Origin of the sequence: Candidatus Desulfosporosinus nitrosoreducens (genome assembly GCF_030954495.1) — a bacterium.
Taxonomy (GTDB): Bacteria; Bacillota; Desulfitobacteriia; order Desulfitobacteriales; family Desulfitobacteriaceae; genus Desulfosporosinus; species Desulfosporosinus nitrosoreducens.
This window is the reverse complement of the sequence record NZ_JAVHUW010000040.1, coordinates 1-85318: the sequence shown is the minus strand read 5'-3', so window position 1 is coordinate 85318 and position 85318 is coordinate 1. Positions and strand designations below refer to the sequence as shown.

Annotated in this window: 77 protein-coding genes and 1 rRNA gene; 9 read left to right on the top strand and 69 right to left on the bottom strand. The window is 45.1% G+C overall.

The annotated features are described in order from the left end of the window. Both REC12_RS07245 and REC12_RS07240 read right to left on the bottom strand, forming a co-directional pair. A 16S ribosomal RNA gene (locus REC12_RS07245) occupies positions 1–139 on the bottom strand; the annotation flags it as partial. A gap of 508 nt (positions 140–647) precedes the next feature. Continuing rightward, positions 648–2312, bottom strand: a complete 1665-nt coding sequence (locus REC12_RS07240; protein WP_308893220.1) for a ribonuclease J — start codon at positions 2310–2312, stop codon at positions 648–650. Positions 2313–2886: 574 nt separating this feature from the next. Between REC12_RS07240 and REC12_RS07235 the strand changes: the two genes are divergently transcribed. Both REC12_RS07235 and REC12_RS07230 read left to right on the top strand, forming a co-directional pair. Next, positions 2887–3024: a DUF1540 domain-containing protein gene (locus REC12_RS07235; RefSeq protein ID WP_308893219.1), complete on the top strand. Its 138-nt coding sequence runs from the start codon at positions 2887–2889 to the stop codon at positions 3022–3024. Positions 3025–3203: 179 nt separating this feature from the next. Beyond that, positions 3204–3716, top strand: a complete 513-nt coding sequence (locus REC12_RS07230; RefSeq protein WP_308893217.1) for a DUF6125 family protein — start codon at positions 3204–3206, stop codon at positions 3714–3716. A gap of 131 nt (positions 3717–3847) precedes the next feature. Here REC12_RS07230 and dapA read toward each other — a convergent pair whose 3' ends face one another. The 47 genes from dapA to REC12_RS06995 all read right to left on the bottom strand — a co-directional run bounded on the left by dapA (position 3848) and on the right by REC12_RS06995 (position 51405). Beyond that, entirely contained in the window at positions 3848–4801 is a 954-nt protein-coding gene (dapA, locus tag REC12_RS07225) for a 4-hydroxy-tetrahydrodipicolinate synthase (RefSeq protein WP_308893216.1), read from the bottom strand. Between the two features lie 41 nt (positions 4802–4842). After that, on the bottom strand, positions 4843–6069 hold the full coding sequence (dapG, locus tag REC12_RS07220; RefSeq protein WP_308893215.1) for an aspartate kinase: 1227 nt from the start codon (positions 6067–6069) through the stop codon (positions 4843–4845). A 154-nt stretch (positions 6070–6223) separates the two neighbouring features. Further along, a complete protein-coding gene (locus REC12_RS07215; RefSeq protein WP_308893213.1) occupies positions 6224–7213 on the bottom strand; it encodes an aspartate-semialdehyde dehydrogenase in 990 nt (329 codons plus the stop codon). Positions 7214–7303: 90 nt separating this feature from the next. Further along, complete coding sequence (locus REC12_RS07210) at positions 7304–7891, bottom strand: dipicolinate synthase subunit B (RefSeq protein WP_308893212.1); 588 nt, start codon at positions 7889–7891, stop codon at positions 7304–7306. An 18-nt stretch (positions 7892–7909) separates the two neighbouring features. Further along, positions 7910–8821 (bottom strand): dipicolinate synthase subunit DpsA, encoded by a 912-nt coding sequence (dpsA, locus tag REC12_RS07205; RefSeq protein ID WP_308893210.1) that lies wholly within the window; start codon positions 8819–8821, stop codon positions 7910–7912. 85 nt (positions 8822–8906) lie between these two features. Then, positions 8907–9710: a 4-hydroxy-tetrahydrodipicolinate reductase gene (gene dapB, locus REC12_RS07200; protein WP_308893208.1), complete on the bottom strand. Its 804-nt coding sequence runs from the start codon at positions 9708–9710 to the stop codon at positions 8907–8909. Positions 9711–9819: 109 nt separating this feature from the next. After that, entirely contained in the window at positions 9820–10089 is a 270-nt protein-coding gene (locus tag REC12_RS07195; protein WP_308893207.1) for a YlmC/YmxH family sporulation protein, read from the bottom strand. A 4-nt stretch (positions 10090–10093) separates the two neighbouring features. Next, a complete protein-coding gene (locus REC12_RS07190; protein WP_374214183.1) occupies positions 10094–10408 on the bottom strand; it encodes a hypothetical protein in 315 nt (104 codons plus the stop codon). A gap of 172 nt (positions 10409–10580) precedes the next feature. After that, positions 10581–11030 carry a dUTP diphosphatase gene (gene dut, locus REC12_RS07185; RefSeq protein WP_308893204.1) on the bottom strand — a complete coding sequence of 150 codons (450 nt, stop codon included), beginning with the start codon at positions 11028–11030 and terminating at the stop codon, positions 10581–10583. A gap of 43 nt (positions 11031–11073) precedes the next feature. Further along, positions 11074–12345 (bottom strand): M16 family metallopeptidase, encoded by a 1272-nt coding sequence (locus tag REC12_RS07180; protein WP_308893202.1) that lies wholly within the window; start codon positions 12343–12345, stop codon positions 11074–11076. A gap of 12 nt (positions 12346–12357) precedes the next feature. Next, positions 12358–13590, bottom strand: coding sequence for a D-alanyl-D-alanine carboxypeptidase family protein (locus REC12_RS07175; RefSeq protein WP_308893201.1), 1233 nt, complete (start codon positions 13588–13590; stop codon positions 12358–12360). A gap of 21 nt (positions 13591–13611) precedes the next feature. Further along, positions 13612–14370 (bottom strand): polysaccharide deacetylase family protein, encoded by a 759-nt coding sequence (locus REC12_RS07170; RefSeq protein WP_308893199.1) that lies wholly within the window; start codon positions 14368–14370, stop codon positions 13612–13614. 89 nt (positions 14371–14459) lie between these two features. Beyond that, positions 14460–16592 carry a polyribonucleotide nucleotidyltransferase gene (locus tag REC12_RS07165; RefSeq protein WP_308893198.1) on the bottom strand — a complete coding sequence of 711 codons (2133 nt, stop codon included), beginning with the start codon at positions 16590–16592 and terminating at the stop codon, positions 14460–14462. Positions 16593–16886: 294 nt separating this feature from the next. Further along, positions 16887–17153, bottom strand: a complete 267-nt coding sequence (gene rpsO / locus REC12_RS07160) for a 30S ribosomal protein S15 (protein WP_308893197.1) — start codon at positions 17151–17153, stop codon at positions 16887–16889. Between the two features lie 136 nt (positions 17154–17289). Further along, a complete protein-coding gene (locus REC12_RS07155) occupies positions 17290–18216 on the bottom strand; it encodes a bifunctional riboflavin kinase/FAD synthetase (RefSeq protein WP_308893196.1) in 927 nt (308 codons plus the stop codon). Positions 18217–18233: 17 nt separating this feature from the next. Next, positions 18234–19121 carry a tRNA pseudouridine(55) synthase TruB gene (gene truB, locus REC12_RS07150; protein WP_308893195.1) on the bottom strand — a complete coding sequence of 296 codons (888 nt, stop codon included), beginning with the start codon at positions 19119–19121 and terminating at the stop codon, positions 18234–18236. Then, entirely contained in the window at positions 19105–20085 is a 981-nt protein-coding gene (locus tag REC12_RS07145) for a DHH family phosphoesterase (protein WP_308893193.1), read from the bottom strand. Before REC12_RS07145 ends, truB begins: the two co-directional genes overlap by 17 nt. After that, on the bottom strand, positions 20078–20452 hold the full coding sequence (gene rbfA / locus REC12_RS07140; protein ID WP_308893191.1) for a 30S ribosome-binding factor RbfA: 375 nt from the start codon (positions 20450–20452) through the stop codon (positions 20078–20080). Before rbfA ends, REC12_RS07145 begins: the two co-directional genes overlap by 8 nt. A 20-nt stretch (positions 20453–20472) precedes the next feature. Continuing rightward, the gene (gene infB, locus REC12_RS07135; protein WP_308893190.1) at positions 20473–23337 is read right to left on the bottom strand and encodes a translation initiation factor IF-2; all 2865 of its coding nucleotides are present in this window, start codon (positions 23335–23337) and stop codon (positions 20473–20475) included. Positions 23338–23381: 44 nt separating this feature from the next. After that, positions 23382–23678 carry a L7Ae/L30e/S12e/Gadd45 family ribosomal protein gene (locus tag REC12_RS07130; RefSeq protein WP_308893188.1) on the bottom strand — a complete coding sequence of 99 codons (297 nt, stop codon included), beginning with the start codon at positions 23676–23678 and terminating at the stop codon, positions 23382–23384. Continuing rightward, complete coding sequence (rnpM, locus tag REC12_RS07125; protein WP_308893187.1) at positions 23675–23938, bottom strand: RNase P modulator RnpM; 264 nt, start codon at positions 23936–23938, stop codon at positions 23675–23677. The genes REC12_RS07130 and rnpM overlap by 4 nt, the downstream gene beginning before the upstream one ends. A gap of 4 nt (positions 23939–23942) precedes the next feature. Then, positions 23943–25301: a transcription termination factor NusA gene (gene nusA / locus REC12_RS07120; protein WP_308893185.1), complete on the bottom strand. Its 1359-nt coding sequence runs from the start codon at positions 25299–25301 to the stop codon at positions 23943–23945. A gap of 40 nt (positions 25302–25341) precedes the next feature. Next, positions 25342–25800: a ribosome maturation factor RimP gene (gene rimP, locus REC12_RS07115; RefSeq protein ID WP_308893183.1), complete on the bottom strand. Its 459-nt coding sequence runs from the start codon at positions 25798–25800 to the stop codon at positions 25342–25344. Between the two features lie 249 nt (positions 25801–26049). Then, entirely contained in the window at positions 26050–27468 is a 1419-nt protein-coding gene (locus tag REC12_RS07110) for an MFS transporter (RefSeq protein ID WP_308893181.1), read from the bottom strand. 221 nt (positions 27469–27689) lie between these two features. Then, positions 27690–29414, bottom strand: coding sequence for a proline--tRNA ligase (locus REC12_RS07105; RefSeq protein WP_308893180.1), 1725 nt, complete (start codon positions 29412–29414; stop codon positions 27690–27692). 31 nt (positions 29415–29445) lie between these two features. After that, the gene (ispG, locus tag REC12_RS07100) at positions 29446–30531 is read right to left on the bottom strand and encodes a flavodoxin-dependent (E)-4-hydroxy-3-methylbut-2-enyl-diphosphate synthase (RefSeq protein WP_308893223.1); all 1086 of its coding nucleotides are present in this window, start codon (positions 30529–30531) and stop codon (positions 29446–29448) included. A gap of 23 nt (positions 30532–30554) precedes the next feature. Continuing rightward, positions 30555–31622, bottom strand: coding sequence for an RIP metalloprotease RseP (gene rseP, locus REC12_RS07095; protein WP_308893179.1), 1068 nt, complete (start codon positions 31620–31622; stop codon positions 30555–30557). A gap of 161 nt (positions 31623–31783) precedes the next feature. Continuing rightward, the gene (locus REC12_RS07090) at positions 31784–32923 is read right to left on the bottom strand and encodes a 1-deoxy-D-xylulose-5-phosphate reductoisomerase (protein ID WP_308893178.1); all 1140 of its coding nucleotides are present in this window, start codon (positions 32921–32923) and stop codon (positions 31784–31786) included. 46 nt (positions 32924–32969) lie between these two features. Then, positions 32970–34073: a sporulation integral membrane protein YtvI gene (ytvI, locus tag REC12_RS07085; RefSeq protein WP_308893177.1), complete on the bottom strand. Its 1104-nt coding sequence runs from the start codon at positions 34071–34073 to the stop codon at positions 32970–32972. Positions 34074–34084: 11 nt separating this feature from the next. Beyond that, on the bottom strand, positions 34085–34867 hold the full coding sequence (locus REC12_RS07080) for a phosphatidate cytidylyltransferase (protein ID WP_308893176.1): 783 nt from the start codon (positions 34865–34867) through the stop codon (positions 34085–34087). A 9-nt stretch (positions 34868–34876) separates the two neighbouring features. Continuing rightward, positions 34877–35641, bottom strand: a complete 765-nt coding sequence (gene uppS, locus REC12_RS07075) for an undecaprenyl pyrophosphate synthase (protein WP_308893175.1) — start codon at positions 35639–35641, stop codon at positions 34877–34879. 295 nt (positions 35642–35936) lie between these two features. Beyond that, a complete protein-coding gene (gene frr, locus REC12_RS07070; RefSeq protein ID WP_308893173.1) occupies positions 35937–36494 on the bottom strand; it encodes a ribosome recycling factor in 558 nt (185 codons plus the stop codon). Then, the gene (pyrH, locus tag REC12_RS07065) at positions 36494–37216 is read right to left on the bottom strand and encodes a UMP kinase (RefSeq protein ID WP_308893172.1); all 723 of its coding nucleotides are present in this window, start codon (positions 37214–37216) and stop codon (positions 36494–36496) included. The genes frr and pyrH overlap by 1 nt, the downstream gene beginning before the upstream one ends. A 94-nt stretch (positions 37217–37310) precedes the next feature. After that, positions 37311–37964, bottom strand: coding sequence for a translation elongation factor Ts (tsf, locus tag REC12_RS07060; RefSeq protein ID WP_308893170.1), 654 nt, complete (start codon positions 37962–37964; stop codon positions 37311–37313). 130 nt (positions 37965–38094) lie between these two features. Continuing rightward, positions 38095–38820: a 30S ribosomal protein S2 gene (gene rpsB / locus REC12_RS07055; RefSeq protein ID WP_308893168.1), complete on the bottom strand. Its 726-nt coding sequence runs from the start codon at positions 38818–38820 to the stop codon at positions 38095–38097. Between the two features lie 214 nt (positions 38821–39034). Continuing rightward, positions 39035–39493 (bottom strand): hypothetical protein, encoded by a 459-nt coding sequence (locus REC12_RS07050; RefSeq protein ID WP_308893167.1) that lies wholly within the window; start codon positions 39491–39493, stop codon positions 39035–39037. Positions 39494–39530: 37 nt separating this feature from the next. Beyond that, positions 39531–40325, bottom strand: a complete 795-nt coding sequence (codY, locus tag REC12_RS07045; RefSeq protein WP_308893165.1) for a GTP-sensing pleiotropic transcriptional regulator CodY — start codon at positions 40323–40325, stop codon at positions 39531–39533. 42 nt (positions 40326–40367) lie between these two features. Further along, a complete protein-coding gene (gene hslU / locus REC12_RS07040; RefSeq protein ID WP_308893163.1) occupies positions 40368–41750 on the bottom strand; it encodes an ATP-dependent protease ATPase subunit HslU in 1383 nt (460 codons plus the stop codon). An 11-nt stretch (positions 41751–41761) separates the two neighbouring features. Next, on the bottom strand, positions 41762–42292 hold the full coding sequence (hslV, locus tag REC12_RS07035) for an ATP-dependent protease subunit HslV (RefSeq protein WP_308893162.1): 531 nt from the start codon (positions 42290–42292) through the stop codon (positions 41762–41764). Positions 42293–42386: 94 nt separating this feature from the next. After that, entirely contained in the window at positions 42387–43292 is a 906-nt protein-coding gene (gene xerC / locus REC12_RS07030; protein WP_308893160.1) for a tyrosine recombinase XerC, read from the bottom strand. Between the two features lie 5 nt (positions 43293–43297). Beyond that, positions 43298–44614 carry a methylenetetrahydrofolate--tRNA-(uracil(54)-C(5))-methyltransferase (FADH(2)-oxidizing) TrmFO gene (gene trmFO, locus REC12_RS07025; protein WP_308893159.1) on the bottom strand — a complete coding sequence of 439 codons (1317 nt, stop codon included), beginning with the start codon at positions 44612–44614 and terminating at the stop codon, positions 43298–43300. A 34-nt stretch (positions 44615–44648) separates the two neighbouring features. Further along, the gene (gene topA, locus REC12_RS07020; RefSeq protein ID WP_308893157.1) at positions 44649–46745 is read right to left on the bottom strand and encodes a type I DNA topoisomerase; all 2097 of its coding nucleotides are present in this window, start codon (positions 46743–46745) and stop codon (positions 44649–44651) included. Positions 46746–46997: 252 nt separating this feature from the next. Beyond that, positions 46998–48119: a DNA-processing protein DprA gene (gene dprA, locus REC12_RS07015; RefSeq protein WP_308893155.1), complete on the bottom strand. Its 1122-nt coding sequence runs from the start codon at positions 48117–48119 to the stop codon at positions 46998–47000. Between the two features lie 170 nt (positions 48120–48289). Next, positions 48290–49210 (bottom strand): non-homologous end joining protein Ku, encoded by a 921-nt coding sequence (gene ku, locus REC12_RS07010; RefSeq protein WP_308893154.1) that lies wholly within the window; start codon positions 49208–49210, stop codon positions 48290–48292. Between the two features lie 192 nt (positions 49211–49402). Beyond that, complete coding sequence (locus REC12_RS07005) at positions 49403–49837, bottom strand: hypothetical protein (protein WP_308893152.1); 435 nt, start codon at positions 49835–49837, stop codon at positions 49403–49405. Positions 49838–49927: 90 nt separating this feature from the next. Then, positions 49928–50530 (bottom strand): DUF3786 domain-containing protein, encoded by a 603-nt coding sequence (locus REC12_RS07000; protein WP_308893222.1) that lies wholly within the window; start codon positions 50528–50530, stop codon positions 49928–49930. A gap of 38 nt (positions 50531–50568) precedes the next feature. Then, on the bottom strand, positions 50569–51405 hold the full coding sequence (locus tag REC12_RS06995; RefSeq protein WP_308893151.1) for a TIM barrel protein: 837 nt from the start codon (positions 51403–51405) through the stop codon (positions 50569–50571). 346 nt (positions 51406–51751) lie between these two features. Between REC12_RS06995 and REC12_RS06990 the strand changes: the two genes are divergently transcribed. Then, on the top strand, positions 51752–51940 hold the full coding sequence (locus tag REC12_RS06990; RefSeq protein WP_308893150.1) for a small, acid-soluble spore protein, alpha/beta type: 189 nt from the start codon (positions 51752–51754) through the stop codon (positions 51938–51940). Between the two features lie 363 nt (positions 51941–52303). On the opposite strand, the gene REC12_RS06985 is transcribed toward REC12_RS06990, so the two are convergent. The 8 genes from REC12_RS06985 to REC12_RS06950 all read right to left on the bottom strand — a co-directional run bounded on the left by REC12_RS06985 (position 52304) and on the right by REC12_RS06950 (position 62657). Continuing rightward, the gene (locus tag REC12_RS06985) at positions 52304–53749 is read right to left on the bottom strand and encodes a hypothetical protein (RefSeq protein WP_308893148.1); all 1446 of its coding nucleotides are present in this window, start codon (positions 53747–53749) and stop codon (positions 52304–52306) included. After that, entirely contained in the window at positions 53742–55136 is a 1395-nt protein-coding gene (locus tag REC12_RS06980; protein WP_308893146.1) for a sensor histidine kinase, read from the bottom strand. Before REC12_RS06980 ends, REC12_RS06985 begins: the two co-directional genes overlap by 8 nt. A gap of 1 nt (position 55137) precedes the next feature. Then, positions 55138–55839 carry a winged helix-turn-helix domain-containing protein gene (locus REC12_RS06975; protein ID WP_308893143.1) on the bottom strand — a complete coding sequence of 234 codons (702 nt, stop codon included), beginning with the start codon at positions 55837–55839 and terminating at the stop codon, positions 55138–55140. 300 nt (positions 55840–56139) lie between these two features. Continuing rightward, complete coding sequence (ade, locus tag REC12_RS06970) at positions 56140–57903, bottom strand: adenine deaminase (RefSeq protein ID WP_308893141.1); 1764 nt, start codon at positions 57901–57903, stop codon at positions 56140–56142. A 13-nt stretch (positions 57904–57916) separates the two neighbouring features. Further along, positions 57917–58849: an ABC transporter permease gene (locus REC12_RS06965; protein WP_308893139.1), complete on the bottom strand. Its 933-nt coding sequence runs from the start codon at positions 58847–58849 to the stop codon at positions 57917–57919. A gap of 4 nt (positions 58850–58853) precedes the next feature. Beyond that, positions 58854–59927: an ABC transporter permease gene (locus tag REC12_RS06960; RefSeq protein WP_308893138.1), complete on the bottom strand. Its 1074-nt coding sequence runs from the start codon at positions 59925–59927 to the stop codon at positions 58854–58856. Beyond that, the gene (locus REC12_RS06955) at positions 59917–61437 is read right to left on the bottom strand and encodes an ABC transporter ATP-binding protein (protein WP_308893136.1); all 1521 of its coding nucleotides are present in this window, start codon (positions 61435–61437) and stop codon (positions 59917–59919) included. Before REC12_RS06955 ends, REC12_RS06960 begins: the two co-directional genes overlap by 11 nt. Positions 61438–61520: 83 nt before the next feature. Further along, positions 61521–62657 (bottom strand): BMP family ABC transporter substrate-binding protein, encoded by a 1137-nt coding sequence (locus tag REC12_RS06950; protein WP_308893135.1) that lies wholly within the window; start codon positions 62655–62657, stop codon positions 61521–61523. Between the two features lie 675 nt (positions 62658–63332). On the opposite strand from REC12_RS06950, the gene mch reads away from it, so the two are divergent. From mch to REC12_RS06925, 5 genes are all read left to right on the top strand, one after another. Further along, the gene (gene mch / locus REC12_RS06945) at positions 63333–64301 is read left to right on the top strand and encodes a methenyltetrahydromethanopterin cyclohydrolase (RefSeq protein WP_308893133.1); all 969 of its coding nucleotides are present in this window, start codon (positions 63333–63335) and stop codon (positions 64299–64301) included. Positions 64302–64329: 28 nt separating this feature from the next. Continuing rightward, a complete protein-coding gene (locus REC12_RS06940) occupies positions 64330–65247 on the top strand; it encodes a ribonuclease Z (RefSeq protein WP_308893131.1) in 918 nt (305 codons plus the stop codon). Positions 65248–65538: 291 nt separating this feature from the next. After that, positions 65539–66645 (top strand): DUF362 domain-containing protein, encoded by a 1107-nt coding sequence (locus tag REC12_RS06935; RefSeq protein WP_308893130.1) that lies wholly within the window; start codon positions 65539–65541, stop codon positions 66643–66645. 19 nt (positions 66646–66664) lie between these two features. Beyond that, a complete protein-coding gene (locus REC12_RS06930) occupies positions 66665–67051 on the top strand; it encodes a MerR family transcriptional regulator (RefSeq protein ID WP_308893128.1) in 387 nt (128 codons plus the stop codon). Positions 67052–67399: 348 nt separating this feature from the next. Continuing rightward, positions 67400–69001, top strand: a complete 1602-nt coding sequence (locus REC12_RS06925) for a methyl-accepting chemotaxis protein (RefSeq protein WP_308893126.1) — start codon at positions 67400–67402, stop codon at positions 68999–69001. A 90-nt stretch (positions 69002–69091) separates the two neighbouring features. Here REC12_RS06925 and REC12_RS06920 read toward each other — a convergent pair whose 3' ends face one another. Further along, entirely contained in the window at positions 69092–70267 is a 1176-nt protein-coding gene (locus REC12_RS06920) for a class I SAM-dependent methyltransferase (RefSeq protein ID WP_308893123.1), read from the bottom strand. Positions 70268–70519: 252 nt separating this feature from the next. On the opposite strand from REC12_RS06920, the gene REC12_RS06915 reads away from it, so the two are divergent. Continuing rightward, positions 70520–70945 carry a MarR family winged helix-turn-helix transcriptional regulator gene (locus REC12_RS06915; RefSeq protein WP_308893121.1) on the top strand — a complete coding sequence of 142 codons (426 nt, stop codon included), beginning with the start codon at positions 70520–70522 and terminating at the stop codon, positions 70943–70945. A gap of 209 nt (positions 70946–71154) precedes the next feature. Here the strand turns inward: REC12_RS06915 and REC12_RS06910 are convergent, their stop codons facing one another. From REC12_RS06910 to REC12_RS06860, 11 genes are all read right to left on the bottom strand, one after another. Then, positions 71155–71994 carry a hypothetical protein gene (locus tag REC12_RS06910; RefSeq protein ID WP_308893120.1) on the bottom strand — a complete coding sequence of 280 codons (840 nt, stop codon included), beginning with the start codon at positions 71992–71994 and terminating at the stop codon, positions 71155–71157. A gap of 12 nt (positions 71995–72006) precedes the next feature. Further along, complete coding sequence (locus tag REC12_RS06905; protein WP_308893119.1) at positions 72007–73275, bottom strand: multiheme c-type cytochrome; 1269 nt, start codon at positions 73273–73275, stop codon at positions 72007–72009. Between the two features lie 212 nt (positions 73276–73487). Further along, positions 73488–74297 (bottom strand): CoA-transferase subunit beta, encoded by an 810-nt coding sequence (locus tag REC12_RS06900; RefSeq protein WP_308893221.1) that lies wholly within the window; start codon positions 74295–74297, stop codon positions 73488–73490. Next, positions 74297–75271, bottom strand: coding sequence for a CoA transferase subunit A (locus REC12_RS06895; protein WP_308893118.1), 975 nt, complete (start codon positions 75269–75271; stop codon positions 74297–74299). The genes REC12_RS06900 and REC12_RS06895 overlap by 1 nt, the downstream gene beginning before the upstream one ends. Before the next feature lie 70 nt (positions 75272–75341). Beyond that, entirely contained in the window at positions 75342–76490 is a 1149-nt protein-coding gene (locus REC12_RS06890; RefSeq protein ID WP_308893117.1) for an acyl-CoA dehydrogenase, read from the bottom strand. A 35-nt stretch (positions 76491–76525) separates the two neighbouring features. Further along, complete coding sequence (locus REC12_RS06885; protein WP_308893116.1) at positions 76526–77884, bottom strand: thiolase family protein; 1359 nt, start codon at positions 77882–77884, stop codon at positions 76526–76528. 351 nt (positions 77885–78235) lie between these two features. Continuing rightward, positions 78236–80326 (bottom strand): sigma 54-interacting transcriptional regulator, encoded by a 2091-nt coding sequence (locus REC12_RS06880; protein WP_308893114.1) that lies wholly within the window; start codon positions 80324–80326, stop codon positions 78236–78238. A 330-nt stretch (positions 80327–80656) separates the two neighbouring features. Further along, on the bottom strand, positions 80657–80785 hold the full coding sequence (locus REC12_RS06875) for a hypothetical protein (protein WP_308893112.1): 129 nt from the start codon (positions 80783–80785) through the stop codon (positions 80657–80659). A gap of 351 nt (positions 80786–81136) precedes the next feature. Then, a complete protein-coding gene (locus tag REC12_RS06870) occupies positions 81137–81427 on the bottom strand; it encodes a spore coat protein D (protein WP_308893110.1) in 291 nt (96 codons plus the stop codon). 371 nt (positions 81428–81798) lie between these two features. Next, on the bottom strand, positions 81799–83796 hold the full coding sequence (locus REC12_RS06865) for a methyl-accepting chemotaxis protein (protein WP_308893108.1): 1998 nt from the start codon (positions 83794–83796) through the stop codon (positions 81799–81801). A gap of 74 nt (positions 83797–83870) precedes the next feature. After that, positions 83871–84965: an HD-GYP domain-containing protein gene (locus REC12_RS06860; RefSeq protein WP_308893106.1), complete on the bottom strand. Its 1095-nt coding sequence runs from the start codon at positions 84963–84965 to the stop codon at positions 83871–83873. Positions 84966–85318 lie beyond the last annotated feature (353 nt).

Here is an 85318-nt window from a genome sequence, read left to right as displayed (position 1 = left end):
TGGGTAGGTTACCCACGCGTTACTCACCCGTCCGCCACTAAGAATTCTCTAAGTGAACTTATCAAATTCTCCGTTCGACTTGCATGTGTTAGGCACGCCGCCAGCGTTCGTCCTGAGCCAGGATCAAACTCTCCAAAAAAGTTATCTCACTTCTTCAGTAGAAGTTGATGTCTTGCTCATGATTCCATGATTTCTTTCGGAACTCTTGCGAGTCCCTCTCATTGGCTGTCCTTGTTGTTTAGTTTTCAAAGACCATGGATATCTTCTTAATTTCTGAGTCACAACTTTTAGTTTAACACTCTCATTTAATATTGTCAATCATTATTTTTTGTCTGCTTATTGTTATTTTGTCTATTTAATTGGCAAGTTTTGAGAGAGTTTGTCGCCTTTTGTGGCGCTCAGTTATAGTACCATTTTTAGATAGACTATGTCAACACTTTTTTAAAACTTTTATTATGATTTTTAACTCGTAATTTTTCAGGGCAAACAGACAGCCGATAAGACTCACAGGACCACTGCCATGTCCTCACACATTAAACATTGCATCTCTAAGATCCTATGAGCCCTATATTAGTTTAATCACCGGTCCGCCAAATTGGCTGTGCTACTAAACCGGCATTTTATAACTAAACAACCGGCTTATTCAACTATTCGACTTCCTGAATAATTGGCAGAATCATAGGCCGACGACGAGTCTTTTCATAGAATTGTTTGCTTAAGGCATCTCTTATCTGACTCTTGAGAACAGCCCATTCAGTGATACGATTCTCACGGCAACGCGCCATTGTCTGTTTAACTTTCAGTTTAGCCTCATCCAGCATGGACTCCGACTCCCGTACATAAACAAAGCCACGGGTCACTACATCCGGTCCGGCAACAATTGCTCCAGTTGAACGGCTAATGGTCATAACTACGATTAAAATCCCATCTTGGGAAAGCTGCTTCCGATCTCTTAAGACAATATTGCCTACGTCTCCAATGCCCAAGCCATCAATTAAAACCTTTCCAGCCGTAATCTTGCCGCCGATAGCAGCTCCATGACGAGTAAACTCGACAATTCCACCGTTTTCCGAAACAAAGATATCCTCACGAGGTATACCTAACTGTTCAGCTAATTGAGCATGCTTAATTAACATCCGGTACTCACCGTGAACAGGCATAAAATATTTAGGCCGCACCATATTAAGCATTAATTTTTGTTCTTCTTGACTGGCGTGACCCGAGACATGCATGCCTTCCGCTGACTCGTAGATAACATTCGCACCCAGTTTAAATAATTGGTCTACTGTTTTTGCAACAGATTTTTCATTACCTGGAATGGGGCTTGCAGAGATAATCACGGTATCCCCAGGTTGAATAGCCACGTGACGGTGATCATGATTAGCCATCCTAGTGAGGGCAGACATCGGTTCTCCCTGGCTTCCCGTGGTAAGTATACAGGCTTGATTCCCAGGCAAGCCGATAATTTCGTCTATATCTACCAATACGCCATCCGGGATGTCCAAATAGCCAAGCTCAGCCGAAATTCCGACAATATTTAACATACTTCGTCCCACAACCGCTACTTTACGGTTTGTCTTGACAGCGGAGGTTATCGCTTGCTGCAGGCGGTAAACATTAGAGGCGAAGCTGGCAAGAATCACTCGATCCTTAGCATTGCGAAAGGCTTCATCAATCATCTCGCCAACATTTCTTTCAGAAGGCGTAAACCCGGCTCGTTCCACATTTGTACTGTCTGAAAGGAGGCATAACACACCTTTGTCTCCCAGCTCGGAAAATTTGTGAATGTCGAGAGTTTCCCCGGATACGGGTGTATGGTCCAGTTTAAAATCTCCAGTGTGAACAATTGTCCCCAAAGGTGTGTGGATGGCAAGTCCAACAGAATCGGGAATGCTGTGGTTTACCCGAATAAATTCGATGCGAAATACTCCCAGCTTAATAACATCGCGAGGCTGGACCACTGTAGCTTTGATATTATTCAGATTGCTTTCTTTCATTTTGGATTGAATAATCCCAAGGGTCAGACGTGTTCCGAAAATAGGTACATCAATATCTCGCAAAAGATACGGCAAAGCACCTATGTGGTCTTCATGTCCGTGGGTTAAAAGTATACCGAGAAGCATTTCCTTGTTTTCGATTAAATATGAATAATCTGGTATGACAATGTCAATCCCCAGCATTTCTTCTTCAGGAAATGCTAAGCCAGCATCGACAAGGACCATCTGATTATCATAACGAATCACGGTCATGTTTTTCCCGATTTCCCCAAGTCCGCCCAAGGGAATAATTTGTAGTTTATGCTCTTTCGGCAATAAAATCTACCTCCTGCATTTATTTTTTATCTCTTGCATTGTGCCTTAAAAGCTAAGGAGATCCCCGTGGTTTCTTTTGACGCCAAAATTCAGACAACAAAAAAAGCGAAATACTCTAAACGAACACAATGACGTCCAGCATTCGTCAGTATTTCGAAAGCATCTATGAAACTAGCCGCACAACAAATATAATTTATTATAGCGTGCAAAACGCTGACTGGCAAGTTTCTTCATTCCTTTCATGACAATAGCAAGTTTAAATAACAACTGCCGCCTTTGATAATCCTTATAAAGAAGATTTAATTCAGGTGGAGTTTTAACTCCATCTGAATCTTAGTCGCACTTATCCAGGAACTTAGCCGCTCTTAACTCACCGCTTGCCGCAGCGGGAGTCTTAGAGCGGATTAGTCAGCGGATAAATTCCAATTGCTGAGCCATGGATAAAAGCGCCCTACTCCCGCCAAACACAAACAGCCCAGCCTAATGTTAATAATTAAAACAAAGAATAAAACGTCCCTATTTAGAGAATATTATTCATAGGTTGTTATTGTTGAGAAAGGTGGGTTAAATTTTTATGACAAATGTAGTTTGTTCCGCTACTCAATGTAGCCATAATGAAGATGGTCATTGTCAGTTGGAAACCTTAAGCGTTACCTCCAGTTTAATGGACCGTGAAGCAGAATGTGCCTTTTATGAACCCAACGAAAAATAAGTCACCATTAATATTATAAATCCTGAATCCAATGATATTTTTTTTAGTCATTACTTTGCGGAGTAATGACTTTATTTTTGAGGAATTTTCAGGAAGCAGGAAATAAGAATTTAAAATAGAATACTCTCCTAAAATCAAAATATTCTTTCTATGGACAAAAATCTTAAGGAGGAAAAGAGATGTTAAACTCTAAAGACGATCTGACCCGGGAACAGGCTCTGGATTTGCTGGAGGATTTCGCCAAGCGCTGGCTGGCGCATGACGGCCTTTGGTTCCAGGCCATTGAAAAAGCCCGGGGCCTTGAGGAAGCAGTCGAACGCGATATTGAAGCTTGGCGAAAATTCACTGTTATTGAAGCCAAGCGCATTATGTCTTTTCTCAGCCTGCCGGAAAACGGGGGGCTTGATGCCTTGGAGCGAGCCTTAAAATTCCGCCTCTACGCATTTTTAAATTTGCAGGAGAGCTTTAAGCCAGATGATCACACTCTAATATTTAAAATGAAAGATTGTCGTGTTCAGTCCGCTCGGAAACGAAAAAACCTCCCCGACCATCCATGCAAACCTGTCGGAGAGGTAGAGTATTCTTTATTCGCTTCTACCATTGATCCTCGAATTAAAACAACTTGCTTAGCCTGTCCGCCTGATCCTCACCCGGAGGAATTCTATTGCGGCTGGAAATTTACTCTCGACTGATTAAAGATCCGTCCCGAGAAGGCTAAGTTTTTCAATAACAGTTAAATTAAAAAACAAATAACTCCGTGCCACTACGTTAAATGAATGGAACGGGGTTATTTGTTTTTCCTTTGCCAAGGCTTTCCTGATGATTAGATTATTGCATCAACCGGCTTACCGGACGCGGCTCTAAGTTCATAGATCCGGGAGTTATCATCTTCTTTCAAACCAACACGTTTGACATTCTTCATGAGATCCTGCAGGAACTTTATTTCCTCAGGCGTCGCCTTCACTAAGGGAAGGCGTACTCCCCCAACCTTATGACCAAACATATTCAAAAGGGCTTTAATAGGGACAGGATTCGCAGTGACAAAAATTCCTTTAAAGACCGGGAAAAGTTCAAGGTGCCATTCAGTAGCTTTAACGGTATCTCCTGCAAACCAGGCATCCACCAATTCTTTCATTTCATCCCCGACTACGTGAGCCGCCACACTTACAATCCCGCTGCAGCCTAAGGCCAACATTGGCAAGGTCATGGAGTCATCCCCACTATAAACCGCAAAACTCGCAGGCAGCATCCTCTTCAATTCGCTCACTTGATCCAGAGAGCCTGCCGCCTCTTTTAAAGCAACTATGTTGGGCAGTTCCGCCAGCCTTTTGACAGTTATCGGCATGAGGTTGGCAGAAGTTCTCCCAGGTACATTGTACAACATTAAGGGTAATGGCGTTGCTTCAGCAATCGTTTTAAAGTGCTGGAACATCCCCTCCTGAGACGGCTTATTATAATAGGGCACAACAGCCATCAGGCCGTCTACACCCGTTGCGGCAGCTTTGCGAGCCAGAGAAGTACTCGATTCCGTAGAATTTGAGCCAATCCCGGCGATAACTGTTCCTTTGGACCCCACAGCCTCTTTTACCACTTTAAAAAGTTCAATTTTTTCCTTCTCAGTGATCGTTGGGGATTCTCCAGTGGTTCCACAAACAACGACTCCATCAGAACCATGGTTGATTAAATACTCAGCCAAGCGTTGAGCTTCTTGATAATCAACTTCAAACGCTTCATTTAAGGGAGTCACCATGGCTGTGAGTATTCTTCCAAAAGACATTTTACTCATCCTTTCTTCGCTACATCAAATTTCTCCCGTTTTCAAACACCCAGTTGAAACTTTCGGTGTAAAGCTTGTACCGCGGTGGCCATATCTTCCTTATGAACTAGTACCCAAATAGTAGTGTGTGAATCGGCGGATTGCAAGATGGTCACTCCGGCGTCGGAAAGTGCTTCAACCATATCCGCCATGACACCGGGTACCCCTGCAATTCCGGCCCCGACTATTGACACTTTGGCGCAGCTGCGAATAACGCCTGGTTCAAAACCCATATTTTGGAGAATTTTTACAGCTTTCGATGAAACCTCATCGGAAACGGTAAAAAGTGCCGCCTCCGGTTGAACACTGATAAAATCGACACTAATATCTGCCAAAGCCATTGCTTTGAAAATCCGTTTGTCCGTAAGATGAAGATCCGGAGCATTCTCCGTCAAAACTCTCAGTTGAGTGACACTAGGAGTATGGGCGATCCCTGTAATGATGCGGTCATTCGTGATATCCGTTCCAACCCCTCGATCAGGGTGCATGTTTGTAACCAATGTCCCTGGCGCATCAGAAAACGTAGATTTTATCCTTAAGGGAATATTGCGCTGCATGGCAATTTCTACTGCTCTAGGGTGAATTACCTTGGCTCCCTGATAGGCTAGCTGACAAATTTCGTTATAAGTAACTGTATCGATGATCCGAGCGTCCTCGACGATTCGAGGGTCTGCCGTCATTATGCCATCAACATCAGTATAAATATCGATAGTTTCTGCCTCAAGAGCGACACCAAGTGCCGAAGCAGTGGTATCACTTCCCCCACGACCAAGGGTCGTAATCTGGCCATCTTCTGTTATGCCCTGAAAACCCGTAACAACAACTACTTTGCCATTTGCCAATTGTTCCAAAATAGCCCCCGGTTCCACGCGAACAATCCGAGCATCCCCAAAATCGTCGTTAGTAATAATTCCGGCATGCGCTCCCGTAAAAAGGACCGCTTCAAAACCTAAACTGTTTAAGGTGCTTACTAAAACAGTTCCTGAAATCACTTCTCCACAGCTCATAAGTAAATCCAGTTCCCGTTTCGGAAGGTCAGAATATATCCCTTTAACCATATTCAAAAACGTATCTGTCGCGTAGGGGTCCCCAGATCGGCCAATTGCTGAAACAACGACGACTGGAGAATACCCGCTATGAACAGCCTCCGAAACTTTAGAAACTACCTGAGCCCTACGTTCGGGCGTAGCTACAGAAGTTCCTCCGAACTTCTGAACCAATATCCGCAACCCTATCCCCTCTTTCAGGTTCGACGTTCGAACCTCATCCTTCTGCTTTCATTTACTTCTTCAATAAACTAAAAATCCTTTTTCAGCCGGCTTGTTTTAAAGCACTAAAGCGCTAAAGGACAGAGCAGCACCTTTGGACCCTAAAGTGCCTCCCTTACAGCAAGAGTTCCGCAATTTGTACTGCGTTGGTAGCAGCACCTTTACGTATTTGATCCCCAACAACCCACATATTAATTCCCTGAGCGATTGAGAAATCTTTACGCAGACGTCCAACATAAACTTCGTCAGTATCAGCGCTAAACCAAGGCATTGGATAACGATCACTCTTAGGATCATCATCAACAATCACTCCGGGTGCTTTACTTAAAACCTCTCTGATTTCAGGAACGCTGACCGGTCGTTCAGTTTCAACATTGATGGATTCCGAATGACTGCGGAAAACGGGCACCCGGACCGTCGTCGCTGTAATGGCCATGTTCGGAGCGTGGAAAATCTTCTGGGTCTCTTTGACCATCTTCCACTCTTCCTTGGTATAGTCGCCTTCTTGGAATACATCAATGCGAGGAATCAGATTAAAGGCAATTTGATAGGGAAACACTGCGGGAGTCATATCATCTCCTTTAGCCCAGGCTTTAACCTCAGCTTCCAGTTCTTCAATCCCCTCGCGCCCGGCTCCGGACACCGCTTGATAAGTAGAGACAACAACCCGCCGGATTCCGGCTAAATCAAAAATCGGTTTGAGAGCAACAGCCATAATAATGGTCGAACAGTTTGGATTCGCGATAATCCCTTTGTGCCCATGGACATCTTCAGGGTTTACTTCCGGCACGATTAAAGGCACCTCCGGATCAAGCCGAAAAGCACTGCTGTTGTCGATAACTACGGCTCCGCTTTCCACGGCAGAACGAGCGTATTCTGTGCTGGCGGAACCTCCCGCAAAAAGTGCAATGTCGATGCCCTTAAAGCTTTCGTGCGTTGTCTCCTGGACTTCTAATTCACGGCCTTGCCAGAAAATTCGTTTCCCTGCGGAACGTTTGGTCGCCAACAACCTAAGTTCCTCAATCGGAAACCTGCGCTCGGCAAGGATTTTCAAAAATTCCTGCCCGACTGCACCCGTGGCGCCAACAATTGCTACATTTGACATTCTATTATTCCTCCTTAGTAAGTATGGGCTCATCAGGGTGGTGCCTTGCATTTAGCAAGGCACCAGAACACAAATTTCACGTAACACTAATTATCGATAATCCCAAAGTACCGGCTGGATTTGTTTCCCTTCAATAGCCATGAGAATCGTTTCCGGTACTTTATCCATATGGGCAACTAAGGAATTGGCTTTAGCCGCCGGATTATCCTGACCAAAAGGCACTAAATAGATATTTTTGGTAATGAGCAATGTCCCGATATTGCGAGCGTTCAGGCCTAATCCGTCATTTGTCGAAATAGCTAATACCACCGGACTTTGATTGCGCAAATGGGATTTTGCCGCCATGAGCGCCGGAGAATCCGTAATACCGTTGGCCAACTTAGCTAAAGTGTTCCCCGTACAGGGGGCTATGACTACACAGTCAAACATCTTCTTGGGCCCTATCGGCTCCGCATCGGGAATTGTATGAATTGGTTCTTTCTGAGTGATTTCCTGGAATTGATGCTTCCAGTCTTCCGCTTTACCAAAACGAGTGTCCATAGTATCCACGGAATAGGAGATTATCGGTGTCACACTCGCGCCTTCATCCACCAAACGTTTCATAACTTTTACAACTTCGTGTAACATACAGTGTGATCCTGTAAGAGCAAATCCAATTTTTAACCCGTCAAACTGCATCCCTTCGCACCTCCACGTTTAAGACTGAACGTTGGCAATCATGGTGGTCAAGTGACGAAGAATAAGTTGCGGATAAATTTGAGCAAGAATTCTGCCGGCCGATTTAGGAGCTACAATACCAGGGAGACCCGGAGCAAGGATAGCTTTGATACCCAGTAATTGGGCGAACTCAAAATCTGTTCCTCCGGGAATAGAGGCTAAATCTACGATAACCGCGTCCCTTGCCACCTTTTCCAACATCACTCGATCTAAAATAAGATGAGGGACCGTGTTGAAGATAATTTCCGCACGCCCGATCTCTTCTTCCAGGTCTGAGAAATGTACGGTTCTAAATCCCATTTCAACAGCACGGGCTAAATCTTGAGGTTTGCGGGCAACTCCTGTCACATGAGCACCAATCCCCTGCAGCATTCTTGCAACCGACCAGCCGGTGCGCCCTAAGCCCAAAACAAAACTTTCACTTCCGTGAATCGTGATGTTCGTGGCCTCCATAGCCATTTGAATAGCTCCTTCTGCTGAAGGAATAGAATTAAGAATAGCAAGTTCATCAAGATATATCGTTTCTACCAACTGGATTCCCATTTTTTCTGTCGCCGACTTCAAGGCTGGACGCGCAAAACCGATAATCAGAGGAACACGCGTTGGAATTGCCTGAAGTACTTCTTTATTAAGCACAATAGGAGAAGCCGAGTATTTGGCTTTAACCGCCCCACGTTCATCGGTGCCGAACATCGGAAATAGCAACACATCCACTTGCCCAACCGCGTCAAGAAGAGATTGTACAAGTGTCACCCCCGGAATGGGTGAAGCATTTTCGAAGCCGACCCCGACTATGTAGGCCCCCTGTTTTTGAAGTTCGGGAATCAAATAAAGTTCCCGTTCATCCCCCCCGATCACAGCTACGCGAATTCCTTTCAGACCCGCACTCATCTTTATGCCCCCTTTGAGACAGTGTCCCATTGACTACTATCCATTATATGAGGAAAGAAGAGCAGCGGTTACGCGTAATGATTACCTAATCGAGGAAATTCTCCAGTCCAACTACCAAGTCAGTTAGGCCAGTGGCCTTGCGTATCGCCAGCATAACTCCCGGCATATAGGTTTCCCTTGTATAAGCATCGTGCCGGATTGTTAAGGCTTGTCCTAATCCTCCAAATAAAACCTCCTGGTGGGCAATCAAGCCCGGCAGGCGTACAGAGTGAATGTGAATCCCGCCGACATCCGCACCGCGGGCTCCGGGTAATTTCTCATATTCATTGGGATGTCCCTGGACCATGGGAGGACGAACTTCGGAAATCAATTCGGCAGTTTTTAAGGCAGTTCCGGAAGGAGCATCCAGTTTTTGGTCATGGTGCAGCTCTATAATATCTACATTAGGGAAATATTTGGCTGCTTCCCTGGCAAATCTCATCATCAAAAGAGCGCCAATCGAGAAATTCGGAGCGATAAAGGCCCCGACCCGCTCTTTGAGAGCCAAAGTTCGGATCTCCTCTAATTCAGCTTCATCCAATCCTGTCGTGCCAACCACAGGAACCACCCCGGCAATAATTGCTGTCTTGGCATTTTTTAAGACAGATTGCGGATTCGTAAAATCCACTAAAACATCCGCTCTTGATGTTTGCAAATCCTTAACTTCCAGGGGGCCTGAAATATCTACACCCACTCGCGGAAGGCCTACGACAAATCCAACGTCCATCCCCTGATGTCGTGTATCTGAAGCTCCGACCAGACTAAAATCGTCTTCTTTTAAAAGCGACCGTATCACTTCCTGACCCATTTTCCCACTCGCCCCAGCTACAAAAACTCGGATTTTTTTCAAAGGAAACCCCTCCTGCGATAATAAGGCAAAACCCCGTTGCCAACGCAGTGCGGGGTTAAAGCTTTTCCCTTCATTTTATTGGGTATCCCGTTTTCTGTCAAATTAAATATCAACGGTTTCTCTCGGTCTTCTCGTGCAAATCAATAATAATTACCTCTGAACCCACTTTTCTAATAGTTTGCCAGGGAATTACCAATAGATCGCGGTCCCGATCTCCTTTCGAACTCCAAAACCCTGAGAAACCGCCACGAGAGCCTAGAATGATCGATTCAACTTCTCCATTTGCAGAAATATCCAGATCCGCATCCCCCACCAGACCCAATTTTGCCCCATCATGTAAATTAATGATTTCTTTCCCGGCCAAATCACTCAACAACATTTGTTCACCTCCCCGATTTTCGTAATTTTAGCCAGACCCTCAAGCCAAAAGGCTGCAAAATAGCTAATAGTAAGGAAAGGACTGCCAGCGGCTCAACGAAAAACACCGAATCAGTCCACCAATTCTCCGGGATTTTCAAAAATGAGAAGAGCAGTTCCAGAGATAGATAAATCCCACCTGCCGTACCAACTAATTGACTCAAGGCTGTTGCCAATTGGTTGGAGGGCGGATGTGACCGCCACATCAACATAAACTTTCGCTCACGTACTGAAAGAACAACGCCTATCACTAAAAGCACAACTCCAAAGGCTTGCTGCATGGTCATTCCTCCTCATGGGGATTGTATGATTAGGCTGCGACCTCTAGAACACGAAAACGAAAGATTGTTTTACCGCTAAAAGAAGAAACAGGGCTACAGTTAAACAAGAGACAAGCGCCTTGTTTCCTGAAAAAGGAAGTCAAAGACCTGTCTCTTGTTTAAGGTATTACTGTTAAATTCCCGTCGAGCCGAATCCGCCCGTCCCTCGAAGAGTTTCCCCGAGTTCTGAGACCTCCTCTAAAAGCGCATGAAATATCGGCATAAAAACCATTTGGGCAATCCGATCTCCTGAGTTTATAGTGACCGGCAATAGGCCATGGTTTTGCATCAACACCTGAATTTCTCCCCGGTAATCAGCATCGATCACCCCAACGCCATTTGTTAAGCCAACACCGGAACGGCTTGCCAAACCACTTCTTGCAAAAATTAAAGCCACAATATGCTGATCCGGCAGTTCAATAGCAATGCCCGTGGGAATTTTGACATGTTCACCAGGATGCACAACAATCTTTTCTTGGATACAAGCATACAAATCCACGCCGGCAGAGGCCGGGGTAGCATAAGCAGGAATCAGGGAATGGTGTGATATCTTTTTAACCTTTACAGTAATCGAATCATTCATTTGAATCCCCACCCAGGCAGATAATTAATTGAGACGAACTCATCTAATCATCCCACCCTGTCTTGTTCAACAGCTCCTTGAATACAACTTCATGTCCCGACGGACCTAAGGTCATAATGCTGATTTTATCCTTCTGCCAAAGGCGCCCGATTACCCGAATGACATCGTCCAGGGTCACTTTTTCAAGCTTTTCCACAACCTCTTCCGGGGAAAGCACCCGGTTATAGGTTAATTCCGTCTTTCCTAAGCGGCTCATCCGGCTGCTCACCGATTCCAGACCTAAATACAACCCACCTTTGATTTGAGCTTGTGTTCTCTCCAGCTCCTCTGCCGTAATGCCATTTCTCTGAATACTCTTTACCTCTTTGAGGATGCATTCAATAACTTCTTCGGTATTATTGGGACTCGTTCCTGCATAAATGGCAAATAATCCCGTGTCCACATAAGTCGAGTGATAAGAATAAACGGAATAAGCAAGTCCGCGTTGCTCCCTGATCTCCTGAAATAAACGGGAACTCAGCCCACCGCCTAAAACATTGTTAAAAATGTGCATGGCATGGATATCCTCATCGTCCTGTCCTAAACCAGGGACACCTATGAGAATATGCATCTGTTCCGTATCCTTCTTTTGGTAACGTTCTACTTGATGCCCTACAGGTGTTTCTTCTAAGACTCTTCGGCCTCCTCTTTTAAAAGAGCCAAACTGAGAGGAAAGCTTGGCTACAACATCCTCATGTTTTACTTTACCCGCCACGGAAATCACCACATTATCCGGAGCATAATGCTGGGAAAGAAATGTCATGATTTTCTCCCGGGTTAAGGCCCTGATACTTTCCTCAGTCCCTAAAATAGGTTTCCCCAAGGGGTGATCATTCCAGATGAGTTCGGAAAAGATATCATGAATCAGTTCATCCGGTGAGTCCTCATACATTTTGATTTCTTCGATAACAACATTCTTTTCCTTTTCAATTTCTTTTTCATCAAAAAGTGAGCAGAAAAACATATCGCTTAAAACATCTAGAGCCAGATCAAAGTCTTCATCAAGGATTTTGGCATAATAACAAGTGTACTCTTTAGTCGTAAAAGCATTGAGTTGTCCCCCGACTGCCTCCAGAGACTCCGCCAGAGCACGTGCATTTCTATGTTCGGTACCTTTAAAAAACATGTGCTCCATGAAATGTGAGATTCCTTCGTATCCTGCCTGCTCATCCCGAGATCCGGCTCCCACCCAAATTCCGATCGCCGCCGACCGCACATGGTCAATTTCTTCTGTAATAATCCTGACTCCATTAGGCAATACCATTTTCTGATACAATCAATTCACTCCTTATTTTCCAAAAGGAAAGAAACTTATCAACGAACGGTTTTTTGCTGCCTCGCGTTCACTTAACAAGGGAACACTGCCCAGCCTTTGTTCACCTAGCCAAACTTCCCATCGTCCCAACCTCTCTCCTGCTCTTATAGGAAGATCTCCAGTCTTTTCCCATACAATACGGGTTTGGAGTTTCAAATGTTCAGCTTTAGGAATGCTAACTTCTACCGGTGACTCAGTAAAAACTTTTATAGGGTCCTTAGATTCAGTAAACTCTGCGATCGTCTGTCCGGCATTGGCCAGACGCACGGTTTCGGTATTTTCAAAACCCCACTCCAATAATTTCTTAGCATCTCCGAAGCGATCCGGGGCATTGAGTACGACAACTAAAAGTTGGCGTCCGTCTTTAGTCGCAGAAGCAACAAGACATTTTCCCGCAGCAGTCGTCGTCCCGGTTTTGACACCGTCTGCGTAGGGGTAATTCCAAAGCAGCTTGTTGGTGTTGCGCAAATCCATCATGACATCAGGCTCCAGGAAATGAATTTCAGTTTCCTTTTGCCGGGTAATCGAAGCAAACTGAGGTATGGACAAGCCATGACGGGCAATAAGCGCCAAATCATAGGCCGTAGAGTAGTGATCTTTATTAGGCAGACCATTGGTATTTTCAAAATGAGTGTTTTGGGCACCTAAGGCTAAGGCTTTATCATTCATTAATTGAACAAACTGCTCCTCGTTGCCGGCGATTTGCTCGGCAATAGCGACACAGGCATCATTTCCAGACTTAACGAGAGCGCCCGTAATTAATTCATAAAGATTGATTTTCTCTCCCGGATCAAGATGCAGCGTTGCTTCACCAACATTTGCGGCTTTGGGGCTGACGGTAACTACTTCGTCTGAGCTCCCGAGTTCCAAACCTAAAATCGCAGTCATGATTTTCGTGGTACTGGCAGGTGGGCGGCGTTTATTCGCCTGTTTGCCAAAAAGAACATCTCCTGTCTCCACATCCATCAGCACAGCGGCATCCGCGCTGATTTTACCCGGTCCCAGTTTTGTGTCCGCCGCTTGAGGTTTGGGCGCGGGCTTAGCAGGTTTGGCAGGACGCTTCGCTCGGGAAGCTTTAGCCGGTTGAGCCGACTTAACTGCTTGGCTTGATTTAGCTGCGTATACGGGTCTTGCCCCCAAAGAAGCAGAACATGCGATACAAAGAAAGACGCAGCACCAAGCACGCGTCCACTTTTTACTGATCATCAAACCACCTCAACTTTATGTTTATCGTGAGGTAGTATCTCCGATCTGATCAAATGTTATTAGTGCGTCGAGAGTTTGAAAGGCAAATCCCTCTCGAGTCAGTTGATTAAGAATAACAGGCAACGCCTTAACCGTATTTAGTTTAGGATGCATTAAAACAATGGCGCCATTTTTTTGGGGCTTAATGCCAAATCTTACGGCCGGATTGACGACTCGTTGGGCAATGATCTCCGGTGTGCTATCAGGGCGCCAATCCACTGTATCCAAGGTCCATAAAACCGTTTGATAACCTAAAAGATCTGCGGCTTTTAAACCGGAAGCTCCTCTTTCACCATAAGGCGGTGCATAAAAATGTGTTTTCTGTCCAATAATTCCCTGGATAATACTCTCAGTCTTCTTGATTTCTTCCTGATTTGCACCCACGGTTAAATGGTCCGGATGGGGATGGGAATAGCCGTGGTTTTCAATCTCATGCCCCCGGCCAGCTATTTGTTTCAATAGTTCCGGATTTTTCTTGGCCCACCGACCCGTAACAAAAAAAGTTGCCCGCGCCTGACCCTTATCCAAGGCATCAAGGATTGCCGGAATATATTCCTCACCCCAATCCACATTAATGGTCAGGGCTATAACTTTTTCATCCGTATTGATCTGTTCCATGGGCTTAGAAACCGGAGAACCTGAACTTACCATCCAGCGCTGGAATAGAAAGCCCGCAAGCAACAGAAAGAAAATCCCGCCTAACGAGAGTATTCGTCGCGAGATTTTTAAATTAATAAACATTCGCTTCCCCCCCTCCTAACCTTATGCTTGGAGGGGGACCCACAGACTGGTCATTCCAAAAAATTATTATCTATATTTAAATTCTGCCTTTATTTTTTCCGCGCACCGGCCATAGCTTCCTTGCGGGAAAGGTTTAAACGTCCCTGTTTGTCAATGGCCGTAGCCTTAACCATTATTTCGTCTCCAACTTTAACCACATCCTCAACCTTTTCAACCCGTTCCTGAGAAAGTTGAGAAATATGCACCAGCCCTTCTTTGCCACTAAGGCCTAAGACGCCCGGGATAACTTCCACAAATGCCCCAAAATCCATAACCCGAGTTACTTTTCCTTGGTATATCTTTCCGATCTCTACCTCCTGAGTCAAAGCCTGAATAATTTTCAAAGCTTGATCCCCGCCTTCTCCATCCATTGAAGAGATAAAAACGCGGCCATCATCTTCTATATCAATCTTAACTCCCGTCTCGTCGATAATCTTCTTAATCGTTTTTCCCCCTGGTCCAATAACATCACGGATTTTGTCCGGATGAATCGAGGCCGTGATAATCCTTGGTGCATAAGCCGAAAGCTGAGGACGTGGTTTATCAAGAACAGCCAGCATCTTATCGAGGATAAAAAGGCGGCCGGCTTTCGCCTGAGTTAATCCTTGAGAGAGAACCTCACGGGAAACCCCTTTGATCTTGATATCCATTTGCAGGGCAGTGACCCCTTTGCTGGTACCGGCCACTTTAAAATCCATATCCCCAAAATGATCTTCTAATCCTTGAATGTCTGTGAGAACCGCAAAATTGTCCCCCTCTTTGATCAGGCCCATGGCAATTCCGGCTACCGGCGCGGTAATCGGAACCCCTGCATCCATAAGCGAAAGCGTGCTGCCACAAACCGAGGCCATAGAACTTGAGCCATTGGATTCTAAAACTTCCGATACCAGGCGTATCGTGTAGGGAAATTCATTTTCGTCCGGCAACACGGGAAGAAGAGCTCTTTCCGCCAAGGCACCATGCCCAATTTCTCTGCGACCGGGTCCGCGCATAGGGCGAATTTCCCCCACACTGTATGGTGGGAAATTATAATGGTGTATGTATCGTTTCGAACGTTCCAGTCCCAGCCCGTCCAAAATCTGTTCATCACCCGCAGCTCCGAGAGTGGCTACTGTCAATACCTGAGTCTGGCCTCTGGTAAAAAGACCCGATCCATGAGTACGCGGCAAAAGCCCCACTTCAATGCTTAAGGGCCGTACTTCATTAATAGCCCGGCCATCTGGGCGGATGTGTTCGTCTGTAATTAACTTGCGGACGATCAAATGGACAGTATCCTCTAAAATCGCCTTTACAGCTTTCATATCCTCCGGGAATTCTTCCTCAAAATATTTTAAGGCATCTTCAACGACTTCATCAATGGCGCTTTCCCGGGCTTTTTTCTCTTCGACGCGAACAGCGGCATCTAATCTGTTGTAGGCATAAGCTTTTACAGCTTCTACAATTGCCTCGGGGATCTTAGCAAATTGCACTTCAAGTTTGTCCTTGGCCAAGCCAAGAGAGAAAGCTTCTTCTCGATATTCCGCAATGAACTTAGCAATCTTTTTGATTTCCGCATGTCCAAACATAATTGCTTCCAACATTAAGGGTTCCGGTACCTCTTGAGCACTTGCCTCCACCATCATCACAGCTTCTTCTGTTCCCGCCACAGTCAGCATCATCTGACTCTTGGCACTCTGATCAATGGTAGGATTAATGATGAACTCTTCTTCTACCAGTCCCACAGTAACAGCAGCAACAGGTCCCTCGAATGGAATATTTGAGACAGCCAGAGCGGCCGATGCAGCATTAATAGCCGTGATATCTGTTGCACAGTCTTGGTCCACAGACATGACCGTTGCCACCACTTGGACATCATTTCGAAACCCTTCGGGAAACAATGGCCGTATCGGACGATCTATTAAACGGGCTGACAAGGTGGCCTTTTCACTGGCTCTGCCTTCACGCTTAATGAATCCGCCTGGGATTTTGCCGGCAGCATACATGCGCTCTTCAAACTCGACCGTTAAGGGAAAAAAATCAATACCTTCCCTCGGCGTGGCACTGCAAGTAGCAAAAGCCGAAACCACCGTATCTCCGTAGCGCAGAAAAATCGCTCCGCCTGCCTGTTTGCCAATTTTTCCGGTTTGGAAAGTCATAGTTCTCCCGCCCACCGAGAGTGACTTCTCAAATACTTCCTGTTTCACAATGGAACCTCCTTAAAACTTTCGATCCTTCTTTATTCAACTTGTTTCCTCTTCGACATATTATTATTATTTCCTGCAAATTGCAAAAAAAACTCTCCTGAAGGCAAATATCCCTGATTATTCCTAATTACCATGAGAATCTTCATGAATTATTTTAAAAAAGCTTGGCAGCTACCGGAAAACACTGTCTTCATACCGGCTTGTTTTACTCCGGACAATTGTCTAGACGAAGTTATACTGCCGGCACTACAAAAAGAAGTGGATCTATTGATCCACTTCCAGCAGGACAGGCTATTATTTTCTCAGACCGAGAGCCGAAACAATATTACGATAGCGGTCAAAGTTGACATTCTTAAGGTAGTTCAGCAAAGCACGTCTGGAGCCAACCATTTTCAAAAGTCCGCGACGGGAATGATGGTCTTTTTTGTGAGTTTTAAAGTGTTCTGTTAAATAAGCAATACGTTCTGTCAACAGAGCAATTTGCACTTCCGGCGACCCGGTATCCCCCTCGTGCTGAGCATGTTTTTGAATAATTTCTTGTTTTCTTTCAGGTGTCATCATGTCGGTTTTCCTCCAAATTTAATATTCCCAACTGCCCAGCTTAACGTTGGAGCTTCGTGCAAGCCGAGTCAGCGGGTTCCAGTAGGTTCTAAATCAGTATACACGGTAAAAATCCTTTTGTAAAGTTGCCGGAAATCTATCTTAGCTGAGCTTTAAGCAGAGTCTCAGCTTTTATTGTATCCATTTTTAATTGCTGCAAAAGCTCGTTAACATCGTTGAATTTACGCTCATCCCGCAAACGCTCTCCTATATGAACCGTTAGCTCACGGCCATACAAATCACCTGTAAACTCAAAAAAATGCACTTCAATACTCGTTCCGTACATATCGTGGAATGTTGGCTTCATGCCAATGTTCATCATTCCCTCAACACGTCGACCATCAATGTTCGACCAAACGGCATACACACCACGTTTAGGAATTAAAATATCCTCCTGAAGAAGAATATTTGCCGTCGGATAGCCCAATAGCCGCCCCCGCTCTTCGCCATGAATCACCGACCCGCTTAAGCTTGGCGAGCGTCCAAGCAAAGAGCTGGCTAAAGGAATATCTCCCTGCAGAAGTGCTTTGCGAATACTGCTTGAAGAAATAACCCGCCCGCCGATCATTTGGGCTTGAAGAACACTCACGCCAAATCCATGCTGTTTTCCTAAAGACTGAATAAGCTCAGGATTTCCCCTGCCGTGGGCACCAAAAGAATAGTTGAAGCCTACGACGACACGCACTACCCCTAAGGGAATAAGAATCTTTTCTACAAACTCCTCCGGCGAGGTATTGGCCATTTCACGAGTAAAAGGGATAAGAAAAACAGTATCTACCCCAATTTCCTCAAAATAACGCAAGCGTTCTTGTGTCGTTGAAAGCAGCTCTATGCCTCGCTCAGGATACAATACTTTTAAAGGGTGTGGTTCAAAAATCAAAACACTGAGCCCTACCCCTAAACGTTCAGCTTGTCTCAATCCATGCTCAAGCAAGCGGCGATGTCCAAGGTGCACTCCATCAAAATTTCCTAATGCCAACACACAAGGTTCTTTATTTGTTGGCAAATTTGTTTTAACTTGCACGGATTTGACCTCCTAAATTATCCTATAACCTTATGCGGATAGAGAGAATCCTCCCGCCAAGCCCCAATTCCGATCAGCTCTTCCCCTTCAAGCACCTGAACGTATGGGGCGGCGGAAGCCTGTTCCGAGGTTTGGACCAATTCCCTCCTGGTAGATAGCCCATGTCGAAAAGCCTGGGCCCGAGCAGCGGATAAATAGGCCCTGGGAAGATCAATTCCAGCTGTCAGCGGCAAAAGGAAAGGGTACGTTGACCTCAGGACCGCTTCCTCCATCTCTTCGAGTGTCCAACTGTCCTGAATCTCAAAGGGACCGGAACGAACACGCAACAAATAAGACATGAAAGCGCCGCAACCTAAAACTTGCCCCAGGTCATGGCTTAAGGTTCGAATATAAGTTCCTTTGGAACATTCGATATATAAAAGTGCCCTGGGAAACTCTTCTCCATACCATTGTCTGAGTTCAATCTTGTAAATAGATATTTCCCGCGACGCCCGCTCAACGGCAATTCCTTGACGGGCATATTCATATAAATGCCTGCCGTCTTGGCGTACTGCCGAGAACATCGGAGGGATTTGGGACACTCTGCCTGCAAACTTCATTAAGGCCTGCTCTACGTCCGCTTTGGCTATAGTAGGGCGTTTTTTCCGGATCGTTTCACCAAAGGAATCCTGAGTATCGGTCACAATTCCAAAGGTCACTTCGGCAAGATAGGCCTTGCCCTGCTCAGTAATATATTCGGCCAAACGGGTCCCTCTTCCCACACAAAGAGGCAATACTCCAACGACTCCGGGGTCCAGCGTGCCGGTGTGGCCGATCTTTTTCGTTTTAAGAATTTTACGCATCCAAAGGACAACATCCGAAGAGGTCATTCCCGGCGGCTTAAGAACGTTAATGATCCCGTCCAATCTCCAACCCCTCCTCAATCGCTTGGCAGACGCCTTGTTTGGCCTCGGCCAAGGAAACATTCAGGGTGCATCCTGCGGCACGCTTATGCCCGCCACCACCGAACTGAGCAGCAATCTCGTTGACGTTCAGCCATAGGTTGGAACGAAGACCAATTTTTATTTCTTGAGGCCCCACTTCTTTGAGCAGAACAGCCACTTCAACTCCTTGGATGCTCCGGGCGTGATTGACTAAGCCCTCACTCAGTTCCTGTTGGGCGCCACTTTTCTGGAAATCCTCCAGCGTTAAACTCATGACTGCCAACCGCCCCCCGGCACGAAGTTCCAAAGTGTTCAAAGCTGCCTGCAGCAGCTTAACCTGGGCAAGCGGTTTCTGATCAAAGATATTGTGATGAATGAGTGCTAAATTAAGCCCCACCTCAATCAGCTCCGCCGTCAGGCGATGGGTGTTTGCCGTCGTATTGCTGTACTGGAAACACCCTGAATCTGTCACAATAGCAGTATAAAGGTTTGTAGCTATATCACGGTTGATTGTAACCCCCAACTGGTTGATGAGACTCAGAACTATTTCCGCACAAGCACTTGCCTGATCATCCACCCAATTAAAGTGGCCAAACCGTTGATTGGAAATATGATGGTCTATATTGACAACAATACTATCTCGCAAATAATCAGGCGTTAGGGATACACGCCGCAAATCCGTACAATCAACAAAAACTAACGTTTGAGGTTTAGGCTGGGGTAAAACTTGTTGGACCCGTTCAGCCCCCGGCAAAAATGTCAACCCTGCCGGTACAGGATCAGGGTTAAAAAAAGTAACCGTCTTTCCCAGGGATTCCAACGCCAGTCCAATTGCCAGCATCGACCCCAGGCAATCACCATCCGGTGAGACATGGGAGAAAAGCGCCACCGATGGCGCTTTTCTCAGGATCGCTATAATTTCAGCCGTTAACGAATGTTCATTCATGTGATTCATCCTTGTCCAAATCATCTGAGGCACCAACATCACGCAGCAGCTTTGCTATATGGGCGCCATGTTGAATAGAAGGATCGTTGACAAAAACAATGGCAGGCGTATGCCGCAAACGTATGCGCTTTCCGATTTCGCTTCTGATAAAACCTGCTGCTCTGTTAAGGGTATCCAAAGATGCTTTGGCATCCTCTTCACTGCCCATAACACTAACATAAACTTTGGCATGGGCTAAATCGTTGGCTACATCCACACTTGTCACGGTCACAAAACCAATGCGAGGATCTTTCAGCTCTACCAAAATCAGTTGGGAAATTTCTTCTTTAAGCGTTTCCGCCAAGCGGTTAGGGCGATGTTTTGACATAGGTATCCCTCCTGGGATTACTATAATGTTCGTTGTACCTCTTCCAAGGCAAAGGCTTCAATAATGTCTCCCTCTTTGAGGTCATTGTATTTCTCGATACCAATTCCACATTCGAAACCCTCAAGGACTTCTTTAACGTCATCTTTAAAGCGCCGCAGAGATTCCATTTCACCTTCATGAATCACGATGCCATCTCTAATGACGCGAACTTTCGCCGAACGGGGGATTTTCCCTTCCGTAACCATACATCCGCCCACCGTACCCGCTTTAGGAACTTTAAAGACTTGACGGACTTCCGCTTTACCGAGAACGACTTCTTTGAAGGTTGGATCTAAAAGGCCCGTCATGGCCGCTTTTACATCCTCGATGGCATCATAGATAACGCGATAAAACCGCAAGTCAACGCCCTCAAGGTCGGCTGTTGCCTTCATGTTGGAATCGGCGCGGACATTAAAGCCAATAATGATAGCGTTTGAGGCGGAGGCCAGCATGATGTCATTTTCATTGATCGCACCGACGCCACCGTGAATCGGATTCACACGCACCTCATCTGTGGAGAGCCGCAGTAAGGATTGCCGCAGTGCTTCCACCGACCCCTGAACATCTGCCTTAATAATAATATTCAGCTCTTTGATTTCTCCCTCTTTGATCTTGTCAAAAAGGTCTTCCAAACTCACCTTGCCAACGGTACGCTTTGATTCTTCCACTTTGCGCACCGCAGTCCGTGCAGAAGTAATTTGACGGGCTAATTTCTCATCCGAGACGACAGAAAATGGCTCTCCGGCCTCAGGTACTTCCGACAACCCCTGGATTTCAACGGGCATAGCGGGACCGGCTTTTTTAACACGCCGTCCTTTGTCATCCACCATAGCCCGAATCCGGCCAAAAGCACAGCCCGCTACGGCAACATCCCCAACATTGAGCGTTCCCTTGGAAACAAGCACTGTGGCAATAGGTCCTTTTCCTTTGTCCAATTCGGCTTCGATAACCGTTCCCGCTGCAGGACGGTTAGGATTAGCCTTAAGATCCCGAACCTCCGCTACAAGGAGAATCATCTCCAGGAGCTGTTCTATATTCACTTTCGATTTTGCAGACACGGGAACGGCAATCGTATCTCCGCCCCATTCTTCAACGACCAAACCATATTCTGTCAATTCTTGCTTTACTTTTTCCGGCGTGGCATTTTCCTTGTCAATTTTGTTAATAGCCACAATAATCGGAACCTCGGCCGCTTTCGCATGATTAATCGCTTCAACGGTTTGAGGCATAACTCCGTCATCGGCCGCAACAACTAAGACAGCGATATCTGTGACTTGAGCTCCCCGGGCACGCATGGCTGTGAATGCTTCGTGACCAGGCGTATCCAAAAAGGTTATCTTCTGACCCTTAATCTCTACCTGATAAGCCCCGATATGCTGAGTAATTCCCCCTGCTTCAGAGCTCGTAACATTCGTTGTGCGAATAGCATCCAATAATGACGTTTTCCCATGGTCAACATGACCCATTACCGTGACCACAGGGGGTCGGAAAGAGAGATCCTGCGGATCATCTTCAATCTCTTGAATGACCGCCAGCGACTTTTCGGCCTTAACCTCAACGCTAACTCCCATTTCGTTCGCCAAAATGGTCGCTGTTTCTGAATCGAGCTCTTGATTGATGGTAGCCATGACTCCCAAATTCATAAGATGTTTGATAAGTTCTCCCGCTTTACGGCTCATTTTAGCTGCCAGATCTTGAACGGAAATTGACTCTTGAATCACAATGTGTTTGGGAGTTGTATCCTTAACCTCTTTTTTAGGCGGCTTCTGAAAACGTTTATGCGAGGAACGTATGACATTTTCCCGTTCTTTTTCCATTTCACGCTTTCGTTCATAGGCTTTATCTTGAGCTTTCTTGCTGGCGGGAGTTTGTCGTTTTACTTGCTCGGCAATAGCTGGCGTTGGTGGAGCACTCGCGCCGGCTCGTGGCGCCATATTGGAACGGGGACCCTGCGACTGGCCTTGGTAGCCAGGGCGTGAGCCTTGGGGCTGACCCTGGTAGCCAGGGCGTGGGCCTTGAGATTGACCTTGGTAACCGGGACGCGGGCCTTGCGGCTGGCCTTGATAGCCGGGGCGTGGGCCTTGAGATTGTCCCTGATAACCGGGACGCGGGCCTTGCGGCTGGCCTTGATAGCCGGGGCGTGGGCCTTGGGACTGGCCCTGATAGCCAGGGCGCGGACCTTGAGATTGTCCCTGATAACCAGGACGCGGGCCTTGCGGTTGACCTTGGTAGCCAGGGCGCGGACCTTGGGGCTGCCCCTGGTAACCCGGGCGCGGGCCTTGCTGTTGCCCCTGATAGCCAGGGCGTGAGCCTTGGGGCTGCCCTTGGTATCCGGGTCGTGGGCCTTGTGGCTGCCCCTGACCCGGGTATCCTGGACGTTGCCCTTGAGCGCCTGGGCGCGGGCCTTGAGATTGTCCCTGTGACATAGGGCGTGAGCCTTGGGGTTGGCCTTGAGAAGCCGGTCTCGGAGTCTGAGATTGTCCCTGCACACCAGAGCGTGGACCTTGGGGCTGGCCTTGAGAAACCGGGCGTGGAGCTGGGGGCCGTCCTCCTGTACTTAAACGAGGGCCTTGGGGACGTCCTTCTATTCCCTGACGAGCTTCCGGAGTCCGTCCTTCTTGACCATCTCCAGAGGTATTTGGCTTTATTTCTTCAGGATTTTTACGTTCAGAATGATCCAAATTTATCTCCTTTCCTTTCAGTTGATCCCTTAAACGATCTGCATCTTTTTGATCGACCGTACTCAAATGATTTTTAACATCCGTTCCCATAGCTAAGAGTCTTGTAATCACTTCTTTGCTGCTAAAATTTAATTCTTTTGCCAATTCATGAACACGAATACTCATTTAACCACCCCCACATATTCGGCTCCCCCATTACGCTCCAAGCATCAGCTCCTCGCTAGTAAAATAGCTTTTGCAAACCCTTGATCCAAGATAAGAACTGCTGAACGCGGCGAAAGTCCTATACAATGTCCTAACTCTTCCTTAGTTCCTGTAACAACCACTTGTAGCTTTAAATCCTTGGCCCAATGATCATACTTTTTTTGCGCTCCGGGAGCATCTTCAGCCAAGATAAGTAAATAACCCAACCTTTTCTTTAGCAGCGCCTCAACTTGAGCTTCCCCAGAGGCAACTTTTCCTGCCCGCCGCGCGAGTCCGATTAAAGACTGGATTCGAGAATTCACGGAGAAATCTTCCCTTCTAAATCTGTAAACACCTTAGGATCGACATCCACTTCGAAAGCTTTCCTGAATCGGCGTTCTTTCACCGCCGTCCGAAAACAGGTGAGATCAGAGCAAATGTATGCCCCACGTCCATTCCTCTTACCGGTTGGATCGAGTTCAACAGTGCCCTCCGGAGTTCTTACGATTCGCAAAAGCTCTTTCTTAGGTTTCATTTGTTGACACCCCAAACACATGCGCATAGGAATCTTCCGTGCTTTCATATCCTCACCCTTTCCCTTTCTTTTTCTTCTCCTTTGGCTTCTCTTTTTCGTTCACATTATCACTGGTCGCCCAATCTGAAATAGCATCCATTTCTTCATCAGGCAGCTGCTCCATCATTTCCTCATCATACTCATTCAAATCAGAAAACTGGCTGTCGTTACTACTGTAATTACCTGGCTTTTGACCATCCTCAACATATTCCTGTTCATCATATTCCTGATAATTATCAGTGTCACTAAACTCATCATAGTCTGAATACTCTTCGTATTCATCGAAATCCTCAAAATTTTCGTATCCTTCTTCCGAGCCTTCCGCAACCAGATTTAAAGCCACTGCTTGAGATTCGCTTTTAATATCAATCTTCCAGCCCGTGAGTTTAGCGGCCAAACGAGCATTCTGCCCTTCCTTGCCAATTGCCAGGGATAGCTGATAGTCGGGAACGACAACAACCGCGATCTTTTCATTCGTTTTCGGATAAACCCCCACTACTTTGGCGGGAGAAAGCGCATTAGCCACAAACTCATGAGGGTCTGTCGAATAATTTACAATATCGATTTTTTCCCCTTTTAACTCCGTAACGATAGTTTGAACTCTTGCTCCTTTGGGCCCGACACAAGCTCCTACAGGATCTACATTGTGATCACGGGAGTAGACGGCAATCTTGGAACGGGCGCCCGCCTCCCGGGAAACCCCTTTAATTTCCACAACTCCATCGTGAATTTCAGGTACTTCAAGTTCGAAGAGGCGCTTAATCAAACCCGGATGGGTCCGAGACAACATAATTTGAGGTCCCTTGGTGGTTTTTTTAACTTCTACAACATATGTTTTTATCCGCTCAAAGGATTGATAGACTTCACCGGGAATTTGTTCTTGAGCAGGAAGCACTGCCTCAACTTTACCTAAATCGACAATGACATTCTTCTGTTCGTAGCGTTGAACAACCCCCGTAACAATATCCCCTTCACGATTGACATATTCATCATAAATCATTCCTCGTTCGGCTTCTCTTATACGCTGTACAACAACCTGCTTGGCAGTTTGTGCGGCAATCCTGCCAAAGTCCCGAGGAGTTACTTCATATTCGACAATATCCTCAAGCTGATAGTTCGGATTAAGCTTCAAAGCATCTTCCAAACTAACTTGAGTTCGAGCATCTTCTACGTTTTCTACAATCGTTTTCCGAGCAAACACTTTAAATTCTCCGGTCAAGCGATCAATCAGAACCCGAACGTTTTGCAGTGAGCCGAAATTCTTTTTGTAGGCGGAAATAAGGGCTGCTTCAATTGCTTCGAATAAAATTTCCGCGGAGATTCCCCGTCCTTTTTCCAATTCGTGAAGAGCCTCGATGAAGTCCATATTCATTTTTCCATGTTCCTCCTTATTCTATTGTCCCTAACAACCTCTAAAGATCTAACGCTAGGTGAGCTTTCTTCGCCAAGGCACGCGGAATTGAAACCCGATTTTCCTCATGTTCTAAGACAATCTCATCATTTACCAAACCCACAAGACTTCCGGTAAATTCATTATATCCTTGAAACAGGGACGTTGTGTGAACCGTGACCAACTTTCCCTGAAAACGAACGAAATCCTCGTCTTTCTTTAGGGGGCGCTCCAGGCCTGGAGACGATACTTCCAACATGTAGGCCTGGGGAATAGGGTTTTTTTCATCGAGCATGTTACTTACAGCATGGCTCACCTCGGCACAATCATCCATATCCACCCCTCCTTCTTTATCAATAAAGAGGCGTAAATACCAATGGGCACCTTCCTTTATGTACTCAACATCCACTAATTCAAGCCCTTTTTCTTTAACGTAAGGCTCAACCAGCGAACTAATTTGTTGTTCTAATGCATTACTCATGACATTCGCCCCTTTTCATTCGAGAAATAAAGAAAACTTAACCGACGTGCAGAGACACTGTCTGCGCACGGGTTAGCGTATAAAAAATCTTCTCCGTATATTCTAACGAAGATGTTCGCGAGTTATACTTAGCCAAGATTTGAACAAACGAAGGAGCGGGCTAGTACCCACTCCTTTCCAGCAATCACTACAAATTTCCTTATATTAATATAGCATATCCCCAGAACATCTGCAACCGTAGAAACTTCTTTAATTCGTGAATGGCGCCGTCTCCTTCTTAGGACGAAGAGTCAGCAAGGCAACAAGGAATCCACAAGCCATAATCAGCGCAGCAACCAGGAACGTATTATGTATCCCAATTGCAATATTCCCAGGGTATACTTTAGCAATTGATTTCGAACCGGTAAAGTAATAAAATATGGCGCCAATAACCGCGGCTCCGGTCGTTTGTCCAATCGTGCGCGAAAGATTAAGCAGACCTGATGCTAAACCGCGCTGTTCAGGCTTAGCTAAGGAAATGATAGCAGCATTATTCGGGGTTTGGAAGAAGGCAAGACTTCCGTTAAACAAAAAGTAAAGTACGGCAAAGCGCACTGCGCTTGAGAATAAGCTCAGGCTGGACATCATAAACGCTCCGATTCCCAGAGCCAGTATTCCTAAAATCATGACCCAAGGATTGCCAAAGCGTTTAGCTACTTTCCCGGCAAGAGGCGTAAAAATAGCGCACCCGACCGGTCCGGTCGTCATTAACAGTCCTGCCGTCGCTGTCGTAAAGCCCTCGGCCTGCTGAAGATAGAACGGCAGAATGATTACTGCTCCCGTCATAACCGTGTAAATCAATACACTTATGATAAGACTCGAACTAAACACGATGTTTTTAAACATATTCGGGTTGATCAGGGGAAAAGCCAGCCTTTTTTCTAAAAAAACAAATGCCGCTATTCCTAAAATCGTCAGAAGGGCAAGCAGCGTGACGTGTGGACTGAATCCTTGATCTTCGGCTAAAGTAACGCTAAGAACATAACAAATAAGGGTGGCAATTAAAATCATCATTCCCCCAATATCGACCTTTTGAACTTTTTCCGAAACGGCTATTTCCGGAAACTTTCTGACCAAAAGCAACGCAACAAGTCCAATGGGAATATTAAAATAAAAGACAGCTCTCCAGCTAAAGAGACTTATCAATATTCCTCCAACAGATGGTCCCAGGGCAAAACCTATCGGAAGCATCGATGTGAGAACTGCCATGCTCTGGATAAGTTTCTCCCGGGGAATTAAATCCCCCGCAATGGCGAAAGACAAGGCCATCAAAATTGAGCCTCCAATCCCCTGAAGAGCGCGAAAGATAATAAGCTCGTAAATAGATGTCGATACACCGCACAACAAAGAAGCCGCCGTGAAAATTATTATTCCCCAGGCGAAAATCGATTTTTTCCCAAAAATATCCCCTATTCGTCCTATCCCAACAATTAGCGAAGTGACCGCCAGAAGATAGCTGAGGGCAATCCATTGCAAACTGGCAAAACCGGCATTGAAGGCTTTAGATATGGTGGGTAAGCCAATATTTACAATATTTGTATCAATTGATGACATAAGCGTTGTAAGGGAAAGTACAAAAATCACTAAACTAAAACTAGATTTACCGGATTTTGCTTTTGTTGTATCCATTCTTCCATGTTCTCCTTACTTACCCCCAAAAAATTGCCGCTCAAATGGGGCTCGAACCTCTCATAGTATAAAATAGTTAAGAGATGACCAAAAGGGCCACCTCTCAACTATATTTGTCATGGCAGCAAGCCCGCCCTATCTCCTGTGCTTTATTCCAATAGCTTCTACAGAGAGATTTAAGAAATTTAACCTGCACTGTTAAACACAAGGTTGAGGTTAAGTTAAAATGATAAAGCTTTCTTTATAATCTCTTTAACCCGAGCGGCAGCCTCTTCGACAGGTACCAGCTTTGTTTCCCCGCCTTTACGTTCTTTGAGCTCTACTTGCCCATTAGCGAGAGTCTTGCTCCCAATGGTAATACGCAAGGGATATCCCACCAAATCGGCGTCTTTGAATTTTACACCGGCGCGTTCATCCCTGTCATCCAGAATTACTTCAACTCCAAGGTTCTGAAGTTCTTGATACAATCTTTCCGCAGTTTCAACGACTTGGGCATCTTTTGTACTGATTGGAACAAGAATGCAATGATATGGGGCAATCGGAATAGGCCAAGTGATTCCCAGGTCATCATAGTTTTGCTCGATGGCCGCTGCCATTGTGCGGCTGACACCAACCCCGTAGCACCCCATGACGCAGGGCTTTTCTATTCCGTTTTCGTCTAAAAAGGTTGCTCCAAGGGCTTTACTGTACTTGGTCCCCAGTTTAAAGACTTGACCCACTTCAATCCCGCGGGCTTCTTTAAGGGGGGTGCCGCAATTGGAACAGGCTTCCCCTGGAATGATCGTCCTTAAATCATAAACATGGTCGATGCGGAACTCCTTTTTGGGCATGATCCCTACAAGGTGGTAATTTTCTTTGTTGGCACCGCACACGGCATTTTCCATGAGAGCAACTTCCTGATCGGCAACGACCATTAACGTCTCGGGTGCCTCAACCGGACCGACGGAACCCGGTCCACAGCTTAACAACTGCTGAACCACTTCGGGTGACGCAAGCTGCAGAGAAACAAATCCACCCAGAGCGTTATTTAACTTGATCTCATTTAACTCCCTGTCTCCCCGAACAAGGACTAAGAAAACCTTATCATCCCCTTGGTAAAGCAGTGATTTCACCAACTGAGTCTTGGGCACTTTCAGGAAAGCCGCCGCTTCCTCAATGGTTTTTACACCGGGTGTATGAACTAACTGACGCGGAACCTCTGCATCCGCGCTCTCGATAACTTGGGGTTGGCACTCCGCTTTTTCTACATTAGCCGCATAGTGACAACTAGGGCAATAAACAACAGAGTTTTCGCCGGAATCTGCCAAAACCATGAATTCATGGGTGCCGCCGGTGCCGCCAATCGCTCCCGCATCCGCTTCAACAGGACGATAGGCCAAGCCGCAGCGTGAAAAGATCCGGCAATAGGCATCGTACATCTTTTTGTAGCTGATATCCAGCCCCGCTTCATCCCGGTCGAAGGAATACAGATCCTTCATGATGAATTCCCTGCCGCGCATCAGACCAAAGCGCGGCCGCCGCTCATCACGATATTTATTTTGGATCTGATAGAGCAGAAGCGGAAGTTGCTTGTAAGAACGGACTTCACCTCTGACAAGATCGGTAATAATTTCTTCATGGGTCGGCCCCAGGCAGAACTCTCTCTGATGGCGATCCTTTAAGCGAAACATCTCTTCACCGTAAACATCCCAGCGTCCGCTTTCCTGCCATAATTCCGCAGGCTGTACGATCGGCATAAGAACTTCTTGTCCGCCTTTAATGTCCATTTCTTCGCGAACAATTGTCTCAATCTTTTTCAGAACTCTCAAGCCCAAGGGTAAATAAGTGTATATTCCCGCGGCGGACTTTCGAATCAAACCGGCGCGAAGCATGAGCTGATGACTTATTATCTCGGCTTCAGCGGGAACCTCACGTAAGGTCGGATTTAATAGTTGACTAACGCGCATTCTGCCCATTCCTTTCTTTATGTAACAAAAGTTAATCTCCTGGTTTCTTGTGTGTCAGAACATAGTTCTCGATTTCTTGGAGTAGAGCCGGCAGCAACTCTTCTTCACTCAGATTGGCGACAATCTCTCCTTTGCGAAATAGAAGCCCCATTCCTTTGCCGCCGGCAATTCCGAAATCGGCCTCCCGGGCTTCTCCCGGACCATTCACCGCACAGCCCATAACGGCAACTTTTAAGGGTTTGTCCAAGGGAGGAAGTTGAGAAAGCCGTTGATCCACTTTTTCTGCCAAGGCAGCCAAGTCAACCTGAGTGCGCCCACAGGTCGGGCAACTAATCAGATCAACACTTCGCTCCCTTAGGCCCAGAACACGCAGGATCTCTAAGGCGACGGGAATCTCATGGACTGGATTACCTGTTAAAGATACCCGGATCGTATCTCCGATTCCTTCGGAAAGTAAAGCGCCGATCCCGACTGCCGACCTGACAACACCTGAGCGAAGCGTTCCCGCTTCAGTGACACCTAAATGTAAGGGATAATCGACGCACTCCGACATCTGCCGATAGGCTTGCACCATTAGGGGCACGGCAGACGCTTTTAAGGAAACCTTAATTTTGTCGTACCCCTCGTCTTCTAACAGGCGAATATGCCCCAAAGCGCTCTCAACCATTCCGGCGGCCGTTGGTCCTCCGTATTTAGCCAAAAATTCCTTCTCCAGCGATCCCGCATTGACCCCAATGCGGATGGGAATCTGTCGTTCTTTCACCGCCTTCACGACCTCTTGGACCTTCCAGCGGGCTCCAATGTTCCCGGGATTCAGGCGCAGGCCATGAATCCCTTGTTCCACGGCGCGAAGGGCGAGACGATAATCAAAATGAATATCCGCAATAACCGGAAGGGGGCTGGAAGCCGCAATTGCCTTTAAGGCATCAGCCGCATCCATATCCAAAACTGCCAGACGCACAACTTCACAGCCGGCTGACGCTAAATCGTTGATCTGGACCAGAGTCTGCTCCACATCGCGGGTATCCGTATTGGTCATTGACTGCACAACGACAGGAGCTCCTCCTCCAATGACGACTGACCCCACATGAACAGGCTTTGTCTTCTTTCTTTGCAACATACAACCTCCTGCAAGCCACCTCAGCCCGCTTTAACAAACAGGCGGAGGACATCTTTGTAAGTGACGGCAATCATTAAAGCCATGAGTAAAACAAAACCGACCAGATGAATCATATTTTCCTTTTCCGGATTTAATGGTTTTCCCCGTAATCCCTCAATTAATAAGAAAACCAGTCTGCTGCCGTCCAAGGCCGGTATAGGAAACAAGTTAATGAGCCCTAATTGAATACTTAAAACCCCTGTTAAACCCAGCAGATTGGACAAACCTTCGTGAGCACCCTCACTGATCGTCTGAGCAATCATCACAGGACCACCCACTTCAGCAGGAATTTTGCCCGTTATCATCTGAACCAATGTTACGACAATAAATTTCGTAAAGTCCACTGTTCGTTCTAAGCCAAACTGGGCGGACTGAAGAATCGAGGCGTGCAGATAGATGACTTCCGGGGCAATTCCTATCATACCGTAGCCTGTTTGGGCATCCTTCTCGGTTTTAACAGGTACGACTTGCTGCTTGCCGTTAGCCCTCTCAACCGTAAGGCTGAGCAGTTGATTCGGTCTGGCATGAATAATTTCTGTCAGGCGGTTCCAATCCGACGTCTGTTCTTGATTTACGGCCAGGATTTTATCTCCGGGCTGTATTCCCGCTGCTGCCGCAGGTTTGCCGCTGACCAGAGAGCCGATTGCGTTGCTGTTGCTCTGGGAAGGTACTCCCAGATAGGCAAAGACACCAACAAACAAGATGATCGCCAAAACAAAGTTCATCAGCGGTCCTGCGGCTATGGCTGCCATGCGCTGCCATACAGGCTTGTTCATAAAGCTTTTTTTGTCGTCTAAAGGGGCAAGGATCGTTCGGCCATTTTCATCGACCTCTGCGTCCATACCGTGGAGCTTGACAAATCCCCCTAAGGGAATAAGCCGCCAGGCATAAAGAGTTTCTTTCCCTTGATAGCCGATAATTTTCGGGCCAAAACCAAAGCTGAACTCTATAACCCTGACCCCAATCCATTTGGCAATCATATAATGTCCAAGTTCATGAATCATGACCATACTTCCGAAAACGAAAATAATGGCGAGCACTGTAACCACATTTAACCCTCCTTCTGCTCAAAGCTTGAGATTCGAGGTCCGAAATACGGATTTCCTAATTCAACTTTTAACAGGGTTTTCAAATATTGAACGCTTGTTGGCAACTATTATTCACAACCATAATTTATACACTAAACCGCGAACTTTCATGCATCCAATATTCAAATAAGTTCTAAAGCCCGGCGGCGTGCCCAAGTGTCTGCTTCGAGTATGCTTCCCAAATCCGGATGATCTAAAACATTATGTTCAGAACAAACCTGGGCTACGGTTTCCTGAATTTGCAAATAAGTTATTTTCTTTTGCAGGAAAGCGGCAACCACAGCCTCATTCGCCGCATTCATGACTGCCGGAAGAGTCCCGCCTCGCCTTCCCGCCTGGTAAGCCAAAGCCAGCGCGGGGAATCCTTCGAAATCAGGCTCATGAAACGTTAACGTTTTTCCCCGCAGATCGAGACGCTCAAAGGGGTTTGACCAACGAGTCGGATAACTTAAAGCATACTGAATCGGCAAGCGCATATCCGTTTTTCCCAACTGGGCAAGAACCGAACCATCACGATACTGTACCAGGGAATGCACCACACTTTGAGGATGAATAAGCACTTCAATGTTGTCATAATCCATCCCAAACAAATGATGGGCCTCTATAACTTCCAGGCCTTTGTTCATCATGGTGGCGGAATCAATCGTGATTTTGGCGCCCATACTCCAATTAGGGTGACGCAAGGCTTTTTCAAGGGTCACATCTGCCAGCTCTTGTTTGGTCCAGCCGAAAAAGGGTCCTCCTGAAGCTGTGAGCATAATCTTCTCAATAGTTTCAGGATGATCCTCAAGGCATTGAAAAATTGCCGAATGTTCGCTGTCTACCGGAATGATGGGAGAATTCACAGCTTGGGCTTTAGACATGACAAGTTCCCCGCCGGCAACCAGGGTTTCTTTGTTCGCCAAAGCTATAGCTTTGCCGGCGTCCAGGGCAGCAAGAGTTGGTTCTAAACCAATTCGTCCTGAAAGGGCCGTGACTACAGTATCAACCTTTTGAGAAACAACGGAATTTATTATTCCCTCCATACCTTGCTCTACTTGAAGCGGCAAATCGGCTAACCGTCCGCGAAGTTCACGGGCCGCCCCTTCGTCCATCATAACTATCAAGGCCGGACGTATCAGGCGCGCCTGTTCCTCCATTAGGTTCACGTTTTTGTCGGCTACCAGAGCATGTACTTTAAGGCGCCCTTCGGCCTGGCGGACGACATCCAGCGTTTGACGGCCAACAGACCCTGTTGAGCCTAAAAGTGTCAGAGTTTTCAATTCAAACATCCTCTTCTCAATATTTCCTGGCGTTGCAGAATGGATTTTAGTCCCGGCGTCCAAAAAAGCCCACTTTGCGCAGTGCTTCGTAACTTATAACAATCCCGGGACCTACTAAAATGCCAATCGCACCCAGCAATTCAAGCCCAACATACATGGATATTAAAGTAGGCAAAGGGTGCAGCCCAATCCCCTGGGACATAATTTTGGGCTCCAGAAACTGACGAATTATCAAAGTAACAACCCACATGACAACGACCTGAAAAGCAGCTCCGAAGGAACCGAAAATTAACAGGCCAATAATCCAGGGGCCAAATAAAATTCCCGTTCCTACGATGGGTACGGCATCCAGCAAACCGGCCAGAAAACCCAAAGTAACGGCATAACGGTTGCCAATAATTAAAAGCCCGATGATGGTCGTAAAGGCCGTAACCGACATCAAAATGGCCAAAGCACGTATATAGCCCACTACCGCAGCCCCTAAGTCCTGACTGACTGCCTGAGCACTGACATGCCAGCGACGCGGAAATAAATTAGCGATAAAGCGTTTGACATTAGGATAACTTGAGCTCATCATCAAAGTGGCTACAAGGGAAACGATCATGACAATGAAAACACGCGGCAAAGCGGTAAGAAAGCCCAGCAAAAACAGACTGCCGGATTTCGCCCACTCTTGAAGTGTTCTTGCTAAACTCTCTGTCGAAGAAGTCAGGGTACTTTGAATTTGGGGATTGACCGTAACATATTTTTCGACAGTATCAATTTGCCGCGTCACCAGATCCACAATATAGCCATAATTCGGCAGAGTAACGGCTAATTCAGACAGTTCCGTGTATAACCGAGCTACCAGTAAAAAGACAAATAGGCTGACAATAGCAATCGCCAGGAGCAGGGTTAAAATAGAAGCAAAAGGCCGCCGTATCCGGATTATCCTCATCAGCCTGACGACAACCGGTTCAAGCAGAAAGGCAAGAATAAGAGCTATCAGAAAAGGTAAAAAGGCGCCGAGTGCTCTCCCTAAGACATCCCCAAATACAGGCAAAAAGACTTGAAAAAAGTAGGTAAAGATTTTCAAGAAGACAAGTATGCTTGTTGCCACGGCAAGTCTATTAATACTGGCCCATAAAGGATGTCTTTGATCAATACTCAAAAAATCTCACCTCATGACAGCAAAATTACACCATAATACACCAACGGAAGGGCAAAAAGGAGACTGTCAAAGCGGTCTAAAACTCCCCCGTGCCCAGGGATAAGGTTTCCCGAGTCTTTAACTCCCGCGCTTCGTTTTAAAGCCGATTCAAACAAGTCTCCGATTTGCGCGCTAACACCAATAATAATCCCCAACATAATATACGTAATTAACGAAGTATCATGCGCTAAATGCCAAAACAATACCGCAACCAAAACACTTAAAATTAATCCGCCCACTGAACCTTCCACAGTTTTCTTGGGACTAACCTGAGGGGCTAACAGATGGCGGCCAAATTGTCTCCCAATAAGGTATGCACCCGTATCCGTGGCCCATACCAAAAATATTGTCAGAAAGGTCCATTCAACTCCGTGAGAATGCTGGCGGAGTAAATATAAATGAGACAGTAAAACAACCGGATAGAGCACCGCCAATAAATTGAAACTTGCCTCAGCCAAAGGGGCCTTCGGGTATGTCAAAGCAAGCCGGCCAAAGACTATAAGCAACCAGAACACAAGCGCCGGAGTAACCCATTTCGAATCATAAAAAAACACAATTACCAGCCAAAAAACTGCAGCCACAGTTGTCAGTTTGTACCAAACATTCAAGCCCATATGTTCGCCAATTTGTAAAAATTCACGCAACGCTAATAAGGCCAACACAGCCGTTAAAAAAGCGGTATAAGGTCCGCCTAAATACGTCAGACCCAAAAATAGGGGAGCGCCAATCAAAGCACTAATGGTTCTTTTCAGCATTTTAATTCCTCAATTTGTATGTATTCCTCCAAAACGGCGGTCCCTGCTCTGGTACGCTTTAATCGCCTCCAGCAAGGACTTTTGTCCAAAATCCGGCCAATATTCCTCAACAACTACAATTTCCGTATAGGCTAGCTGCCAGAGCAAAAAATTGCTTAACCTCATCTCTCCTGAAGTTCTAATCAACAAATCCGGGTCTGGGAGTCCCCCGGTAAAAAGCATATCACTAAAACGTTTCTCATTGATCTCCTCGATCTGATGTTTGCCATCCAACACATCTCTGCTCAACTTTTTGACAGCATCAACAATCTCAGAACGTCCGCCGTAATTTAAGGCGAGATTCAACACTAAGCCTGAATTGTTTTTCGTCCGCTCCACGGCGCGCTCCAATTCACGCTGAGCTTCCAAAGGAAGGTCATTAAGAATACCGATTGCTCGGACAACTACCTTATTTTGATGCAGCTCGTCAAGTTCTTTTCTTAAATAGTCTGTCAGCAGCTTCATGAGTATGCCCACTTCATCTTTGGGTCTGTTCCAGTTTTCTGTGGAAAAGGCATAGACTGTTAGAACCTGGATTCCTAAATTTGAGCAAGCCTTAACTATTTTCCGCAAAGCTTCCACACCCGCGCGATGCCCCATCGAACGAGGAAGGGCTCTCTTCTGGGCCCAGCGCCCGTTCCCATCCATAATAATAGCAATATGACGAGGGAGGCGGTCCATAGCAACCTGGTCTTGAAGATTATCTTTAGTTTGCTTCCAAGGTTTGAACCACATTATTCCACCCCATAGTACAATATTTATACAATAGCTTAAACAGACCGGCTCAGAATCATATAGAGAGGTCAAAGACCCCCTTACAATCAGGGGGTCGATGCTGATACACGTGAGAACTTTTCCTGTGCAATAACTATATCCACATGATCGTCAAATTCCCGGAGACGGACGACTCGATAATCCCCCCATGTTTCCATTCTACCACGTGGATGAGTGATTTGAAAAGTATAGGGTTTACCTGAGACATCGAGGTCTCTTTTGACTTCATCCCAGCGCAATCCATATCCAGAAAAAGTCATACTTCCGTGATTTCGCTTTCTTTAACTTCCATGACATGTTCAATTTCCTTGATAATTTTATCGGTAATCTTTTGCACCTCGTCCTGGGCTCGCTTAACCTCGTCTTCTGAAGCTTCATGATCTTTTTCTAACTTTTTCAATTTATCGTTGACGTCCCGGCGCACGTTCCGAACAGCCACCCGAGCGTCTTCCGCCTCTTTTTTGACCTTCTTGACCAGTTCCGCTCTCCGTTGGGCAGTTAACTGCGGGATCATCAGACGTATAACCGTACCGTCGCTTGAGGGGTTTAAGCCGAGATCAGATTTCAAGATTGCCTTTTCAATAGCCGGTAAAATTGTTCTGTCCCAGGGTTGAATGACCAGCATTCTTGGTTCCGGAGCAGAAACATTGGCCAGTTGATTAATAGGAGTAGGGGCGCCATAGTATTCAACCATGACCTTATCCAGGACATTCGGGTTTGCCCGGCCCGCACGTATCGTGGAATATTCTTTACGTAAGGCGTCAACCCCCTTGTGCATTCGCTCTTCAGCATCTTTAATTACCTCTGAGATCATTAACTATCCCTCCCAACATATGTTCCGATAGACTCACCCATTATAACCCGGCGAATATTCCCCTCTTTTGTCAAATCAAAAACAATGACCGGAATATTATTATCCATGCAGAGTGATGTCGCAGTGGAATCCATGACTCCCAATCCTTTGCTGAGAACATCGAGATAACTTAGCTGATCAAATTTTTTGGCTTGATGATTTTTAACGGGATCGGAATCGTAAACTCCATCTACTTTTTTGGCCATTAAAATGACCTGAGCCTCAATCTCCGCAGCCCGCAGCGCGGCTGTTGTATCAGTAGAGAAATAGGGATTTCCAGTGCCTGCTGCAAAAATAACAATGCGTCCCTTCTCCATATGACGAATCGCCCGGCGACGAATGTATGGTTCCGCAACTTGCCGCATTTCAATAGCGGAAAGTACACGGGTATCGGAGCCGGCTTTCTCCAGGGCGTCCTGCAGAGCGAGAGCATTCATGACTGTTGCCAGCATACCCATGTAATCTGCCGTAGCGCGATCCATTCCTTGGGCACTTCCCGCAATTCCGCGCCACAAATTTCCGCCGCCGACAACCAGGCAAACTTCCACACCCATATCCCGTATCTCTGCAACCTGCTTAGCAACACTGACCAGCATATTATGTTCAAGACCAAACCCCTGAGTTCCTGCTAGAGCTTCTCCACTGATTTTAAGAACGACTCGATCATATTGTGGCTTTTCCATGGATAACCTCCATCAATCCTATTTCAATACTTTAAAAGGCTTACATTCGAAAAAGAGAACACCGGGGTGTTCTCTAGATAAATTTTCTCATTAGTTATCGATTTATTTCTTTCAGAACTTCCGAAGCAAAATCATCTTGTCGTTTTTCAATGCCGGCACCTAACTCATAACGGGTAAAGCGGCGAATAACAAGGCGTTCGCCAATTTTAGCAGTTTTATCAAGAACCAAATCACGAATGCTCTTATCCGGATCTTTGACAAAAGCCTGTTCCATTAAACATACTTCTTTATAGAACTTTTCGATTCGGCCTTCAACCATTTTTTCAATAATTTTTTCCGGCTTTCCTTCGTTCAGAGCCTGAGCCTTTAAAATGTCACGTTCATGCTGCAGCACATCTGCCGGCACATCTTCCTTGTTTAAGTATTGTGGATTGGCAGCAGCGATATGCATAGCGACATCGCGAACCAACAATTTAAATTCTTCACCACGGGCCACGAAATCTGTTTCACAGTTCACTTCAAGCAATACTCCGATACGTCCGCCGCCGTGGATATAGGACTCGACAGTTCCCTCCGCTGCGACTCGTCCTTCTTTCTTAGCTGCGGCGGCCAACCCCTTCTCGCGCAAAAAGTCACTGGCTTTAGCCATATCACCATTACATTCCGTTAAAGCCTTTTTACAATCCATCATTCCCGCACCGGTACGCTCTCTTAACTCTTTAACCAGCGCTGCAGTTATTTCTGCCATAGTTAACCCTCCGAATTCGCTGCACGCTGCCCGAGGCACGGTGCGCGAAGTTTATTTAATTTAAAAGTACTTGGTTTTTGACGCAAAGTTCGAGGCGCGGTATTCGAATTTCGCGCCTCGAACTTCGAATTTATCCTTCAGCTATTTCTCCGGTTTCTTCGACTTCATCTGCGTTTCCTTGTTGTCCTTCGATGATAGCATCAGCCATTTTGGCGGTCAGCAATTTGACGGCCCGAATAGCATCGTCATTCGCCGGAATTACAACATCAATCTCGTCAGGATCACAGTTTGTATCGACAATAGCGACAATGGGGATATTCAAACGGCGTGCTTCCGCCACCGCAATTCGCTCTTTACGAGGATCGACAATAAATAACGCATCCGGCAGCTTCTTCATATTCTTGATCCCGCCCAAGAAACGTTCCAGTTTCTCCATTTCATGGCGAAGTGCCGAAACCTCTTTCTTCGTGAGCACCTCAAAAACTCCGTCTGCCTCCATTTTTTCCAAAACTCGCAAACGGTCTACCCGTTTTTGAATCGTTTGGAAGTTTGTCAGCATCCCTCCAAGCCAGCGCTCGTTGACAAAGTACATGCCACAACGTTCAGCTTCATCCTTAACGGATTCTTGAGCTTGTTTCTTCGTACCGACGAACAGCATAGTGCCCCCTTCGGTAGCGAGATTGCGCACAAAATTATAAGCCTCATCCACTTTTTTGACAGTCTTTTGCAGATCGATAATGTAGATCCCATTGCGCTCCGTGAAGATATAACGGGCCATTTTAGGATTCCAGCGACGTGTTTGGTGTCCGAAATGAACACCTGCTTCCAACAATTGTTTCATAGAGATTACTGCCATTTTACATACCCACTTTCTTTGTTTTTTTCCTCCGCAGGTTCATCTTCAACGCACCTCGCCTAAGCAAGGAACCGGCGTTTAAATCCCGCTGCGTGTGTTATTTAACCACACTGAAAATAGATTAGCATAATATTCGCCTTAATGCAATGAATAACGCTTAAATCCCAAGATCTGCTGCTGATTCCAAGCCAAGCGCCGGAAAACCTTAGCAAAACTACTCATTAAGTCCTGAATAATTCTGAAGATTCGAGCGCAGGCCATGCTGCCGTATAAAATTCTCCAAATCACTCATAAGCTCCGGAAAAGGGAAATAAAATTCGCTCATGTAATAATAGACATCTCCTGTGCGAATTTGCGCAATTTCCTGTCCCTTCCCGTCAAAGTAAAAAGCTACCCGGCGTATGTCTTTCGGTTCCAGAACGCGGTCGCCCAACAAAGAGCGAAAAATAATCTGCTGATTTTTAAACAAGACACGCTTGCTTTTCCCGATAATCCACAATGCCAAGATGCCGAGCAGAGAGACAATATAAATTCCGGCAAGTACCTTTAATTCTATGCCCGGCATCTTATTGAACAGATAGATGCACCCCAAAACAACAGGATAAATAATCAGAAAGAAGAGGCCAGGAATGACAAGCGGTCTCAGTTGGTAAATATATTCATGTTCATCCATGAAACTACCTCCAATCCGACGGCCTATTTTGGGCAGCCTATTTTGTGTGTTTAATATGTTTATCTAATTCGTCCAGCAGATAATCGTTTAATACTCGAATATACGTCCCTTTCATACCCAGCGACTTCGATTCGATAACCCCGGCCGATTCAAATTTGCGCAGGGCGTTGACAATAACCGAACGCGTAATCCCAACGCGATCTGCAATTTTACTGGCTACCAGCAGCCCTTCCCCGCCGCCCAGTTCAGCAAAGATATGCTCCACGGCTTCAAGCTCAGAGTATGACAAGGTGCCGACGGCAATTTGCACCGCTGCCTTTTTGCGAGCTTCTTCTTCCGCGCGCTCCGCTTTTACCCGCAAAATTTCCATGCCGACAACCGTCGCGCCATATTCGGCCAGAACGAGATCCTCTTCCTTAAATTCTTCATCGTATTTTGCTAAAACAAGCGTCCCGACTCGTTCGCCCCCGCCTAAAATTGGCACGACCGTTGTCACTTTATTGTTAAAGTGGCAGGACGTATTGCAGTCAAAAATGCAGCCGTTAGCAACTTGGGTTGTGTTTGTCTTGGTCTCGCTGATCTTCATGAGGCCTTCATTATAGCTTTCCGGAAAACGTTCGGAGTGCATAACAATATCGTCCATTGTCCCGCAGACAAAGTGATGCATAAAGCTATAGCCTAAAATCTTTCCCCTTCGCCCCACGATATAGCAATTGGCAATAATAGCCTGCCGAAGTACTTTAGCCATCTCTTCAAAATCAACCGGATTTCCAGCCGCACGCTGGATGAGCTTGTTAATAGCTCTGGTCTTTTCCAATAATGTGTTTTCCATAAGTTTTGGTACCCTCCTTATAACCTTCTTCAGTAAATATGTTTATAAAATATAACGCGCCAAATCTTGATTTTGAATTACATTACCCAAACGATGCTGAACGTATTCTCGGTTAATTGTCACTGTATAGTCTTCGGGGAGTTCAGACGCTTCAAAAGACAATTCCTCTAATACTTTTTCAATAATCGTATGGAGGCGCCGCGCACCAATATTTTCAGTGGTAGAATTTACTTTATAGGCTACTTCAGCTAATTCATCAATAGCATTCTCTGTAAAATCCACCTTTATCCCTTCTGTCCCTAATAAAGCACTGTACTGTTTAATCAGTGACGATTGGGGCTCAGTGAGAATACGTTTAAAATCCGCAACACTTAAAGACTCCAGTTCCACCCGGATTGGAAATCTTCCCTGCAGCTCGGGTATAAGGTCGGAAGGCTTGCTGATGTGAAAAGCCCCGGCTGCTATGAAGAGTATATGATCGGTCTTGACAGGGCCATATTTCGTAACGACAGTAGACCCTTCGACAATGGGGAGAATATCACGCTGCACACCTCCCCGCGATACGTCAGGACCGCTCGCTCCCTCACGTCCGGCGATCTTATCTATCTCGTCCAAGAAGACAATACCCTCATGCTCTGTGCGGCGAATAGACTCCTGAACCGCTTCATCATGATCAATCAGGTTTTGGGTTTCTTCGTGAACCAGGATCTTGCGGGCGTCTCGGACGCTCACTTTCCTCTTCTTATGCTTTTTAGGCAGCATTCCCGACACCATATCCTGGATATTCAGACCCATTTCCATCATGTTGCCGCCTAACATATCCGTCAGTGAGGTCGTCTCTTCAACCGAAATCTCAATCATTTTCTCTTCGAGTTCGCCGCGGCGCAGGCGGTCGCCAACCAGCGCCCGTTCCTTCTCGATCTCAGGACTCACATCGACTTCCTTTTCCGATTCCGACGACTGTCCGAACAACATCTGAAAAGGGTTTGCCGAAGATTTCTCGGAATGTTTAACGGGAACTAAAAGCTCGAGCAAACGCTTCTCAGCATTGACTGCTGCCTGAGCCTGAACCGTATCGGCACGCTCTGCTTTGACCATGCGCAAGGCAATCTCAACTAAGTCTCTAATAATGGACTCCACATCCCGGCCTACATACCCGACTTCGGTGAATTTCGTCGCTTCGACCTTAATGAAAGGGGCCCGCACAAGCTTAGCCAAACGCCGCGCAATTTCAGTTTTACCCACGCCTGTTGGTCCAATCATTAAGATATTCTTGGGTATAATATCTTCCTGGAGTTGTTCAGGCAGGCGCGAACGACGATAGCGGTTGCGCAAAGCGACAGCAACAGCCCGCTTTCCCGCATCCTGTCCCACAATATATGAGTCTAATTCCCGGACAATTTCCCGTGGAGTTAAGCTTTCCATAGTATCACCTCCTATAACTCTTCTACATTAATTTGTTCATTGGTGTAAACACAAATCCCGGCAGCTACCAGCATCGCTTCACGTACAATTTCAACGGGTGATAAACTTGTATGCTTAACTAAAGCGCGAGCGGCAGCCAAAGCATAGTTTCCCCCGGACCCAATGGCGGCAACTCCGTCGTCAGGCTCAATGACTTCACCTGATCCTGAAACAATCAGGAGATTTTGGGTATCTGCAACCAGGAGCAGCGCTTCAAGGTTCCTGAGCATTTTGTCTGTTCGCCACTCCTTGGCCAGTTCAACGGCAGCACGTTGCAAATTCCCATGATATTCTTCGAGTTTTTGTTCGAATTTATCAAAAAGTGTAAATGCATCCGCTACAGATCCCGCGAATCCAGTAATTACCTTACCATGAAACAAGCGGCGTACTTTCCGGGCTTTATGTTTCATCACCGTAGCCTGACCAAAGGTCACTTGTCCATCCCCCGCAATGGCTACGTGTTCCCCTCTCTTCACTGCGACTATCGTCGTTGCATGAAACATGATAACCCCTCCTTAATGCAGTTTACTAGGGCATTTTCTGTGTGTCAAGCTCAATTGTAGACAATTTATAACTTTTTGTGAAAATTCACTATCCTCAAGAGTTTTCTGCCCCCTTGGCTCTGGGATGTGCCTTTGCATAAACATTTTTTAATCGTTCCCGCGTTAAGTGCGTATAAATTTGGGTTGACGACAATTTCTGATGTCCCAACAATTCCTGGACACTTCTTAAGTCCGCTCCTCCGTCTAAAAGATGGGTAGCAAAAGAATGGCGAAGCATATGGGGATGGACATGTTGTTCCAGAGAAACTTTAGTTACTAGTTTATCCAAAATACGCCGAACTGAACGGTCGGACAAACGAGTTCCTTGATAATTTAACAGCAGGGCTTCTTTATCATCACTGCGCATTTTGAGATAGCTTTCAATAGCCCGGCGAGCATAGTCAGTAAGCGGCACTACCCTTTCTTTGTTTCCTTTTCCCAGGACTCTGAGCAAGCCGCTGTCTAAGTCCAGGCTTTCCCGGTTTAAACCGACCAGTTCACTGACCCTCAAGCCCGAGCCGTAAAGCAATTCCATAATCACTTGATCACGAGCGCCTAAGAGCTGGGTGCAATCCGAGGCTTTCAGTAATCCCTCAACTTGGTCCAGATAGAGAAAGTGTGGAAGCTTTCTCCCCACTTTCGGGCTGGCAATGCGCTGCACCGGATTGACGGCGAGAACCTCCTTACGGCATAAAAACTTAAACAAGGATCTCAGCGCGGCAAGCTTACGGGCCATACTTTTGCGTGATAAGCCATGGTCTGTTAATATTCCCAGAAAGCTGCGCACAATATAAACATCAATCTGATCTGCCTCAAGAGTTTCAGGTTCCTGACCAAGCTCCTGGGCGGCAAAACGAAAAAACTGACCAAGATCGGTTTGATAAGCCGTCACAGTATGCTCTGAGCGATTTTGGGAATACTGATACCCCGCAAACAGACTTAAAGCCTCATCGGCTAGCACTTTGCTTACCCCCCTAAATTCTCCAAAGAACAGAATTCACTTAAAACCGCCAAAGACCTCTGAGAAATTTTAGTGTTCTTCAGGCGCTTATCTCGTATTCTCTCCTGCAGCGGTGGCAGAAGGCCAAAGTTAATATTCATGGGCTGGAAGCTCTGACTGGATGAACCCTCCAAATGACGGGCTAATCCTCCTAAAGTTGTCTCAGCAGGAAACACCAAGGGGTCCAGCTGTTGGGTCTTGCGCCAAGCATTAAGACCTGCCAGGAGGCCGCTGGCTGCCGATTCCACATATCCTTCCACTCCTGTCATTTGCCCTGCAAAGAACAGTGACGGTCTGCCAGTAAAGCTGAAATCCGCTTTAAGAACTTTGGGAGCGTTTAAAAAAGTATTGCGGTGCATCACTCCAAAACGGGCAAACTCTGCCCGTTCCAAGCCGGGGATTAAAGAAAATACCCGTTTCTGTTCACCCCATTTTAGATGAGTTTGAAAGCCTACTAAATTGAAAAGAGTCCCTGATTGATTTTCTTTACGAAGTTGAACAACGGCAAAAGGCTTTTTCCCCGTGCGAGGGTCCTGAAGTCCTACCGGTTTGAGCGGACCAAAGGTTAACGTCTGAATTCCACGCTTTGCCATCACCTCAATAGGAAGGCAGCCTTCAAAAACATCACCTTGTTCAAAGCCCTGAATTTCAGCCGTTTCAGCATTGATCAGCTCTTGATAAAAAAGCTCATAGTCTTCTTTGGACAATGGGCAGTTTAAATAATCCGCTTCACCTTTATCGTATCTCGATGCCCAAAAAGCTTTATCTAAATCAATAGATTCATAAGTAACAATGGGAGCCGCCGCGTCATAAAAAGAAAGCGCTTCTTCGCCGGTTACCCGGAGGATATCCCTTGCCAGGTCGTCCGAGGTTAAAGGTCCGCTGGCCACAATCGTGATAGCGTCTTGCGGCAAGGCGTGTACCTCTTCCCTGTGGATCGCCACATTGGGATGTTCTTCTAAACGTCGGGTAATCTCAGCCGAAAATAAGTTCCGGTCTACAGCCAAAGCTCCTCCCGCCGGTACTGCAGTGTGATCCGCTGCACTCATAACTAAAGAATCCAAACGACGCATCTCTTCTTTTAATAAGCCCACGGCATTTTCCAACCCAGCCGCACGCAGAGAATTGCTGCAAACTAATTCCGCGCATAAGTCTGTATGATGAGCAGGCGTGAATTTAGTGGGCCTCATTTCATATAAATCTACCTTCACACCGCGTTTGGCCAGTTGCCAAGCGGCCTCAGAGCCTGCCAGTCCCGCACCGATAACGGTTATCTTCTGCATGTCTCGATTCGCTCCTCTTCTTTTCGGGAATGGTTTACCCTAAATCTTCATCAATTATTTTAGTGAACCGACATTCAGGATTCGTACAGACATGTTTTTTCTGCCGTTTAGATGATTTAATAACCATCATTCCCTGACATTCGGGGCAAGGCTCCGGAGCCGGCATTTCCCAGGACACAAAATCACACTCCGGATAAGCGCTGCACCCAAAAAATTTGCGGCCTTTCTTAGAACGGCGAATCACCAGAGGCTTAGCACACTTAGGGCAATTGGCTCCCACCTGTTCCAGCAGCGGTTTCGTGTTTCGACACTCAGGGAAACCCGGGCAAGCAAGGAATTTACCATAGCGTCCCATCTTAATAACCATATTCCGTCCGCAATTCTCGCATAGTTCATCGGAAACCTGATCCTCAATCTTAACTTTGCCGATTCTCTCCTCGGCAAGAGCCAGAGTCTCGGAAAAAGGAAAATAATATTCTTTAATAACCGACTTCCAGGGAACACTGCCTTCCTCAATTAGATCGAGTTTTTCTTCTAAGTTGGCCGTAAACTCCAGATTTACAATATCCGGAAAATGCTCTTTGAGCAAGGAAATCACAATGTCTCCCAGTTCTGTGGGAATTAGTTGTTTTTCTTCTTTGACAACATAACCCCGAGTTTGAATAGTTTCAATAGTTGGCGCGTAAGTGCTGGGCCTGCCAATCCCTTCTTCTTCCAGTTTTCGTACCAGCGAGGCCTCAGTATAGCGCGGCGGGGGCTCCGTAAAGTGCTGTTTCTCCTGCAGCTTGATAAGCTGCAACATTTCGCCCGGAGATACGGAAAGTGTCAGGGAGCTTTGTTCATCATCAAGAGGCTCTCCTTCGTCTTTTCCCTCCTCGTAAACTGCCAGAAATCCGGCAAAACGGATACTTGAAGTATTGGCTCGGAATAAGGCATCTCCCACACCAATATCAACAGTCAAGGTATCCATGACAGCAACGCTCATTTGACTGGAGATAAAACGTTCCCAAATCAAACGATACAAGCGCAATTGATCACGGGTTAAAATTCCTTTCAATAAATCCGGAGTACGCAGGGCGGCAGTAGGGCGAATCGCCTCATGAGCTTCTTGAGACCGGCCTTTATTGGCAAACTGACGGGGTTCGGGAGGATAATAGTCAGGCCCATAATGCTCTATAATCCATTCCTTAGCCTCTGCTTGGGCAACATCAGCCACTTTAACAGAATCGGTACGCATATAGGTAATCAGACCCACGGTTCCTTCTTTTCCCAAATCAAGTCCTTCATAAAGCTGTTGAGCCAACATCATCGTTCGTTTTGGTGAAAACCCTAATTTGCGATGAGCTTCTTGCTGCAAACTGCTGGTTGTGAAGGGCGGAGCGGGCTGTTTTTTCTTCTCTTTGGAACGAACATCCGCAACTTGAAAATCTTTTCCTTTAAGATCATTTAAGACCATTTCCATCTCAGTTTTTGAGGAAATGGCTATTTTTTGCCCCGCTTTCTTGAGCAGCTTGGCCTCAAATCTGCCTCCCTGAGATTCCAGGTTGGCGGTTAAACTCCAGTATTCTTCTGATACAAACGACCGAATCTGCTCTTCACGATCATCAATAAGTCTTACCGCTACAGACTGGACCCTACCGGCGCTGAGACCCTTTTTAATCTTTCTCCAAAGCAGCGGGCTTAACTGGTAGCCAACTAATCTATCCAAAACCCGGCGGGCTTGCTGCGCATCTACCCGGTCCATGTCAACTTCGCGCGGCTGCTTAATAGCCGCCTGAATTGCCGATTTTGTGATCTCGTGAAATTCAATTCGGTTTTTGTCACCCTGATTAAGTCCCAGCAAATAGGAAAGATGCCAGGCAATAGCTTCCCCCTCACGATCCGGGTCAGAAGCCAGAAAAACTTTATCTGCTCCCTTCGCAGCCGTACGTAAATCTTTAATCAAATCTCCTCGTCCCCGGATAGCAATATATTTAGGTTCAAAGTTATGCTCCAGATCCACCCCTAACTGACTTTTGGGCAAATCGCGCAGGTGTCCCATAGAAGCCTTTACTGTGTAGCGATTGCCCAGGAATTTGCTGATCGATTTAGCTTTGGCTGGAGATTCTACAATTACAAGCGTTTTCGACATAATTTCACCTCAAAACAAACTAAAAAATCCTCTTTAGATTTTAAATGTCTGAATTACTAATACTTTGACTATTTTAATTTCTTTTATTCCTTCCACCCGCATGATTATCGCCGTTAAAACTTCTAAATTACATCTTTGACGGATGAAAGGCCTGATAATCAAGGGATTTTATCTCCAAATTGGATTCTTCTAAACCTTTCGGTCAATGCCGGTAAAACTAATGCCTATCTTAACGCCTTTTTCCTCGGATGTCTAGCACTCTCTTGCCAAGACATAATGTTGTCCCGGCAATTGTTTGATTTTTCCTCTTAATTGCAGTTCCAGCAAGGCTAAAGACAGGGCGGCTACGGATAATGACGAGTGCACAGCAAGTTGATCTATGTGGAGGGGAACATCGCTTAACTGTTGCAAAACTAATTGATGATCCTCATTCTCGGAAATCTGGCTTTTTGTCAATTGTTGATTATCCAAACTTGAAGCGAGTCTGTTTTCAGCCTTAGGGCTAATGGATATTTCACTGCAAATGTCTTCAATCTCCGTCGCGATTTTAGCTCCTTGGCGCAACAAATTGTGGGGCCCCCGACTCAAGGGACTGAAAATCGGTCCGGGAACGGCAAAGACCTCCCGCCCTTGCTCCAAGGCAAAGTCTACCGTGATCATGGCCCCGCTTCTTTCGGCTGCCTCGACAACGACAACCCCTCGCGCACAGCCACTAATCAACCGATTGCGCGCCGGAAAGTTCGCGGCAAGAGGTGGCGTGCCTGGGGGAAACTCACTAATAAGTGCGCCCTTTGCCACAATTTGTTCAGCCAAGCGGCCATTCTCCCGGGGATAAACTTGGTCAAGGCCGCAACCCAAAAAAGCCCAGGTCACTCCTTCACCATCAAGCGCCCCTTGATGAGAGGCTGTATCAATTCCCCGGGCCAGCCCGCTGACGACCACCATTCCTTGCAGTACCACTTCGCGGCCCAACCTGCGTGCCGCTGCTTTGCCATAAGACGTTGCTTGTCTTGAGCCGACAATTGCCAAAACTTCGAAGCTGCTTTCCAGAGTGCCGCGATAATATAAAAGTGGAGGCGCATCTGCCAGCTCATTTAGCAAAGCAGGATAATTGGCTTCATGCGGAGTAATCATCTTGATTCCTTGATTGTGCAGATCAAGACCAATTTTATCAGGGTCAATCATTCGTTTTCTCCTGAGGACCTCATTAATCCATTTTCCCTGGGGTGTCAATGGGGAATAAGCGCTTGGAGATGCCTCCCATGCTTGAACAGCGCTTCCAAAATAAGCAATGAGCTGCCGCAGATGCTGACTTCCCACTCCTTTTATTGTGCGGAAAGCTGCCCGAAATAGTTTTTCCTTGTCCAGTTCCATGCCTAGCCCCTCCTTTGCCCACTTTTTCGGGGCTTAAGGACATATCTCCTGCGTAAAACTATGTTGAATTTTATTGTTTCAAGTAAAATAATGTATAATTGGCGAGAAATCCTCAGAGTCACACCCTGTACGCTTCGTCACTTTTAGCGGGAATTGTGTCTCAGCCATACTTAGGCTCCTTTCGCGCGACGGGTAGTTCGTTTCCTTGGAGTTAGGGTGGATTTAGGCTTGTCCTCTTGGGGAGACTCCAAAACAACCTCATTCTCATTGGACTCAACTATTGATTTTTGAACTTTGCTAGTTGGTTTTTTAGGCTCTATTTTCCCGTTTTCGTGCTCAGTCATGGCAATGCTGGCCCGCAAAGCTTCCATTAAATCAACCACTTGCCCGCCTTTTGCCGGAGCTTCCACGTTAAAGCTTTCCCCCGCCACTTTGCTTTCAATCATCTCCGCCATTTGTTCATGTAATTCATCGCGGTATTTTTGCGGTTCGAAGGGACGGGCCAGATTGTCAATTAACTGACGAGCCATGGTCAATTCCGTTTCCGTCGGTACAACTTGGTCCCAGACTAAATCCATATGGCGAATTTCCTTTGGATAATGCATAGTTTCCAGAACTAATCCTTCCTCAAAGACTCTCAGACAGGCTAAGTGCTGCTTGGAACGCATCGTTATGCGAGCTAAGGCTACCTTTCCGCTTTCCTCCATTGCTTTACTCAGCAGACGATAGGCCTTTTGAGCTGTCTCTTCCGGAGAAAGATAATATGATTTTTCATAATATATGGGATCAATTTCGCTAAGATCAACGAAATCCAGGATATCAATCGAGCGACTCAGGGGCTGTTCTAAAGATGCCAGATCTTCATCTTGTAAAATAACGTAATGGTCCTTTTCGTATTCATACCCTTTTACTAAGTCAGCCATATCTACTTCTTGGTCGCAGTGTGGGCATTTTTTAATGGAGCGAATCCGATGTTGACATTCTTTATGCAAATAGTTGAATTTAAATTCTTGCGCTTCCGTGGCCGCGTGCATTTTGACCGGAACATTCACTAAGCCAAAACTAATGGAACCTTTCCACAGTGTATGCAATTATACAACACCTCCTCAAGCGTAGTGTAAACCGTAAAGAAGAGATTAATGCAAGCCGGACAGCAAAGAACCTTGTCTATAAAAATAAAAAACTCTGTTCGTTTATTGAACAAAGTCAGAGTAGTTTCTTATTTGCTTTTAGGAAATACTAAGTAGAAAGCAACCATAAATCATGGCCACCGGCAAAATCATTTACTTTATTATGCGCAAATGAGCCGTCTCCATCTGAAGCGCTTCCAGCTTTGTGGATAGGTTTACCAATTGCCCTTTGGTTGCCTGATTTACCTGTTCTTGACTAACCCTAAAGTCATGAAGAGCAGTGATTTGATTGTGAAAATCTGATTCTAGGCGAATTTGGCTCTCCTTTAATTCTATTAGATCTACTTTTATTATTGCAACATCTGATTTTAGTTGACTGACATCTTGTTTTAATCCGCTGACATCTTCTTTTAATTGACTGACGTCTTGCTTTAATCCGCTGACATCTTCTTTTAATTCACTGACGTCTTGCTTTAATCCGCTGACATCCTCTTTTAATCCACTGACGTCTTGCTTTAATCCTTGAAACTCACTGAACAGTTTTGTGAATTGATCTGCGATAAATTCCTGAAACTTTTCGTTATCCAATTAATCAGCTCCTTGGAAACAATTATTTTCTCAGATACTTATTCGCCAGGATAACATTATTTTCCTTCATTCGGTAAAACACTTTCCCTATCAATTTGAACTGATGCGGCGCTTGAGCGCTCCAACGACAACACTCGCCAGTACGGCATAGTCTTCAGTCGGTAAAATCGAAGCGGCTGAAGAATCAAATAAAATATTTCCGGAAGCCGGAAACTCATCATCGGCACTCCACAGTATCAAGGTTACTGAGACGCGCGGAAAAACCCTCAGGGTGACCCCGACATTTCCAAGTTCATTGGCTTGTCCTCCCAAACGGGCAGCTGCTTCAAGCAACTTATCAGGTTCCGGGCCAAAACTCCGTACGAGTGGATCAATTGCTCGGTGAGTAAAGGGCTGGATATAAATACTTCCTCCGGGCAGCTCTTTAAACGAAATTAATTGTCCTGTTGCGGCACTTTCAGTAAGATTGGTCAGATAATGAAGAATTAAGATCTGGGTGAAAACGGGAAGTTCTTCCGCGGATGCCTGTAAACGAAAATTCCCTTCAGGATAGTCTACATAGTAATGTCCACCGAGAAACTCAACAGAAAGCGCATTACCCTCCAGAGGAAACCCTGAACAGCGAGCCATAGCTTCTAAAGAAGCCGCTCGAAACCTTTCCAAGGCCACCTGATGGGCAGCAGTATAATTCACCATACTCTCTCCCTCTTTCTTTGTCCTAAAGGTACCGTCTAGAGTTCACCGCAAGACCGATAGGTCTGCTGCAAAAGCAGGGCATCCTCCTCTAAATTGGGGCTTTCGCAAATCACTAACCCTTCCACCCCAAAAGAATGACAGGCTTTCAAAAGCTCTTCATAGCGCAGATCAGATTCTTTAAGAATGAGATGCCGCTTCTCGCCCTTGGCCCCATATTCAATGCCTGAAATATGAAAATGCACATTTTTCACCCACCGCTCTCCCAAACCACTGGCCGCCTCGTGAAGAATTTGGCAAAACTCGTCATAAGAATTAAAGCGGCCATTCGTCCGGGCATGAAGATGACTAAAATCAATGCAGGGCAATACTCCGGGAACTGCTTGAGCAATCCGAATGGTTTGCGCTAAATCTCCGAATTGGCTTCCCTTACCTGTCGTTTCAGGACGGAGTACGACATCATTGTCCTCTGCGTCAAGAATCTCTCGGACAAGCGTTAATTCCCTAATAATTCTGGCAAGAACCACATCTTCAGAATCCTCATGATTGAAGGCCGGATGAAAAACAACGCTCCGCACCCCAAGTAGCTTGGAAATCCGGGCACTCTGAATAATACGGTCACGACTCGCAGCGACTTTCTCCGGCTCGCGAGAATTGAGATTAATATAATAAGGACCGTGACAGCTTAGAGCTATCCCTTCCTCCTTAGCCACAGCGCCAACTTTTCTTGCCTTCTCTTCTCCCATCCTTACACCTTGGACAAACTCAATTTCCATAGCACCCAGTTTTAGCTCACGAATTCGGCGCACTCCGCCTTCACTCGACCGATCGGCAGAGGATAAGGGAACGCCGGCCGTTCCAAATAATAATGGCAAAAAATATTCACTCCATTTTGTTATTTTTTCTCACATTATATCTTTTTTCCACTTAAAAGCCAACGCTCAAATTAATAGCAGCATAGAGAAAAAGAACATTAGTTCACAATCTTTTTGCTCAACCCCGTTAAGCAGAAAACTCAACAAATCCAGAATATCTGCCAAGGAGTCAAGTTTTTTCAGCCAAACATTTCATTATTATAAAAGTTAAGATAAGTCTTTTCCTCGGCTTCCATAAATATTCATAGTTTAGTTACATACCATCCTTTAAAAAGTACATACTAAGATTGTTTCATTAAAACAGTCAATGGTTGCAAGAACCTACCAGGCGAAAGGAGGATTCCACATGTCTAGACGTCGCAATAGCATTATGTCTAATCAATTAAAAGAACAGATCGCCCAGGAATTAGGTTTTGCTGGGACCCTTCATCAAGAAGGTTTTGGAGGGGTTTCTTCAAGAGATTGTGGAAATATGGTAAAAAGGGCTATTGAATTAGCTGAACGCAACTTGCCTAAAAATAACATGACTCAATAAAAATTAATTTAACCTATGTCCACCATCTTAATGTTTTTGTTATAGCGATGACTAAAACATCTTTTTCAAACTTTGTAAAAGATAGGTCGCACCTAAAACAGCCCTTATCAGAAAGGATAGGAGGCTGTCTTTCTATTGGGCGATTTTTACTCTTTGTTATATTTAGGAGGGATCTTTACAACTACTTACTGAAACCTATCTTTATCAATTGTCTCCTTTTTATGGGCTACTGTAATATAGCACAGCCCATACCCCAGTATTGAAAAAAAAGAAGCAGTTACAAAAAAGTCCAAACTCATAGGAACACCTTCCCATCTTGGATTTTAATGAATCCTTGTCGTACAATTTTTTCAAAGTGTTAAATTATGGTTTGCCGGTAGTAACTTTGGCCCCATAAGCAAGAAAAGCCTTCTCCCAATTATCTACGTAAGACCCCGTAGCCCACTCAGCCATAATAGGAGATTCTCCATCTTTCAGCTCAAGTTTAAGCAAAGGTTCACTATCTAATTGATCAACACTGATTCCATAAACATACAGCTTTGTTTTGGTCATAACAAGGGCGATGTCTCGATTTGGTGAAGTAAAAGCATCAACAGCATCAGGAACCCGGTCAATAATAGTCTTCCAGTTGAGGCATAAAGTATCGTAATAAATTAACTTAGTAGGCGGAATTAAATTCATATTATAATCCAGGCAGTGGGCTGTTCCCTGGCTTAAATAGTTGATTCTTCCTTGAAGATACCAATGTCCATTTTTGCGGGCCAAGCCAAAATTCTCTTCAAAATTATCTTTATCAATCAGAGTAAACCCTTCATTGCTCAAAGCGCGGCTTGCTAAAGCCCTGGATTTAGTATATGCGCTAAAACCACTGTCTTCCAGCAGGTCTGAGGCCTTGATTCCTGTCTGGGTAGAGATTTTATCCACAGGCAAAACCTGTAGCTGATTGATACCATTGGTATTGTTTTCTATGGCCACATAATCATTGCCCACGTAATCGATAATCTTCTTTTGAAATCCCTGAGCCTTGGGCTGGTCAATTTCCAATCCTCTGGACGGAAGTTTCGCGATCTTAGTGGTTACATCGTGAGCCGATAGCTGATCATCTTCTGCCGCTCCATCAAGCTGACGGTGCACCTGCAATTCCCAAAAGCCACTTGTACGGGGAAAAAAAATGTTATTGCTCGTTAAAACCTGATGAAGCTGCTTATTGTCGGCGGCCAGCCATAACGTCTGATAAACGACCTCACCGTTTTGCTGTAGTTTCACCCCCAGCAAAATACCGGAAGCACCTGCCCTGTTTTGATTCTTTATATCCTCATCACTGGAGTGTACGTCTGCAAGATGATCCGCTTGCTCAGAAACCTTTTGGAGAAGTAAGACATTATTTTGGACAAAAGCTATGATCTTGGAGTCGTTGATTTTCATGAATTCACCCAGGAAGTTTTCCGCCGTAGTTAGAGTGATTACATCGACTTCCTTATTGGCTGGAACTAAGGTGCCTGGAAGAGAAAGATATTTAGTTAATAAATAATCCGTAGAGTTTACCTTTTTAATTTTATACGTAGGATTACTCCAAACATAGTCGCCAAACATGGCGGCTTCTGAGGTAAATTGAGCAGTGTCGCCTACCCATTCCTGATTTCCCTCTCCAGAATGCAGGTCCTGGAGCACCTTCCATTTTCCTTCCAGCGGGCAGGTATTATTTACCGGCGGAACGATCTTACCCGCTGTAGTCCAGGAAAGATTGGAACAACCGCCGAGTAAAAAGATAAGAAGTAAGACGAGCATACCTTTGCCTAATCTAGTCATGGGAACTCTCTCCTGTGGGCAAGGCAATAAGAACGTCGGTTCCTTGGTTAAGCACACTACTAATCTCCAGCTTACCGCCCATTAACGTTACAATCTCCTGACAAATTGATAACCCAATCCCATTTTTGGAGCGTGAGCTTTTCCCTTTATAAAATTTTTCTTTAACCATAGGCAGTTCTTCAGCCCTTATTCCGCAACCGCTGTCTGAAATTGTTACAATAAAACCCTCTGTTTGAGTTTCAATGCTAATGGTAATCCGCCCACCAGCCGGCGTAAAATTAAAAGCATTATCCAAAACATTGATAAAAAGCTGCTTAAGTCGGTTGGGATCTGCGTTAAGACAGGGCAAGTTCTCCGGACACTGGAGTGTAAAATCGATGTTTTCTCTCACCGCTCGCGGGGTTAATTGTTTATGAATATAACTAATGAGGTTTACTAAATTAATTTCCTCATTTTGCAGTATGATTCTGCCAGAAATAAATTTAGAAAAATCCAAAAGCTCTTCAACCATATGAGTTAAGCGCTCACTCTCTTTAGCAACGATACTGAGACCATCTTTAAGCATTTCTTTCTGTTGGAATTTTTCATTTTGGAGGGTAATAGCCCACCCCATAATTGAGGTCAGCGGAGTACGCAGCTCGTGTGAAACTGAAGATATAAAATCGTTCTTCAGCTGATCTTTTTTCACGATTTCATCAGCCATATAGTTTAAGGTATCCGAGAGTTTGCCAATCTCGTCTTCATGGGTTTTCTTACTTCTCGCCTGAAAATTGCCTGCAGCCATCTCTTCAGCGGCTTTAGTAACTTCTTTCAGAGGTATGATAATCGTATTGGCTAAAAAAACGCTCAGCAGCCCAACGACGAAAATTACCAGCAAACCAATTGCTATGAAAATATAGGCCGTATTTTGAATATCTTGATCAACAAACTTCAGCGAAGTAATAAAGCGCAAGGCCCCAACTACTTCATTATTAGACTTTAAGGGGTAAGCGACAGTCATAACTTTTTGACCTTTTAAGATTCCAACCCATTTGCCCATTTTTCCATTCAAAGCATCATTAATATCGCTGTTGGCCGAATCCCCAATAGGAATCACGCCGAGAGAATCCATCACGATAGCGCCGTCTTTGTCGACGATCTCCACCTCAGCATTGCTTTGGTTCCAAAAAGCATCAACATTATAAAGAACATTTTCCTGCAAAGAAGTATTCGAAAAATACTTGGCATATAAATCAGCCGAAATCTTAATTTGGTTAGTGAGACTGCCTTCCAAGCTTCCATAATAATTCTGCCGGACGGTACCGATGAGCAAAACTTCAAGTATAGAAACAGTAATAATAATGACGATCATAAAATTGACGGTCAGTCTGATTCTAATACCCTTCATCTTATGACGGCTTCTGTTGCCAGCGATACCCAGAGCCCCAAACAGTTTTGATATACTTGGGCTGAGACGGATTATCTTCAATTTTTTCCCGCAGGCGCCTAATATGCACATCAAGCGTTTTCGTATCTCCAAAATAATCTTCCCCCCAGACAGCATTTAGCAGCTCGTTTCGTTTAAGTGCCCTCTCTGGGTTCTCCATAAATACTTTCAGCAAAGCAAACTCGGTAGGAGTCAGCTCAATTTCCAGGTCTGTTTTAAAAAATTTATTTGAAGTAATATCCAGACGCAAGTCTGTGCAATAAAGGACCCGTTTAGTTTCTCTGGATGCGACCTTACGCCGAAGCACTGCCTTGATGCGAGCAATTAATTCAAAAGGATTAAAGGGCTTTACCATATAATCGTCTGCGCCAAGTTCTAAACCTAAAATTTTGTCGGTATCCTGCCCTTTGGCCGTCAGCATAATCACCAAGGTTTCCGGTACAAACTCACGAACCTGCTGGCAAACCTCCAACCCACCAATGCCAGGCAGCATAAGGTCGAGCACAATAAGTTCGGGATTAAATGTTCTCAACATAGCAAGGGCTTCTTCTCCGCTCTCAGCTTCACCTACCTGATACCCGGCCGCACTGAGATTGAGAGTTATAAAGCGTCTGATCGACTCTTCATCTTCAACGACCAGAATTTTGGGCTTTTTCTCGTTCATTGGACCACTCCATTTATTCGACTTTTCAAGACACATTCATCTGTCTACTCTTTTATTGTAATCCATCTCGGCAGCAAACCGGTAATTTTCTTGACAACCTTTATTATGAATAATTTACTTTTTATGTAATATGTCTTTTGATAATCTGCATTTAGAAAAATAAGCATTAATAATACTTTAACAATACACTTTTTAGATCGGTAATTTATTACAAAATCTTTAAAAATAATTACAAAACGATTAAAAAGCAATAAAAAAACCGAGGCAAAAACCTCAGCTTTCTTATTGCTTCAAAGCGGATCAGTATAGTTCTACTTCAATCAATTTGTGATTAAGCACATCCACGAGCCCTAAGTCCGTCAATCCTAATTCGGGAACCGTTGGCAAAGAAATGAAACAGAGGCTCATAAATGGAGAAAGCAAAGGGCATCCAAGCTGTTGGGCTACCGCATTAATCTCTTCAAGTTCCTTCAGTACAACCTCAGCCGGTTTCTCACTCATCAAACCGCCGATGGGCAGTTCCATCTTAGCGAGGACTTGTCCTTCAGCAACGACCACCATACCGCCTTGCAGATTGCCAATCGCCTTCGCCGCCAAAGCCAAATCTTCATCACGAGCGCCGACACAGACAATGTTATGATGATCGTGCGACATGGATGTGGCTAATGCTCCCCTGTTTAGCTGAAACCCCTTGACAAAACCGATCCCAACTCCTCCGGTCTTGCCATAGCGCTCAACAATCGCCAATTTTAAGATATCTTTTTCCGGGCTGCTGACAATCTGTCCGTCAACTACAGCAAGTTCTTCTTGATCCCACTTATTGATAATTTGGTCGGCATAAATGCCAATCACATTAACCCTAGTTGCCGGCCCTTGACTTTTGGCGGGGACGATAAAAGAGCTGGGAGAGATAGGCACTTTGAGTTTAACCGTCTCTTTTATCCATTTAGGGTAGCTGCCGCGTCTGCTTTCCACCACGAGATGACCGTTTTCGGCAACAACCTTCCCTTCATAAATAACCTTGACCGGGGTGATATTGGCTAAGTCTTCAACAAGTAAAATATCAGCCATTCTGCCGGGGGAAATGCTTCCTATCTCATCCTCTAAACGAAAATGCCTTGCCGAATTCAAGGTCGCCATTTGAATCGCCTGCATTGGCGGCATTCCCAGGGAAATCGCCTTATTAACATTGAAGTTGATATGGCCTTCATGGCGAATATCGGTAACATGTTTGTCATCGGTGCAGAATATCAGGTGTTCGTGGCTTAGACCGTTTTTGAGAACCCCGGCGATCAGTTCTCCCACATTACGTTCTGTACTGCCTTCCCGCAGCATCACCGTCATTCCTAATTGCACTCTCTCTAAAAGCTGCTCATAGGAAACACACTCGTGATCATCGGACATACCTGCGCTGGCATAGACATTAAGCTCTTGCCCAGCACGGCCAATAGCGTGACCATTGACAATCTTGCGGCGTTGCAGAGCAGCAGCAATCTTTTTAAGGTATTCTTCTTTAATAAAAAGGACTTTAGATGGGTCCAGTTCACCTAAACTAATACTTTCCGTCCAATTTAAAATCTCTTCCACTTCCGCAAGCCCTAGAATGCCACCCGTCGTCTCCAGACCCGGTGCAGTAGGCACTCTGGAAGATACTTGAATAAACGTTCGGTAAGGAAGATTGGCGATGGAATTAAGCAGTACTTTTACACCGTCAATTCCCGCCACATTAGCGATCTCCATGAGATCTGCCATGATTGTCGTCGTACCATGGGGTACAAGAACATCAGCCAGAGCCTCAGGTGAGAGCAGTGTGGTTTCAAAATGCATATGCCCGTCAATTAGGCCCGGAATGGCATACATTCCGCCACAATCGAGGGTTTTTTCAGCACTTAATCTTGCCGAAGGGTCAATAGAAACAATCCGTTTCCCTTGAATATAGATATTGGTGGGATATATCTGGGCTGAATAGACATTCACTAAGTTTACATTCTCCAGCTTTAGATCGCAAGCGGTCAGACCCAACCCCGCTTCAAGCACAGTCTTGATTTCTTCATAGGTTCGCAAAGTTCCACACCCCTTAGCGTTCTTCACGTGAATAGGAGATTCCCAGAGCGGCAGGTGTTCCGGAACGCCTGTTTTTGGTTTCCCGAGTCGTGAAAACTAAAACGATAAATGTAAAAATATAAGGCAGCATCTGCAAAAAATAGGAAGGAATCATAATCCCCAGGGCTTGAAGATGCAAACCCAATGAGGCAATGACGCCAAACAGCCAGGCACCTAACAGGGCACGGCCAGGATCCCAAACGGCAAAAATAACCAGGGCAACAGCAATCCAGCCGCGGCCCGCCGACATGTTTTCCATCCAAGAAGGAGAATAAGCCAGTGATAAATAGGCACCGCCGGCACCGGCAAACATGCCTCCGACAATGACAGCAGCATAACGAATAAAAAAGATGTTGTGCCCCAGAGCATCTACAGCCGAAGGATTTTCACCTGCCGCCCTGAGAAGAAGACCTACTTTTGTTTTATAAAAAACAAACCACAGTATGACAACGAGAATTACACTGAGGTAAACCATAAGATCCTGATTAAAAAGCACTTTGCCAACAACGGGAATTTGGGACAAAATGGGAATCGAAACTGCTTTGAACGTCGAGGTAGGCGGGATGCCAACCAAACTACGCCCCAGATAAGCAGACAAGCCGGTGCCAAAAATAGTCAAGGCAAGACCACTGGCCACTTGATTAGCCCTAAACAAGATGGTAATCACCGCATGAATTAAGGCCATAAGTCCGCCGGCGCCTAAAGCCACTAACAAACCAAGCCATTTATTTTGGCTGAGAGTTCCTACGTAAAAAGCACTTACAGCTCCTACGAGCATCATGCCTTCCACCCCCAGATTCAAGATACCTGAGCGTTCGGCAATGACCTCCCCCAAAGAAGCATATAAAATCGGAGTTCCTGCGACAACCCCGGCTGTCAGGATGGCGATTAAATAGTCTAAATTCATACCGTCATACCTTCTTTCTTACTAAACGGTAATTGTTAAAAATTTCCCCTGCCAGCACAAAAAACAAAATTGAACCTTGAAACATAGAAACCATGCTCGAAGGAAAACCGGAGGTTTGCAGGCTAAATCCTCCCACCAGCAATCCACCCATTAAAAAGGATACGAGAAGGATGCTTAAGGGGTTCAGTCGGGCAAGCAAGGCAATAAGTATGGCGGTATAGCCATAACCCGGAGAAATGGTTTGCTGCAAACGGTGAAGTACGCCTGAAACCTCGGCCATCCCGGCCATTCCCGACAAGGCTCCGCTTAAAAACATTACCATAATAACATTTTTAATATAATTCATACCGGCATAATCGGCTGCTTTACGGCTGGAACCGCTGACGCGTATCTCATATCCCCACTTGGAGTATTTAAGGACAAAAAACAGCACAAGGGCAAGGATCAGCATTAAAAGAAATGCGTAAGTGATGCGGGTATTGCCAAAGGATGGAACCGTCGCACTCTGAGCGAACTCTTTAGTGAGGGGAAAATTATTGCCTTTAGGATCTTTCCAAGGGCCATAGACCAGGTAAGCAATCCAAAAATAGGCTACATAGTTGAGCAAAAGCGAGCTGATCGTTTCATTGACATTCCAAAAAGCTTTGGGAAGAGCCGGAATCAAAGCCCAGACTCCGCCGCAGATAAAACCTGCAAGCAGCATGAGGGGAAGTAACATTAACTTGGGCAGGTCTGAAAAAAACAAAGCAAAATAGGTCGCACCGAAAGCTCCCATATAAAATTGCCCTTCCGCCCCAATGTTCCATAATTGCATACGGAAAGCCAAGGAAACCCCAAGGGAGCAAAGAGCTAGCGGAATCATTTCCACAATCGTTTCGCCGAGACCGTACATTGATCCCACGGAAGATTGTAAAATCTCACTGTAAAGCTGCAAAGGGTCTTTTCCGGTGATCCCGACAAAAATACCGGCAAAGACCAGTCCAAGTACAATCGAGGTTAAAGAAATAACGACCTTCTTTAGCGCAGAACTTGAATTTGTTTTCTTAATCTCCCATCTTCCCATCAGTTTACGATTCATGAAGATCTACCTTTCTTTTGCCGGCCATCATCAGCCCGATTTCTTCACGAGACGTTTCATTCGGCTTGACAACGCCCATGATTTCCCCGCCATGCATGACTATAATGCGGTCTGTCATGGAAAGAATGTCTTCCAGATCCTCTGAAATGAGGAGCACTGCTTTGCCTTTTTCGCTCTCACCGATGAGCAAGCGTTTTACATAATCCGTCGCACCGATATCAAGGCCGCGCATCGGGTAAACCGCAATAATTAGTTTAGGATCGGAATCAATTTCCCGTGCCAGCAAAAGCTTTTGAATGTTTCCCCCTGACATCATTTTAACTGGGTTTGACGTGCTCGCCAACCTAACATCAAATTTCCGAATCAACTGTTCAGAATCGCTTCTAACCTTATCCCAAGAAATAAAAACACCGGGGTATTTGCGATAGTTTTTAAGGGCTACATTTTCATAGGCGTTAAGGTCCGTTACAAGTCCGGTCGTCATGCGATCTTCAGGCACATAACTGATTCCCAGATCGATTCGCTTTTTACGTCCGGATTTTGTGCAATCCTTGCCGCAGAAAAAAATACTTCCCTGCTTAACTGAACGCATGCCTGCCACCGCTTCGGCAAGTTCCTTCTGTCCATTGCCATCAACTCCGGCAACACCGAGTATCTCTCCTTCATATATATCCAGTGAAATATTCTTCAATTTTAACAAACCGTTGTTTCCCAAAGCCGACACCTCAGCCAAGGACATAATTTTATCCTCTTTGGAAGTAATCTTCTTTTCCGTCCGCGCGGAAATATCTCTGCCAACCATCATTTGGGCCAGCTCTTTTTCGTTTGTAGTGTTTGTCCGAACAGTACCGATAGATTTGCCGTCACGAAGAACGGTAATACAATCTGTGTTTTCCAAAACCTCATTCATTTTATGAGAAATAATAACAATGGATTTTCCGCTTTGGGCCATCTTTTGTAATGTCGAATAAAGAGCCTTGGCCTCTTGTGGCGTCAAGACAGCAGTCGGCTCGTCGAGAATCAGAAACTTGGCGCCAAGAAGCAGTAATTTGATGATTTCTACCCTCTGCTGCTCTCCCACTGAAAGCTGCCAAATTTTAGCCTTGGGATCAATACTCAGCCCAAAGGCTTCCGATTGCTGAATTATTTGCTGTTCAATTGCTTTAAGATGATAAATTTGTTTCAGATTTTTAATACTGAGCATCACGTTTTCCGCAACTGTGAAGGGCTGAACAAGCTTAAAATGCTGATGCACCATGCCAATGCCACAGTTGACAGCATCTTTGGGAGATGAAAATTCCACTTTCTTTCCCTCAATATAGATCTCGCCCCCGTCAGGCCGATAAAGGCCTGTAAGCACGCTCATTAGCGTGCTTTTTCCCGCTCCGTTCTCGCCGAGCAAGGCATGAATTTCTCCTGAGTTCACACTGAAAGAAACTTGGTCATTGGCCAGGATTCCCGGAAATTCTTTTGTAATTTTGCGCATTTCCACCATGGGTGCATTCCCCATTGATCTCACCCTTTCAATATTATCGCAAACCGGCGAGAATCTCGCCGGTTTGCGGATAACATCATTCTTCTATTTTCAGCCGGTTAAGATTTAGGAATTGTTCCCACGACGCCTTTGACAAACCAATCGACGGAAAGGAGCATCTGATCTGTAGCTTTATCGCCGTCTTTAATCTTCACATTACCGCTTTGGTCATAAACCGGTCCTTGGAAGGGATCAAATTTGCCGTCAATAATATCTTGGCGTTTCGCATTTACGGTAGCCTGGAAGTCTTTGTCAACTTTAGAGCTGAAAGGCGTTATGTCAATGACGCCGCCGTCTTTAATTCCGCCTAAATATTGAGTTGGTTTCCAGGTCTTATTCATAACATCTTTAACAACTTGCACGAAATAGGGACCCCAATTAGATACATCGCCGACGAGAATAGAATTGGGGGCAAATTTGGACATATCCGAATCATGCCCAATAGCCAGCACACCCCGATCTTGTGCCGTCTGAGCAAAGGTCGGAGAGTCAACATGCATCGCCAGAACGTCCGCTCCTGCGTCAATCAGACTGTTGGCGGCAGTTTTTTCCGTCCCCGGATCGTTCCAGGAATTGGTCCAAACAACTTTAACTTGAACTTTTGGGTTAATGGACTGAGCGCCAAGGGTAAAGGCGTCAATGTTGCGAATGACCTCAGGTGTACCGAAGGGTGCCACAAATCCAAGCACATTGCTCTTGGTGTATTTGCCTGCCACCATACCGGTGAGAAAACGGGCCTGGTAGTCCCGATTGAAATACGTTCCCAAATTGTCTGTGGTTTTGTAACCACTGCAATGTTCAAACACTACATTGGGGAATTTTTTGGAGACATCGACCATGTAGTCCATGTAGCCATAGCTGGTGCCAATGATAATATTATTGCCTTTTTGAGCAAGCTCCGTAAAAACGCGTTCGCAGTCCGCTGTTTCCGCAATGTTTTCAACATAGGTTGTTTCTACGTTCTTCATATTTGCTTCCAGATATTTTCTGCCCTGATCCTGAGCATAAGTATAACCGAAGTCACCTACCGGCCCGACATAGACAAAAGCGACCTTAATTTTTTGAGCCGCCGGCTGGCTGCTTCCTTGGGTATCCGTACTCGCCTGTTTGCTCCCTTGAGAGCACCCGCTGAGCAACAAGGTCATGATTACGACGAAGATCAGCGCCATAATACTGACTTTCCTGGTTTTTTTCATACTCTTTCCTCCATAATCTTCCTCAATTTATTATTCTTTCTCGGATTTACTCACTTGAAAAAATCTCTTAGTTCATCCCTTCTTCCTGACCTTGAAGTCCTAAAATTCACAAAAACTCAGCTGCATTGCCGCTTTTGCTTCCCTGTAAGGGGGTATGCTTCCGGGGGAACCTGCAGGATGTGCAACCTCTGATCGCACCTAACTTTAGAACTCTTCAAATCCCCCTATGATTTGGTATCAATATTTAATGATGCCAATGGCAATGCAACTAAGTTTATAGTGTATCTTTAATAGTTATTTATTATCTTTAGCAGAAGGTTATTCTAAAAAGTCAATTAACTTAATTGCTTTAATGTTGGCAACTAAAAATATGTAATTTCTTAATGGGCTTCCTGCTTTTTCCTTATAATAAACCAAAAAGAAGTTATATATCTCCCGATTTTGACCGAGGATTATAGCTTCTTTGCTACCTAATCTACTACATCGTGATTAGCTACGACCTAAATTATAATAGTTTTTGAGCGATAGTTCAAGTACTCTCAAGCGGAGGAAGCATCTAATATCTAATAGAATCCTACGTTGGCGGACTATACCGCTCAGAATTTTATTATTGGCATTGGGAATACTTTAAAGGTTTCCCTAAGAAAATCTGCTTTCATCAGGAGAGACAACCTTATGCAACTACATTTAACCCAATTGCCGGAACTTAGCCCCAACTGTCAAGCCTTCCCTCTCGTCCGGCAGTTCCTCAATCGAAGCGTATATCTTGGAATCAATGTCCTCAAGGACAATGATATAACAGTTCTTGATTGCGGTGTACACGTTTCAGGGAGCTGGGAAGCAGGGAGGTTGTATGCCTCCATATGCTTAGGAGGTCTAGCTGAGGTTGAGCTGCATTGGTCTGGTTACAAGGATTTTTCTTGGCCTGCCGTTGAAGTAAGAACCGACCATCCTCTCAGGGCTTGTCTGGCATCTCAATATGCGGGCTGGCCTATTAAAACCGGTCAGAAATTGGCCATGGGGTCGGGGCCGGGGCGAGCCATCGTTCACAGGGGAGAAATTTTCGAGAAATTAGGCTATAAAGATAACTCCAAAACTGCAATTATTTGTCTGGAAAGTGAGACTTTACCCACTGCCGAAACTTTGAGGCAGATTTCAGACCTCTGCCAGTGTGATCCCCAAAATCTCTATATTTTAGTAGCCCCCACCGCCTCTTTAGTCGGTTCCGTCCAAGTAAGCGCAAGAGCCTTGGAAACCGGGCTATCTAAGCTGATGTTATTAGGCTATGATTTAGGAAATATCATTTCCGGCTGGAGTACTTGTCCTCTTGCTCCAATCGGGAACAATACTCTGCAGGCTTTAGGCAGGACAAATGATGCGATCCTTTATGGAGCGAGCGTATACTACAGCCTTCGTGATGACGATAAGGCGTTGGAATTGCTTGTAAAACAAGTCCCTTCGTCTTTCTCGCGGGATTATGGACAGCCTTTCGAAAAACTGTGCCAAGGTTACGAGAATTTCTATGATCTTGATCCCTTGACCTATAGTCCTGCCGAAGTGTGGCTCAATAATTTAAACACCGGCAATACCTTTCACGCCGGAGCCGTAAATACTGATATTTTGCGCCGATCGTTTGGCTTGTGAGTAAATAGTATATTAGCGAGGAGATATAATGCTTGACGTTTGTTTGTTGGGAACCGGAGGTATGATGCCATTGCCCGGCAGGTGGCTGACAGCCCTCCTTGTAAGACATAAGGGAAGAATGATCTTAATCGATTGTGGAGAAGGAACTCAAATTCCGCTGAAAATGACCAAATGGGGTTTTAAAGCTATTGACGCCATTCTATTTACCCATTATCATGCGGATCACATAGCCGGCTTACCTGGGCTGCTTCTTACACTTGCTAATTCTGGCAAGGAAGAACCGTTAACCTTAATGGGACCTCCCGGCCTGAAAAGAATCGTTGAGGGGTTAACGGTTATTTCACCTGAATTGCCCTATGCTTTGAGATTATTTGAACTATCCGATTTGGAAAGCACTGAGGTCTGCATCGACAATCTGAAGATAAAAAGCCTGCCTGTTGAGCACACTCTTCCTTGCTTATCCTATTCCATTGAACTTAATAGACAAGGAAGTTTTAAAGTCGAGCGTGCTCTGGAACTTGGGATTCCTTTAAACTATTGGAACAGTTTGCAGCATGGCCTTACCTTAACACTTGAAAACAAAATTATAACTCCGGAAATGGTTCTTGGTGAACCCAGGCAGGGAATTAAAGTTTGCTATTGCACAGATACAAGACCAACGGAGGATTTGGTTAAATTTATTGGAAACTCAGACCTTTTTATATGTGAAGGAATGTATGGGCACGAAAACGACTCAAATAAAGCCGGACAGAAAAAACATATGACATATTCAGAAGCCGGACTACTTGCTAAACGAGGAAATGTAACCGAACTTTGGCTCACACATTACAGTCCATCTTTAACAAATCCGGAAGACTTCATTGACTCTGTCAGGACAATTTTCCCGAATGCCAAAGCCGCAAAGGATTTAGATACTAAGTCGTTAAACTATAAAAATCAACAATAATGTTATTTGACTGGAAAAGCTTTACTTGCAAAATAAATTCTCTTGACTTAGAGTATACTCTAAGGTTTATTCTATTTTCTGAGAGCGAAACAGTATTTTAAAAAAGGCAAAGGGTGATGATTCAATTTTGCATCACTTGCCTTTCTTTTTGGCTTTTTAGGATATAGAAGCAAAAAATCATGGCGACAGCCTTACTCGTGTTTTAAGTACAGAATCCATCTAAAAATTGGCTCTTCTGTACTGATATATTTTAAGAAACAAACTTGAGTGGATTTAGGAGGTTGTTAAAACATGGAGAAATCAAAGGTGTATTTTGCTGACTTGCATGTGACAATGAAAGAAAATTTACAGCAGAAATTGAACCGTTTGCTCAAAACAGCGGGGATCGGTCAGATTGATTTCGCGAAAAAGTATGCCGCTATTAAAATTCATTTCGGAGAGCCGGGCAATTTGGCTTATTTGCGCCCCAATTTTGCCAAAACAGTGGTAGATCTTGTCAAAGATCTGGGTGGGAATCCTTTTTTAACGGACTGCAATACTTTATATGTTGGTGGCCGGAAGAATGCCCTTGAACATCTGGATTCTGCTTATCTCAATGGCTTTTCTCCTTTTTCCACAGGATGCCACGTATTAATCGGCGATGGCTTAAAAGGCACTGATGAGGTCTCAGTTCCTGTTAAAGGCGGTGAATATGTCCAAGAGGCCAAAATTGGCCATGCCATTATGGATGCCGACATTTTAATTTCCTTAAATCACTTCAAAGGCCATGAGTTAACAGGTTTCGGCGGAGCACTTAAAAACATAGGCATGGGCTGCGGGTCCAGGGCAGGAAAGATGGAAATGCACAGCAGCGGAAAGCCCCGTGTCTCTGAAAAACTATGTATTGGCTGCGCCATGTGTACCAAAATCTGCGCCCACAGCGCCATTACCGTGACGGAGCGCAAAGCCTCCATTGATCACAGCAAATGTGTAGGTTGCGGACGCTGTATCGGGACATGTCCCACAAATGCGATCCTAGCAGCTTGGGATGAGTCTAACGACATCTTGAACAAAAAAATGGCGGAATACGCCTGGGCAGTATTACATGAACGCCCCCATTTTCACATTAGTTTAGTCATCGATGTTTCTCCATTTTGCGACTGCCACGCCGAGAATGATGTGCCGATTGTTCCGAACGTAGGTATGTTTGCTTCCTTTGACCCGATAGCCCTTGATGTTGCCTGTGCCGATGCTGTCAACCGCCAGCCTGTTATGGCGGGTAGTCTTCTTGAAAAAAGCAGCCATAATCATGACGATCATTTCACAAATGTCAGCCCAAACACCGACTGGAGAGTAGGGATCGACCACGCCGTAAAACTGGGTTTAGGCAGTAAGAACTACGAGTTGATTACAATCTAACGTGTGAGGGGATTTATTTATGGGGTATACAATTAGCCAGGTCGCTGAAAAATTTGATCTCACGGCCCATACAATCCGCTACTACGACAAAGAAGGATTGCTGCCGTTTGTCGATCGAAGCAAAACCGGAAACAGGGAATTTTCAGACAGCGATCTTGACTGGCTAAAACTTATCTGTTGTTTGAAAAACACCGGAATGCCACTTAAACAAATCAAGCAATACATCGAATGGTGTTTGCTGGGAGATGATACCTTGGAAATTCGGAGACAAATGTTTATAGACCACCGCAAAGAGGTATTAAAACAAATGGAGGATTTACAAGAAAATCTCAAAACCATTGATTATAAGCTTAAATTTTATGATACGGTTTGCAGCGCACCTAAAAATAAAAAGCAATGTATTTAAATGAACACAGACTAACTGTTTACTGAAAATTTCCAAGAAAATATTCAAGAAAAAAGCTTCCTTCGGACGATAAACTATCGTCCCGAAGGAAGCTTTTTCAATTCTCCGGTTTTTACTGCTTTATCCTGCCAAATTATCGCAAACAGATCTCCTTATGATACCGCGGCTACCATTGAATTCGATAGGATTCTACAGTATTCGAGTAATTCATATTGTATAAATTGCCGCTACGTGCTAGACTTCAATTAATAAAATATCATGTTTTTAATCTTTAATATTAAATTCTATGCTTTCTATTTTCTAATTTTAAATAAAGGGTGGTAGAGAATCATAGCTAAAAATGTTAAAGTGAGTACCTTTCAGAAAAAACATAGTTTAGAAATCATTGCGCATATTGCCCAAGAGCTGGAGAGTATTTTAAATCAATATGAAAACTGGGAAAGTGCTCTCGACCCATTGAGAGAAGCAATTGAGCGAAATCTCGGCAACAATGAATTTTTATTACTCTGCGATTTAAACGGACTGGCTTTAGTTCACTCCAACCATTTAAGAGAAGGTCTTTATTTTAATAATGAAACAGAACTGAAAGGTGCTCAGTGTACTCAACCAATCACCCAGGTCTATCATCGCAATACAGGAGAGGTTTTGCTGGATGCCGCCTGTCCCATTTTCGTCAAAGGCAACCACGCCTATGGTGTACGTTTGGGTATCCCTCTTCAGAAACGACGTCTTGCCAAACATGTGTATCTGGGGATCTTCCCGCTGTTTTTGCTCGGTGGAATCTGGGTAATCTTAAGTTCCTTCTCTGCGGTGTCTGTCAGCGTGACAGTCAGCGCTTTAGTGATCCAAGCTCTTTATAGTTATTGGCTCAAAAACAAATTAGCAACTGCCCTGCAAGAAACATTTAAAGTCACCAAAGCGATTGCTAAGGGAAATTTAAAGACTAAGGCTAAAGCCCATTCAGAAGACGAATTAGGCAGTTTATCTTATGAAATAAACAAGGTCTCCATCGGAATTACCTCCATTATCACAGATTTAGCCTCTATTTCCGAGAAAGCTCAGAAAATGAGTCAAACCCAGGCAGCACACACTCGGACGTTAATCGAGAATCAGGAAACATTTGCAGCCACTTTGGAAGAGTTTAGTGCAGGCGCTACTGAACAAATTCAAGGAATGGAACAAGCGCAAACCCAAGTGGATGAAATCCAAGCCGCTTCTCAGAGTATTTTGGCAAGTACCCACGAGGTTCTTTCCTTAGCGACATCTGCCAAAGCCACCAGCCAAGATGGAACATCAGCTGTCAATGAGGCTATTCAAGAGATGGAAGTTATTCATCAAGTTACGGAACAGGCTAACCGCTCTATTTTAAGTTTGGCTGAGCAAGCACAAAAGATAGGGGACATCATTTCTGTTATTAACGGAATTTCCGCCCAGACTAACCTCTTGGCTCTCAATGCCGCGATTGAGGCGGCAAGAGCCGGAGAACATGGCAAAGGATTTTCTGTAGTAGCGGAAGAAGTAAGAAAACTTGCGGACAGCTCAGCTCATTCCTCCAATCAAATAATGCAGCTTATTTCCAATGTGCAAGAAATGGTCACTGCAACAGTAGAAAATATCAGTCAGGGAATGGGAGTAGTCGACCACGGCAAAGCAATCATTGAACAAGCCGGTAAAGCCATTACTTCTCTTGACGAAGTTATAAACGCAACCTCCTGCAAAGTGGAAGAAAATCTGCAAAACGCCAACCAATTGTTAAATCAGAGTCAACGTCTAGCTGAAACCCAAAGGCTGGCTACAACTATCGCCAGCCAATTCGCCGAAGGAGCAGCTCAATCGGCAACTGCCGCCGAACAGCAAATGACCTCGACTCGGGAAATTGCCGCCATATCCTCGGAATTAGCTCAAACTTCCGTGCACTTGCACCAAGTGATTCAGCGCTTTGAGTGGTAAGACCGCCTGCACTTTCTTCAGATACGGACTGACATCGTTTGGGTGTCAGTTTTCTTTTAGTTTCATATTCGGAGCAATAAATGAAGCCGTCTATAAATTCATATACGTACGGGTTAACGGTAAGCTATTATTAACACCTTTCGTAAATAAAAATTGATGAAGATCGATATTGCCGGCGTGAAAAGAAGCTGCACAGGAGTTGAGATAGAGCCGCCACATCCGGATAAAGGTTTCATCTTTCATTTTTTTAATTATGGGCAGGGCCTCTTCAAAATTCCGGGCCCAATGTTCCAGCGTTCGAGTGTAGTGTTCACGAAGACTTTCCAAATCAAGGAAATAAAATCCATTAGTGGCTATGAGCACAGCTAATTCTTGCACCGCAGGAATGTAGCCACCGGGAAAAATGTATTTATTTATCCAGCTATTTGTCCCCGCTTCTTCATATCCTGTTATACAGTGCAAAAGGGATATGCCTTCTTCATTCAAGAGGGATTTGACAGTTGAAAAATAACCGTTGAGGTTTCCCTTGCCGACATGTTCGATCATCCCGACACTCACCACTCGGTCAAAGGTTCTGCCTTTCAGTTCACGATAATCAATCAGCTGAACTTCGACCAAATCTTGCAATTCCTCATTTTCAATTCTTTCCGTAACTCTGGCATATTGTTCCGAACTCAGGGTAACACCCAGGGCTTTGACCCGATAAGTTTTAGCCGCGGTGATAATGAGCTCTCCCCATCCACACCCGATATCGAGCAGCGTTTGTCCGGGATGTAAATTCAGTTTGCGCAAAATGTAAGCCACTTTATTTTTCTGGGCCTGAAATAAACTGTCTTCAGGCGTCTGAAAATAGGCGCAGGAATAGGTCATGGTTTCATCCAGCCATAACTTATAAAAATCGTTTCCTATATCGTAGTGAAATTGAACGTCCTCTTTACTTTTACGAAGGCTGTGGGAAATTGCTTTATACAGCTTGTCAAAAACATTTTTTTGATGAAGGAAACTCGACTGATTCTTATAAAGAGATTCGATAACTTGTTTGATATTTCCCTCAATCTCTATCTTTTTGAACATATACCCCTCGCCGAAAGCCAGAGAGGGATCACTAATTATCTCTGATTTGGGAATGGGCTCGTTGAAATCAATCCGGAACAGTGGTGTCCCTTCTCCATACTTAATGATTTCCCCATCCCAGAACTGGACTTCACAGGGATCGGCAAACAGGTTTTTCATAAGGTTTCGATAAAAAGCCTTATCAATATCCATTTTACACCTCCATACATTTTTCGCTTCATGCTCCGCTTCGTCTCTGTCCGCAACAATCCTGAGAAGCTCATAAAACTTTCTTAAAAGAAAGTCAGACAAACAAATTGTGTTGCGAAAGTATCTAGTTGTATTCTACAAGTACCCATTGATCTTGTCAAATTAACAGCTTTCATAAGATTGTTGCATTTCCAAAACAACCGGGTTTCTGTTAAAATAGGCCTTGGTATGGAAAAAAAGCGAGGTAATACGTACATGCAACCTTCATTGGAAACTATTGAACTTGAATTGGCGGTCCTCATTCGACGTGTTTCCTTAATTACAACTTGTTGTAAATTCGGCAATCTCGATCGGTCGGCCTATCTTCTATTGCATCAAATAATTTCCCATGGATCCGCAGGAGTTAAAACACTGGCCAATGAATCCCATTTGGATATTTCCACGATTAGCAGACAAGCAGCGGCTTTAGAGCAAAAAGGATATGTATATAGGATTCCTGATCCTTTGGACGGAAGAGCCTGCTCCTTTCTGGTTACGGATTTAGGATTAAAAGAGTATAACAATCACAGGCAAGCGCGATTAACTAAAATAGCCGATAATCTTGAGGATTGGTCCGAAGAAGAATGCAGGATGTTCGGACAGTTACTGCGAAAATACAATCTCTCAATTATTAATAAATAAACGGAGGTCCAAGTGTCCCTGAAGCCAAGGATGGCGAGAAAGGGACACTATAGCGCAGGCGGCCGCCCGGTGGCCCTTATGCAGTTGCGGAAACAGAAGCCATTAGTTGTACTTAGGCTCTGGAAAGCAGCACAAGATTATACAGTGCGCTAAAAAAGCCAAGACGAACAGAGCGTTTGTCTTGGCTTTGGGTTATTTACGCTTAAGCCTCATAGTTGGGCAGACTGAATTGACTTATGATGCTCACCTTCAGACAGCCGTTGAAGTTCGGGCAATATGCTTATTGCGCCTAAAAGGGCCAGATTGCAGAAGAGGAGCGGGCCCATTACAGGGTTTCGGTAAAGAAACCTGGCCCAGACGACAGTCTGAGTTCCGGCAAGATTTCCCGCGATATGGAAGCCAAACCCCAATAAACCAACAAACATATTTAAAGCCAAAATGACCATAAAGCTAGTGGTTTCCAGACGGTTAGTTTGGTGATCTGCCATATAAAAGCAGGACAAAGCAGCCAGGGTTCCTGAAACGAGTGGTATAAGAGTATAAATTGGTTTAAAACCAAGTCGGGCGTGATCGAAATAAGCAGCTAAAACAGCTCCTAAAAAGCCCAGGCCCACCAGGATAAGCAACTTGGAGCGTCGTGAAGCCCCATGGTAATGTCTGCTGGCTAAAGCGTAGCAAGAGATCCCGGCAAAGGCAACCGGCGCAGCCACGGGAGAACCGGCAACCAAAAGGTTGTAATAACTTTCTTTGCCTGAAATCGCATTTCCAGTCAGATGAAAGAAAGTACCCAAGACACCTACCAGAACTCCTACCCACATCACAACTTGGAATACTCGTTTCGAAAAAACAGGCTTGGGAAAAATAAGCTGAATAAGGATCGCTAAAACTGCCAAGGGAGTGAAAACCAAAGGAATAACTTCCCAACGGAAAAAATCATTTTGCGAGTGAGCAATAAAGACATCAATCCCCGTCAGAAAAAAGTTTAAACCCATCATTCCCAGCAAAAGAGATGTTTTATAAGGAGATAGCCGGTACAATCGCTCAATCATTTCGGAATCCTCCTAGTGCTTCGCTTTTGCCAGAGCATCGGCTTCTGACTGCATTTCTACCAGAGCTTTCTCCTGCTCATAAATACCATTCCAATTGACGTAATCCGCTCCGCCCATGACAGCACCAAAGCGCGCTCTGCGGCCTTCGTGATGCCAGAGTTCAAAATACAGGAAGTCAATCGGAGTCCCAAAGGGCTTAGTCCCTAATAATCCCGCGTTGCGCAAGTCTTGGACGATGGATTTTCCTTTAGCGATATTCTGGTTTGTAAGAGCAATGTTCTTCTCTGCTTTGCTCGTCACGTCGTCGATAAAGGGCTGGACATGACAATTAAGACAGACCGTATTCATCGTTTGCTGATGAGCGGCTCCATCAGGCCGCACTGAGGCCACCTCAGGAGACAAAGCCCATTTAAGCCGTTGACCTACATCGTGGGTTCCCGTAACACTGCCGAATGCCGACATATGACACGTTGCGCAGGTCGGGGCCGGAAAATCCTTGACCGTCAAAGTACCTGGAGGCGCATCCATGTTATACTTTGACTGATTAGCCTGATAATAGGTGCCATGGGCAGACTCGTTGTAAATTTCCGCTTGAGGATGATCAGGCCCTAGATGACATTGTGCACAAGTCTCCGGCTTACGCGCTTGTGCCACATCGAAAGTATGGCGCAAATGGCATTTCGTGCAATCCCCAAAACTTCCGTCACTATTCTTTTGCCCAATAGCATGACAAACTTCACAAGACTGAGCACTGGCGTCCTGACCTATGAGGTTGTAGACAGGATTGGCATTGCCGGAATTGAGAGGATTTCCGTTAGCATCGAGCAAATGATATTTGGCAAGTTCCGCAGGTGTGAAATTTTTTGCTCCCTGAACTACGTACCATGATCTTGCAGAGTGGTTGCTGTTCTCAAACTGTTGAACTTCTGTGGCGTGACACTGGGCACAATTGTTCGGAGTCGGTTTAGCGATGAGAGCCACATTGTGATGGTCTTCCGTCAGATTTTCTTGACCTTTTACCGCTTTGTGACAGTCAAGACACTGCACTCCCCGACCGGAATGTTTGCTGTCATGATATTGCTGAATAATTCCCGGGTTCTCTTTTTGATGGCACTCAACACAGGCTTTGTTTTCTCCTGTAGTCACGGCACTCAAAGTCGGCAAACTCGTAGTTAGTCCTTGAGGCCCGATGACAAAGTGATAGACCACAAATAATAAAGCACACACTAAAACTGTTCCGATCCCCAACAGAGCGACCAGGCGCCGAGTTGTCTGCTGCATCGAAAGGGTAACCTCCTTTTCAAAATATTTGTTCTCAGATCAGATCAAGCTGCCGGTTATATGTAGATTCTGAGAACATTCTTAATTTAAGATATCACTATTTTTTACTTTAATATGTGATTTTGATCACTTTTCTGGAGTATCAGAAAAGATAAGGACCGGATGGGACATACCATCCGGTCCTTTTGACACTATCCTCTGCCCCGGCCTTTTTACTTCATAATGATTCCTTCCGGATCAATGACCTTATAAAGCAGATCCAACTCCTCGTAGGTAGGAGTCAGAGTTTCACCTTTGCATCTGGAAATATTCAGATCAAAACTACAGTTGGCACGGCAATCTTCGGCTGTAAAACCGGGATGGAAGGTATCCAGGTACATCTCTCCGTTTTCGTCAAAGCGATAGACACCCATGTCGGAAATAACGGCGGACGGTCCGCCGTTAAATGCGGGACCATAAACCTCCTTTTTAGGAACCCATTCTTTATCCGGCCAATGAGGAATTTTCCAGCCGGGTGAGGTGATATAGCTGACTCTTTCTACAAAGCGGCGCTTTTGACCCAATTGGGGCATGATCAAGACACTTCGTTTAGCCAGAGAATGAATATCCGTGTTCCCGCCGCTGCCTGTAAGCCTTTTACCCGTGGGACCGCCCATAAAAGTGCAGTTGACGTTGCCATAGAGATCTACTTCGGCTCCTCCTAAATAAGCCAGATCGACTTTACCAGACTGCAGTTGGCCAAAGACGTCAGTCAGGCCATCAGCAACGGCGGCCTGGTAACTGCAACGGGCATCGGCTACCGATGTCGGCAAATCTATGGGCCTGCCGTCAATAGAACCCGATTCATAAATGCAAACAGCCGTTGGGGCTTGTGTATGCTGGGCCACCATGATAGCCAGCATCGGCAGGCCCGTACCTGCAAACACTATTTCGCCATCCTGAACTTCCCGAGCAGCCGCGCAAGCCAAGAGATCCATAGGTTTAAATTCCCCCGGCTTAGAATATCCTTTTCTGCTCTCCATCATCGTGACCCCCTTTTTAGCGTCGAAGAATAGCCCAACGCAGGATTGGCTTTTAAAGCTTCCAAGCGGTTAAAGCCTAATTTGCCGAGATACTCCTGGAAGTCTTTAACACCGAAAATCCATTCATCGGCCCATTTATCAAACCCTTCCTGAGTACGGGTAGCATTAAAGAAGTTGGCAATAAAGTCTCCGTCAGGCTCATGCACCCCGTACAGACCCGTTGGGTGAGCACCCCAAGGCAGTTCAACGATGTAATCCACAAGATAGCCCGGTAACATATTGCGGGTCGGTTCCCGGCGCAGGTATTCCTCGGGAACGACCTTTTCGGCAATAATGATATTTTTGGCAGAAGCTTTAATGGCTTCCTGATCGCTAAATCTCAGACCATCGACTCTTACGGTCCCTTCAGTGCCAACCATTTGCACATGAGTAATACACCAATCCGGATTGGCTGCCGGGATCAGAATAATTTCAGAATCCGTAAAAGGCTCTTTATACGCAATGTATTTATATTTACCGATATGTCGGTTGGACCCATCTCTAAGTCCCGCTTTACCAAGGTTATCATTATCCGGATTCAGCATATCGCAGCCCATAGCCGAATAAGTGGGTAAGAACGGAAGACCCTTGGAGCCTGCTGTCAATCTGTTTAAGGCATGAATATGAGCCCAGTCTTCATATAAAATTTCACCGTTTTCGATTTTACGGGCCAAATTGCTGCCGAACTTGCCATAAAGTTCGTGTCCGCACCAGCTCGATTCCCAGATCCCGACACAGCCGGCTCCCACGAGCATATCATCATGAGTTCCACCGTTAACCTCAATCAGATGAAGATTCCGCTTTTTCTGACGGATCAATTCATAAATCGCTGCCATGGGACGACGCCAGACTGTAAAACCTCCGAATGTTAACATATCCCCATCTTTGATTTGCCCTACCGCTTCAGAGAGTGTGACAATTTTAGGTCTTGCCATGATGCAACCCCCTTTTAACTGCTTTTAAAGCTTTAAATGCTGCCCTTCCGCTAAATCTGTCATTCAGTAATCAAAAACGCCCAATAACTTCACGGCCAATAATCATACGCTGAATCTGATTCGACCCTTCGTAGATCTGAGTAATTTTAGCATCTCTCATCATTCGCTCAACAGGGAATTCCGAACAATAACCGTATCCGCCCATCAGCTGAACACAGTTTGTAGTGACTTCCATAGCAACATCTGTGGCATAGAGCTTAGCCATTGATGCTTCTTTGTTATGCGGCAGATGATTATCCTTAAGCCACGCTGCTCTGTAAATCAACATCTGGGCAGCATCAATCTTAGTAGCCATATCCGCCATCATAAACTGGACCCCCTGATTGGCGGCCAAGGGTTTGCCAAACTGTTGCCTTTCTTTAATATAGTTATTGGTATACTCCAAAGCACCTTCAGCAATTCCTAACCCCTGGGCACCTATTGTGATGCGTCCGCCCGCCAAAAGCCCCATGGCAACAGCAAAGCCGTTGTTAATTTCTCCCAGGACATTTTCTTTAGGGACTTTGACATTTTCAAAATAAAGCTCACAGGTTGGATCGGCATGCATGCCCATTTTTTCGACCGGTTTACTGATTGTAAACCCGGGAGTGTCTTTTTCGATGATTAAACAGGTAATACCTTTGCCTTTAGGCTGAGAGGGATCAGTCTTGACAAAAGTGCAATACGTTGTGGCATGTCCGCCATTGGTAATGAAAATCTTACTGCCGTTGACAAGAAAATGATCGCCTTTATCCTCAGCCTTTGTTTTTAGGGCGGCGGCATCAGAGCCGGCGTTAGGCTCAGTCAGGGCATAGGCACCGATAATCTCGCCCGCGGAGAGTCTTTTCAGATATTTTTCTTTCAAACGCTGGCTGCCGTATAAATGAATGCTCATGCAGCCCAAACCCGTGTGTACACTGGTTACAACGGCTGTAGAGGCACAGCATTTGGCCAGCTCTTCAATAATAATGGCAAAATCCAGATAAGTACCGCCACCGCCTCCCCATTCTTCGGGAATGGGAAAACCCGTTAAGCCAAGTTCTTGCATTTTTTTCCAGGAATCCATAGGAAACTCATGGCTTTTGTCAATGATTGCCGCTCTCGGCGCAACTTCGCTTTTGGCAAACTTCCTCACCATATCTCTGACCATAAGGGTTTCATTGCTCAATTGAAAATCCATAGTATGTCACTCCCTTTACTCTTTCATGAAAACACTTAGTCAGCATCTACACGGATAATCATGGCATCGCCCTGAGCGTGACCGGCACAAATTCCGCACACCCCGTATCCGCCGCCCCGGCGTTTTAATTCATAGGCCAACGTCATCACGATTCTTGCTCCGCTTGCTCCGATGGGATGGCCATAAGCAATTGCTCCCCCATTGACATTGACCTTTTCATACATTTCCTCCTTCGTCATTCCCAGAATACTGCGGGAACTGACAAGAGCAACTGCTGCAAAAGCTTCGTTAATTTCAATGAGTTTAACATCTTCCAGAGTCATATTGTTTTGATCAAGCACCTTCTTAATCGAAAGACCGGGAACTGTAGCAATATCTTTCGTAGGTTGAGATACTTCGGCATAGTCCACAATGGTGAAAAGCGGTTTCAGGCCCAACTCATCTGCCTTGGCACGGCTCATCAGCAGGCATACGTCTCCTCCGTCATTGGTGCCCGGGGCGTTGCCTGCAGTCACACTGCCGGGCTGTCCCGTAACAGCGCTTGTATGATTGAACACTGGTCCAAGTTTAGCTAACCCTTCCATAGTGGAATTAGCCCGCGGTCCCTCATCCTTCTCGATAATTTCTTTCCCTTTTTTAAGAGCAACAGGGAAAATCTCGTCATCAAGCTTGCCGGTCGCCATCGCATCCGAAGCAGCCAGCTGCGAATGCAGCGCCCATTCATCCTGCTCTTCGCGGCTGTAACCAAATTCGTCTGCCACTTCCGAACCGTGAATAGCCATATGACGGTTGTAAATCGAGTCCCATAGCCCGTCTTTGACCATCAGATCTTCACAGTCCGCATTCAGAAAGCCCATCTTTTTCCCGCGCCTCATATCGGGAAGGGCAAAGGGAATGTTGCTCATGCTCTCTTGCCCGCCGGCAATGACGATCTCAGCCCTGCCAAGAGCAATCATCTGAGCGCCCAGATCAATAGTTTTGACTCCGGAAGAGCAAACCTTGTTAACCGTGATGGAAGGTACGTGTTCCGGAAGCCCCGCCAGAAGCGTAGCCTGACGGCTGGGAACCTGACCGCTGCCCGCCTGTACCACTTGGCCCATGATGACATAATCCACATCCCCGGGAGCAACCTTACCTTCCGTTCGGCGTATAACTTCTTTAATAGCTAAAGCCCCCAACTGAGCGGCATCAAACTCTACCAACGCACCAAGAGATTTCCCATAAGGAGTTCTGCAGGCTCCTACGCATACAACCTCACGTTGTTTGGCATAAGTATTGTTGATTTTCCTGCCCAGGGTGGAAAAATCGGGCTTTCTTTCTCCGTAAGCGCTTATTTTAGCGTTTTTGTAGTAATTTTTCCTTGTAATTTCAAGTGCTTGAACTATCTTCGACATATTATTCCTCCTCAAGTGGCATTAGTGCTACCGGCGTTTTCAGCCGGTAAAATCTCCCCACTTTCAGTTTCTAAAAAACGAAACTAACCCTAGTGACGGAAATTAAACTCAAAGCTCTCTTCCCCTTGTCCTCCTTCCATCTGCAAAACTAATTCAACCCCTGGATTATTTCTGAATCCTAAGAATTATTAAGCAATTAACATGCCAAAAATGAGCCGGCAGCAAAATCAAGGATGCCAAGCTTTCCATAACCAGCCTTAATTCCAAAAGTGTCCTGAAACCGGACATATTTGTTTAAAGTGTGTCTGTTTTCGGGACACTTAAAGACATGAGTGCCGCAAGAGAACCCGCCTAATCTTTCAGATCGTATTTATTTAGCTTATCGTAAAGTCTTGAACGGCTAAGATTGAGAAGCTTTGCCGCTTTTGTCTTATTCCCTCCGGTTTTTTCAAGAGCTACCACGATCATGTTCCGTTCTATTCTGCCGATTTTGTCTTGATGACGAATCGTTCCGGTAATTACCTGACTTTTGGAAGAGCTGATGCTGAGTATTTGGTCAGGCAGATGAGTCAGCTGGATCAAACCGCTCCGGGTATAATTGACTGCCCTTTCAATAACATTTTCCAGTTCACGTATATTTCCGGGCCACGTATAGTTGAGCAAAACCCGCATAGCGTCATCGGTGATACCCGTGACGTTGGCAGTAAGAATATGGTTAAACTTTGTTATGAAAAAGTGAATCAAAGGTTCTATATCCTCTGCCCGTTCTCTCAAAGGAGGCAAATGCAAATTGATGACGTTTAAGCGATAATAGAGATCGGCCCGGAATTCTCCTTCAGATATAGCCTTATTAAGGTTTTTATTCGTAGCCGCTAAAATGCGGACATTTACTTTAATACTTTTGGTGCTCCCTAAGCGCTCAAATTCACGGTCCTGCAGCACTCTCAGCAACTTAGACTGCAAAGCCAGAGGCATGTCTCCGATCTCATCCAAAAAAAGTGTTCCGCCATCGGCCATCTCAGCGCGACCCGGCTTCCCCGCTTTAGCTGCCCCGGTAAACGCCCCCCCAACATAGCCAAACATTTCTGCTTCCATTAGGTTTTCCGGCATAGCGGCGCAGTTCACTTTAATAAAAGGGCCTTTACATCTGTCACTGCAGAGATGAACAGCATGAGCCACGCCTTCTTTTCCCGTACCGCTTTCCCCGGTAATCAGCACAGTGGAGCTGCTTAAGGCAACAATTGATATTTCTTCCTTCAGTTTTTTCATTTCAGTACTTTCCGCAATGATGGTTTTTAAGGCCTCTTGAGCAGTTTTATTTTTTTGTAACTCTTCCTGAAAAAACGTCACTTTATTTTCCAGGAAGCGAAGTTTTTCGGCCAGCTCTCGAACTTCGGCAAGTTGAGGAAATACTGCTTTTCCGACTGCCCCGACAACATCTCCCTCTCTTATAATAGGTAAACGGGAGACAATTAACGGCTTGCCCTGTATCGTCAGAACATCACTCGTTTCCGAAACACCGGTGCTGGCCACAATGTGTAATCTGCTCGTCTCCATGAAATCAGTTATAGGTTTTCCGATAATTTCTTCCGGGCGCAACATTAAAAAGTCGGCCATTGCTTGGTTTACGAGAGTAGTTTTTCCTCTTTCATCCACAGCGATAATCCCGTCGTGAATGATATTGAGGACTGTATCAAGGGTCTTGTTTAAAGCTTTAACAGTTTCTAATTCCTTAGCGGCTTGCTCCAAATCAGTAAGATCCTGAAAAATGACAATTCCCCCGGCAATATTCCCGCCGATGATCAGAGGAGTAATATTCACAACCATCGTAATGTGACGGTGCCTATACTTTAGGCCTATTTTAACTTCGCCGTGAATTAGCGCCGCCTTTAAATCTAAATTAGGCAGCAGCTCATTGCAGGGCTGCCCAAGGGAAGTATTGGCTTTTAAGCCTAGTATGCGGCTTGCCCCTATGTTAACATGGGTTACCAAGCCCTGACCGTCTACGGCAATCACGCCATTGTGCATGGAATTCAAAATAGCCTTCAACTGTTCATTCAGCAGTTCAGAATGCCTGAATAAAGTCATAACCATATTTGCTTTGCACAAGAGGCCGAGAACTTTTCCCTCTTTATTGACAACAGGTACCGACCCGACCGAGCTAACTTTCACAAAATCCGCTAACTGATCGTCCGAGACGTCATCGGCGATGCTAATCACTTCCTTTATGAGGTAGGGATCAATAACATCTTTATGGGTGGCTCCGTCCAAAATTGCCCGATAAAGGCTGCTCCTGCTAAATACACTTAATAGTCTGCCTTGCTCATTTAAGACCGGAATAATGGCAATCTTTAAATCCATAAAAATTTTCACGGCTTTGGCTATTGTATCGCCAAGATTCAAATACGAAATTTTGGTATTGGTACCTTCTTGAAGGAGCATAGTATCACACCTTTAATTTGTTTTAATTGCGGCTTATAAACTCGCTAAATCCTAATAATTTTTTGAATTTGGTTTGATAATTGCAAGCCTTTAAGAGTATATGCTATTTATTTATATTTTCTTACTATTCTGCGTTATCAGGGCATTTCCTGCTTAAACTGCTACTCCAGGTAAAAGTTCCAAGAATTTTTAACCATTACCTTAAACATAAGGAACAAGACTTTTGCTTTAAAGCTTCTTGAATGTAATTAGACTGCCGCCTGAAGCCGACAGTCTAATGAATTTTTAAAAGATAACTTAAGCTAATTTATTATCACTTTTGCTGTCTACCTAAAAAATTACTCCCAAGGCAATCAGAATAAGAATAGCTATGGCAATAATACCTGCGCCGGCCCAGTTGTTGCCGCCACCGCTGCCGCCACCACAACCGCATCCTCCTAAGCCTCCATATCCGTACATAACCAAACCTCCTCCTTTTTAATTTATTTGTTTAGAATACAATGCCTAAAGCGATTAACAATAAAATAATGACCACAACGATCCCAATGCCGGCTCCCCAGCCAACGCCCGTTCCACAAGCTGCGCCAAATGCCATTTATAGCTCCTCCTTTCATGGTCCTGATATACAATATGCCGAATTTACATTTTTTTCCACATTCTTTGCGGATTTCTTAATCGCCTCTTTAGGCAATTTACTCTTAGGCAAGGCCTAAGACCTGACCGAATCAGTTTAACGGCTAAGATAAAACACCAGTTACTGTGAACTAAGCTCACTATAACTGGTGTTTTCAGGCTGAATTTTTATATCAGTTAAAAAAAGAGACGATTCCCAAAGCCGCCAAATCCACCAAAGCCGCCACCTGCAAAGCCGGTAGTACCAGCAGTGCCGGCAGTGCCAGCAGTGCCGGCAGTGACAGTAGGATAGCCTTGATCAACTACAACGTTAGTGCTTACCGGTTGATAAATATGCTGAGGAACGTTAACGATATTTTGACGATTGACGTTAACAACAGGGTGAATAACAGGTATTACACGCTGAGTGTAAAAATCCCGTACGCAATATTGTGGTGGGCAAACGATTGGACATCCGCAACCATACATTAGAAAATCACCTTCCTATTCTTCTTCATACAAGATACAATAACCGATTTAGAAGATAACGGCTAATGCGATAAAAATATAATTGCATTTAGCAGCGTTAACACTCCGCCTAAAGAAGGAACAACAGAACATCCTGTTTAATCAACTGTAGCCCATCCGTGCACTGTCATTGCCCTTCTTTATTGTGGATACTTCAATATATGCTGTATAGAAAATATTGGAACTTATTCCAGGATCTTAATTTAAATTTCTAAATCATCAAGCCCCTGACAAAAATCCTATAACCTTTAAGCTTCCTGGGCGCAAGGTCTCCTTGTTAAAAGGGCTGCAAATGACGCCTGGAATCCCGCTAAGATATTGCTTTCTTAGCTTTATACTTTGAATTTTGATACGATCCGCGTGAGATTATCCGAGCTTTGCTTGGATAAATCAACCTGTCTCATTACTTCATTTGATTTTTCCGCCATTAACATGCTTTGCTGAGCAATGTTCGTTGTACCCTCTGCGCCTTCAGTGGCAGCTCCGGCAATTTCTTCAATTACTCTGGCAATCTCTTGTATGGAAGCGGTGAGTTCCTCCGCGGTTGCACTAAAATCTGTCACAAGATGATCTACAAACTTGGCATCCTCGTTATACTGTTCACTGGTTTTCACCATAGACTCATAATCGCTGAGGACTTGTTGGTCTATAAACTCTAAAACACTCGCGGAGCTTTCAGCAAGGTTTGTGACAGATACAACTACTAACTTTGTAACCTCTTGAATTTCTTTTATTGTGCTTCTGGAGTTCTCCGCTAATTTCCTAATTTCATCGGCTACAACAGCAAAGCCTTTTCCTGCCTCCCCTGCCCTCGCCGCTTCAATAGCTGCATTCAGAGCAAGAAGGTTTGTTTGCGAAACAATTTGCAATATCGTATTCGAAAGCAAATTGATCTTTTCTACCGCCTTAGCTTCTTCAATTGCCTTGATCGTTCTCTCTTGAGCGTTTAAATAGATAGATTTTGCGCTAGTTTGCGAAGAAATGGCCTTTTGCTTAAGATCACTTGCCCTTTTACTTATTTCTCCCGCAGATGCAGCTCCCTGCTGTGCTTCTATAGCAACGGCGCTTACAGCTCTCTCAATTTCTGTCGCTGTTGCACTCATCTGTTCACTAGAGGCTGCCGTCTCCTCCATTGACGCTGAGAGTTGCTCAGTTGTTGTCGAGACTTCTTCAACTTCCTTAGTTAATTCAGCCATGGCTTGTCCGCTAACTTCTACCGCTTTTTTTACGTTTTGAGATTCGCTGACAACTCCAATCACGACCTCTTTCACTGCTTCCTGCATCGCCGCAATAGCTTGGGCCAGCACCCCTATTTCATCGTCCCTTTTCATAAGCTGTTTCGTAGAATCATGAGTGAAATCTCCGGTTGAAATAACCTTCAAATGTTCAGACGCCAACACAATGGGTTGGGAAATTAATCCAGATACGAAATACCCTGCCCCTAAACTTAATAATAAAATAATGATTGACAACAGAAAAATTGATCTGCGCATGAGCAGTACCCCAGACATAACTTCATCCTTAGGAGCAGCCACTGCCAGCGACCAACCTGTTCCTTTTACAGGGGCGTAACCCAGGTATTTAGTTTCCCCATTATACTCATATTCACCTACGCCGCTCTTTCCCTCCGTCATCTGTTTTTCCAAAAAGGCCAAAGGTTCAAGCTTGGGATTACGCTTAACATTTTCGAAATCATTATCCATAGTCATAACCAGCTTTTGATCACTATGAGCAATTTTCGTACCCTTCTCATCAATCATAAATGCTTTGCCCGACTTGCCATAAGTAATATTATTTGTAATGTCGCTCAGATCGTTGCCGTCTTTAAGCGCTGCCAGAACTCCAACGACGGCGCCTTTACTGTTTATCGGCACTGCATAGACAATAACCAATGATCCGTCATCTTTGCTGACGATAGGCTCAGATACTGCTCTATTGCCTTTTAGAGCCTTCTGAAAATAGTCCCTGTCTTTAATATTAATCTCTTTGCCCGTAGTCATTTCTGCCGTTCCATCAAGGCCGGCAATCAACATAGAGGAATAACCGTTTTGCTTGGCCTCATCTTGAAGAATAGTCTTTTTATCCTCCCAAGAATTGTCGCTATCTTTTATGCGGTCTTGATTGGCAATCGTCGCAAGATTCTCTAATATGGTATTCATTTTTTCGGAAACAATTTTAGCGCCCTGGTCCGCTACTTGGGGGAGAGTCTGATTGACCTGTGACGTTATAGCCTTAGCAGCAGTTAGATACGCAGCAAAGCCTAAAACCGAACATACGAAAAACAAAAGAATCCCTATACATGCAATCACCTTTATCTTTATGCTTCTCATAAACGAACTCCTATCTGATCATCAAAAATTATTGCGATTAATGTAAGCAAAGTTATTACATCTCATTTTGCAACTTAGCTGGCCTCTTCTTTAAATTCCACACACTCAATAAAGCAAGTTAAATTTTGAAGCAGGTCCACAAAAACTTCTTTATTAAGCGTTCTGCCATTGCTGTCAAATAATAAGCGCACCACAGGACGCGTTGGAAATTGTTTATTGACAGCAACCACCATCCCCATTTCACCTGTATTCAGGGTAACTATCGAATTTTCAGGATATAAAATGAGCGCTTGTCTGAACGCCTGCACGACATCTGGATTAAAGTCCCTTCCGGACCAAGCAAAGATCATTTCTAAAGCTTGATATGGTGGTATCCCTTGGCGATATGGTCTGTCAGCCGTTAAAGCCTCATAAACATCGGTAACAGCTACAATTTGAGCATCAAGATGAATGGTGCTTCCTGTTAAGCCATGAGGGTAACCTTTTACATTCCAGCGTTCATGATGTTCCTCAACCGACGCAATGACACCAGGCAGTAAACGGACATTTTTCAGCATTTCCGCTCCTAAGCAGGGATGCTGTTTAATAAGGTCGAACTCCTGACCAGTTAAATTACCCGGTTTGTTCAGGATTTCTTTCGGCACCCTCAGTTTTCCTAAATCATGCAGCAAAGCTCCAAGTATTAAATTCTTAAGCTTCCTACTTCTATACCCCAGATTCATCCCTGTTACCGCTGTTAGCAAGGCAACGTTAATACTATGTATAAACGTTCCCTGGTCATATTGTCTGAACTTGCTAAGATTGAATTGCTTAGAATCAAAATATATAGTTTGAGACTTAAGTTCTTTTAAAATAGCCTCTACGAGTGATACGGTTTTTTCAATGTGCTCCGGCTGAATTAATTTCGCGTCATGATAAATGCTCCATAAAGAACCCACCAATTTAGTGTAAATGTCTTTGGGGAAAATTTTCTTTTGTTTAGTTAAATCACTTTTATTATTCTGACGACTCCACACATAAACCTCATGCTTCTCCAGAAGTTCTCTGATGGTTGCAGTAATCGGTTGGCCTCTACTCAACAATAAGACTCCAAATCTATTAAAAAGGTCCGCACTTGCTGTCATACTCATCATTGAATTAAATTGAACCTGTTCCAATAACCATTTCATAGACAACCTCCTTCCGTCTTTTCCAAGGTTTAATTCAAAAACATCTCTCCTTTTGGCAAATAGTTTAGGGCAAATATAATTTATTTTTTACTATATTATAATTAATTTAATTATAAATCAATAATTATATTTGTATTTTTTCCTACAAAAATTGTCGAATTATAGTTTATCCGCTGACTAATCCGCTCTAAGACTCCCGCTTCAGCAAGCGGTGAGTTAAGAGCGGCTAAGTCCCTGGATAAGTGCGACTAAGATTCAGATGGAGTTAAAACTCCACCCGAATCAAGTCTTCTTTATTCGCCTTAACTGCCCACCGGGAATGATTGTCCACAATCTTTTTTTCGGCGCATATG

Bases quoted from the DNA above. Each gene is read 5' to 3' on its own strand.
- REC12_RS07235 (WP_308893219.1), top strand. From the start codon at position 2,887: ATGACAAATGTAGTTTGTTCCGCTACTCAATGTAGCCATAATGAAGAT.
- REC12_RS07230 (WP_308893217.1), top strand. From the start codon at position 3,204: ATGTTAAACTCTAAAGACGATCTGACCCGGGAACAGGCTCTGGATTTG.
- dapA (WP_308893216.1), bottom strand. From the start codon at position 4,801: ATGTCTTTTGGAAGAATACTCACAGCCATGGTGACTCCCTTAAATGAA.
- REC12_RS07215 (WP_308893213.1), bottom strand. From the start codon at position 7,213: ATGTCAAATGTAGCAATTGTTGGCGCCACGGGTGCAGTCGGGCAGGAA.
- REC12_RS07210 (WP_308893212.1), bottom strand. From the start codon at position 7,891: ATGCAGTTTGACGGGTTAAAAATTGGATTTGCTCTTACAGGATCACAC.
- dpsA (WP_308893210.1), bottom strand. From the start codon at position 8,821: ATGAGTGCGGGTCTGAAAGGAATTCGCGTAGCTGTGATCGGGGGGGAT.
- REC12_RS07195 (WP_308893207.1), bottom strand. From the start codon at position 10,089: ATGTTGTTGAGTGATTTGGCCGGGAAAGAAATCATTAATTTACATGAT.
- REC12_RS07190 (WP_374214183.1), bottom strand. From the start codon at position 10,408: ATGCAGCAAGCCTTTGGAGTTGTGCTTTTAGTGATAGGCGTTGTTCTT.
- dut (WP_308893204.1), bottom strand. From the start codon at position 11,030: ATGAATGATTCGATTACTGTAAAGGTTAAAAAGATATCACACCATTCC.
- REC12_RS07175 (WP_308893201.1), bottom strand. From the start codon at position 13,590: ATGATCAGTAAAAAGTGGACGCGTGCTTGGTGCTGCGTCTTTCTTTGT.
- REC12_RS07170 (WP_308893199.1), bottom strand. From the start codon at position 14,370: ATGTTTATTAATTTAAAAATCTCGCGACGAATACTCTCGTTAGGCGGG.
- rpsO (WP_308893197.1), bottom strand. From the start codon at position 17,153: ATGATGACACCTGAAAGAAAACAAGAAATTATTCAAAAACATGCTCAG.
- REC12_RS07145 (WP_308893193.1), bottom strand. From the start codon at position 20,085: ATGAATGAACATTCGTTAACGGCTGAAATTATAGCGATCCTGAGAAAA.
- rbfA (WP_308893191.1), bottom strand. From the start codon at position 20,452: ATGTCAAAACATCGCCCTAACCGCTTGGCGGAAACGCTTAAAGAAGAA.
- infB (WP_308893190.1), bottom strand. From the start codon at position 23,337: ATGAGTATTCGTGTTCATGAATTGGCAAAAGAATTAAATTTTAGCAGC.
- rnpM (WP_308893187.1), bottom strand. From the start codon at position 23,938: ATGAAAGCACGGAAGATTCCTATGCGCATGTGTTTGGGGTGTCAACAA.
- nusA (WP_308893185.1), bottom strand. From the start codon at position 25,301: ATGAATATGGACTTCATCGAGGCTCTTCACGAATTGGAAAAAGGACGG.
- rimP (WP_308893183.1), bottom strand. From the start codon at position 25,800: ATGAGTAATGCATTAGAACAACAAATTAGTTCGCTGGTTGAGCCTTAC.
- REC12_RS07110 (WP_308893181.1), bottom strand. From the start codon at position 27,468: ATGGATACAACAAAAGCAAAATCCGGTAAATCTAGTTTTAGTTTAGTG.
- REC12_RS07105 (WP_308893180.1), bottom strand. From the start codon at position 29,414: ATGCGCGTTAGTCAACTATTAAATCCGACCTTACGTGAGGTTCCCGCT.
- REC12_RS07080 (WP_308893176.1), bottom strand. From the start codon at position 34,867: ATGCTGAAAAGAACCATTAGTGCTTTGATTGGCGCTCCCCTATTTTTG.
- uppS (WP_308893175.1), bottom strand. From the start codon at position 35,641: ATGTGGTTCAAACCTTGGAAGCAAACTAAAGATAATCTTCAAGACCAG.
- frr (WP_308893173.1), bottom strand. From the start codon at position 36,494: ATGATCTCAGAGGTAATTAAAGATGCTGAAGAGCGAATGCACAAGGGG.
- pyrH (WP_308893172.1), bottom strand. From the start codon at position 37,216: ATGGAAAAGCCACAATATGATCGAGTCGTTCTTAAAATCAGTGGAGAA.
- tsf (WP_308893170.1), bottom strand. From the start codon at position 37,964: ATGGCAGAAATAACTGCAGCGCTGGTTAAAGAGTTAAGAGAGCGTACC.
- rpsB (WP_308893168.1), bottom strand. From the start codon at position 38,820: ATGGCAGTAATCTCTATGAAACAATTGTTGGAAGCAGGTGTTCATTTC.
- REC12_RS07050 (WP_308893167.1), bottom strand. From the start codon at position 39,493: ATGGATGAACATGAATATATTTACCAACTGAGACCGCTTGTCATTCCT.
- codY (WP_308893165.1), bottom strand. From the start codon at position 40,325: ATGGAAAACACATTATTGGAAAAGACCAGAGCTATTAACAAGCTCATC.
- hslU (WP_308893163.1), bottom strand. From the start codon at position 41,750: ATGGAAAGCTTAACTCCACGGGAAATTGTCCGGGAATTAGACTCATAT.
- hslV (WP_308893162.1), bottom strand. From the start codon at position 42,292: ATGTTTCATGCAACGACGATAGTCGCAGTGAAGAGAGGGGAACACGTA.
- trmFO (WP_308893159.1), bottom strand. From the start codon at position 44,614: ATGCAGAAGATAACCGTTATCGGTGCGGGACTGGCAGGCTCTGAGGCC.
- topA (WP_308893157.1), bottom strand. From the start codon at position 46,745: ATGTCGAAAACGCTTGTAATTGTAGAATCTCCAGCCAAAGCTAAATCG.
- dprA (WP_308893155.1), bottom strand. From the start codon at position 48,119: ATGGAACTGGACAAGGAAAAACTATTTCGGGCAGCTTTCCGCACAATA.
- REC12_RS06990 (WP_308893150.1), top strand. From the start codon at position 51,752: ATGTCTAGACGTCGCAATAGCATTATGTCTAATCAATTAAAAGAACAG.
- REC12_RS06985 (WP_308893148.1), bottom strand. From the start codon at position 53,749: ATGACTAGATTAGGCAAAGGTATGCTCGTCTTACTTCTTATCTTTTTA.
- REC12_RS06980 (WP_308893146.1), bottom strand. From the start codon at position 55,136: ATGAAGGGTATTAGAATCAGACTGACCGTCAATTTTATGATCGTCATT.
- REC12_RS06975 (WP_308893143.1), bottom strand. From the start codon at position 55,839: ATGAACGAGAAAAAGCCCAAAATTCTGGTCGTTGAAGATGAAGAGTCG.
- REC12_RS06965 (WP_308893139.1), bottom strand. From the start codon at position 58,849: ATGAATTTAGACTATTTAATCGCCATCCTGACAGCCGGGGTTGTCGCA.
- REC12_RS06960 (WP_308893138.1), bottom strand. From the start codon at position 59,927: ATGAATCGTAAACTGATGGGAAGATGGGAGATTAAGAAAACAAATTCA.
- REC12_RS06955 (WP_308893136.1), bottom strand. From the start codon at position 61,437: ATGGGGAATGCACCCATGGTGGAAATGCGCAAAATTACAAAAGAATTT.
- REC12_RS06950 (WP_308893135.1), bottom strand. From the start codon at position 62,657: ATGAAAAAAACCAGGAAAGTCAGTATTATGGCGCTGATCTTCGTCGTA.
- mch (WP_308893133.1), top strand. From the start codon at position 63,333: ATGCAACTACATTTAACCCAATTGCCGGAACTTAGCCCCAACTGTCAA.
- REC12_RS06940 (WP_308893131.1), top strand. From the start codon at position 64,330: ATGCTTGACGTTTGTTTGTTGGGAACCGGAGGTATGATGCCATTGCCC.
- REC12_RS06935 (WP_308893130.1), top strand. From the start codon at position 65,539: ATGGAGAAATCAAAGGTGTATTTTGCTGACTTGCATGTGACAATGAAA.
- REC12_RS06930 (WP_308893128.1), top strand. From the start codon at position 66,665: ATGGGGTATACAATTAGCCAGGTCGCTGAAAAATTTGATCTCACGGCC.
- REC12_RS06920 (WP_308893123.1), bottom strand. From the start codon at position 70,267: ATGGATATTGATAAGGCTTTTTATCGAAACCTTATGAAAAACCTGTTT.
- REC12_RS06915 (WP_308893121.1), top strand. From the start codon at position 70,520: ATGCAACCTTCATTGGAAACTATTGAACTTGAATTGGCGGTCCTCATT.
- REC12_RS06910 (WP_308893120.1), bottom strand. From the start codon at position 71,994: ATGATTGAGCGATTGTACCGGCTATCTCCTTATAAAACATCTCTTTTG.
- REC12_RS06905 (WP_308893119.1), bottom strand. From the start codon at position 73,275: ATGCAGCAGACAACTCGGCGCCTGGTCGCTCTGTTGGGGATCGGAACA.
- REC12_RS06900 (WP_308893221.1), bottom strand. From the start codon at position 74,297: ATGGAGAGCAGAAAAGGATATTCTAAGCCGGGGGAATTTAAACCTATG.
- REC12_RS06895 (WP_308893118.1), bottom strand. From the start codon at position 75,271: ATGGCAAGACCTAAAATTGTCACACTCTCTGAAGCGGTAGGGCAAATC.
- REC12_RS06890 (WP_308893117.1), bottom strand. From the start codon at position 76,490: ATGGATTTTCAATTGAGCAATGAAACCCTTATGGTCAGAGATATGGTG.
- REC12_RS06885 (WP_308893116.1), bottom strand. From the start codon at position 77,884: ATGTCGAAGATAGTTCAAGCACTTGAAATTACAAGGAAAAATTACTAC.
- REC12_RS06880 (WP_308893114.1), bottom strand. From the start codon at position 80,326: ATGCTCCTTCAAGAAGGTACCAATACCAAAATTTCGTATTTGAATCTT.
- REC12_RS06875 (WP_308893112.1), bottom strand. From the start codon at position 80,785: ATGTACGGATATGGAGGCTTAGGAGGATGCGGTTGTGGTGGCGGCAGC.
- REC12_RS06870 (WP_308893110.1), bottom strand. From the start codon at position 81,427: ATGTATGGTTGCGGATGTCCAATCGTTTGCCCACCACAATATTGCGTA.
- REC12_RS06865 (WP_308893108.1), bottom strand. From the start codon at position 83,796: ATGAGAAGCATAAAGATAAAGGTGATTGCATGTATAGGGATTCTTTTG.
- REC12_RS06860 (WP_308893106.1), bottom strand. From the start codon at position 84,965: ATGAAATGGTTATTGGAACAGGTTCAATTTAATTCAATGATGAGTATG.